This window comes from Cupriavidus sp. TMH.W2 (assembly GCF_050847365.1).
Classification (GTDB): domain Bacteria; phylum Pseudomonadota; class Gammaproteobacteria; order Burkholderiales; family Burkholderiaceae; genus Cupriavidus.
The window spans coordinates 109,670-216,710 of sequence record NZ_CP193795.1; the positions used below are offsets into that span (position 1 = coordinate 109,670).

A 107,041-nucleotide genomic window follows, 5' to 3' on the forward strand; every position below is an offset into this window, starting at 1 on the left:
GAGGGCATCGTCCGCCTGCGAGGCCTGTGCCAGGAGCGGGACTAGAGCCCATAGTGCCGCTAACAGATGGCCAAACAGCCTAGCGGAAATGAAGGAATTTCGCATGTTTTCTCTGACGGCGGGTTTCGCTCGCCTGCTGGTCTCGGTGTGTGTCGTCAGCGGCCGAAGTAACTTACTTCTTCCGGATGGCAAAGCATAACGGATACTGATAGTATTAGTATAGGTACGTGTGAAGTATATGAAGTATCTATTCGCGGCTTGACCAAATGCACAAAACGGGTGAAACGTATGGAACGTCCTGCGACCTCGCCTCATTCGACCCAAACGGTTGAGTCAGAGGTGCTCTTCCTGTGTGCAGAGGCCTTTGTCCAGATCCGGCGGCTTAGCAGAATTGCGGAACAAGCAAGGGAGCCACGCGGGCTTCTGGCCCGTTTTTCGAAGGCGGCCCGCAGGGCGTCGGCGACTCGGGCCAGAGCAACCAAGCTGATCTATGTACTCTCAGACGCGGCACATAACCTACCCGAGTTGGTGCGTTTGGGTTTGCAGCAGAAGCGTGCTGACTATTTCGCCGGCCAGGCAGATCGCCTGGCTCTGGCATTGATCGATGCACGAAAACTGAAGGGGTAAGTCGCACATGCAAATAGGATTTGGCACCATCGTCATCGTCTTCGTTGTGTTCACCGCAGTTGCCTACATCGCGCTCGGGAAACTGCAATCTGGGTCGAAGTATTCGCCAAAGCACTACCAGACCATTCCACTCCTGACTGAGCACGAGCAGACCTTGTACTGGCGCCTGAGCGACGCGGCCGGCCGAGATCTCGTGGTGGCGCCGCAAGTCGTTTTTGGGGCATTCCTGAAGGTGAAAGGCACCGCTCTTGTTGACAAAACCAAGGCACGCCACGCCGTCGCGCACAACCGCGGCGACTTCATCGTGTGCAACAAAGAATTCCAAGTCGTCGCGGTCGTTGAGCTCGACGATGCGACGCACAACAAGAAGGCACAGAAGGACCTGGACCGCCGTCGGGACGAGTTAATGAAGACCGTCGGGGTGAAGGCGATTCGCTATCGCAAGATCCCCGAGGTGTCGCAAATCCGCTCTGACCTGGGTCTGTAGTGCCAGATGAAATTCGACCCCTACCGAGACAAGAAGGTGGTGCATCTGGCGAAACACATCGCGCCCGACGGGCGAGTTTCCCCGCTATGCGCGCGTAGGCCTCGGGCGATCAATCCCAAGGTAGCTACGTGGACGACCGATAAGAACGCGGTGAGTTGCCGGAAATGTAAGACGATCATCAACAACAAAGGCGAGAGAGATTCCGCATGACCATCATTCATGACCCCTCCTACGATCGCAGTATCGCAAGCCAGCAGCTTCGCGCCCTGCTTGCGTCTGGAGGGTTTGCGCATAGCTTCCGATTTTCCTCCCCATCGCGTGAGCTCGGAGGCTGCGTCGAGCGCCTTGACAGTTTCTTGGAAGAGATCGACCACGGAGGCCCTCTCAATACGATCGACGCTGAAAAACTCGTGGCGTATTCCCGCGCGCTGGCCGAGCAGGTGCCCGGCTTCATTGATGCACACGCGCATCTCTGCATCGGCCTGAATGTCTTGGGTCAGTTCGAGCTTGCAGCCCTGTTGGGTTACCAGAAGCTGATGGAAATCGAGTCGTGCCTTCCGCATGGCGGCCAGGTGGCGATTGACTACCTCGTAATGGAGAATCGCCCCTACTTTCGCTTGCTGGAGGCGACCTTCGACTCTCTGTTGAAGGTTGACACTCCTGAAGGGTTGTTAGGTGCCACCTTCGTCGCTGGACTATGCCTGGCACGCAGTCCGTCAGATCACCTTGGTCTTCGGGAGCGCATCGGTCAAGAAGTTTGCCTGCGCCGAGCCGGGGATGGATCGCTACTTCACATTCCGGGAGAATGGTCATGGCCATTGACGCTCAATCTCAACGCAGCACCAAGATCCTGATCAATCTGTCCGCGGGTCTGGATGAGAATGGACGACCATATTCGGATGGAGCGGTTAAGCTGAACTCCAATCTCCGGCTCGCGGCGTCTGCCGGCGCTGCCGCATTGAGCCAGTTGCAGGGTGAGCCTCTACCTGGCGCTGTGGCCGTTGGGTCTTCCGGAATCGACGTGCCCGAACAAAGGAAGCTGGCGCCCGCGCCGGCTGCGGAGCAGGAACTACCTACGCCTGTACAGTGGCTCGACAGACTGAAGGCCGCAAAAGGCTTTCATGCCGACATCACCCTGGCAGAGTATCTTCACGCGTCCAAGCATCTCTTCTCGCAGTGGCGCACAGGGAAGACGGCGTTGACCGTCGACGAAGCATGGCGGGTAGGGCTCGAGCTCGGCGCAAATCCTTTGCTGGTAATCGCCAGCGTCGCCTATCACTCCGGCGTCCCGGAGAAGCGTCAGGTGTGGCTCGATCTGGCTGGCACCCTATCTTCGAAGTCAAGCGCAAGCGAGGAGGCATTCGAGGTTGCGGACCCTACTTCTTCCGCATCCAGCGATGCCCAAGCGGCTCCGCCGGCTGCGCACAAGGCCGCCGGCGAGAAGCCCCCCGGCCTGGAGTCGCAAGGTGCAAAGTGGCTGCCCGAAGAAGATGAAAAGCTGGTGGCGGAGTACAAGGCACTTATGTCGGTCTCCGATATCGCGCTTGTGCACAGACGCTCGATCGCAGCGATCCTGTACCGCCTGTACAAGAACCACGACCTGATCCCGAATGACGTGATGCAGGCTTTGTGCGAGCGTTACAACGTTAAGTTCAATCCGAAGGTCCAAACGGTGCATCCCGGCGGCAAGTCCTCTCAAAAGGACCGTGCTGCCGGAGGTGAGGTCTTTCTCTAATCCTGGAGTCGAAGGGCAATGAAAACAAAACTGACGAAACGTGACTACCTCACTGCATCGGCGTATGCCCTTTGGAGGTTCTTCCAAATGCTGGTAGTTATCCCGGCAAGCCTGGTCGGCGCTCTCTTGCTGGCCATGGCTCTCTCAGGTCAATCGCCCATCGAGTCGACCGTAATCGGCGTCTTTCACTGGGCCGAAACTTCCGTCCGGCCAGCGCCTGCAGGAACTGTGCTCGTGACCCAATGCAAGGATCAGAAGTCGGACGGGATCAAGCCCCCGATGCTCTGCGAATCATGGTCGAACAAGACAATCCCATTCGCTGATGCAGCAAGGGAAGTCAGGGGATCGTTGACGAATCTCTACCTGGTTACAGTACTTCTATCGGCCTTTGCAATGTTCTTCGTCCGCCCAGGTCGGAGATTCTTTGGGCTCAAGGAAGTTGCCAACGCCTGATTTCATGATCAGCAGGAGGCTTGCCTTCGGAAGGTACACGCGGTCTTGATCGAGATTATCAATCCGTGACCTGCATCTCCTGATCGCAAGATCAACCTAACAGGAGGTACTCATGGAAGAGATCAAAGGTGTCGAGCAGCGTTTGGGCGAGTCCGACTCCAAGTTGGCTGGCATCGCCGCGGCCGTGCCGGTAGCCATAGAAACCGAAGCTGGGTGGCTCGCATATTTGCCACTCATCAATGGCAAGATGTTGCCGGTGGGCGAGACCCCTCATACGACTAGCCAAGCAGCGTTCTTCGCTTGCGCGGAGATGTTGGCCAAGCGCTTCTCGGCGGTCTTGGGTGAGTGGTTGAGCACCACGGAGCTGGCTATCGTCGTTGCTCGAAATCGCGCCTGCAAAGATCCGCTGGTCTGCCACTCGCATGATTTCTGTGACGCCAACATGGCCATGCAACAAGCCATCGAGGAGATCAAGATTGGCGATTCTGAGTCGTTGGTCACTGACGAGCAGACCGATCTGATGAATGCCGCCTGGGACATCGCCAAGAGCAATCACTTCTACTTCGAAGTGTCGCCGCAACTCAAGGCTGGAGAACAGGAGGCGGCGACGTGTGGAGCGACTACTCTCATCAAGATCGTTTCGCCTCGCTACGATGACATTGGCAGTGCCCAAGATGCCCTGGCCGGCGTTAGCGCAATCCCTGGTTATGTCTTCGGCTACATCGATGAAAAGGAACGGCGAACCATCACCTTTCACGAAGATACGGCTCCGAACCAGGAGCTACCTTCCAGTCACGGGATGACACGGGTGCACGGCCGTCGCCCGATGAGTCGGTAACTTCTGAGCCCCCACCCAGCTCTTGCTAGGTGGGGGTTTCCTTTTCAGTGATTCGCCACCTCCGACTCTGTGAGCCTATAGGTCATTCAGCAGATCTCGCGCGTCAAATAAGTACAGCCCGCGCTTCCGAAGGATGGGCGGGCCTGGTTTGTTACAGTTTCATGCCGAGACGTTCTATCAGAACTTTGGCTTCTGCTTCTGCCTGAGTGAGGCTTGGCGATAGCAGGTAGTTGATGCTGCGTTCCCCTTCATCCCAGCCGAGCAGTACGAATGCTCGGGACATGTAGTCGTAAGCGATGCCTCGGAAGTCTGGGAGCAGGTTGCCACTTTCCCAGTCCCTCACCGTCATTTTGCCCTTCTCCATTGAGAAGGCCGGCGCATTGCCTCGCAAATTCAGACTGTGGCTTACGTTCATTCCAAGATGCTCGCGCATTGCTTCGCCCATTGGGCCGCTTGAGCGGCTGGTGCGAAAGACCATCAAATCCGCAGTGGTGTCCTGCGTTTGGGCGTTCAAGTACATTGCATTCTCCTGTTGAGTTGTGAAGGCCTTGCATTGGGGTGATGCTCAACAAGGGCGTCTATACATCCTTATGCTTGCGTGTGCCGCATCTGCTTGGCAAACGGACCCTTCAGGAGATGACATGGAATGTGACGTTCGAACAGTAGTGCAATTTCGGCGCGGATCAGAAGTGCATACTCGACTATGAACCATACAAGGGCCGCCGCGGGCGGCCCTTGTCATAACAGAAGCGCATGCGCGGACCCTCGCTTCAATCTGTCTTGCGGGCGCGTGGCATTCCTTGTCAAAACAGCCAGCTTCGAGTATTATAGCTACGTGTTATGTATGAAAAGTCTTTGTTCCGTCCAGTTTCCTGCTGTGGTGACGAAGACGAGGTGGTGGCTCGAACGCTCGACGAGTGCGTCATGCTCTGACTATGCGCGCTCGTTTTGGCGTGACTCAACCAAGGGCGTACCCATTTCTGCGTCACCTGTCTGCCTGGCTTGCCGCCAACTTGTGCGTCAGGCAACTCTTCCTGAGTAGATCAAAGCGATGATTCAAGCTTACCAACTGATTGCCCGGATCAATGCAGGTGAGGTCGTGGAGATTCCGGCGATTCGGCTGGATCAGTTCTTTGCACAGGCGGCTAGGTTGCCCGGGCCGATTGAGCTCGCTGTAGTCATAGATGGAGGCATGGCTTCCATCAGCAGATCTCAGCTGGTAGCAGCCCGATAGAGGGGGAAAATGGAAAACAGACACGAGAAGCTACGTCAGGGGCTCGTTGCGCAGGCTGACCCCAGAAACCCATCTCGCCCTGAAGGTGATGCCGGCGCGAATTGGGTACGTTGCCGCGAATGTCAGCGCGAAGCGCCGACGCTTGCGCTGCTTCGTCACCGCAAGTACTGCCGTGGACGTTAATCATGCCTACAAAGAACGATGGCAGGACGTGCTCCAAGTCGCGCACAAAGGTCGGCGTGTGGTGCCTCACAAGAATCGTCGCAGCAAAATCAGGTTTCAAGGCTGACCTACTGGCGGCTTCCAACGGACTGCGAAGCAAAGGGAGGCTCTGATGAGCGAAGAATCGTGCAGCAGCACCGGAGCCACCGGGGTGGAAGAGATCACGGATATGGACTTTGTCTACTGTGGCAAGCGCTTGCTGGCGAACGGGAAGGTGGCGGTCTCCATTCGGACGATCCGAGATGGAAAGCTAGACGATGAGAGGCTGTTCGGGCATTCAAAGAAGTTCGAACGTGCGATCGGCGTAGTCTATTCTGGTGCGTCATTCAGCGCCAATTCTGCGCGCGGCATCGCGGAGGCGAGGTACGCCCGTCAGTGGGCGGTCCAGGCAGACCTGATTGATTGGCGAGTTCGGGATGAACAGGTCGATTCCGAGGTGCGGGTCAAGAAGCTCGAGGCTGACGCGAAGCGGACAAACGAAATTGAACGTCTCTTGCTACCGCTGAGATCTCAGTACGAGCGGTATCGCAAGCAGCATGACCACGCAGGCATGGAGGCACTGACAGCGGCCGTCTTGCGTGCGCTGGTCTCAAGCCCCAGGACGACCGAGCAAGGATAGGTTTGCCGTCAGCTATGCCGCTAGAATTGCTGCATGTCATTAATTCACTACCGAGCAAAGGCTATATTCAGATGACACCATCAGAAGCAGCCGCACTACTCAGCGCCAGGCTTGCTGAGTACGCCAGCGATCGACGCAAGGATGTTGCCCGCGGCGCAGAGACGCCGGCGCTGGCCGGCGTGCTCGTGCAAAAGTTCGGCTATGGGCTGGCAGATGCTTTTAGGCTCGTGTTTCCGGACGATCGAGGTTCTTTCGGCTATCCGGAGGTCGACGCCGCGGTTGCCACTGTCGATCCGGAATGGAGGAGTCACCAGGACACCCGCTGGAGCGCCAGGCCGGCAGGCTTAAGTTTGCAAAGCGCCGGCGGCGCCACGGAATGAGCCTATGTAGGCGGTGGAAATCCAAGAAGGCTGGTGCTACACCCGGCACGACATGTTGGGTTATTTTCGATGCGTCAATTTGATTGTGAAGTCGCCTAGTCCGCCTGGCATTCAGTGCGGACCCGAGAGCATTGAACCGCGCTTTGCCCTTTGTGAGACCGGATGGGTGATGTACCCCGGGGTAATTGTTGTTGCCAATCTCTGTGAGATGCGGTTAAATATACTCATGTTGAGTAGTTAATGATCAACCACAGAATTCTGACGCTCCTGAGTTGGAAAATGGCCTGACGGCCAACCTTGCGACCACGAGGCCCGCCCGTAATACGGCGGGCCTTTTGGTTTTTGGCTTTCTCAGCCCCTTTCCTAAAATTGGGAAATCCCCCTGTTCTTTGCCGGCGAGGTGCGCCATGACCATGTCCTTGATTCAAGGTATGTTGGAAATCGACATATCGGACCTCGCATCCCACTCGGACTTTGAGTTGGAGTCGGCTCGACGGCTCATCGCGAGGGAGATTTCCCAACGGAAGGGGGCCGTCGGGAAAGGGTTGCACAGGTCTAGAGTCCTGTTCCACTACCGCATGGATTTCTCTGCGCTCAAGGTATATGCGGCCGCGGCGCTGAGGGGGGCGGATAAAGCAATTTCAATTGAGTTGAAGAAGAGAGCAGCTCGTGAGCAAAGGATCGAGCACGTGAAAGGCATCATTGAGCAATACGGCCTCAATGTGCGCGATCTCCAAGGTCCCCGGCATGAGCCGGAAGGGCAGGTCAGAGCTAAGTATCGCGACCCGATTGACCCTTCTCACACGTGGTCTGGTCGAGGTAGGGCGCCGCTGTGGTTTAGGGAGGCCAAAGCCCATGGCCTTACCGAATCGGATCTCCGGGGCCGTTAGGCAACCCGACGCAGCCTAGTCATAAGACATCCCTGGCATTCTTCCGTCGAGGAGTCAGACTCGCCCCTTGGGGCGCCCTGACGGCCGCTAGCGCGACCGTGAGGCCGACACTCAATCGGTTGGCTGCCTCGGCCGCCTTTACCTCAAACCCCAGGTGTTCTTTGTTTTGGATTGCGCAGTTATGGGCATGCAACGTATTATAGATACGTGTTATGAATCCAAAAAGCAAATGACCCGACGAAACGAATTCTCGCAACTTGACTTGTTCGGCCAAGTGGCCGCGGCTTATGCAGAGTCCACGGCAGGTGTTCTGGATAACAATGAGTTGTATGCCATCCTCGCCGAGCGGGGCGGGCTCGCCAAGGAGGATCTCGAAGTGCGTGTGCCCATCGGCGCCGCCGGCGCAATGCATAGCCCCGCGCGCAGGAGGGTGAGATGGCACCAGCAAAGCCTAAAACAGTTGGGCCTGATCGAACGTGTAGATGGCCAGCGCGGTGTCTGGCGGCTCACTGAAGAGGCAGGGAAGGGCCTTCACAAAGCTGCGAATGAGGTCAAGTTGCTCGCGTTCAGTACAGACCTGGGGGTTGCCATTTGGAGCCGATGTGAGGACGTGTTTCAGCGGTTCGACGAGCCTATCACCTTGATGGTTTCCTCACCGCCGTACCCCTTGCGTCAACCGAGGGCCTACGGCAATCCAAGCGAGGCCCAGTACGTCGACTTCCTCTGCGCAGCGCTCGAGCCAATCGTGCGCAATTTGGTGCCTGGCGGCAGCATCGTTCTGAATCTGGGGCAAGATGTTTTCGAACACAAGAGTCCAGCTCGCTCGCTTTACATCGAGAGGCTGACTCTCGCGCTGCATGATCGGCTTGGGCTCAGCTTGATGGACCGCATCCCGTGGGTAAACTATTCGAAGCCCCCTGGGCCGACGTGGTGGGCCTGCGTCAACCGGGTGCAGCTTACAGCCAGCTACGAGCCGGTGTTGTGGATGACAAACGACCCATCTCTTGTACGGTCGGACAACAGACGCGTCCTCGAGGCGCACACCGAACGTCAGCAAAAGCTGATGCGGGCCGGTGGTGCGAACAGGTCCGCAGTCTATGGTGACGGTGCATATCGGATTCGCCCCGACTCCTATGGGCGCATCACCGAGGGCAAGATCCCGCGCAACGTGATCGAGCGTGGCCACGCTTGCGCTGACACAAGAGCGTATCGTCGGCACGCACGCGACCTCGGCCTGCCCCTCCATGGGGCGATGCAGCCGACCGATATCCCCGATTTTTTCATCCGGCTCCTTACGACACCTGGTGAGCTCGTTGTCGACCCATTCGGTGGCACTGTCCGTACAGGCTTGGCAGCCGAACGTCTTGGGCGTCGCTGGTTGGTGACGGAATGGATTCTGCAATACATTCGTGGCGCCGCCGAATTGTTCCGCGGATCTGCTGGCTTCGGCCTTCATCCCGCGCTTCAAGCTGTCGGGGGCCGGTAGGTACGAATTGCCCCGGGGTAATAGTGCTTGCTCGGATCTGGAATCTGCGGTTAGATATACTCATGTTGAGTGTTTTATCGTACGTGATTCCCGAATTCTGACGCTCCTGAGTTGGAATGGCCTGTTGGCCAACCTTGCACCACGAGGCCCGCCCGTAAAACGGCGGGCCTTTTGGTTTTGTCATTGGACGAATTCACTAACGTTCCGGTCAAGCTACGCGACCTCCTCGCTTATCAGTGGAAGCTAGAATCGGTATTAGATCGCATTGCTTAAAGAATGCGGATTGAGGCTGTATCGCGGCTGGTGCTGTAATATGCCAAGTTGGTACAACCTAATAGGTGGAAAATGGCCAAGTCATACAAGGATCTACTTGCGGACAAAGAGAAGCTCGAGGCTCAACTCGAGGAAGCACGTCTGGCTGAATTAGGCGCCGCGATCCAGCAAATCCGCGATCTCATGGCTCAATATGACATCAGCATCGAAGAGATCGGCGGTCGCCGCAAGCGTGGGAAGACCGGGCCGGTTGCTCCGAAGTATCGTGATCCAAAGACGGGTGCTACCTGGTCTGGGCGAGGTCGAGCTCCGCTGTGGATCGGCAAAAACCGTGACCGGTTCCTGATTGCGGAGTAAGAGCCGGGCTTCGGCCCGAAGAGAGCGATCAACTCTTCTCTGTTCGGTGCACTGGGCTAGACAAGAGGCGCTTCGGCGCCTTTTTTCGTACGCAGAGTTCCCTCCTGGTAGCAAATTGGTTCCTAAGCGATGCTTCGGCCTTTGACAAACTGCTGGCCACCCTTCACTGGCTGTGCGATTTCGGGTCGTTTGGTGCCTTTTCGTTTGGTTCTTGTGTGAGAGGCGCTGCCTCGGCTGCGGCCACTGGGCTCGGTTACAGGACCACCTGGTAGGCTCTGGCTCGATAGGCGGCCTGCTTGTCGATTCACTCAAGTATTGTATTATTGGTACTTGTTATGCATTGTCACGACTAAGGCATCTCGAACTCCAGACTCTCACGAATCAAGGGCTTAAGATGCAAACGTTACTGGATCTCTGTCCGTATGCGAGCGTTGCGATGTTGGCAGTCGTCAGCGGGAAGGAAGGCATCCGTCACAAGAGCCTGCTTATGGCAGGCGGCGGCTTGGCTTTGTGCGGCGTTGTACTGTTTGTCCGCCTGACCTCGCCCCTGCGAGTGGTCAGTTAAGGCCTGGAAGGTTAGCTAGGGCGATCACCTATGTGCCAGCAGAGGGCTCGGTCTTTGATTGCCTCATTGCACGATGCCTCGTTGGTTCATATCGACCACGATGCGATTCGCGCACTGAAGGCGGATTTCGATTCCTTGGGTCTATATCAGTCCGGCCGTCCGTTCTATCTGCGACATGGCCAGCAGGCCAAAGCCATTCCCTATCTGCTTGCTATGACCTCACTCCAGTATCGATTCTGGGAAGGGGAAGGGAGCACGTTCCGGCGGTATAGTCACGAGGGACTGGTGGGCGCACCCGCAATGACGCTTGGGTTTGATCGAGCATGGGGTGCGAGGTCGTCGCCTGGCTCGGGTATCCTGGCATGCTGCACCTCGACCGTGGAGGTCGTTGCATATTTTGGAGCGATACCTGACCCTTCATCCCGCGCAGCAATGCTGTTCGATGTGCTCATGTCCCCGCGACTAGGTGAAGTTACCGGGCGCCTTGATGAGCTGCTTGTCAGTGGCGCCGTTGGCGTTGATGCGGCTGAATTGATCGCCGATGCTTTTCCGACCGCTTTTGGCGATACGTTCCTGAAGAAAGCGCAACTTGCTCTGATCCTCATGGTGGCTGAGTACCGTGCGAACGGTATATGGGTTGAAGAGGACCTGTTTGCCTTTGCTGACTACCAGGTGCCGAATGTGCTGCGCCACTTGGGGGTGCTTGTGTACGCCCCGGACCTCGCAGAACTCGTGGATGGGCGAAGGCTCATTACCCATGGCAGTCCTGCTGAGCTCTCGATCCGGGCGGCGGCAGTGTTGGCTTGTGATGAGATTGCCAAGTGCTTCGGCGTAGGTGCTTCCCTGGTCGACGGATGGCTGTGGCGGCAGCGGCACTTACCAGAGAGTCCATTTCACCTGACGGTCACGACGGCATATTGAGGGACGCCAGTCCTTACGTCTCCGCGTTGCACATAACTCTCCTGCAAGTACAACCTTTCAGGAGAAAGAATGCAAACCTACCTTCACTGGAGTGATCCCGCGGTTCAGGCAGCGATTATCAGCGCAGTCGGCAGTATTCTGACCAGCACCATCGCCGCAATCTGTGCCGCCATCCTCGGTAAGCAGATCGCCGGCCGCAAGCGTCTGCGCGAGAAGCTGCTGATCGCTCAAGACGACATCGAATTCCTGCTATTGGTCGAGCAGGCGCACTGCGAGATTCACCAGGAGCGCGGTGAGGCTTCTCGTAAGCTGAACGTCCGCAAGGGGGTGAAGGAGCAGGGCTTTTCATGGTCTGGCAAGTTCACGCCTGGTCGTGTTGCTTACAACGATGGTCCGGGGCGGCGCTTCAGCAAAGGTTGACCGTCGCATTCAATGACACTCGCACCCGCAGTTCGCGGTAAAATTTGTCAAGTCAGATCAGGAGTTGGTAATGAAGAGCAAGCAAACGCCGTGGACCCACACTGGCAAAACTTCCGAAGAGATCACGACGACGTTCGGTGCCTCCGGCAGCCATTTCAAGTACACGGTGACCGTGCCGGCAGGTACGGTATGCCGGAAGCTGGATGGCGGTTCTGATCCGTGGGTTGTTGGGGATCTGAGCTTCATCGAAGACAAGAACGGCATCCTCTACTCGGATGCGGACATCTACGGTATCCGCATCCCCGAAGAGAAGATCATCGAGATCAAGCCTGTGCAATAAGCGCTGGCCGGTCCGGCTAGTTCAACCCCCCATCACCACCCCCGTTTCTTCCATCGGAAGTTCGGGGGTTTTTCATTGCTCCAGTTGTGCACGCCCCCTGGCAGGGTACCGACGTCGGTCTGGTATCTTTTTGTCGTCTTCGGGCTGCCATGGGAGTCGTTGGCATTGACCGCGGCGGCTTGGCGCAAGTACGCATCACTGTTCTCCATACCCAGAGGCAAGTTCAACTCTGGAGGATCAAGGATGCAACAAAACGCCAAGCAGAAAAGGCCAGTCACCGTGGAAGAAGTCATAGCCAAGCAGGTCCGGCTTTACGACAACGGTGGTAAGACTCTTGACCGGTACACCGCGGTGTACATGTTCGATGAGGAGAGGAACGGCGCATTCGGTGCTCGCGGGATGAACGCCATGCCGTTTCACGGGATTGGTCTGTATTGTTCCGCGGCTCCCGGACGACATCTTGGCCGGCGGATCGCATTTGGCAAGATGCCAGAGGACTGCCAGCGCCTGGTACGCCAGGACGTAGGTGCCTATGTGCGCGCAACCGCTGCCGTTTGAATTGCGAGGGCGATAACAACTTCCATCAACCTATCTGAAGGATCGTAACGATGAAATTCGAACTCGTACTGCGCGGCTTTGATGGCTCCACTGACGAAACCGATGATCTCGTCATCTGGGTGGGAAGCAACCTATCCTCCCAAGACTTTGAGATCTGGCTGATTGCTCGCAATCTGCTTCTGGCAGATCGAAGCGGGGTGGTAATCGAATGGAGCGTAATTCCGGATTCGTTCGAGCAGGACTTCCAAGTTCCCGATGAAGGCGTGCAACTTGAGGCGCGCATTCGCGAACTTGTGGACATATCGACGATGACCGAACGAGAGTTTCGTGCACTCCAGGCGGAAACCGAACGGCGTGAGCTGGTAACCGCAAAGGGCGAGGACACTCCTGAGAATGACGCGCGCTTGGTAGTGTTGAGCGATCTGCTAGACAAAGCGCCATGGTGCATCAACATGGACGATGGAACGATAGTCCTGAAGACCGCCGTTACTTCGTAACCACACAGCCCTCCATCTCGCTGAGATTGAGGGCTTTTCTTTTGATCACCACCACCACCTCCTCCTCCTCGTCCTCCGTAGGCCGCCGGAGTAGTTGCTCTGGCACGACCAGCCGGATCAACGACTTAGCTTACTGCGCGCCACAGAAAAAGGGTTCGCCGCGCCTCATTGCGACTGAACTTTGTCTGCGCCAAGGTTGTTACGATCGCATGTGGTTCATCTCCTGCCACATACAACCGCGTCTTTCCCGCGACAACCTCTCAAGGAGAACGAAAAATGGCATCAACGCAATGGACGCCGGCATACGAAAAATGGCGCCACGGAGGCTGGTACGTCAGCAACGTTCGCTACCCATCTGGCTCGATTGGTTGCGTGAGCAAGAACTACGTCGACAAGAAGTGGCGTATCGTCTGCGACCCCCGACGCACCGATCTTGGTGCGCCTGGAGATTTCACCTTCCCGTCGCGTGACGCGGCAGCCAGGGCAGAGTTCGAGCTGGCACGGCTCGAACATGAAAAGCTGTCACCATGGCTGTCCACGCTCAAGGACCCCCAGCTGTAATACTCCGCTGTAGCGCTCATCGAGGAAATCGACAAGAACCCCAACAAGGATCTTGACGAGTTGGTGGAAGGAATTCTGCGCCATCGACCAGTTGACGCGGTTGCGCTGCGCAGCGTCGGCGCTCGCTACCGCGAATGCGCACTTGCTGCCGTTGCCCTAGGCTGATAGTAACCCCCCAACCCCTCCCGGCATGCCGCGGAGGGGTTTGTTCATTGGCCCGCGGCGATGGCGTCGTGATGACAGCCGCGCGTCGGCATGCGTGCAGCAATTCCCATTTCACGACCCATGTGAACCATTACCCGTAGCAGGGATTACTAATACGGAGGATGGAAATGGTACGAGAAATGATGGGTTTGCCCGTTGAACAAGGCAACGCGGTGCTGGACGACGGCCTTGTCATGCGGGTGGGCATACCGCATAAAGGTGGAAAACTGGCCTTCCATGCCTTCAACGAGGGCTTTCCGGTAATGGTAAGTGCCAACGCGTTCTGGCAGCCGGCTACTCAAAGCTTCCAGTTCCCGCAAGCCACTGATCTCTCTGAGCTCGACTTCGCGATGGATAGCGCTGGCTATACAGCAATGAAGATGTGGCAGGCGAAGGGCACACAGAGAGGCATGGCTGGTGTTTTCCCCTGGACTTACGAGCAGTACATCGAGTTCGCAACACTGTGTGGTGCGTCTTGGTGGTCGCAGCCGGACCTGTGCTGTGAACCTGAGATTGCTCACAACCAGGAGGAAATTGACTTTCGGATCAATGCAACGGCCACCCTGCTGGAGGGAGTTCTGCGAGTCCTCTACGAGTGGCAGAACCAGCTCGCGAAGACTTGTTCCGCCAGTGTCGTGGCTAGCATGCTGAGACCTCCAGTTCCCGTCGTGCAGGGTTGGTCGGTAAGTGACTACGAACGTAGCTTAGACCTGCTCAATGCTGTATGGGAGAGGTGGCAGCCCTGGTTGGCCGCGCCGGCGCTGATCGGCGTTGGCTCGGTGTGCCGTCGAAACCTGAAGCATCCGAAGCACGGGCTCTTCGCAGTTCTTGCCGCGTTGGAAGGAAAGCTGCCGAAAGGTTCTCGTTTACATTTGTTCGGGGTGAAAGGAGCTGCCCTTTCTGAAGTGAAGATGCTTGACTGGGTAGCGTCAGTTGATTCGATGGCCTACGACTTTGGTGCTCGCATCAAAGCCCGAGAGTCCGGGATCTCCAACTCGATCGCGCATCGCTCTTCAGAAATGAGCCGCTGGATGTCTGCGGCAGCGAATCGGATGAGGCCAATCCCTGGCGATCAGTTCCGGCTGAACTTATTCGGCTGAGCCAAAGGCTGTCGTCGACCTGCCTCAAACCCTATGACCCCACCAGAGTGTTAGCTCGGTGGGGTCTTTCTCTTTCTGGCTTGAGGACGGGAGTTCATTCTGTGCGCGGGGAGGGCGGTACAATACCGTGAACGTAGATTTCGGATATCAGGAGTGTTGGGTGGAAGAACTGGAGGATGTGTTGGATGTACTCAATGTCGAGGGCGCAGAACGCGAACTCGCGCTGAAACTATTGACAGCGACACCGGTGGCCCTCAGAAGCGAGCCGACAATGATTCCCAAGGCGGATGCTCTTGGGACCTCCTTCGGCGATATAGATGTTCTCGGAGAGATCCTTCGGAGCCTGTTGTCCAAGCAGCGCCAAATAAAGGCCGGGGATGTAACACTGTCATTCCCTATTCTGCAAGAGTTCTACTGGGACGAGCGGTACGAATCTTTGCATTTCGTGATCGATCGTACATTTGCGCAGTTTGTCGCGTACGTCCGCGGGAACGGATAATCCTTCTTGATCGGTGTGGAGCATCTCGGAGGTGCAAGTCAACCTCAAACAGGAGATACACGCATGGCAAAGAACGATCTTACCCCGTTCGCAAAGGAAGGTTTCGCAGCAGAACGTGGTAGCACCTGCCCTCATTACACGAGCAGTCCCGCTGGTATGGCCTGGTGCGTTGGCGCCTGGCTGCGCGACACGGGCCGATCTGAGCCTCGAGATGTGAGGATGTCCCGTGGCTACAGTGTTCGCGTCAACGAAATGTTGGTCAATGCCGAAGCCGCGCCGAAGATCGAACGCATTTCCTGAGTACCGTCTGCGCACGGCATAAGTCCATAATCGCATCGACCCCAGAGCCTATCATCAGGCCTGGGGTTTTCTCGTTGAGAGCGAATGCAGATACAGACTTGCCATTGAAGCGATGTCAGACTCGATCGGCGCAACTTAGACTAGCAAAAGGCCCAATCATCGGCTCCCGTTGGCGCACGACTGATTCGGGCAGCGAGCGCAGTACGCCCCGCGTTTGGGCGCCTGGCGGATCAACGTCAGCAAATACTCGTCAATGCTTTTGCCCGCGCGTCTTGCATACGGCTCGACGCCCTGATGGGCGATGATGACATGGTCTTCCCAGGGCGAGTTCCCGCAGAAGGCGTGGGCTGGGAAAGGACTGAGTGAGAAAATGCTTACCGAAGGGGCGCAAGACCCGTTGTACGTCGAGAACCATGGTGCTGGTAGGACACCTTCGGCGCCCTCAACTTCGACAGCTACGCCCTCGCAGTCGATTGTGCTCATGTTGCTCGCTCCTCCTATTCCTTTGGAACTGTCTCTGACTAGCCATTTCCTGCGTTGACTGCCGATCGATCGATGCCCTTGGCAATAACCAGCAGCTCACGACTTCCGATCGAAAGTGCCCCCGCCTGAATGGCGTGTTCCCTTTGATCGGTGGTGATATCGTAGTGTGGATGTCGCGCTCCGCGGTGATACCAGCAACGCTTAACGCCAATACTTTCGGCAAATTGATGCAACTCTGCCAAGGTATCGGCCGTCATATGGTAGCGCTTCTTCCCCCTCCACTCTATTGCAGCGTCGTCCACATATGTCGCCATCGATTCTCGCTTCTTGAGTAATCAGTTCTGGCGCGAAGTGCCGGCGCCAAGTTCCCAGCAGTAGACGGCGAACTTACTCTGATAGTCCGCATGACCCGATGCCATGCGCTCTACACGGAGGACTTCGCTCAGATCGATGCATTTCCCCGTATTGGCCCTGATAGACCCTGCAAGCTGCTGACACATCCTGATGACGTAGCGATACTCATGATGATCAGCGTCGTACTCGAAATCGTCCTTCCGACTTCCTCGATTCCTGAGAGCGCTGGCGATTAACTCGCCATACCCAGTGATGAAAGTATTCATGGAGTTCCTAGAGAATGTGTCACAACAGGTCCGGTCGTTACTCCGATGGAACCAGCAGGATCTTGTCGCCCGCTTTCGGTGTCATGTAAACTTTTGCGCTCAAGGTGATAGGGCGTGAGGCGCCGTCCGAGCAATTAGCTTGCGTAGCCGTAATACTCCACTGGTACACCGGCCTTCCAAGAGCACTCTTTCCAATTGTGTTCCGCTGCACGACGCCTGTGTACTTGCAGTCGTTTTGCGAACCGGCCACGACAATGCTTTGTTCGCCTTCGGTGCTGGCATCGATACCGATCAGCACGATGGCTTCCGTGCCAGCAGCGCCGTGGGCCAGTGGGGATGCCAGGAGGAGGGTGGCTAGAAACTTTTTCATTGTTTTCTCCAGTTCTCTGCTGATTGTGGGAGAAAGTGCGGTAGTCATGTGGGAGTTTGATCCCCGCTTTGACTTTCCGGACTAACGGTTCTGGTCATTTGGTCCGAAGACCTGAACGTGGGGGTTTCGATAGAGGATCAACAACGCGTCGAGATCCTCTTGGTCGAGCGAGCGTGCGTCTCGGAGGATTCTCCGCTCCACCTCGCTGTTGTGCTGGTAGAAGAACAGGCCCTTGTTCTTCATGGTGACTTGCTTCAGGGATGAGATCTGGGTTGCTTGCGCCGCCAGGTAATCTGGGCACCATTCGACTGTTGTCCGTCCGCCGTCGAGCTGATCCATCTCGGCCGCCTTTTGGCGAAGCTGATATGTGGTGAAGTCCAGGATGATCCGGTGCCTGCTTTCCGCTGGCCCGATTTCGAGCCATGCGTGGAAGGGAACGGCCTGTCCTTGAGGAATCATATTGGCTATCGGCGCGTGCAGAATCACATCGCCATGCCCGTCGCCGACACGCCAGGCAGCAAAACCAATCACCAGCCTGGTCTCCACCCCATGCATCGAGAGTATCTCGCGGCACAACGCCGCATGCAGATGGCAGTCTCGCCCCAGGTGTGCGCTGGCTGCTTCCGAGAGCTTCCTGATGGCGCCCGAGACCCGGGCGATCTCAACCCGTTCCTCTATCTGGTCAATCGTTGGAGCCGACGTTGCTGCGGCCTGAAGCAGTTTTTTGCGGCGGGCTTCACCCATGGCGCTATCCCGTGGTTATGTAACGCGTATGCATAATACTATGAGGTGTGTTTTTGCTCAAGCATCGTTGATCTGTCCTTGTGAATAGTTACTGGTAGCTGTGACTCATAGCCGTACGCAAGCTCAACCCATCCTCTCAAGGAGATAGTATGTGCGACTACGAAGTGCTGTTCCCTGTATCTGTGACGGCAGCAAACCCCGAAGAAGCGGCTCGCTTTGCTCTCGACGATATACGCGATCGAAAGCTCGAATCATGGAACGCAACTGTGACGCACGGAGACGTAACCGTCACTGTGAATGTGGACGGTGACGGCGCGGCTGCAAGGATCGTTGAGAAGCCGGCTGACCTGGCAGAGCAGTCTGCGAGGGCTTCCGGCGGCATGCTGGTGCAGGTACATCGCGATCAGGCCGTATGGGAGCGAGAAACTCTTCAGGTGTTTGTTCCCGCAGACGTGCCGAAGCACGAAGTGAACGACTTCGTGCGTCAACAAATCGATGCGAACCGGTACACCGAGATCAGCCCACCGTTCATCCTGGACGACTCGGTCGATGGAGTCGATACTCAGATCAAGATCCATCCTTCAACGTAGTGAGTAATTCCATGACCAAGTACCAGGAAGCCAAGGCACGCCGAGATGCGCGCCAGCAGGCCGAGCGCAATGCTGCGCTCATCACCATGATCATGAGCCGGTCCGGCTGTACCGAAGCCGTGGCACGCGATCTCTACGCAAAGGCTGTCGATTTCGATACGGCCGTAGCCAATGCGATGGTCATGGCTCGCCAGTCCAATGGGAGTGCCCACCAATGAAGATCGAGATCGTCGAGTGATGGCGTAACAGCCATCGCCATCTCAAATTAATGTCCCCGGCCGCCTTCCAACAGGCGGCCGTTTTTCTTTGTGCAGCTCATCCTTTTTCCTGCGCCACAGCGTAGAGCGCTTGAGACCGCGTTCACTTCGCGTGTTTTACATCTCGAGGTTGTAAGGCCACCGCAAGCGGCCATTCACCCAAGGAGATCAGCATGACCCTTTCGCAAGCCCAGCACACCTCCATCAATCGCATGGATCGCTCCGCCATTGTTGGCATCCTGGAGGATCACTGCTTCCAATGCTACGACAGCGAGACCACTGAAGAACTCCGCGATTCGTTGCGTAGCAACATCGAGGATCACACGATCGACGCCTGCGTTCTCGACTCGTAACACGGTCTGTAAGACCAAGCCCCCTGTTCACTTCACGTGGCTGGGGGTTATTTTTTTCGCCTTGAGTTACTTGGTGCTGTGTCATTTGGCCATGCTTGCGCGGCAAGCCCCGGCCTTCACGCCGCGGAAGGATTGCGCTGACGCCAAAGGCGCCTTGACAGCCATTACTGATTGCGCTACCTCGGGGTAAAAGCCACCAACAGGGGAACTTCGGCCGAGCGTTTCAGGTAGAGAAGGGTGTGAGGCATCTCCGTTTGCAAGATCAACCCAACCCTTACAGGAGAAGGACACATATGCCTCTCAACCTTAACCAACTGCCCAATGCTGCCCGTTGCGCTCTGGAAGTATTTGCCAATTCGGGTGAACGCACCAAGTCACGCCTGACCGCGTTGCTTGACCACTATCTCAACGTTACTGGCCTGGCAAGCGATCCCGACCGTCGCCTCTACGAGGAATCACTCGTTCAAATTGCGAAACAGCGCTATGCGCTTGGTGCATCCGAGGGTTTCTAACTCGCTGATCACCCTTTTACCAGCGTGGCCCTATCCTCTTCGGATAGGGCCTTTCTCTTTTGGTCGTGCACGCGGCTGTGCGCCATCCCCGAAAGCAAGACCAATCCCTTTTACCATTCAGGAGCTATGTATGAGGCATCAAGTTTTCACAGGGGAGTTCGCCAAATCCAACATGTCCACCCCGGCTCGAGTCCATTGCAGGGCCGATGGAGGGCCATGTTTCAGCCGTGAGGTGCGGGTCGTACTGGTTAGTGTCGATACCGAAGGCGGTCGGAAGTGGTACGGTTTGTTGGCAGATAGCGATCTACGATCTGGCGCCTCCGTTACGAATGCGGCAGCTGAGTTTATTCTGGCGTCATGTCGAATGCAGGCGTTGCCTTTGCTCCCTGGGGACGTAACCTGGTTTCAGCGAGATACGCTGAACCGGTTCGACAGAGTTCGCTACCATTCAGGCGGGGTCGATTTCTCACCCGTCTCAGCCGGCGGAGCCGTTCCTTGCAGCCGAGAGGCCTTTCTCCTTACGCTAAAGGAAGGTGGCGTTCCGGTCGAATGCGACGATGTCGCCAACGCTGTCGAGTGGGCTGTCGCCTGACACGATTGCACCTCGGAACACACGCCCGCCCCGTCTCTGACGATGGCGGGCTTTCTTTTTGGAATCCTACCTTGTGTGGCGCCATATGCGTGCCTGGCAGGACGCTCCCGATTACATTCGACTGTCATCCATACCCATGGGCAAGGCCGAAATCCTGATCTCGTCAGGCCTTCATTTTTCCAATCCAACTTCCCATGGAGCTTTAATATGAAATCGACTCAGTCTTTGCGTGTTCTGGTGGCAATCTCAGCTTCGCTGATTCTTGCCGCATGTGGTGGTGGCGGTGGCGATGAGGTGAAGCCGACCAGCAGTGCTGGCCCGATCATCACGACGCCGACGCCGACCACGCCGACCACGCCGACCGCGCCGACTCCTGTGACACCGGCCAATCCGACGACGCCTGCGACGCCGTCCACCCCGAATCCGGTGACACCGGGTTTGAAGGTGACTGGCAGCGCGTCTCTGGTTGGGTCGCAGAACTTGACGGTATTGTTCGCCGGCAATGCGTTGAAGTCGACGGGCCTGGCCGGCAACTTCCTGTCTGCGCTCACGGTGCCGTATTCGGCGCAGAGCGTTACGCCGGAGGGTGCCTTTACCGTTCTTGCGGCCAGCAGTGGGGCCATGACGGTGAAGCTGTCGGATGTCGCCGAAATCGATGATGTGACCGGCAATGGTCAGTATGCGATTGGTCGTTGGTCGGCAGGGCATTTTGACGTGACGACCTCCTCGACGAGCAACACGCAGAACATCAATACGAACCAAGGCGCACCATACATGGTCGGCATCCCGCTGGATCTGTATTCCGGTTCCGGTACGGGTACGCTGAGCTGCGTCTACGACAAGTCGACGAAGCCAACGAGCCTGGATGGTTCGGTTGCTCCCGGTTCGTTCAACGGGGCGACCAGCACGGCCAGCATCAACCTGAGCAACAAGTTGATTTCCTTCAGCCTGTCGCTCGACATTGGTGCCGATCACAACGTCGTGGTGTCGAAGAACTCGATTTTGGTTGACATGCCCATGTCCGCCGGCGGTTCCACCGTGATCGCTGAAACGGTCGGTTCGGATGTGAACAAACCCTACCTGGTGGTGGCCTACGGCACCACGACGCCGAGCAGCGGCGACGTGGGCGGGATCGTTGTCTTCCGGTGCCAGTAACGTAAGACCCTCTCGCCGCGGATACCCTCCGCGGCGATTTTCTTTTTGCACATTGTCTTGCTGCCAGTTTCTTGACCTCGTGAGCAGAGCTCGAAGACTGGGCTGGACCTAGGAAGTCCAGATAGAATGCGAATCAACTGATCGAGGGGCTTACGTCAGAGACGGTTCTCTCGCAAACGGCAGGAGTCGCCGCGCGATTCAATGCCACCGTTGACGCAGGCAAGGTACGAGTGAGTCGAGACAGGTCGATCAATATGGCAGAGATTCTCCGCTATGACGCTGGCCGTGAGTCAATCGGACTCGGGTCTTATGATGTTGAGACGCTTCAAATCTTGCAAAAGGCCGTGGACGGCTATTTCACTGCCATCCGGATCAGGGACGGAGGCTTCATTGTTCTGAACGAGGATGCGGACCTTCGCATGCTCCCGCTGAACCCTTTGGCTACCGCGTTGGCTGGCACCACAATTCGTGGCAATGTCGTCGTCCTGAGCCGGGAAGAGGGTGTAGAGCATTTGTGATTCGTGCGACGCATCGATATCCGCTGGATGGCGAGCGCGTCTGTCTGTGACCTCCCACGCATACTCTCGTCTGTCCCGCATTACCTCCTGTAAGGCCTATTCAACCCGGATTGTCACCTCGCAAGGGTGGCTCTTCGTTACCTCAGGAGATAACGATGGCTGATCGGCAAAAGAGCCGACTTTGTCACAAATTTCAACTTGTTTACGAGCGCGTGAAACCCGTCTTCGGGCTCGCGAAACAGGCGTTACTACGGCCTACCCTGAAACAAATGGAGGCCATGGGGCGGTTTCTTCACACGCTGTCATCGGCAAGTTTTATCGGCCTTGTTACATTGATAGTTGCAAGCCATTGGTCATCGTGGACGGCTCTTCAGGCCTTCCTGCTGCTGACTGCTGGTGTGCTACTATTCTGTATCGGTACGATCCTTAGCAAGGGGGAGTAAATGGCTCTGGCTCTAGCAATCGCCTTCCTGGGCGCTCTGTTTGTCGGAGGTGGGGTCTGGGTCATTTCCAACCACCTTGAAGACGAGAAAGCCAAACATTCTGGCGAGCACAAGCGGCACGCTTGATGCCGTAACCTCCAAGAGGCCCAAGGGACTATGTTCCTTGGGCTTTTTTCATTTGGGTATCCGCATTTCCAGTTGATACCCTCATCGCATGCTGGAATGCAAGAGTCGTGCAGTAGGGAGCGCGACTGTATGGCAGGATCGACCGTCCTAGTTCGACCCGAGCAGCTCGCATGCATCAGTGGTCCTTCCCGGCACGTTTGCGCCACCATCGAATACCCAACGCAATAAGTTGTTTTATATCGATCGAAATGCCCCAAAGGGCCGGCTTGATGGTGAGAACGTCTCCTGGCTTCACCGCGGTCGGTGGCGAGCCCTTGAGGGGCAATTGCGCATATAGCGGGCAATCTGTGTAGTGCATTTCCTGGACGGTCTGCCAGTTCCACGCCCAACTCTTGGGGGACGCCCCATTTCTAGCAAGCCACTGTTCTGCTAGTTCTCTGTCGATCTCGTCTGCATACCGAGCGAGGTATGAAGCGAAAAGGCCAAATCGGTCGAACGAGACTTCAGGGCAAAAATTTGCAAACAGTGACTTGTTGACGATGCTTGTCGTGTGTTCATCTACCAGTGGCCAGAGCGGCGTGGCCTCCCAATAGGCTAGTAGTTCTTTGTCCTGCTTATGATCCATCTGCGTGGACATGCCAATCTCGCCGAGGAGCGCGATACTCTGGTAGTACCGGGGGCAAGAATGAGCATTCGCGTGCGGGCAGCGAGCAGGTAGCTTGCGCTCAGCACTTCGAGCGGCATACCACTCAAGGTCAGGGTAGATGGGGATCATTTGGTGGGCACTTGCAGCTACAGAGTTATCCGAAGGCAGTTTTCACCATAACTCTAGTCCAGGCGACACCATACCCCCAGAAGCGCGCGTACGTCACGACCGGCCGGTGTTGGCCATTCTGCGACGCTCCTGCCAGCAACTCATGCGCACGCACGGACTCTTTCTCCTGCTGCGTCACCTGGCAAGAGCGAGGGGAGTTTGTTGTCATACTTCTCGCACACCGTCTGCCAGACCAATCGCTGCCACTGCCAACGCGATCAATCGGACTGGCCACCAAAGCATTTCTATCTCCTGTTCGGTACTCCGGTCCAACGTCACGCTACCCCGGGGTAATTGTTCTTGCGAACGTCCCGTGGTTCCGGTCTAATGGATTCAACCAAGCGGGGTGTACCCCCGCCTCAGATCTCCTCCTGAGTTGGGATGCGACCGAAAGGTCGACTTGCAGTCGAAGGCCCGCACGGACGAATCCGTGCGGGCCTTTGGCTTTTCTGATTCCGAATTGTGGAATGTTCCTTCATCCTGTCTCGGGTGGAAGCTGCCCCACCCATGCCCGAGAGTATCGGCGCTGCTTAGAGTAACTTTTACACACATGGCATATCGATACGTGTAATGTATCGATGTGCCATTTTTATTTCGAATTCAACATGGATCAGACAGAACAAGCCGTGCTGGGTGCGCTGGGCGCATTTCTTCTGGCGAGCCACTCAGATCTCTCCGTTGACGACATTCGGCCCACGAGTACCCGTGGTCTCTGGGTCGTCGTAAAGCCATGCGGGGGAATGCCCGGCGGCTGTAGGTCGAAGGCTCATGAGTATCTTGAGGAAGGCAAATCCTGCGTGCGTCAGATCACCTTCAGGGATGCCCCGCTTGAGGGAGTCCCGTACTTCAGCCAGCATGCGTCCTGGAGGGAGCATCGGCGCCTGTTGGGGATGAACCCCGCGCACGTGTTCAAGGCAAAGCTCAAGACCCGCAAGGAAATGGAGCGAGACATACCGCCCATCGCTCTCGGCTGGTGGCATGATGTCTGCCCGGGCGAGACTCTTCACCTTCGCGATGCCACCTCCGCGGACCTTGCTCGTTGCATGCTCCGAGATGGCACCTCGCGGGAGCCCGCCGACTACCTGTGCGAATTGCCCGAAGACGGATCACTCGTTAGCAAGCTGGCCATCAAGCACTTGGAGGAGGTTCCACTTGAGGATGTCCTCTGACGCCATACAGCGGTCCTGGATTGCGCGATCCTTGTGCCGGTTGGCGTACGCGCACGATCAAGGCCTTTACTCACTAGCTTGCGATGCGGAGGCCTGTGAGCACTATGGCATTGTGTCGTCGAGGGTCAGCGGCGCTCTAGGGAGGGTTTTGCTGTACCTCTCCGGCTGGCGAAGAGGTCTGCTGAAAGCGCAAATCCCCGATCATTTTCGCCGAGCTCGAGCACGGCGAAACGTTCGTGACGGTTCCGGTAATTTCACCTTACAAAGAGGAGATGTGCATGAAGAAGAAAGGCATTTTGATCGCCCTGGGAACTGCCGGCTGACTTGTGACGATCAGCGGAGCGGTCCAGGCGGCGGGCTGCGCTAAGGGAGCGATGGTTGGTGCAGTAGCAGGCCACGTGGCGGGTCGCCACACGGTTCTGGGCGCCATCGCAGGCTGTGCGGTGGGTCACCATATGGCCACAACCAAGGCAAAAGAGGCCGCGGCGAATACCAGCCACTCGAAATAGCCGATCGCAACGATCAGTTCAAAGCCCGGCAAGACACCGGGCTTTGTTACTTCATGATGTCGGTCTCCCGCTTATTGCAGGCGGTATGTACGGCTCTCGCTGACGCGGACGTAGAACGCGGACCACGCGGTATTGGCAAGGAGCGCGTGCAGCTCGGCCTCGGTACCGTCGAAATACACACTGACGATTCCCGACTTCACTCGATTAAGGTGCACACCTGGAAGTATCCGCAACTGATCGAGCAGGTCATCGGGAACAGAGGTCCGGAGACCCGAGCATAACAAGCAGAACTTTTTCATCGTCATCTCCAGTGGGCACCATGCCCACATTGAGAGATGGCAACGACATCGAAATACCGGCAACCCTGTTACACATTTTTTGCGCCGGCGTGCGTCAACTGAGCAGGCCATCAACCGCGTATTCCGGGAACCCGTTTTCCTTCTGTTCTTGTCGAAACATACGGAACAGAGTATTATTCATACCTGTTACGATTAATTTTCGTGCTGCGATCTCTCAATCATTGGCTTAAGGACTGCTATGCCTCGCACTGTCGAACACATTGTTGCTTGCCACAACATCGCCTCGGATCGACGCGCCGCGGGTAAGCCGATCTGGGACAAAAGCATCAACATCAAGGAGATTCTCCACCGAGATCAACGCAATGAGAGCAACCAGCATGTCGCCGCCGTTGCGGCCGAAATTGCGTCGCTGATTCGCTCCAGTGTGCCCTCGGAGTGGCTTGATATTGCGAAGGATGATTACGATCGAGAGTTGGTCGAAGTGGTCGAATTGCTCGAATCTGTCAGTGCAGAGGGGATGGAAGAGGGGACGTTGCTTGAGGACTTCAACGACTTCCTCGAGCAACTTTACGACTGGGCTGACTATCGGCGCGTGTGGCTTGGATAGAAGGGGTATCCGGGGTTGAATGTGTCATCGGCAACCCAACGCGAGCTTGTCAGCTTGTGGTTGTCTCGCTCAGTGATGGCAAGGCTTTCGTCGTGATCCCGTGCGCGGCAACATCAATCTGCTGATTGCTCCCTGAGAACCCCGGCTCTGTCGAATCTCACAACACGTTGTATTGTGCATACGTGTAAAGTATCAAAAATCTTGTTTGGTTAGGGCCTTCGCACTAATGTGCGGTGGAGTCGACTTTGCAGAGAGGAACAAATCATGGCTGAAAGTGCAATCTTCATGATCGAGGGTGGCCGTGCGCTTGATCTCGTCAAAGCGCACATCTCTGAGGTGTATCGTGTCGACGCAGTGGTTCGGGCTCTCGCGCAGAGCGTGGGAGGGGACAGGATCTACACCAGCAGGGAGGATGGTCGTCTTCTTAGCGTTGTATTTCGCGGAGAGCGCCATCCTGACTTTACACTCGGCAACAAGTACGGATCAAAGCCGAAAAAGGGGACCGAGTCTGCCGTGCGGTTCGCCGCGCAGGTTGGTTACCGCAGCCCCGAGGAAGCCATCCAGACTGAACTGGGCGTCCTATGGCGAATCAACTATGGCGCTGACGGCAGTCAGGGTTTCAGGATGCTTGGTGTTCCATTTTCGTCCTGCGGATTCCTTTGGCTGGGAGATGATGGGCCGTTCGCGATGTGGATTCCTGATGTTCAGTCTGAGGTCCGAAGTGCAGAGGCGGGCGGCTACGTTGTTGGCGGACCAGCCAAATCGTTCTGCATGGAGATTGACGGTTGCCGCAGGATCGACCGCGAGGAGTGGGAGTTGCTTGTGGCGCAGAAGAAGTTGGCTGACAAGCAGGCAGCCAGGGCAGCTTTCCAGGAGGTTTCCCATGCCTGAACTGGTAACAAATAACAGGCTTCAACACGTCCGCGTCGATCTGAAGCTCACGACCACAAGCGGCTATCAATCAGCCACTTCCTTTGCCGACGCGGGCAGCAAGGCTGCCAAGGCCGCCCTCGATGAGTTGGCGCGAATTCTTGCTCTCGACGGGGAGGGAGATGCAGCTTTGACCATCGTTGCCGAGGCTGTCCAACGAGTTGCCGACTACCACAAGTCTCAGGAACCGCATCCCATTCCACCTCCCGAGGCTCCCGATTCGAATGGTTTGTTGACCTGGTGCAGTGAAGTCGAACAATGCCTCGTCTCAGTGCACGGCCTCGGGCCTGAAGCTGCGAAGAACGTTGTCGATGGTGATGCCGGGCGGCTGTCTGAATGGCATTCGGAGGGCAAGTCGGCTCTGGACGCCGCGAATGAGGTTGCGACCCAAATGTTGGCGGGCGCCGAGAGATCCTAGGAGAGCGACATGAAAAGCAAGAAGCCATCGGCATCTCGGCTCGCCAAAGGTTTGTGGTGGCAAGCACATGAGGCCGAAGCGAAGGCTGCTAAGTTGCGCGAGCTGGGCTTCGCGCTGTTCACGCGGCACTAGGCACTTCGGTTTGTCATCGGTTGCCGGCGCATGGCGCGGATGCATCCGCCTGGAAATTTCGAGTTTCGTTCAAGGTCTACAATGAAAATCACCAGCACCCTCAAGGATCAACGCAGCTTTTCGGAGACCTACGTCGTCCTCGATACAACGACCCCTTTCGGCAAATTCCATGTCGGCATCGGTGTTGGAGCGTTGGAAAGCAAGAACCTGTTCCTCACGGAAGTCGGGAAGGCGGCTTTCGATCGCATGACTGAACTGGCCCGGTCCAAGGAGGGAAAGTTGCACCTCGTTCATGTGGCTTCAACCTTCAAGGCAAAGAAATTGGTGCCTGGTTCGCTGATGGCGGCAAAGCCAGGCGACTCAATCTTCTTCGTTTGCAAGGACAGTCCAGTCTACGATGTTGTGTCTGCGCAGCTCTCGTTCACCAACTCTCCGGCCCCCGTGGCGGTGTCCTAAAGCAAAGATCAAGGAGCAGTGATGGAGTACCCGGTCATCCAATTGTCAGCCGGCGACTGCTCGGCCAAATATGTGGAAGGTTGGCGCTACGCAGAATGGTGGCTGAGCCGCGGCGGCGATGTTGTGGCGGATTCGAGCGCCAATTGGGGCGAAGAAAAGGGGAAAGGATTCGGCGATCGCCTTGCGGAGGAGAGGGGAGCACGACAAGCTGGTGCCGCTGCCGGATTTGGCTTCTTCGTTGATGCAGACGGATTCGCCAGGCGTACGGACGACCGGATGGATGACGCCACAGTGTCGGTAGACTTGTCCTCGAACAGAGTCTCCCTCGTTGACCCCGGAGGGTTTGTTTCCTACGAAGCAGACTTCTATCTTTCCCTGGCAGATCTCGAGGCATCAGGGGTCCCTGTCCTCCCGGTATAGCGTCGTGCTTTTTTCCATGGACCACCAAATTCCTCGCTCGATTCGCGCGGGCCAAGATCCCATCTCGCTTGAACGGTTGTCTGTTCGAGTTGGACTGTTCATTGCCGAAAGCCGTTTTATGGAATCCTTTTCCGCCGAGCCCAGACCATGTTGAGAGTGAAACTGGACACCAGGACTGCGGCAGAGCTTGCTGATGTGGAGATTGAGGCGTATCTCCTTCAACTGGCAAGGAGTGGGAGCGTGAGTGATGGGGAGTCTTTCCTGTCCTCGGCACGTGCAATGTTTCCAGGCATTTGCGAGGATCGCTTGAAGTCGATCGTCGGGTGCTTGGCCGCGAAGCTACGGCGCCAGGCAGAGCCTTCCTGACGGCCGGGCGAGTGAGTCCCACCCATTTTGACAAAACCAACGGCTCGTATTATTATCAATACGTGTTAAGTATTGATGGAGATGCTGTGATCCCGTTGCCCCAACCGTTGCTGAGCGGCACTCACCGCTCGTTTGACATCGACTATCTACAGTCCGGAACGGCTGTTGATACGACGAGGCTGGATGAGCGCCGAATTCTGAACCTGGTCCTTCCCCCTTGGCAGCGCGATGAAGTATGGACCGATGAGCAAAAGCGTCGGTTCGTCGAGGGCGTGTTCCTCGGGCTCGGAACGGGTTTCTACGTGATCAACGGTTGCGACTGGGGGCGCGACGGTAAGTCTCTGCCTATGTCGGGTTGGTTGATCGATGGCCAGCAGCGGATGAGCGCCATTCGAGATTTTCTGAACGATTCGCTGTCGATCTTCAATGGTGTTCGTTTCTCGATGCTGGATCGTCCAACGGCGTTGCGCCGCTTCTTGCGCGTCCAGTTTCCCTGTATCGAACTCGCTTACACAGACGACGAAGAGAAGCTGAAAGAATTGTACGATCGCTTGAACTTCGGAGGCACGCCTCATACTGCCGAGGAGCGAGTCCTGTCTACATGTCATGCTCACTTGGGCTAACGTCTACATGTTATCCAACCACATCAAGCGATATATCCGGACGTGCCATACGTTTGACGCGAGTGACGCCGTCGATCGCAATGTGATAGTCGAAGACATCTTGCCGCGATTGCGGCAGTTGCGTTTGGAGATGGCCCAGGGACTTTGGGCGGCCCGACGCCGGCAAATTGGCTTTCTGGACGGTGACCTCAAGCGGGCGCTGGAGGAAGTCGTGACCCTGAAAGAGGCGATCCGCGCTGCCACCCGCAGCCTAGCTTCTGACTAACTCCTCAGCACCTTTGAAGGGAAGGACTGGCGAATGCATACACCAGCTTCGCTGTACGAATATGCGGCCTCGGCTGAAAGCACTTATCGGACCCTGCTGAGCGAATTCGGACCTGGCACCGTTCACGTTGGTCGTAACGAGGCGCGACGCCAGATGGAAGCGGCTCGGGCTTGCGCCGCCTGGATGGAGGCCAACGGATTCTCTGAGATTGCGAACGTCGGTCCCTATATGGGCACGACGATCTCTCGAGGTGACAAGGTCTATATTCGCAAAGGGGCGCGGATTGATGGCACGGGCTCGACAATCCCTCGAGAGGGCGCGGATTTGAAGCGCCGGCAGTTGGTGACCGTGGTCTCTGTCGATCGCGGTTATCTCGACTTTTCTGAGCCCAGCCGCAACCCAAAGATTGTTCAAGGTCGTGTTCATTGGGCTGGCGCCGGCGGCTACTGGCGCTGGACAGATATCAACAATGTCGAGCTTGCCAGTGGATCAGACTAGGGCGGTGCTGCGCTATGCCTGGTGAGGGTGGCAATTTGCCTCCCGTAGAATACTGCCCGTGCGATACCAGAGGCAAAGTTGGTCGGGGTGAGCGAGATGAAGACTAAGGTTCGTGATGCGAGTACTAGAGCTCCCGGAAGTGATCGCAATGCCGCTTACGACCCCAGTGTAGGCTAGTCTAGCGTGACTCAGAATTTGATGTCGGACCAGTGGGCATGACGAAGGGATTCCCCATCAGGGTCGTAGATATGTCTCTTGCAGAAATGGCTGACGCCCTGCCGGTGAGGGGCGTCAAACCCGCGTTTGGGGCACCATGCAACGGTTGCGGACTATGCTGCCTCGCCGAACCTTGTGGGTTGTCTGTAGAGGTGTTTGGGGCAAGGGACAGATGTCCCGCTCTCACTGAACAAGTAGATCGATACGTTTGCGGGCTGGTGGCTTCTCCGCAGCAGTTTGTTCCGCCGGGCGAGATGCGCGAACTGGCGGAAGCAAAAGAGTGGGGCTGGAAGGCTCTCAGCGAGATATTCAGCCGCTTACTTGGGGTTGGTAAGGGTTGTGATTCCAGCGAGGATGACTCGTGAAGTCTCGCGACAAGAACCTGTGAGAGTCGTCTTCGGAAAATGGTGGATGGCGTGATGGAACTTGAGTCAGCAGAAGAATTTTATGAGATCCAGGTATCTGCTCGGGGTGACACCGTATGGGTCAATGGCATCGACGGCTCATGCCTCGCGCGCTTTAGCAAGCGGTTCGGGATCGATGTGCACCGTACGGCGGCGGACCAGTTGAAGGGGGGCGAGCAGTGTCTCTTCTGCACGCACACCGGCGCAGGCCCAGGGGAATGGGAGCATTTCCGAATCGCAGTGAAAGAACATCACGGGATCGATGTGCCAGTGGGGACGATTGCTTTCACAGGAGATGACCTGTGACCGACAAATCGCTCAAGCCGGCGGTCGCCAAAGTCATCGGGATTCGCCTGGCCGGAGAGAGTCACCAGGTTGTAACTGTCCAGTCAGGCGGTCACCGATACCGCAAGCAGCCATGTCACGACTGCCCGTGGCGCAAGGATGCTGTTGGAGAGTTTCCCGCACAGGCTTTTCGGATCTCTGCAAATACCGCCTATGACATGTCCACGCACGTGTTCTCTTGTCACTCATCGGGTAGCAAGAAGCCGGCAACATGTGCGGGGTTCCTTCTGCGCGGTGCAGAGCACAACCTTTCAGTCCGGCTTGGAAAGATCAGGGGGGACTATAAGGATGACGTGAGTGACGGGGGGCTGGAGCTCTTCGCGGATTATCGACAAATGGCAGAGGCAAACGGAGTCGATGCCAACGACCCCATTTTGGCATCTTGCCGCGATAACCGGTAGTCTGCCTGGCTATCACCAGTCTTTTCGGAGTTTTCAGATGGCGTTCTTGGCTGCGGCCACATTTGTTCTTTACGCTCACATGATCTCGGCATTTCGCGCACTAATGCGGCATGGTCGGCTCAGTGTCATGTCCGGACTCCACGTAGCGACTGCTACTGTTGGCGCAGGAGCGATTCTCTCCGGGTTTGGTCTTTTTGACGACCCCAAGATTGGCGTTCGGCTGGACTCAGTCAATTGGTGCGTCCCGCTTTTCTTCCTTCTGGGCATAGCAACCCTCATTCTCTTTGGTGGCAAATTCGTCGGAACCGTGAAAGAAGGGCGAGCAATGGACACTTCCGCGGGTCTACGATTCGGGATGATCGTGTGGGCAATGATGGCGGGGACCTATTTGACGTTCGCAGTCGCCGATCATTGGTGGTTTTTTCGCGACCAGCAGAACTCGGGAGTTGCAGAGGCTCGGCTTCTTGGCGGCACTGATGTTCCCTGCGACGGATTAGCGCTTGTCCGCATTGACGCAGAAAGCGCAGCGTATCGCTGCCCGAGCTCGTTAGTATGGGGTGGCGCATTCCGGCAGTGGCCTTTTGCGCCTTGGCCAAGTTACCAGGAAGGGGAGAGCGTTCTGTTGAAGAAGGGCATTGAGGAGGCGCAACGCAGCGCCCTGCATTCACCGTCAGATCAGTCTGGGAATTCACAACGCCCCCAGGATCAGAGTCCGTCCGGCAAGTAGCTCAAAAGCGCTCCCGAATTTCCCATTAATTCTGCGCCGGTCGCCGCTCAAAACCGGAACCCACCGCCCACGCGGCTCGGCCCTAGGGGTGTGGTGGCGGCGCTACGGACGGCAAGCTTGGCTGGTCTCCGCTCTAGCCCTCTCGCTGCCTATGGCTCATATGCTGAGCCTAGTCGCAGGGGCGGGAACTAAGCCAGCACACTCCAACATGGGTCGCTCATGCCATCGAATAGGAAACTGACAATCGAGTTCATGCGGGAGCTTGCCCGTTCGCGCGGTGGTGAATGCCTGTCGGCCGAATATGGCAACTGGGACTCCACGCTGCGCTGGCGGTGTGCGCAGGGTCACGAGTGGGAGAACCGCGCCGGTAAGGTCAAACAGGGCCAGTGGTGTCCGACCTGTGCGGGAAAAGCGCCGAAGGGACTCGCTTTTCTGCACGAGCTGGCCGCGCAGAAAGGCGGGACATGCCTGTCAACAACCTATCCAGGGATGCAGGGGCTCGCCATGTGGCGATGCCCGTCCGGCCACGTTTGGCAAGCAAGGCCAAGTAATGTTCGCTACGGAACTTGGTGTCCGCATTGCCTTGGACGGCATCAGACTATCAAGGACATGCGAGCACTTGCGCAGGCGCGAGGTGGCACCTGCCTGTCCGAGGCCTATGTGAGTGCGGTGAGCAAACTCGTCTGGCAGTGCTCGGACAAGCACGTCTGGCAAGCCACTCCGAACTCGTTGCGCAACGGTAGCTGGTGCCCGCACTGCCGCATCAATTACGGCGAGGAAATCTGTCGTCTCTATTTTGAGGCGCTTTTTGGGCGGCCTTTCCCAAAGAGCCGGCCGCGCTTCCTGTGGACCGGGCCACGCGGCGTCATGGAACTGGACGGGTACTGCGAAGAGCTGAAGCTTGCGTTCGAGCATCACGGCGAACAGCACTACCGAATGGTCCCGATGTTCCACCGCAGCGAGGAGGACTTCGCCCAGCAGCTGCGGCGCGACGAAGAAAAACTGAAACGCTGTCGTTGCGCCGGCGTCACTGTAATCGAAATCCCTGCGGTTCCGGTGCTGACTTCGGTGGAAGGTTTGCCCAGACTGATCCGTGCAAAGCTAGCAGATGTGGGCATTACACCGATCTGCGATGCCGACCTCATGGCGCTCGATCTGACAAAGATTTACGACCGGGCGGGCCTGACCGAGTTACAGCAGATTGCGCGAAGCAAGGGCGGCCAGCTGCTGAGCGAAGCCTACCTCGGCGATCGCGGACGACTCCGTTGGCGTTGTGCGGAGGGCCACGAATGGCTTTCAACTCCGAACAACATCCGCGCCGGCAAGTGGTGTGCGTTCTGCTACGGCAATGTGCGCAGGACGCTGGATGAAATTCGCGCCGGAGCCAAGCAGCACGGCTTTACACTGCTATCCGATGAGTACCGTGGCACCCACGGCAAGCTGCGGTGGCGCTGCCCGCAGGGACACGAGTGGGAAGCGTCCTCCAGACGCGTTGCAAACGGCGAGACGGGATGCCCACATTGTGCCGGGCAACTGCTGACCATTGAGGACATGAAACGGCGAGCGCAGGAACGCGGCGGCCAGTGCTTGTCACCGAAATACCTGGGCTCCACAGTGGCGTTGCGATGGCAGTGCGCTAAGGGACACGAATTCGAGATGACGCCCAATAGGCAGTCCCAGCTCACCGGCGAGTGGTGTTCGACATGCCGCGACGAGGCGCGGCGCACCGTGCGCAGCGAGCACCGCATGGCCCGGTTGCTTGAGGTGATCGGACAACGGGGAGGTACGGTGACAGCCGGGGAATATCGGAGCCCGCATAGTCGGCTTTCGTTTCGGTGCGCCGCCGGCCACGAGTGGACCACCACCTACGACAGCGTATTCCGCGGCTCGTGGTGCGCCGTATGTCATCGCGCCTCGCGACTGACGCCGGCATCGATCGCGTCGGTCCCAACAGGGGAAGAGGATGCGCCACTTTGACAGCACGCTGTGCTAGTCCTCACCCGGAGAAACCCCATCAGCGCCTTGTATTGATCTGACCCGGGAAGACTAACGACGTGTCGAGCGGCGCCCTGGGAAGCTCCACTCATACAGGCAAGTTCGCGCTCTGAGCCGACTTGTAGCCACCTAGCGGGGCGCTATCTAGTTGTCCATCGCGGGCGCTCGACCCCGAAGGATTCCGGTCCAGCAAAAGCGCCTGTAGTCCAGCTAACTCGGCTATCCACACTACGATCTAGCATAGATCTCCTTATGCAAAACTATTGACGTACAGATACGTGTTATGTATTGTATGAGTATTGAGAGTAAATATCGGAGTTCAGCCATGTCCCCGCTCATCATTGCTCGTGTTGTCCTGGCGATCTTCGCCTTCGTATTTCTGATCGGCTTCCAGCGCCGCAAGCGACTTTTCACGGTGAAAAGTGCGGACCCGACCTCCCAGAAGCCCTTGATCGACGCCCTTTTGGTGGCTGAGCTGCGGGACAACCGCTTGCTGCTGGTGGTCTCCGGCTTCTTCGGCGCACTGGCGCTTGCCTACGTCATCTATACGCTTTACGTTCCGGCCGCGGTCGCCTAGCCACGACCACTTTCCAAAATCACCGCACCTTGCCCGCGAAAGCGGGCATTTTTTTCATCAGTAGTTCTGCGCGTGACAAATAAAACAATTTGTATTATAGTTACGTGTAGTGTATTGATAGTGATTGGATCGACGCGGTCAAACTCTCTTCGATCCTGCCACATGCGCTAGATGAACCCGCGGCACAACAAGTTCATTCAGCATTGCCTGGCGATCTCCACCCCCTGCTGATGTGGACAAAGTGGGGTTCCTCCAACTCATCTGCTCGCTCTTGATAGGTGCACTTTCTACTGTACCCTTGGCTGGCAGGCCGTGTGTGATTTGGATCATGGGCGCCGAACTGCTGAGGTCTACGCCGAGCCGATTGTCCGACCCATCAACCACGACTGCGCCCAACCAATCCGAAAACGGTGGCGCTGCCGGCCGCATCGGAAGTGCTGTCGAGATAGGACTAAGCATGCATACCGCAACCGCTAACGCTCCAGACATCATCACGAAGGAGTTGCAAATTGCCCGAGTCGCTGGACGCCGGAAGATCCGTCTTTCAAGCAACTGGCTGCCGCTGATAGGATTTGAAGCAGGTGTTCGCCACGATGTATCACCGATCGGTGTGCATGAAGGGTTGCGGCTGACGTTCTCGGCAGAAGGGCGACAGAAGGTCTACCAGCGGCGGTATGCCCGTAGGCGGAGCAATCCGTTTGAGACGGTCGTGGAGATCGGATCGCAGAGCGTTCTAGATCAGGGCATCCCCGGCTATGCCGAGCGTTTGCATTTCACGCTGAGGCACGGGGAAATCGTCATTAGACCGCTGCCGAATCACACCTTTGCGATTCGGCATCGACTGAGGGCTGAGAACAATCCATTTGCCGCGATGGTGGCCATGACCAGTGGCATCGACGTTCGTTGCCTGATGGATAGCGGATTTCACATCGATAGCGTACTGGAATACCGCCCACACGAAGCGCGAGATAAGTACGACCTGACCGAAACTGGCGCTTTAAACGTCCTCGCGAATGCTCGCCCTCGTGTGCTCATCAACGAGGACATCAGCCGTGTCGATTGGGATACCGTACGCACGCTGATGGACGGGGGGCCGCAGATTGCCGTCATGCATGTGAGCCTCCAGTGCGATGACTTTTCGACTGTGAAAGGGGCAAATATCCGACGCCAGGCTGTCGACGACCTGACTACCAGTCGTGACCTCGCCTACGATGCGCTTCGCATGGTGGAAACCATCAGGCCTGCGTGCATTGTGTTGGAAAACGTACCCGGATTCGCAACGTCGGCTGAAGGGCAGCTATTCAAGATCAAGCTGCGGCGGTGGGGCTATGAAGTATCCGATGCCGTATTGAACGCCGGCCAGTTGGGTGGGCTAACTCGGCGCGAGCGCTACTACCTCGTTGCTTCAGTGTTTCCTGGATTTGCGATGCCGGAACCTGGTTCGATTCGAGAGGAATCGATCTGGCATGAGCTCGAGCCATTCCTCGGCGGGTGCCGGGATGTGAGCCACACCAAGTCCCTGAGAGATGGACTGATGTCCGGCCGGGCTCGGCTCATCACTCGCGAATCGCGGATCTCACCGACTCTTCTGAAGAGCCAAGCCAGGCAGGCGAAGGACAGCATCTATATCGACGCGGGAGATGGTCGATATCTGTTGCCCAGCATCGATCTCCAGCGCCACCTCAACGGCATTCCGGTCGACCTTGATCTGAGTAGTACCAGCGCCGAACTGGCTAGCGAAATCATCGGGCAATCGATTGACTACCCGATGCACGAGAAAGTGGTTCGAGCACTCCACGCTCACATCGCGGCAAATGTTGGCAGCCATACGGCCGTCACCTTGACGCCGAAGCCGCTTACGCCGTCTGTGCTTGTGCCGCAGGCAAATTACGCCCAGTAGGGGAAAACTCATGAAGCTGTCAGTTGTAAGTTTCGACACCCGAGCGTTTAGTTGCTGCCCTTCCACCACCGTTCAGGAGTTGGCCGCATGCTGATCAAAGCTGTTCGGAAGCAGGGATGTTCCCGCCGCATCATCACGAGGCTTGGCACGGCAGAGATCGAGCAGGGCACGCTGGACGCGCTCAGCCTCATCAGATCTTCGTCGCCCTTGCCAAGGCCTCTCGAACATAAGGACATTCATCAGTTGCACGCCTGGCGCCTAATCGAAGATGACCCGCTTCGAACCGAGGGGATCATGTCGCACGTCTGGCATAGCAAGCCTTGGCTGACAGTCGGAGGCTTGTTGGTTGCCGAGGCACTCGACAAGCTTGCTTCTGCCTCCGACGAAGCGGTGGTTACGGTCTGGCCGGCGTCGACCTTCGACCTAGCACTTCTAGCCCGGATTGCGTTGGGACGCTTTCGCGTGCTGGGTGACCCTGGTGAGGAACTGCTAGCGCTCAAACTGGCAAGTGAGGCTGGATATGCCGCCCATCCTGGTGATCGGATCTCCGAGTTTGTAATGGGCGAACCGGCACTTGGCGCTGCGTGGCAACAAGGCTGGTCCAATCGGGCGTTTGAAACTCGTCCGCTGACCAAAGATGACCTTGCCGCGAAGCTCGAAGAGATCTCGAAAGAGGCCAATCAAAGCTGTGGTCTGTTCTATGAACTCTACGAGCAGAGATTTACCGCGGCTGTCGATGGCTGGCTGCCGGCTTTGCGGGCGAACGAGCGCGAAATGGCCATGGAGCTTCTCAAGGGGCATGCCTACGCACCAGACACGAAAGGCACGTGGGTGTATGACGATGAAGAGAACGATGTTTTCCTAGTTGGTGGCGACGAAGAAGAGGCGGTAGCCTCAGCCGAACTTGCGCCGTAGGAGGCTCAACTAATGACAGGCCTCAGACGCTTGTTCGCCGCACTGGCTAAGTTTGTCGGCGGGATTGGTGGCGATCTCCGCAGCAATCCCGAAAATCGCAGGCCTTCGTCGATAGACGGAGCGAGCCGCGAGATCGACGCTCTGTTCAGCGAGGAGCGTGCAATTCAAGTGCCGCCAAGGTTGCGAGTCAGCGGAGCCATCGAGGTGGTCTTTCATCAGTTTCCCGAATCTCAGCTTCGCGTGGCCGTCGAGGACCCATTTCTCCTTCGGTGTGTGCGCACAAGCCTGGAAGAAGGCGCCTTGGTCATTGAGATGGAGCCAGAGACCTTCACCGTAACTCGTCAAGGATCAAGTGGTACCCCCATCCGCGACATGGATCTGGTTACTGAGGGTCGCAAGGGACGGGTTATCGTTGGCATTGCCGCTCCGAATCTGCACGAGGTGCGCGTGTCAGGGGATGCGAAAGTGGATCTCGCAAACCTAAACGCGACAGTTCTTGACTTGAGCGTTGCTGGTACCGGACGGATTCATGGGCGTGGCACCTGCTCGAATCTCACGGCAGAAGCTGTGGGCTCAGGCTCCATTATCTGTAACGCACTATCCGCATCCAGCGTACGTTGCAGCGTCTCGGGAGCCGGAAGCATCCGGATAACCGCAACATCCATGATTCGCGCCCGAGCAACTGGATCGGGGATCATCTCCGTCTTTGGCGACCCGCTGGAGCGCGATGTCCGGACTTCAGGCGCTGGGTGCATCGGCTTCAAGCAGGGGGGCCTATGAAGAGGCGGTTGGAGTGTGGTCACCGCGGCAAGGGCTCATACTGCCATCGATGTGAGAACGAGCATCGAGAGAATGAACGTCAAGTCGCGCGAGAAGCGGCGACCGAGCTCCAGCAGCGCCTGGCTAAAAAGGAAAAGCAGGCGATCAAGCAAGCGATACGATCTGTTGCCGAGGTTGATCCCATTGATCTATCCGCGCTTGATCATGTTGTGTCGCTTCAGGCCAAGGCACGAGCGATCATCCAGGCCATCTTGAATGGCGTCTGCTATCGTCGCTTTCGGGGTAAGCGCCTGCTATGCGCAGCCCACGGCGACGTGATATCCGTCCCGGTTGGAGACCACTACCGCTTGCTCTTTGGAGCGAACCCCGTGCGTCCGCTGAAACTAATCCATCACGAGACCTACAACAACCTGCTGCACTCAGATCGGCTTAGATCCATGCATCGGCATGGCACGGTATCCGGTCGCTAACTGTGAGCCGGAAGGCTCAACCTATACAAGGAAAAGAGGATGAACAAATCTGAGCTTATTGCCAAGGTCGCCGAAGAGAGCGGGCTCTCGAAAGCTGACGCCGAGCGCGCGTTGAACGCGTACATCGACACCGTACAGAATCAGGTTGCATCCGGCGGCGAAGTGTCGATTACTGGCTTCGGAACTTTCAAAGGTACGTCGCGAGCCGCGAGGAATGGCCGTAACCCGAAAACGGGTGAAGTCATCAAGATCGCAGCTACGACCTCTCCGAGCTTCTCGGCCGGCAAGACGTTCAAGGAGGCAGTTGCTGTAGGCGCAAGCACGTTGAAGAAGTAGCAGCTTCTCTTGCTGAATTTCGCGGACGAATGCGGGCCGGCGATGGATCGATGAAGCGACCATTCGTTGGCTGGCTCCCTGGTATCACTCAAGGAGAACCTCGTGGGAGTTGTGCACTATGTTCTTGGTCTGGCATTCGACAGGCGTCGCAAGCTAGTTGTCCTAATCCGCAAGGCACGGCCGGAATGGCAGGCTGGCATGCTGAACGGCGTCGGAGGCAAGGTCAAAGTAGGTGAAAGTCCTGAGCAGGCAATGATTCGCGAATTCGATGAAGAGACTGGTGTCATTACCCTGCCTGGCGACTGGCAGCCTTTCGCAAGGCTGCACGGCGCATACTTCGATATGACTGTCTTCCGACTGGAGAGCGATGTGGTTGTTGGCCAGGTCAGAACCATGACAGATGAGGAAATTGTGGTGTCTGCCTTGGATCTGAACGTATTGCGCGAAGCAGGCGTCAGCAATCTCTCTTGGCTTGTCGGGTGCGCGCTGGATTCGGACCAGCCACGCTTGAGGTTGGACGTTTGCTACCAGCAACTGTAATCTCTGGACCGAGAGGTATTGATACGTGTCGTGTATCAAATATGAAGGAGCCCCGTTTGAAGAACATCTGGCCTCGTCCTCGCCTTGAGGGCGGCTTCTTTAGCGACATTGAGCCTATCCGCGATGGCGATCAGTTTGCACCACAGGGAGCCATACCGACCGCCGTGCTCCATCAAACTTCGCAGAACTACATGCCGCCCGACGTGTGCCTGGAGGCCCGTGGTGTCCGTGGCCAGGCCTACCTTCCCGGCGATGCCTTTCCCGCGGCGTATGTTGAGTTCGATGTGCTGGAGAAGAAGCCAGATAGTTCGATCGATGATCAACGATTCTTCGAGGCCTGTGATGCGGTGAATGGGACTCTTAGCTCGCTGGCAGATGCGATCCTTCAGGCCTCTGTTGAAGAGATTGGTTCCGTACTCGCCCTCGGGCCAATTCTCCACCTATCGCGACTTGAAGTGAGGTCCGACCACGCCGGGCAGGGCCTCGGAGTTGGATTGGGCACTGCCATGCTACGCCTTCTTAGCCAGCGCTACCGAGCTGCGATGCTTGTCCTCAAGCCGTTTCCTTTGCAGTTCGAGAGTTGTGCGCCGTCGCCAGAGGCTCCCGACCATGTAGATTTTACTGAGGCGTTTAACTTAGCCGAGAAGAGATTGGCGGAGTTCTATTGCGACAGTTTCGGTGTTCGCCGTGTGAGAGAAGGCGACACATTCATGCTTGCTCCGCTCGGGTCGTTGGAGTTGGTCGTTGATGAGATTGGATGGTCGCTGCACAAAATAGGATAGAGAGGAAAACGATGAAAGACGATTTCATGCTCGCCGGGCCGCGTCCTCGCTCGCGGGTCTACAAGGCTCTGCGTGTAGCGTTCAATGCGTTTGCAATCGCTGCGTTCTTGGCTTGTGTCGGTGTCGCAATGCGCGATCTGGCCAGTAGCCAGATCTGGTACAGCCGGTTCTGGTTTTCCGCCCAAATGATGATTGTGATTGGCATCTGCCGCATCGCGTACACGTTGGTTCGTGCGGTGGGCGCACTGGCGATAAGCAGGTTTCAAGAGTGGCGAGGGTGCTGGAAATGAGCCTGTTCCTGTACGGTGCAACCATGACGGTCATTGGTCCGGCCATGGTTGCTTATGGACGCCGCCGTGGCGAGACAGATGAAGAGAATAGCCGTGTTCTCTCGGTCGGATACTCTCTTGCCATTTTGGGTCCGTTTTTACTTCTCTGCTATCTGCTCACAATGCCAAAGGCCCTTATCGTAGCAGTCACGATAAGTGGAGCGCTCTGGTGCGTTGATCGATTTGCCCTTCGTTTCCGTGGGCGCCGAGTAACTTCTGGCGCCGCTCGGTACGGTAGCGATGCTTTCGTTGTTGCTGCATCCATCTGTGTGCTTCGCTTCTTTATCGTTGAACCGTTCATCGTGCCGTCGTCATCGATGCGCCCGACACTCTCGGTTGGGGACTTCATACTCGCTGACAAGTTTTCCTATGGACTCCGCTTGCCGGTGCTTAACAAAATCATCATCCCAATTGGGGAACCGAAGAAGGGCGACGTGCTGGTTTTCGAGTATCCGCAAAACCGCAGCAAGACATTTGTAAAGCGAGTCGTTGGTACACCAGGCGATGTCATTGAGTTAGTAGAGAAGACGCTCAAGGTCAATGGCACACCGGTCAAGTTGGATGGAGGCGTGCCGTTTGGATATACCAACGAGGAGGGCGACTCAGTGGAAATTCAACGGTTTGACGAGTCACTGGGTGACAAGAAGTACAGCGTGCTTCACAAGTTGGCGACCCCGTGGGCTGACGTTACCGCGGTAACGGCGATGCATCCAGCGGACGGGTGCGTGTTCTCGGCGGAATCGATGCGGTGTACCGTTCCCTCAGGTCGCTACTTTGTCATGGGGGACAACCGTGAGAACAGCCTTGACAGTCGCTACTGGGGTTATGTTCCGGACGACCACATTCTCGGCCGCGTGGATGCGATCGCTGTAAACCTCGGTGATCGTTCTCGAATCGCCATTTCTCTGAGATGAAGGTCAACGCTGTCGTAAGATCTGGATTTGGCCACGTGATTGAGCTCTCATTCTTTGCGCCGCGGGTTCGAGCTCCGCGCGGTAGCCGAAGGCTGAGGGAAGGGGAGGATGTCAGCTACGCCGTGGCCGTTTTGAGTTCGCCTCTCAAATCGTTGACGTACAGATACGTGTTATGTATTATATTGTAACGTATCAGTATCACTGGCCTTTGACTGGGCCTGCCTGGAAGCCGACTGTCAAGTAGGTCGGCGATGTGAATCCACCGATCCTGCTTTGGAGAAGCTATGAGCAACCTGCAAGTTCTGCGCACGAAAGGCGCCAACAAACCCGTGAACCACAAGGTCAAAATCCCCGCCGATCTGGCGAAGCGTCTGGAGGATCTGGACAAGCGCGTCCAGGAGCATGGGCTGGAAGTCGACTGGGACACGCCGCTGGTGGACACCCTGACCAACCTCGCCGATGCCGTCGAGCGCGATCTGGCGACCGCTGCTGCTGCAAACGCTGGCCAGGCTGGCGGTGCCGCGGGTGGGGAGCAGTCGCCGCCGGCGGCCAACGCTTCTGGTGCCGAAGCAGCCTGATACTCAGCGCGCAAAGATGAAGGGGGCTTCATAGCCCCCTTTTTTGCGCCCTCATTGTCTCGATTTCGGAGCCTGCGGCTGGCATCTCTTCACTCTTGCCAACAATGGTTTCGCACTGGAACGGCATTCGATCATCCTCAGGAGGGAGATCCGTGGATTTGCACGCGTTGTACGGTCTCTGGGACTGGCTGACAAGCGATAGCTTTCTAGATGAAGGCCGCCTCGGGCGGGACTTCCTTCACATCCCGGCCGGTGCGTCGGCTTCTTCAGTCTATGGCTGGTTCGAGTCGCAGAACCCCGAATTTATCGCCGAGAAAGTACTCCAGGGCATCCGTAAGCCGATTGCTGCTTTTGTCGTCATCTCGACGACAGAATCAAGCGACGGCCAGCGAGTGCTTGTGCACGGCGTCCGCTTCGACAGATCTGTCGCGATGAGTTTGGCCCAACAAGTGGCCACTGATCTGAAGGCTGCCGTCGAGGCGGAGTTGAGACGCGACACCCCAGGTGTCTTCAAGCCGCTGACAGTCGAGCGTGGAGAGAAGGGGTATGTTCTGATGGCCACCAGTAGCTACCCGTACGCATCGATTGAGGTGCGCACCGCGCCGGCTTCCGCCGTGGTCGGGAAGGCCTACCACTCGGAGCCGTTGTCCACCTTTGAAGAAGCCAGGCTGCAGCTTGTCGCTTAGCAGCCCCCCTCCGAAAGCATCAATCTAGCTCTTTATGCTCTGCAGTTCGCCATCTCCTGGAGCCAGGCTTTCGCAAGAGTCTGCGCATTCGACCAACTATTCAGGAGTTAATATGCCGAGCAAAGAAGAAGGTCATGCATGGGTGCAATCTGTCGTGAACCGGCACCTGCCGTTGGGAACGCGGCACTACAGCGCTTTTGTGTATGCGGGCGGCCTGGTGAGTAACAGCTTCGGTGGTGAAAGTGATCCTCAGCCTCAGGAAGGTAAAGTTGTTGAGCATTCTGATCACTGGGTGCTATTGAAAGTCGACCAAACGTCAGTATTTGTAGTCCCGAAGGAGTTGCTCGAGACCGTACCAGAGATAGGAGCGACCGTTCGTATTACGCCGTATGCTCGGCGTCGATTCGATGGGACTCGCCTCGACGCACTCGCCGCAAAGGATGCCCCAGGTAACGCAACGAGGGCGATCGTCATCGGCGAAGCTCGGTCGGAGTTGCCTGTCGACAAGAACTCGATCTCGTCACCCTTACTCAAGGAGATGATCGAGCAGGTGGAGGCGCGGCTCGCGCCTGACGGCATGCGCACGCTTGCACAAGTGCTGATTGATGCCGGAGCGGCCAACCGCCCCGTAGGCTTGCGCGATCCGTCTGAAGTAGACGAAATTGCAGCACCGCCGACGTTGCAGTTCCACATCGACAACACGCGCTTCAAGGGCATGTTGAACATCGTTTTTCACCGCGTGGACGACTGTTTCCGCGTTCAGCTCGCAGAATACGGTTCCTGGGCTGTGGTCAAGGAGACAAATCACGTGCCCTTCTCGGCACTTGCTGAGGTGCTCACGGATCTGGTCGACGACGGCAAATGGCGTATCGCCAAGGTTGAGGTCTTGAAGCCGGCTCCACGGCGCACCAAGGCAGCAGGGTAACCTCACCGCCCCCCGAGCAAGGTTCGGGGGGCTTTTTCATTGATCGACCTATTGTGATTCACAACGAGTAGAAATAATACTAGAATCATTGGACGGATCACATGGAGTATTCAATGGAACACCTCCGCTCAAACTGGCGCACCTATCTGCTCGCCCTTGCATGTATTAGCGCACTTTCAGTCTTGTTCTTCGTTGTCCTGTTGCCGATGTTCGGGGTTGCCCTTCACCTGTTCTCGCTTGTGAAGGTAGCGGCCATCCTCCTCATCGCCGGCGCCGTGCTTCGGTTCCTGCTGCATGCCGTCGACGGTGTCGATCGCAAACACGGTGGGCACACCACCTCAGGTCGCTAGGGCTGCCCTCGATGTTTGGCCTGGACGAACTCATCGATTCCAGAACCCCGAGCCCCGCCACCTTGAATGGTGATCTCGGGATGATGTCAGTTGATCTCCCAGCGTCCGGGATCGATTGGGTTCGCGCAATGGAGACGCTGCGGATTGAAAATGGCTGGAGCGATGCTGACCTTGGGAGATCGATTCGGCTCAGCTCCTCCATGATTACCCAGTGTCGCACTGGCCGGCGCCCGTTGCCTCCGGCGGCGCGCATCAGAGTCCTTTCCGGGTTGGGGTTTGAGATCACTCGAGATCGCTTACTCGGCGTCGTCCCCGATGAGATCCGAGAGGCTGTGATGGAGGCAGACGTCAACTCATCATTCACGCGTTCAACGCTCGTTGATCGTTATCTAGACGAGCTTGACGATGTCATGGAAGTCGATGCTGGAGCTGGGCCATTTCTCCGAGGTCTGGCCAATCTTTGCGGCAAGGATTTCTATGATCTTGGAAGGGCTCTTGCTCTGAGTCCGGATGAGATTGACAGTGTCTGCTCTGGGAAAACCCGTCTCCCCTTTCGCGCGAAGCGGGCGATCACCGAGCGCTTTGGCGCCAACGAGCTTGGTTCTCTGATCCTCCGGCTGGCCGGATCTTGATTGAAGTCTGTAGGGACCAACAGACCCGCCGAGATGCGTGTCGCTTTACTGGTGCATGCGACTCATCTCGTGAGTGTAAGGCTCTCTGAACCCGTTTCAGGCTAATTCATTCATTGGGGCACACCATGGAAAACATCGTTTCGCAGGCAATGCTGTACACGGACGGCCGAATCGCCATTCAACTCATCGACATTGAAGATATGGACCCATATGCACGTCTGAGCGTCAACATCACCGGTTCGCAACTTGCTGAGGATGAGATCACAGTCGACAACTGGACTCTCGATGCCGAGTTGCTGAAGGGTCTGTTGGCGAGTGGCAAGTACCTTGATACCGGTCGCACCGTATCATCCGCTCACGTGAACGCTCCTGTATGGAAAGTCGTCTGCGAGGAGTTGCTCGCAGATGCTCGAAAGCTCCGCCAGGGCATGAAGATTCGAAAAGCTCCGCCATCCCGTGCGAGCCGGACGTACCATTGACGCCGTTAAACTGTTCTACCAAAGCCCGCCGGAAATCACCGGCGGGTTTATTTTTGTCTGACTGTCATCTCCTCCTGCCGGGCCGATACGAAAGGCCCTCTATTACCTTTCAGGAGAGGACTCATGCAACAAGGCAGCAAACTACGCACCGTCATCTTGACCGCTGTCACAGCTACTTCGCTGGATGTGCCGAATCAACACTTAGGCCTGTTCGCACAAGCTACGTTGCCGGTCTTTTCAACTCCCGAAGCATTGGGCATTGAGGAGGGCGTCGCGATCGTCTATCGGAACACAGACGGCTTGCCTATTCATGGGGGGTTCTTCAGCGTTACCCCGGAAAATGAGGTCGTCAAACTTGTTTTGGTGGACCCAGAGAACAACGTCAACACCGACGACAATCCCGCGTGGACAGCGTTCGGAATGATGCTCTCCGTAGGAAAGCTGCTTGTCAGGGATGGAGGGTTCAGTCGCGAACTTCCGTGGTCAATTGTCGACTTGTACGCGGCAAAGCCAAACGAGGAACTGCATGCGCCAAGCGAGGTAAGGCTGCGTGTAAGGGACGCATACCTAGGTCAGATCGCTCCGATGATCGCGTCGGTTCACTGAGGGGCGAAGACGCGATGCCAGGCCATTCAATGATCTCAGCTCGCGTAGAAGGGGGTGTTGTCCGTATCGTGAACGGACTTAGCCGCTTGAAGGCGTACATCGAGATTAGCGGCTGCGCTGAAGTTGTTGATGTTGCGACAGGCAAGATACTGAAAGTCCATGAGGTGGGGGACAGGCTACTTGTTCTGACGCAAGAACAGGACGCAGCCTTGATCGAAAAGACCAAAGCGCTCTTGCTCCCCTTTACCAAGTAACGTCCACAGCCCCGCGCATCCTTGATGCCGGGGCTTCTTTATTCCTGTGTGTCATCTCCATGAGCAAGAAAACCCTACATCAAGGAGATTGATCATGGCAGCAGTTCATTTCGACAACGAAATCTCGCGCTACCTCAAGACGCCGGCGCTCGAACACGGGCACTGGTACACCGATGATGGATTGCTCTTCATCATGCCGAATCCTCTGTATGGCCTATGCGATTCCGTGGGGCCGGACGATGCCAACGAAGAGACACTCAATAGCCTGTACGGCGAAAACGGCTTTGACAGAATCGACCCCAACGAAGTAGCCAGAAATCTCGGATTGAACATCATCCACGACTGGCAGAAGCGCTTCGATCCGGGCGTCGGCTATTTCCACGTCTAAGTCCCAAACCCATCAGCCCTGACCGCAACGCGGCCGGGGCTTTCCTATTTTGGCTTGACAAAATAAAACTTAAACACTAAACATACGCGTTAGGTATTGAAATATAACTATTAGTATTCAATGGCGAGAGTGACAGGTGTTTCCTGGACGCGTTCGACGTTCAATCCTTGGATCGGCTGTACGAAGGCAGGCCCAGGGTGCGATCGTTGCTACGCGGAGGCGCAGGATGCGCGCTTCTACCACGGGGCTCACTGGGGGCCTGGGGCGCCGCGCATGCTCACCTCTGATCGGTACTGGATGCACCCGCTGCGGTGGAATCGGGAGGCCCTCAAGTCGGATGAGTTCTGGCCCGTGTTCTGCGCTTCACAGGCCGATGTGTTCGATAACGAGGTGCCGGAGGAATGGCGCAATCGGCTATGGGAGTTGATCAAGGCTACACCAGCGCTCACATGGCAACTTGTGACTAAGCGCATTGGTAATGTGCCGACGATGCTCCCCGCGGATTGGGGCAGGGGATATGGAAACGTCTGGTTGATCGCCACCGTTGTGAATCAGAAAGAGGCCTTGCGGGACATTCCGAAGCTGAAGTCCCTTTCGGCCGTGGTTCGCGGGTTGTCCGTAGAGCCCATGCTGGATCGTATGGATCTCTTGGTGCCCGATCTCCGGCACGAGAATCGACTGATCGACGGCATTGATTGGGTCATCGTCGGTGGAGAGTCCCGTCAGGGCGCGGCCTCCGCGCGCTCATTTGAGTTGTCCTGGGGACAGTCTCTTCTCGATTAATGTGACCAAGCCGGAGTTGCATCGTTCTTCAAGCAGATGGGCCATACGCCAGTCCTCGACGGTGAAAACGTCGTCTTCACGGGGAAGGGGGCTGATGTTCTCGAATGGCCTGAATTCTTCCGTAGGCAGAACTTCCCGATGGGCTGCGCATTGGCCGTCGGAGCCTAAGGCAAGCTCATGAAGCGAGACAACTTCGACTTCAAGGCCTTCGCTGATGGATTCAAGCCCCACCCTGGACCTGGGACCAGTTCCAACCATTGGTCTAGCGATGCGCGGAAGCGGCACCTTCGCGATTCTTGACTAATGATACATAACGCATCACAATAATACACGTGGAATTCAAATCGAGGTGTTAGATGACTGATGTGAGGGCCAAGAGCCTCGGGCAGTATCCGACACCTGCGTGGGTGGCGGAGGCGTTGTATGAGCGCCACTTCGCAACCCTAGGTTCCGGTGACTGTCTCATCGAGCCATCCTGCGGCCCAGGCGCATTTCTGTCGGTGGTTCCCGAGACCGTGGACGCGATCGGCGTGGAGATTGACCCTGACATGGCTGCGATTGCACGCCGCCAGACTGGTCGGGAGATCATCACTGGAGATTTCTGCACGGTTGCGCTGCCGGCAGAGCCTACCGTCATTCTGGGCAATCCCCCTTTCAAGCTCGGCCTCATCGACCGCTTTCTCGATCGGGCGCACGAACTGCTCCCAGAAGGCGGGCGGGTGGGATTCCTGCTGCCGGCATACGCCTTCCAGACAGCCTCAAGGGTGGCCGCCTACGCAAGGCGCTGGTCGCTTGCGCAGGAGATGATCCCGCGGAACATATACCAGGGGTTGAAGCTCCCGCTGGTGTTCGCATTGTTCAGGAAGGACCGGAGTCGCAGACTAGTTGGCTTCGCGCTTTACCAGGAGGCCGCCGACGTTCAAAGTTTCTCATCTGATTGCCGATCGCTGCTCAATAACGGTAGTGGTCCTGTCTGGCTTCAGGTGATCGAGTGCGTTCTCGCTCGTCTCGGTGGGGAAGCTAACCTTGCGCAGATCTACGCTGAAGTGGAGGGTAACCGTCCCACCAAAACTAAGTGGTGGAAAGAGAAGATTCGGCAGACCCTTCGGCGCTACGCGGCGCGATTTGTTGCGACAGGCAAAGGGCGATATGCACTGTGCTCGCAGCGGTCTCGCCAATCCCGCGTTCCAACAGCCCACCTCGCTCTGTCATTCCTAGGTTGATCCACCCTTTGCCCGCACCTATCTAAGCGAGAAAAAAGCCCTGCTGGAGGTGCTCGGCGATGGCGATTCTGGGCTCTTCAAGATGGCTACCGAAATCATCAACAACGGCCTGGCCGAACTGGCGGCCGCCAGCAACTAACCATGGAGTTCACAGTGAAAAAAATCCTTCTCTCGCTTGCGGTTTCCTTCCTGATCGGTGCCGCTCCGTCTGCCCAAGCAATCGAAATGGCATTGAGTTCGACTGATCCTGTTGTCGACAAGGCCAAGTTCAGCGAGGTGGTGGACAAGTTCTTGCCCGAGAAAGTAAAGGTTCTCGGCCCGGATTTCAAGTTGATCGGCATGCTGGAAACCTCTACCTATCGCGATGGCGACAGTTTCTTCTACTACAGCTTGATGCTGCACAGGAAGGTCATCGATCGCGATTCTGGGAAGGTGTACTGGGCGGCTACAGGTGGCATTCGTGCTCACGGCATCACTGTCGGCGGGGACGAGATCGTTAAGCACGTGCGGGAACACATGGTGATCGGGGCGAACTCCTTCAAGACAGAGCAGTAACCATGATTCACGATGCTTATGTCTAAAGTATCAATACGTGTTATGATTTGAAACGTATTCAAGCGACATGGATGGTTGTAATGCTCAGCGAGAACCCGCGATTCCTGGTGGTTGACGACTTTCCGACGATGCGTCGAATCGTACGGAATCTGCTCAAGGACATTGGCTACACGAATGTCGACGAAGCTGACGACGGCGTGGAGGCGCTCGCGAAGCTTAATGATGGTGGGTATGCCTTTGTCGTCACTGACTGGAATATGCCTCGCATGGATGGGCTTGCGCTACTTCAGACGATCCGTCAATCGCGGGACCTAAAGCACCTACCTGTGCTCATTGTCACTGCAGAGGCGAAAAAGGAAAACATCATCGCCGCAGCTCATGCAGGCGCTGACGGATATATCGTCAAACCATTTACCGCGGCGACCTTGGCTGAAAAGTTGGCCAAGATTGTCAGTCGCACTTCCGGTCCGGCGTAGCCGCAATCGATCAAAGAGGAGGCGCAATGCCCCGAGGCAAAATTCGTGAGCGCACTGCTGGCAAGTTGGTTGACACTTGGCACTACGAGTACGAAGGAATTCGTTCCGATGATTCCGTTTGTGAGGACGAGCAGGGGAGTGCGACCGATTCAGCTAAGCGGGTGGAGGGTATCAAAGTTCCCGTTGAGCTGCGCTTACATAAAAAGTTCGTCGAAAGCGTAGCGCCGCCGCTCGCTACAAAAGAGGTCTGGTTCACAGTTCAATGCAAGGAGCCTGCATTCTGTTTGACCGGTAGCGATATCGAGGCTCTTCGGGCAGCGATGTGGGAGAAGCTAAACGCGCGTTTTGCGGTTAGGTGGGAGCAGTTCTACCTTGTCGAGATCCGGCGCGACAGCCACTGGGAAGGTCGTGGCTCTGGCCTGAAGTTTGTCTACAACCGCGTGGAGAGAGGAACTGCATGGGATGGCACGCTCTTGATGCGGAAGTTCGAACACCGCGGCTGGAAGATTACCCCGTGGCCAGGCGAGTTCAAGGACGAGGGGGGGAAGGTGATGGCATGCATCCCAGCTACCAAGGAGAACGAAACCGCTCTGGATGAGTTCGGTAAGCGAATCGACTCGCTGCGTGAGCGGCTTGCGGACTTTCTGCGTCCGCACGCGATCATGGAGACGCTTTCCAACCTTAGCCAGATTCCGTTGCTCTCCGCAGCCTAATCGCCTCCGGCTTGACGAAATTTACAACAAATAGTATTATCAATACGCGTTATGTATTGTATGTTCAAATTCGCTTGAATGCTTTGGCGAAACATCAAGGAGCTTTTGCCGTGCGACGCCTCTTCGTCTTGTTCGCTTTTCTCTTGGTTACGGCCGCGTCGTATGCGGTGCCCAGTTCGGCAGACGTTGCGAATGCCGTGAGCCAGAATGACTGGCCCCGCGCAGAAGCGCTGCTGAAGGAGGTATTGCAGGAGCGGGATTCGGCAAAGGCGCACTATCAACTGGGGCAAGTGTATGCCCACCAGTTTCGCCATGCCGATGCACTAACAGAGTTTCTGGCCGCCCAAAAGATCGACCCGACTCTGAAGTTCGCGTCGTCGGAGAAGCTGTTCAAGAGTTTGCTGGAGAAGGAGAGAGCAATCGTTGATGGCGACATCACCGATCCGGCAAAGCCATCCAACTTGCCGGCGGCGGAGCCGAAGCTGAGTGACGAGATCAAATTGCCGCAGCCTTCGGTCCCGGCAGCCACAATCTTGACGACTGTTGCAAAGTTGCCCGTTTCGGAAGGTTCTGCAACGTGGTGGCTTATCACGGGCTTTGCCGTCTTCCTCGGTCCTCTTGCGCTGTTCTTTGCGATGAAGAAGCGGGATGACAAGCGTGTCGCCCAAGAGCAGAAAAAGGTCGTCGCTAAGGCCAAGGAGCAACTCAACGAAATCCTTCCGCTCTCGAGTCAACTACGCGATGCAGAGCTCGAATGCAAGACGGCTTCGTATGATTCAGTAAAGAAGGATGCCGTACTTGAGAAGCTCGGAGTCGTGCGTGCGGATCTTCTCTCGGCCATTACTACCACGAAGGGTGGGGTGCCGATTGATGCGTCGAAATTGCAGTCACTCAAGTCGCAATCGGCGGACGCATTGAAGGCTGTAAGCACTGGGGAGTGGCCTGTGACCCAGGCTCCGAAAGCTGGTGAGACCACCCCGTACTCGCCATTCGGTGAAAGTCGGACCATTGAATCGTCACGGGGTGCTGAAAGTGGAAGTGGCTACTCCCACTACGAGCGGCCGGCAGCGACGCCCCTGCCACAGACCGTGGTCGTGCGGGAGGGTTCCAATGACGGGTTGTTGACCGGTTTGCTGCTGGGATCGATGTTGAGCAACAACTCACACGCCAGCGAATCACGCCATCGCGACGATAGTTCCAACCGTCGTCATGACGATAGCTATTCAAGCCGTCGGGACGATGACGACAGCCGACCCAGCACACCGTCCTTTGACTTCGGTAGCTCGTCACTCTCTGACAGCTCCAGCAGTTCCAGCAGCTCCAGTTTTGATTCCGGCTCTGGCAACGACTGGCAATAACCTCCACCTCTTCACCATACAAGGAAGACAGATGTCCATTCTGGATCGAATTGGCCGCTTCTTGGCCGGCACCACCAATGACGCGCTTGACAAGCTGGCGGACCCGGGGCGAGATGCTCGTCAGATCGTCCGCGAGTTGGAAGATCAGATCGGAAAGGCGAACAGCTCACTTCTCGATGCGGAGGCCGAATTCGAGGTCATTCGCAGCAAGAAGGAAGCAGCCGATGCTGATGCAGCCAAGTGGCAAGCCTCAGCCGAACGGGCCGTGAAGGCCGGAGACGATGGCCTCGCACGCGAGTGCCTGGCAAAGGTCGAGGAAGCTGAGAAGCTGGCATCTGGCTACGCCTCCAGCGTGGCGAGTTTCGAGTCGACCCTTAAGGATCTTCGCTCTCGAATCCAGGATCTGAAGCGCCAGAGGGATGGCTATGCCCAGCGTACCGATTTGATCGAGGCTCGCTCACATGTCGCCATTGCACAGCAAACAGCGGCTGCGGCGATCACCGACATTGGGGCGGCAAGCAATCTGGCGGGCGACTTCAGCAAGCTGGAAGAGGGCGTTCTCAAGCAAGAGGCCCGCGCTGCTGCTGCCACCCGGATGGCGGATCAGGATAGCGGAAAGTCGCTCCAGAATCGCGTTGACGCGCTGAACAAGACCAGCTCGATCGATGATCGCCTCGCAGCATTGAAGCAGCAAGTAGGGGCGTGACTGAGGCTCTTCCCCGTCCCCAAAACATGTGGGCCAGTCCGAGGGCTGGCCCAACCGTGAGAATCACGATGAATCTGGCACAAGTAACTTCCAGTCCGCCAACTCGAACCACCCCGCAACTCGATCGACGGCCGATGCCTGGTACGGGTGCACGCCGGCGCTCAGACTCGACGATGCAGGGTATTTCGCGGGACGATCGCCCGAGTCGCCCGGCAGACGCGGGCTGGCGTGTTCGCCTCTACAAAGGGGGGGAGTACGTTGCCAATCGCCATTTTCGCGACGCGGCCTACGGTAGCCGAGAGCACGCATTGCTGGCGGCTCAGCGATTCCGTGACGACATGGCGTATGAGCATGGAGTTCGGCGTCGCCAAGGACAAAGCAGCTTCCTGTCCAAAATTCGGGTTGCCGCTGGGCTGTCTCAGGCTACCCTGGCAACCTGGCTGCACGTTTCCACACCACTGATCGCTCGTTGGGAACATCAGGGGGCACCAGTTGCGGCGATCCGCCTAGTGACAGCCATGATCGCTGGCCTAGTCAAACCCAGCCCGGAAGTGCCGGTGCCAGATCTAATGTTCGTGCGCAGTTCGCTCGGTCTGCGGCAAGACGAGATGGCCGACAAGTTTGGCCGCGGCTACAACGCATATGGTGAGTGGGAACGCGGGAAGCGCCGAGTTCCTGGATGGGCCAAGGTCTATATTGACGCAATCGCGAAGGGCTGGGATGAAAAAGGTGCTAATCTGTCTGTAGAAGAACAGAACATGCCTGACATCGACGATTCGTGACAGACCAGCGATCCTTCTCACCTACCGAATGGGAGGAGACCCCAGCTTTGGCTGCGGCCCTCCCAATTTGCTTTTCTGACGGCACCCAGGCTCCACCAATTAGGATCTGCTGCGCCGGATGCGGGACGAACGTTGGCGCTCACGAACAACGAGGGCGCATTTCCAGCCTTTCCCGCGATGTCTACCAGGTTGTCGGCCTGGCCGCTTGCACCAACTGCCGCGGCTTGACCCGATTCAACTTCCGTATCCGATTGGCTGACGGCCAAATGAGCATCGAATGGCGGCGCGGGAACGCGTGGCAAAGAGAGGCGTACCGTCCCAGGCTATGGCTGGCGGTGTGGCGTCGCTGGTTTGGCGTCAGAAGCGTCAAACCCCCCTCACCTGATCGGTGAACACAAAAGAAAAGACCCGCGCAGGTTGGCGGGTCTTCGAGATGGTTTAAACGGCGATTGCTTCTTGCGTTGATGCGTTGCTCGTTTCAGTTTCCGCCTCGGAAGAGGTGGTACTTCCACTTGCGCTGGTCGTTGCGTTCAGGTTCTCCTCATCGGCTTCGGCCTGCTTCAGCGCCACGAAAATGGCGTCGATCTTCGACTGCGTTTCTTGAGAGAGGTGGCGAAAGGCCGGATCTGCCTTGATGTCATTGATGACGACGCGCATCTGTGGCGCAGCTTTGGATACGGCTTTCTTCAGCTTGGCACCAGGAACATGCTTGGCGCTGGCCTTCGTGCTGCCGCTTGCCTTCGCGCGGTCGATCGCCTGCTGGATCATGTCTGCTGCTTTTTCGCCATGTTCCTTGAGCATATCGATGGCGAAAGTCGCCGTGATCCTCCCGGTCCGCACATGCTCTCGAATGGCGAAAGGTCCCTCGATCAGCAGTAGCAGATCTTCGGCGTACGACTTTTCGATCGCGAGCTTTTTGCCGATCGCAGCGGTGTCCGGAAGGTACAGGGAGAGCAGCTTGCAGACCTTGGATAACTCGTATGTGCTGAGTTTGTCCCCATTGTTGCTGTGGTGCAAATCGGCAATCCTGTCCTCTTCGGCCAAGTTGGTCTGAGTAGCAACCGCGTACACTACCTTGAAGCTTGCTCCCTTCTCGATAGCGCGCTTTGCGGCCTCGAGGCGCCGATGACCCCGTTTCAGTACAATGACATCGGCCCCGTTCTGCTTCACAACGATTACTGAGAGTGGGCTATCCCGCATGAAGCCGACATTGGGGTCGAGCATCGACTCCATCAGGTTGATCACCTTTGCTTCGTAGGCGTCATCCCGTTCACGAACGTTGTACTTTTCATCCACAATGATCTTGAACGGATCGATTGCCCAAAGGTCACCCGAGCTTGCGCCGGACTCCTTCATGCCATTCTTGAGGTTGCCCTTTACGACCGGGGTAATGAGCTCCAGCTCGAGGTTCTTCGCTTGAGCCGATTCATTCTGATTCATTTCCATCTGTGATCTCCAGGTTGAGAGGTTGACTTGCAACCCGAGATGTCGGACACGGTTCAATAAAAATGGCCCACCGCATTTCGGTGGGCCTGGGGACGGCGGCGCCGGGCTGGACGTTGAGGAGGCTAGATCACTAACTCGTGATGTCGCTCTTCATTGATGGACTGTCCGATGTAGGTCAGTTTCTCCTCGTTCAAACTCTTGACCCTTCGGCGCAACCAGAGGCCGTAAGTCGCAGAGGCGCCCCCATAACCGCTGCCCAGGCCTGACGTACGTCAGCCAAACGCACCGGAGTTGTTGCGTTGCTGGCGATATAGGCGGTCATCTCCCTGAGCATGTGTCGCGCGCCCAAGCAGTGATGCCGACCGAGGAAGACGTCATCGACTTGTGGGGATAACGGACGACGCCCCTTCGTGTTCCTGCTCATGGTCAAAGTGCGCTCGCGATGGAACGTCTCGAAACTCACACGACCGAGTCTGTCTACGCGAGCCAGAAGCCACCGGCCATCGGAGCGCTCCAGTTTGATTTCCGCCTTCGGGCGCTCTCCTGTCAGGTCAAGGTCGATGTGTGCAATCTCCCAGCCGGCCAGCGCCATGCACTTCTGGAGAGCCACTGCCTTTTGGCACTTGGGTGGGATGATGCTTTCGGTGTAGCTGTAAAGTACCTTGGCCAGTGTTACGTACATGATTTCTCCTTAAGTTGAAAGTCCTTGCACGGGGAGATGGCGAACACGTGAGCAGAATTCCGGCCGTTAGAGCGTCGTGATGATAGTATTGGTATGTGTTATGTATCTATAGTGGGTTGACCATGAGTGATATCTGGGAGGTTGTTCGGCGCTTTGGGCGCAACCTGAGGGGGCGCGATTTCGTCATCGGAGATGTCCATGGCGCCTACGACCTGGTCCTGATGGCGATGCAGCGCGCAGGATTCGATAAAACTCGCGACCGGCTCTTCAGCGTCGGCGACTTGGTCGATCGCGGCCCCGGGTCATATCGCTGCCGTCGCTTCCTTCAGCAGCCGTACGTCCATGCTTGTCGCGGAAATCATGAAGATATGCTCCTTCAACTCTATGCGAACGGCGAACCGTCCAAGGAGGTGCTGGACTGGATGGTGCGCAAGAACGGGCTTGGGTGGTGGCTGGAAGTCGACAATCAAGAGCGGGCTGCGATTCTGAATGAGATACGCAAGTTGCCCTTGGCCATGGAGTTGGAGACGGAGCGAGGGAAGGTCGGGTTCATCCATGCTGACGTGCCGGACGGGATGAGTTGGCAGGACCTACTGCTGGCCCTTGAGCGTGGTGACGAGAAGGTGACCCAGACCGTTCTGTGGGGGCGCGAGAGGATCAGGCACAACAATGAGAATGGAGTGGCCGGTGTGGGGAGGCTCTTCGTCGGTCACACGCCTCAGTGGAAGGGCGCCCGCCGGTTCGGAAACGTCTATGCAGTTGACACGGGCGCAGTTTTCGCAGAACTCGGTGCCGAAGAGTATGCGCGACTCTCTATGTTCAACGTGCTCACGATGACAATGGCGATCACCCAAGCGAGGGAATGTCGCCTGATCGACGTGCTTGACGAGGGCGGCGAGGGTCTTCCACCGTTTGGCAACTACGTGCGCTCTCGTTTTCCTGGATGATCTGACGCTCGCATTTGAGAGCGATCCCGGTGATCAGTACGCCGGCAAGGATCTGAGAATGGGAGAGGGCTCCTGGTACTGCCTCCCTCCCCCTGAGGCGAACCCCTTAGGGAAGTACCCAGTCGGTCCTTTCCTCTTGCAGTCGAGTGGTATCCCAATGTACGCCGCGGCCGTTTGGCCATGACTCAATCTCAATACTCTCTTGCACGAGCGGCAGAATGGCTGTCTCGCAGTCGATGCCGGCGCGTGGATCGACAGCCACTGTGAGCGTCCCGGTAATCCTTGCAAATCGCCCAGGGCGATCGGCGCACTCAGCGCGGACATTCTCAAGCGCCAGGTCTTGGATCGCACCGTTCCCGATGGCCAACCCCTTTCGGAGGACATCGTGTTCTAGGCCTTTCGCTCGGACGAAGAAATAGCCGGAGAGGTCCAAGGCCTCTTTGGCTTCGCCTGCAATCGGAACAGTTTTCGTGAAAGTCACCATGCGCCTGGGCCAACTGGCAAGCGGCGGTGCATCTCCTGTCTTGGATGACCAGATCAATCTGCAACTGATGAGCTGGCTGCGGGGCAAGCCTCGATCGGTTTCGGGGTGCTGCCAGTGTCGGTCGATGGCTGCCGATCGAACTTTCACCACTTCGCGATCACATCGACACGCGATCAACTCGAGCGATGAGTTCTGGTCAATGCCGTAGGCTCGGCAGAGTCGTTCGCCTTCCTCACGTGCGTCTTGCAGAACCGAGTCGTTTGGCCAGCAGAAGGTTGAGCCATCCATCAGGCGGCGCCCTCCGTGCCAGTAAGAGAATTTGACCTCAACCTCAGGAAACCAGCCTATCTCGCGTGTCCTTCGCTCCAGGAACTCAACAGTTTCGGTGCGCGCCGGGGTTTCGGCCATTAGAAGACTCCTTACATTAGGTCGCAAGAATTCTAGCAGCATCTTTCGGATACTAAAACAGGTACGTATAATACAGCACGCGAGGATGTGCTCACATCGAGTATTGAATATCACCCAATGAGCCACACCCCTGGGCCGCAAACGACACACGAACTCGATCGGATCTTGCGCCGACTCCGATCGCTCATTGACGCTTCCGCCAAGGGCGAGAAGGAAACACATTGCGTACGCATCAGCCTCGATGATGTGCGCTGGCTGCTTGCGGAGATCGACGGGGGACGAGAGGCATTCGCGGCAATCGTTGAGCAGAAAGTAGCGGCGCTGAGCCGGATCTCTGCTCTGGAGCGAACTGTCGATAGTCTCTTGTCGATGAGAAATGAGCTTCATGGCGAGCTGCGGAAACCCCGTGCTGGCCAAACCGAGAGGGCTTCGAAATGAACACAGAAGAGGGGTTTGCGGGCATTCTGGCCGCGGTCGACGAAGTAACCAAGAATCTCGGCGGTTCGCACTTTATGCGCCTGATTGTGGCTAAAACTGCACAAGATTTTGTTCGTGCTTACACAGAGCCACTCTTCCCGAACTACCAAGACCGCCAGGGCATGACCTTGAGTCACTACCTCTTCGCGACTCCGGAGGTTTTTGACCAGGCCGCCGGGCAACTCAAGCGAGTTTTATCCTTGGACGGTCTTCCTGCCGCAGGTTGGCAATCCGATGAATATCAAGGGGGCCGTCTCGTGCTTCGCGACAATACTCTTCGCTTCGAAACGGGCAACGCCTGCTTTTCGGTGGCGAAGGGGGCGCCAGAACGCAGCGGCGACAAGTGGCGGGTATTCCTTACCGACAGCGGCGAGGCCATGGCCGAGAAGTTTGGCAAGAAGCCGTCGGTGACCACCACATACGCCAAATCCGCGGATGGAGTTATGAAGTCCATGAGGCGTCTTGCCGAGGATGCCTTTCGGTCCTCGTTGACGGCGGTTGCTGTCTGCCCAAAGGGTGGCGAGTAATGTCAATGGAACAACCTAGGAGGGTCGTCCCTATCATGTCGATTGACGCGCAAGCCCGCGCCAGTTTTGAGTCGGCCAAGAAGAACTTTTCGGTGATTCTGGAGCGAGCCCCCTGGCTGAACACGCTGGACAAGGAAGCTCTCGGGTTGGCAAAGGAGAATGCAAGTCCGAAGTCAAAGTACGGCAAGCTCGTGAAGCTTGCAGATCGGATTGCCGGCTCCATGGCTCCTTCTTCTGCGTGCAAGAAAGGTTGTGCTCACTGCTGTCATCGATCGGTAGCCATCTCCTTACACGAGGCTGAGCGTATCAGCGAGCGCTACGGGCGGCCGATCATGAGGGTAGACCGTCCAACGGCGCCGACGACGGTGGCAGAAGATGTCCCCACATCGCCCTGTCCGTTTCTCCAGGATAGTCAGTGTTCAATCTACGAGCATCGCCCGATTGCGTGTCGTATCAACTTCAATATCAGCGACGACCCGCTATTCTGCGATCCCGGATTGGCACCAGAGGGATCGCAGCCACCCACTATCCGTATGGACTCCTTCCTAATGGCCTATGCGATGGTTTTTGTGAACCAGCCACTTGCAGACATCCGGAGCTACTTCGGCCCGGTCACGGGGAAGGTCTGAAATGGCCGGGGAACTGCACGATCATCTGACGGCGATTGGAGCTCGATGGTTGAAGAAGCAGGGATTCGGAGTGGTCGCCACCGAGATCACAGTGGGAGGGTGTCGTGAACAGCCGGATGTGATTGGCTTCCGGCATAACTGTTCGGCCGTCGTGGAGGCAAAAGCTAGCCGCGGCGATTTCCTTGCCGACTTTCGCAAACCTGAGCGCACACAGGAAGGCGCGGGCCTCGGTGTGTACAGGTTCTACATCTGCCCTGAAGGGCTTATCAAGCCGGAGGAACTGCCGGCCAAGTGGGGGCTCCTCTACGTGGCCGGGAACCGGGTTATCGAGGTGGTCCGGCCTAGCGGCAATGTGTGGCCTGCGATTGGGAGAACGGTCCCGCATTTTTCCGCCTGGCTGGACTTTCAACACATACCGAACCTGGAAGCTGAGCGCTCCGTTCTTTACTCCATCGCCCGCCGCCAATCCAAAGGTATGGCAGTCGACCGTCGTCGTGCAATCACGAGCTCGCCAAAGCCCACAAACCCATAAGAAAATGGCCGGGTGCATGAAGCAACCCGGCCTTGGGTACCACTCTACGTACCACGCACCAGCGCTACGCGCTCGGACAAATCCAGCACCATTCTGGGAATGACCCGAACCGGCACACTGTTCTCCTCGCTGTGGCACAGACCGAGCAGAAGAGCGGATAGGTGTTCAATAAACGCCGGATTCAGCGCCGCCTTGCCCGGCTCGTGGGCCAATGGAATCCCTGGCTGGACCAGGACCAGGCGATCGAAGATATCGGCGGTCGCCTGGAAGCATCGGGCGGCATACTTCGCCACAACGGCTGGTTCGGCCTCGGTACCCCCCTGAATATCAGCGAGGGTGTACATCAACATGTCCAGCGGGGTTCGGTCGGTGATCCACTGTTCTGCGCCGGCGTCCCGCCAAACCTCGACGGCAGCATCCAGTACTTTGTCCTGAATGAAGAGCCGCGTGCCGAAGTCCATCGGCGCCGCGGGATCTAGGCCGTGCCTGGCGAAGACTGTCGACGTGGATGTCACGAGGAAAGGGATATTTGCGTCGGCTGCGAACGCCTTGGCCAACGTGGTCTTCCCGGTGCGGTGGGGGCCGCAGAGGCCGATTGCTGCTGCTTTCATGAATTCCTCCATCGGTTGAACTTGCCAATGGGTATGCGTATCAGATGGGCGCAAAAAAGGCCGGCGCAAGCCGGCCTGTTAGATATGTAGGGTGTGGGTGTTATACCACCAAAGTAACCAGAGCGATGGCGGCCATGCCCGCGCAGAGCAGGTATTGGCGCCCACGTGGCGTGATTTTGATCCCCCGCTTTACGAGGACGTGTTCGATCATTGTCCACCCATCAAGGGGTGGTAGGGGGATCAGGTTTGTGAGGAGCAGAATAAACGAGCCCTTGGCGCAGAGCCCGACCAGCCAGATCGGGTGAATGTAATCGACAAGGAAAAAGCCGAGACCCGTTGCTAGGGACATCGCCGGGCCGGCCGCCGCGACGAAGGCGCGCTTGTCCGAAGGCGAGCTCTCATAGTGCTTACTGGCGACGTAGGCCCAGAGCGGCACCAGGCCAATCTCAAAGAGAAGGCCGCCTATCTTGAGCGTGAAGATCTTCACACCCCCTATGACAACCTTGTCTGGGCGAATGCCGACTCTCTTCATTGCGAGTAGGTGGCCATACTCGTGAATCCCCAGGAGAAAAACGAGCAAATTCCAGAGGATGTAGGCGGCCAGGAAGAGTAGGAAGAAGGTCATTGCGGTTGTCGTTCCCGATTGGTCGTGTTTTCGACCATTCTCCGAGATACTTGAATCACATTCAACTGAATTATGCGTACGTGATGTGGATTGAGGTTGGTTGTTCTGGATTGCGCAATCCATCTGTTCGTCTAAACACGTGTGCCGCATATCCGTCTACCAGGCCTTCGCAAGGCCGTTTTTTCAACCGGGAGATCGATATGGAACTGAAAGCATTGTTTGCACACTTTTCACGGCACTTTCCCCGCAAGCAGTGGATGGGCGAGATGTTGCTGGAGGGCGGCGCATCCACCTATCACGAGTGGCTGGCGGGAAAGGTCGCCCAGAACGCGCCTGGCGAGGGCGAATACATGCCGATCTACCACGCCAGCGCCGACGAGACCGGCTTCATCATTCGCTTCGCGGACGGGGAGTACAAGGCGGAAGAATGGCGAAAGGGGGACATCGTCGACAACTTCTATTCCGACGACTTCCGCTCGGCCCTGATGTGGATCGATGCTGAGCTAAACGAGCACCTCCAATGGAGGGAGGATGCCATGCTCGAGCGTCTCATCGAGTCGGCTGAGCAGCACGGGATGGATTCGGAGCCGCAGCATCAGGTCGGCGATCTCGAAGACTACCTTAGGGCTATGTGGCGTCTGCTAACGCAGGAACAACGCCGCCACTTCTTTGGAAGCGCGGATGTTGCCAGTACGTTTGAGGGGGCTCTCGGAGAGGCTGACCCGCTGCCTGACGAGGCGGATCTGTCGGCGTACGGCCTTCGGGCCGGTGCCTGGTATGAGAACGATGAAGGCTTCCGTGTTCGTCCTATGGCGTGCCACGTCGGCGTACTGAAGGGGGTCGGGATTTTTGAAGACAGCGAAAGCTACTTCGATCTTGGTGCCTTCAAGGACCAGTTTCGCTCGACCGAGGAGGTGTGACCATGATTATTTCCGCGTACAGCGTAGATACGGCGCCGACTGGGTTTGCCCCTTGTTGGTGGCCGGCGTACTCGATCAAGAGTGCTCTGAAGATCGCAAAGGTCCTCTCTGAGCGACTCTCGGACGATAAGCGCTACCCGAGCGCATTCTGGGTAATCGGCGAGAAGGACAAGCCGATCTGCAAGTTCCATCGCGGCAAACGCTACGAGCCGAACGAAACGATCTAACCCATACGCCGGCACACGATGCCGGCGTTTTCATTTGGGCTTACTTCTCCCTGTGGGGCATCACGAATCATCAGCTCAATACGAGGAGACAACCATGGTTCGTGCAGCAACTCAGGAGTGGCTGGCGAGAGCGCTTGGCACTACCTCGAGGGCTTCCAGCCGGTTGAGGAAAAACTGGTTCCTCTTCCGCCCCGTGAGGCCCGAGAATTGTTCATGCGACGATTCCTTGAGCTTACCTCACAGTAACCCTTTGAAGCCCGCGATCACTCCGCGGGCTTTATCTTTTGATATCCTCAAATTGAGTATATAATTCGTGCATCCACTGCGCGAGAGAGCCTTTTTGATCATGGCACACCCCGATCTCCTGACGAGCCGGCATCTGGCTCTATCCTCGGACACCACGCTACCGCTTGGGGAGCGATATCGCCAACTTGCCGCCTACCATGTGGGTAGCCTGGACTTCCGTAGTGCGATCCAGGCCATGTGGGCATCGACTGTGGAGCTCCAGCAGTTCGTTCCTCTGGAAGATCTTGCGGCAACGCTCCGAAACGAAGTGGCCCCGTTGTGGCTGACCAGCTCCGGTGAGGCCGCGAACTACCCGAGCAATGAAGTGGACGACTGGCAGGATGTTGACGGACTTGCGGAGCAGCACGCCGACATCAGCAGCATGGCCATCTCGCAGAGGGTGAAGTCGGTCCATGGTGCAATCGCGTACATCCTTTCTGGACGGTATGGTTTCGCCGTGCAGTGCCTCAAGTCCTCGGAACAAGCAGGGGAAGAGATCTCGCTGGAGGCACTCGCCTCGGGCTCATTGTCGGTGGATGCTGCGCCAGAGTGGATCGAGTGCTGGAAACTTCCGAAATGACTCCTGCGGGACAGATTGCTATCAGGCGGGCCGGTCAGGGCTATTTGACATGAGAAAACCCCGCGGCGCATGGCGCTCGCGGGGCATAGAGGGTTACTTTGAGCGGGTGGCCAACTTGGCTTTCCGCTTTTCAGCCCATTGGGCTTCTTTCACAGCAGATTCGAGTACCGTAGCACTGTAGCCATCGTAGACGCCGCGTTTCGCGGCCATACCGATATAGGCAAGCACGTGAGTGAACTCGATTCGCTCGACGCCTCTTGGTAGGAACACCCGAGACTTGTCGATTACCTCCCAACGGTCCGGCACAAGGTATGAAACTTTGCCGCCTGGGATGAGCCCGAAACGATAAGGCTTATGACAACGCAGTTCGGGGTTAGTGGTGCAGTAGCACACCAGGACTCGGCGCCCTAAGTCTTGCAGGACGAACATCCATCGAGAACTTTCCTCCACCTGGCCATGACACTTGGCTTGCTCATGCGGGAAATACCCAAAAATGAGATCGCCGAAGCGGTAGTCCGGGTAGTGATGCAGCGGGTTGCGTTCACGAAACATGGCTTATCTCCTGACCCTCTCTAAGGCCAAAAGACAATATTGAGGAACGTCGTCACAGAGAGATCCCAGGTGATCAGCCCGGGCAGTAACGACGGCTCGGCCATTGGCTTTGCAAGGGGGTATGAGGAACAGTGGCATGTAAGCCCGTCGGTCTTGCCAATCACCTCAAGTCACGACAAAAGCCCACCTTCGATGCTGACGGTGGGCTTGTTCCTTTCGAAGGCGTAGGCCGCCAGAGCAGCTGCTATGGCGCGGCTGACGGATCAACAACTTAGCTGGTCTCGTGCCACAGTGAGTGCGACTGGATTACGGTTGCGCCAATGTGGTTGCTCATGCATGTGGTTCATCTCCTTCCACATACAACCGCGGCCTGACCGCACAACTCGGGGGAACCGGAAATGTCGTTCGACGAACTTGATGAGGCGTACCTTAGAGGTGCCCCCTTCCCATCTTCGATGACGGATTTTGCTGGCCTGGCAGTCCTTGCCATTCTTGCCATCGGGGGACTCATTCTCTGGCTGTCATAGCCCATTGCAAACCCACCACCAAGCCTGCGTGCTCAACTTCTGTCGGCCGCGGGCTTTCTTCATCAGCGCGCGACCATCATAGGAATAGGGGCCAATCTACTGCTCCGGCGACGTTGTTCCACTTCCGTGTGAGCCATTTCCACTGGTAAATCAACCGCGGCGCTGCCGCTCACACCACGAGGAAGAACGGAAAATGACATTCAACATATGCTCGCGTCCCCTCGCGGCGCCTGGCCTGACAAGCTACCGATGCAGAAGTCCTTATGGGTGGATCATGATTGGGGCCGGCAACGATCACGATGCATTGGTTCAAGCCAGGCGAAGCAAGCCTGGAGCGAGGAGCGATGAATTGCAGATCTGGAATGGGCGCGAGTACGTCCCTTCCCAGTCGGCTCTAAGTGCCGCGGCCTTGTCGACAGAAATCCATCAAGGAAGAACGGAATGACCACGACACACCGACCACTTTCGCCTTTAGACCAGATTGAGTTCCTGGGCAACCCGACGGAACTACCGCTGCCCCCGTTTCCGGTTGGCACCGACGTGGAACTCAACCCCAATCGCATGCACCCGAGCGACCTGGCCTACTACCAGCGCTGTGCTATCAGATTCCTCGTGCGGACCACACGTCGGATCATCCGCGGCTTGCGGCGCCAGGGTTACCTCAAGGAGCCATTGAACTCGCCGCTGAGCAAGACCAGCCGGGAGCAAATCTTGGAGATCATTGCGATGATCCAGGCATCACACACCATGCAGATCGCTGGGTGGAAACCTCGTGGAATGCATGTCGTTGGTACCCTGGGTAACCAGTGCTACCTTCGCAACGGGCAGTGCCACAGCGGCGTTTCCTACGATGCTTTCATCCTGTTCCGCGCCCGCGTGCACGAACAAGACGTCGTCTACATCCACCCCGAGGCCATTATCAGCGGCAATGCCTTGCGCGCATCACAACGCCACATCAGTGGAGAATCCCAGCCCGATTGACCAACCCACCGCCCTGCGCATGACCTATGTCAGCGCGGGGCTTTTTCGTTGCTGCTGGCCGCGGCGGCGGTCGGCCCGGGTCGCAGCAATTCGAGTCCCACGTTGAGTCCCCTTGTTACGCATCTCCAAGGGCCGAGCGAACGCAAGCGCTTGGCTATATCAATTTCTGGAGATCGTTAATGAAACAGCTTTTCAATGTGATCCTTGCCTGGGGGCAAGACGACGAGGGCAACTATACGGCCACGGTAGCGGCCCCCACCGAGGGTGCTGCTGCACTCTTGGTCGCCGAAGAAATGGCCGAAAGCACGGATGCTCCCAAGTTCGACGACGATGCTGATCGCCAACAATGGATTGCGCGTCGCGCTGCCGATGTTGTGGACATTTATCCTACGGATGTCCAGCTCAGGCAGGATCTTGGTGCACAGTTCGCCGATGAACTGTACCCAGATGGTGTAGTTCGAGAAATCAATCTCGAAGAACTCGGCCGCATTCTCTCTGAGAATCGGGATCGCCTCTTGCTCAGCCACTGAAGCTCAGCCAGCCACCTCAGAAATTCCGAGGTGACTGTTCCTTGACTCCAATCTGACTGCTAGAATTCAATACTAGTATTGATACGCGATATGTATTCTTGACGAAAAAGGAGGAACATCCATGAAGAAACTCATTCTTGTTGCAATGATGTCGGGGTTTGCACTGTCGGCACACGCTGAGTGCAAGATCACTTCTGTCCGTAGTGACGAAATAGGTGCCATTTTCAAGAAATATGGCGGTTGGACCTTCTCGGAGGAGAAATTCAATCAGTTGTGCGCCAAACTGAAAAGCGCGAGGGCTCGCATTCAGATCGCCGGAATGGCATCGGTTTTGAACAACAATTCGATCGGTTGGGCCTCCCTCTCGGTTCTTGATTTCGATACCGGAGTCGCTAGCACCGACTTCAATTCCATGAGCACTCAGGTCAATGGCTTTGCAAGTCAAGACAAGGCTAACGAACTGATGGTGGCGGCCATCAATTCTGCTGCTGAGGATTGGAACGGAATTGACAAGGCACTTGCATCTCTGCAAGAGCAGCGCAAGAAGGCACGAGCCAATCTGAAGTAGTCATCGCACAGGGCTGGTATTGCCAGCCCACCCTGGACATGCACGACTATCTAGGGGTGCTCATAAAACCAAAACCCGGCTCTGAGAGCCGGGTTTTTCTATTGAAGCTAGTCGAATCAGAAGCCCATCGTGAACGACACGGCTGCAATATCGCGGGCGACACTGGTGCCGCTAGCGAATCGGTGTCCGTAGCCGATATTCACGCGGGTAGCCTTCACTGGGCCGGCGAACTGGATGCCGATCGCGGCTTCATTCCAGCGCTCGGTGGTGTCCTGGGCGATGGAGAACGAACCCAGGCCGATCACGTCACCGGCTACCGGATCGTTGTGCTTGGTCAGGCGCTGCACGTGCTTCAGGCCTGCCGTCACGATAGCTTTACCGCCCAGATTGATGCTTCCGTTCACGCCCACCGTGCCATAGATGTTGTTCTCGGCACGGCTGTTGAAGCGCACCGGAAACTGGCCGGTAGTCTCGGTGTAGCCACCAATTTTGGTCTTGAGATAGTCGACGCCGACATACGGCATGAAGGCTATGTTGCCACCGGCGACGAACACATAGCCCGCTTGGGCCGATGCGGCACGCTGGCCGATGCCGGTGTCGCCCTTGGATGACTCGAGCCCGGAACCGGTCAGGTAGGTACGGTTGATCGTGGCGTCGCCTTGCTGATAGGCGATTGCGGCGCGGGCGAAGACACCCTGGCGCAGGCGGTTGCCAAACTCGACGAAGGCGCCGACAGTATTGGCGTTGCTCTTCACGCTGTCGCTGTTGATATTCAGCTTGTAGTAGGGACCTTGGTAGCCGATGCCCGCGATCCAGTTCGAACTGAATCGATATGCGATGCTCAGATCTCCCAGCACGTTGTTGCCGTTGACCTTGCCAGCATTGCTGCTGTAGACCGCGCCGGTCGACACACAGATTCCATGCATGTCGAATGTTTCGCAACGCAGGCCGCCTTGTACGAAACCTTGCACCAATGCCTGCATCGCCTGGCCATACAAACTGGCGTTGTGAAGCGAGTCGCCCAAGTCCATTAGGCCGATGACGCCGACGCTGCCTTGACCACCGGCTCCTGCGCCCGCAATCGTTCCGATCGGGCCACCCGACGTACTGCCGGAGGTGCCACCAGGGGTGCCGCCGGAAGTGCCGGCGGCGCTGGGAGGCGTGACCGGAACGCTCGGAATGACCGGTTGTGCAATCGGGCCGTAGGTACGAGCGACGAACGGCTGGTTACGGCCGCTGAGCGTGCCGATGCCGTAGACGGTGTTGCCATCAGCGGATACCGCGTAGGCGTGGTTCAGGGAATTGCCAGGCAGCAGCGCATAGGTTGCATCGTTGGTGTGCAGCCAATCGATGAGCGATTGCAAGCCGGTTTCATGCGTCCAGCGGAAGCCGGTCAGTGCACCGCCAGTCATATCTGCATTGCCGACGACGACAGCGCCGTTGGCGGAAATACCCATGGCCTTCGAGAAGGCGCCGCCAGCCAGATAGCCCAGGCCCTTGATTCCCGTGACTTGTCGCCACAGGAATGCTTGTTGTGCGCCATTGCTGTCCCCGTACCCGGCAACGGCAGCACCGTCCGAGCTCACTGCCGTCGCGATAGAGTTGACTCCATCAGTGAAGTGGCCAAGGCTTTCGGGTGCGGCCGCTCCCACCCAGCGGACTGCCGCGGTGCTGCCGGTCAGGCCGTCTACGGCGCTGCCCACAGCAACAGTGCCATCGGCGGATATCGCATTCGCAGTACTGGTGGTGCCACCGTTGAGGTTGCCCAGGGCACGGACAGTGCTGTTGTTCACGTCCCATTCGACGGCGCTCAGATTGCCGCTCACCCCGTCCTTGGCTTCGCCTACGATCAGCAGGCCGTTGCCCGACACGCCTTTTGCCGCTGAATAGTTGCCGCCGTTGAGGTCAGCGAGGCGCACCATTCCGTTGGTGCTGTCCCAGCGATAGGCGGAGAAATTGATGCCAGCGCCGTCATTGGCCGACCCTACGATGACACTGGCGTCCGAACGCGCAGCACTCGCCAGCGATGAGGCGCCACCATTGAGCGAACCCAGATATCGCTTGCCTCCGAGCAATGTCCAGCGGTAGGCAGCCAGGATGCCCGTGCTTGTGTTTTTCTGGGTTCCGACCAGGGTCTGACCGTCCGACGAGCCGCCCATGGCCGGTGTGTAGTCCATGGTTGCGCCGCCGAGAGAGGGGGCATACACGTCCACGCCGGCGGCATTGGCACTCATGGCGTTCAGGGCGAAGTAGATCGCGGCGCCTAGCACCGTCAGCCGTGGCGCAACGTTGTTTTGGTGTCGACTGTGCATCAGTATTCCTCAAAGTTGGTTGCTGTTTGGGTCATTGGATACATAACACGTAGGCATAATACGTAGTATTTGTTTTGACATCAACTAGTATTGTGATGTGGCCTTCCAGTGTTGATGGCACGTGTTGCGCATCTCTTGAGGCTGGGTCTTTGCAAGTGGCCTTTTCTCAACTTCTCAGGAGATTCCGATGCTTCAAATTCCGAAAACCCTCGTCAACTTGCCTTCCAAGGCGTCGCTTCATGTCTCACAGAAGCGAAAGGATGCCGTCATCGGCGCCGCGGGTCGTGCCGTAGCCAATCAACCTCAAATCCCCGTCATCTAAGGAAGCGCCATGCAGAATCAGACCGTTCAGCAGGCACGTGAAGTACTGGCGCAAGCCGTTTCCCGATACCACATGGCCGACCGTCGATTGCGCCTCCACCACCAGGCATGGCGGGCGATGTCTGGATCGCTGACGGAAACGATCGAGCGATTTTGGGCGGCGGAACGCCAGATTCCCAATCCGGAGTGGATTCCTCAAGACTTGCGCAAGGAAGGGGAGTTCGCACTCAACCTGTGTGCACAAGCCAATGACAGGAAGGATAGGCTCATGCAGTATCGGCACCAGCAGCTCCGAGAGGCGTTCTTGGCGCTCGGCGCGTATTACGGCGCCCTGATGGCTGCTGACGTAGTGGGCAGCCTTCTCGCACGATTCAGTCGTCACCTGGAAGCGGCCCTTCAAGAGCGTGAACGGAACATCGACCGAGTTCGAGTCAAGTTGACATCCTTGATGGATCTCGAGTCTTTCGATCTGATGGTTTCCTGGGCGAAGGCCATGGGGTATAAGACTCCCAAGGCGTTCCTTTCGGATCTGTTGCTGGAGCTCGAAATGCGGCAGGGTAAGCGCGCCGCCGACATGAATGAGGCAATCCGCCTCGGCATCGTTTCCTCGTAACATCATCGCCCCACCACAGCAGCCGCCCCATCTCCCAGGGGCGGTTTTTTTTTATTGGTCGGAGTCGGACATCTCCACGCGTCAAGCTAACTTTTGGAGGTGTTCATGGGAGGTCTCGTATCCAACCACGCTTTGCGGGCCGTGAAGGCAATTGCCGGTGAACTAGATGACGGCTATCGTCATCGACCTGGCGAGATGCTTCGCTATATGCTCAGCCAGATCATGGTGACCTGGGGATTTGAGCCTTGGATGTCTGTGCCTGAAGCTGTGGGCGACAAAATCAAGGGGGCAATCTCCGCATACGATAAGGCGATTGCGGCAGAGGAGCCATTCTTTGACATCCTCGGCCCGCTATATCAGGAACTAGCCAGTCGTGGTGGAAAGCAAATCCTTTGTCAGTTCTTTACCCCTTGGTCGGTGGCCTCGATGATGGCACGCATGGTAGAGCCGCCTCAGAATCGGCAAGGGTCACCACGGTTACTTTCTACCTGTGACCCGACTTGTGGGAGTGGAGTGATGATGCTGGCTACGGCAAGCGCGATACTCAACACTCACGGTCCGGATGGACTTCGGGGATGGAGTTTCTACGGGTGCGACCTTGACCCGATCTGCTCAAGGATGATGGCTGTCCAGTTCTTGGCAAATTGCGCATCGCACCGGCTTGAGGTCGGAGAGGTCATAGTCTTCTGTGGGGATAGTCTGCGGGTAGACCATGAGAAGGTTTTGGTAGCGCATGCAACAGCTCCCGGTGTCCTCGTCGCCCCCTCAAATGCCACATTCCGGCAGGAGCTAATTGCCGACGCGGCGCGATCCTCTGGGGTTCTACCGGAGCGAGTCTTGTAACCACCCGTACCGGCCGCCCTCGATGAGGGCGGCTTCGTTTTCACTGTTCTGCATCTCCCTTCGTTGTAAAGACAATCCACACAGGAGAACCTCATGCAAAACCGTATCTACTATCATTCGACCACGTCGGCGAACCGCGCGAGCATTTCAGCGGATGGCCTCTTGGACCGCCGGGATCGGACTGGCTATGGCGCAGTGTTTCTTACGGATACACCGCCAAAGCCGCGGGCAGGGTTTGACGTGTGGCTGGTTGACGCGGCCGGCCTCAATCTCGAGCCTGATTGCACCGGTGATCCGGATGAAGGTAACTGGTTCATGTTCTACGGCTCCATCGGAGCGGACCGCCTTATTCTCGAGAAGATCCGCCTCAACGTTATGGCGACATCCAACACCTATCATGGAGCACAACTGTACCGAGTCGTGCATCAGGTTTCGGGAGAGGAAAGCGCTCTCTACACCCTTGAGGAAGCCATCGGCATCGTCCGTCTGGCGCAATTGGGCGAGCTTCGAGGGTCCTTCTTGGCAGGGGTGACAGTTTGATCGCCAACAGGCTTGAAGTACGCAGCACCACCGCGTTGTGGGCCGAGCAAACCTGAAGAGAGCAGCCGTCATTCTGGAGACGTTAGGCGCTCGCGAGACTGGGATTGTAGAATCGCTTCAGACCAAACCAGACCGACCACCCCGCTATGGGGTGGTCATTTTTTTGGCATTGCAGTAGTGTTGACTTGACTAATTCTACATGTTGGCTTGACGCCGCCTGTTTGACATCCCCACAAGTCAAGTCAACTCCAGGAGAAAGTTGTGAAGAAACTCGTTCAACTATTGTCTGTCGTTGCCGGTCTTGTCGTAGCTGGATCGGCTCACGCCGTTGATCTGACCGACACGGTGGGCATGGTGGCCCAGAACCGCCAAACGACGCTCGCCACGATCAACGGCCGCGATGCCCAGGTAGTCTATGTCGGGCAGTTTGGGGGCTGCGAGTCTGTCGCCGTCCTCTCATCCCGTGACCACTTCCAGCATTTTCGTGTCTGCGGTGGCCGGGTCGAGCCGCGCAATACGGTGGCGCCAAGGTGGCCGGATGACCAGAGCGGAAAACGCGTGCTCTCCGCGGTCGTTCAGAACGCCATCCTCTACGGACAAGCATCCCAAGGCGACGAGAACGGTTACTTGATCGCCGCGCGTACACTGGGTACCGTCGAAGCGTCCTGCAAGAATGTCGAGGTTGTTATCAGCTACGACGGTGACCTGGTCGATCGCGGCCTGAAGAAGATCTGCGGCAACCGCTGACCCTCAGCATAACAACCACACGCCCCGCCTAGGACATGTCCAGGCGGGGTTTTCTTATGGTCTGGCAGCACATCGTCTCGATTTCAGCATCGACGCCAAGGTTGTTGCAGTTCGGTGTAAGTCATCTCCAGGAGCCCATAAACAGCGGCATTTGCTGCGTATCTCACAAACAGGAACGGAAGATGACAACGACCTTGGTCTTCAACGGAAAGAAGTATGCCCATTTGCCCGGGAAGTACCTCGGTGACTGCAACGGGTTCTTCGAGAAGTCGAGCAACGGCGGCGTAAAGCTCTACAAGCCGAGCGGAGAACTCGATGCTTTCATCGTGAACAACGCGCAACAGGGCCAGTTCGTGGTAACCGCTGGTACGGCAAAAAGCGGGGTGCCGTTCTACATGTTCTCGACATCCTCGTTGACTGAAGAGTGGCTTAGCCTCGCCGACATGGGGTTGGCCGCGCAAACGGACGCAATCAAGGCTATGCGGTTTGTCGACGACAACGCCAAACTCAGCTGACGTGACCAATGCGCAAAGCATGCAGTGTAGGAAGCTGATCTAGGAAGTAATCTCTCGAGCCCCACTCATCTGTTCAAGATGGTGGGGTTTTTCCTTGCGCGCAGCCGTATCTGTTAGTGCAGAGCATTCAAGCGGGCTATGGCAAGCCAAGAACGCAGGTCGTCAGAGTTGATGCGCCCGGTGTTGGCGGCAAATCAAGGGGTTGCACAGCTCCGCGCCAGAGTTCAATATCGGCCGGTGCCACAGTTGGTGCGGCTGGTCTGCGTTCGCGCCAAAGTAGTAGCATCCGGCGAATTTCCGAACCCGTGAGATCCGCACCAGATAAGGCCTGTAGGCCAGGTGCGCGAACTCTGTCACCCAGTCGTCAGTATCGGCACTCTGGCGCCCCACCGGCGGCATTGGTTGTACTTGCGACACCTGGTTTACATCTCGACGTTCCGCATATCCGACTGCTATTCAACGCAACAAGGAGATTTGCCATGAATGAACGCGAAGATCGGAAAATGCCACAGGCCCATAGCGCATCTTTCGCAGGATCGACGCTGCAAGGTCCGCGCCGTAATCCGATGCAGGTCAGCTACTTCAATCCGTATAGGATCGGCGACGTTGTGCAGCTCGATGGGGAGGACTGGCAAGTCAAGCACGATACGCCAGGCTGGTACCTGACAAATACCGGTACCTGGAAGGGCGAGCATCCAACAATTCACCGCATCAACTCGATGAATGAGCTGATCCACCGCATCGAGCAAGCGCTTCTGGCCGTCCAGATCGACCGGAAACTGCCGGAAGCAACAGCCCGACAGGAACACCGCGAATCCGTCGGCTCCGACGCTTGACATGTAGCCGTCAACTCGCATCACCCGCCCGCCGTCTCTATCCCCTTGTGGAGATCGGCGGGCGTTTCTTTTGGGGTCGCTGAACGCCCGATTTTCCGAGGTTTCCCAACTACTCTAGCACCCTACGGGGGCGGGGCGGGGCGGGGGCCGGCGGGGAGGGTCGTGATCGATTTTAGGATCTTCCGTATGCCTGTTCGACATCTCTTGAGCGCAAGTCCAACCCAACCCTCAGGAGATCCAAATGCAAGATTCCCAATTCATCCTCTATTCCCCATCCGAAGCGGCAAACAGCGGCGCCGGCTTCTGGTCGGCAGAGGATGGCTGGACTCAGTTCGACAAAGCTACCCCCTATGGCGTGCACCTCCGTCAAGTGCTTCCATTCCCGAGGAGTGCCCATGGCGATGCAGGTTGGGTGCTTGTTGACAGCATCCTGTACTTATCCCTGGCAAGGGAGTTCTCGGTGGACGATGACTTGAGCCAGAAGCTCGACAAGCTCGACGACCGATACGGTGATCGAGTCATCGCGGCTCGTGCTGAGCTGTTCGATGGACTAGAGATCCAAGGCGTTCGCGAAGAGCATCAACCGGGTGATTCTGCCGGTAGCTGCGTGGAAGTCCGTAACGAAGCTCCGCAGAGCTACTCCGTTTACGTCCACTACAAGCCGGAAGGTGATCGTGGCGGCGTTGAATGCATCGGTGATTTCGGAGGCCATCCGAGAGCTGTTGCATACGCCCAAGAGCTATCCAAGCAATACGGATGGCCGGTCGCGGATTTCGTGCCCGAGGAAGCCCGGCTGCCTAGCAGGGCCTCTGGTTTTTCAGTGGGCCATCTCGCGGTGCGACCGATGTCCGGTCAGCGCCAAGTGTCAGCACAATTCTGATCGCAACGGGAGAGCTCGCATGAAAGCCAACGATCGAGTGGTATTCAACGCAGCCGTGATCCGCCGTTGTCGGCATGATCCCGACGTTGTCAACTTTGCCGGAGAAATTGATCGCCTCGAGGCGGCCGGCAAACTCGCTGTGATCAATGTCGATGGCGGGGGAAGCCGAACGGTTCCCGTAGCCAACCTGGCCAAGGTAACGCGACAGCACGGAATTGTCGATCCTACCAACTAGCAGCACACACGACGGCCGTCCACTTCCAAGTGGCGGCCGTTTTTCTTGGTCCCTGTGGGACATCTCCCTTCCGTATCGACATTCACTCAACCTGCGGGCGCATACGACTCCCGCAAGGGTCGTGGCGCTTGCTCATCAGGAGCAAAGAAATGGGAATTGCTGGCCAAACCATTGAGTTGTTTCGGCTCGAGGACCTGCTGATCTCGGTGGAAGAACGCATCGACATGGCCCTGGCCGCCGTTGTTGCGATGTTTGCAGGACATCACCCGGCTGTCATCGCCTTTAGTGGTGGCAAAGACAGCACTGTTGTCGCTGCACTTGTGCTGCATGGAGCGATCAAGGCAAAGTCTGCGGGATTTGATCCGCTCATCGTTGTCACCACTGGAGACACGATGGTCGAAAGCCCGGAGGTAACGTCGCACTACCGGGCAGAGATGGCCAAGATGCGTCGATTCGCCAAGGAGCATGGGATTCGCCTGTCCACGAAAGTCGTTCAACCTAACCTGTTGTCAACCTGGCAGTTGAAGGTGCTGACCGGCCGTGGGCTCCCGAGTTTTGCCGGGGCTCAAGGGGATTGCAGTCAGGATCTGAAGATCACCCCGCAACGGGTGTTTCGGCGCAGCCTGTTCCGGAAGTTGAAGGAGCAGAATCTACCTGCCCCAGTCACGTGTTTGGGGACTCGCTTTGAAGAAAGTGAACGACGTGCCTTGCACATGAAGGCAAGAGGGGAGAGAGCCGATGTACCAGTGAAGAACCGGGACGGCGATCTGGTGTTGAGCCCGATTGCGAACTGGTCGACCGATGACGTTTGGGAAGCCATCGCGCTTTATGGCGCTGGTCACTACCCATCGTTCTCGGACTTCGAGGAGACCAAGAGGATCTATGCACATTCGGCCGGTACTTCCTGCGCAGTTGTGGCTGATGCTATCTACGAGGGGGGCGAGAAGCGCCGGCAAGGGAAATGCGGAACGCGGACGGGGTGTTTCGTGTGCCAGATGAGCGAAGACAAGTCGCTGGAGAACATGGTCGCGTTCGATCCACGGTATGCGTATGCCAAGGGTTTGAACCGATTCAACCGGTTCATTCGAAACACGCGGTACGATTGGCGTTTGCGGCACTGGGTTGGCAGGACGATCAAGGCTGGCTACCTGAGTGTCCAGCCCGACACCTACCATCCCAAAATGCTCAGGGCGTTGACGAGGTTCATGCTCCAACTTGACTTTGACGAGGAGGTCCGAGCCACAGCGGCTGGTGAGGTGCCGAAGTTTAGGCTCCTGCCGCTGGATATGATGATCGCAGTGGACGCGATGCAGTCACTGAATGGCGTTGCAAAGCCCTTTGCCGTTTGGGCCGACTACCGCGACATCAGACAACTTGGCCGACGCTTTGACATCCCAGTGGTTCCGGAAGTCAAGAAGACGCCGATTCCCGACGCTCGGTTTCTGTACGTGGGCAAGGAATGGGACTCCACCGCGGAGAATTCAACCTGGACGGGCCTTCGCGACCCGCTCATTGAGTCGTTGACGGAAGGGGGTGGTTGCTCGCCCGAGCTTGTCGAGTTGAAGAACGGTCGGGTGGCTTGGGGCGTGGAAACTGAACGCACCTTCTCCATTGACCTTGAGAGCGCCATGATGATCGAGGAGTTCGAGATGGATCGTCTTCTTCAGATGCACGATACTGGTGTCATCGCCGGCGGGATCACGGCAGCTTATAAATGGTATTTTCACTACGGATGTCTGACCCTGTCCCACTCCCAGGGGGCCGAGCACGATGACGTTTGCCGGCGGACGGCCCATAAAGATCGATTGGGCTTGACGCTGGACTACGACATCGATCACCTGATCAGTCTTTCGGTCGGATTCGCTGACCTTCCCCCTGAGGCGCGAGCTGCTTGGGGAGCTAAAGCGACAACTGATTCGGCTCAGACAGACCTTCTCCTTGCTTAACCATACCCGGGACGCTGCTTTCGCAGTCTCCCGGGTTTTCCTTTTCCGCTTCCTCGTAGCCGTCCTCCTTCGTCAAGTCCTTGGCCGATCGGCCGCGAATCACCAGCCTGGCACTCTTCACGAGTCCGGGCTATGCTCGCCCCATCGCTGGACGCTCAGCTCACGGCGGCTGCAGATCTCCGTCGGCGGTTACTTACGGCTGTGCCTCATCACGATTTGCCAGTTCAACCCAAACAGTGAGGATGTACATCAAAATGACGGAAGCTCAGAAGCTCGAAAATCGCACGTACCAAACCGCTGAGGGACACCGGGTAGAAGTCTCGAATGTGGGGGAAGAGGTCGAATTCTTCCCGCAGGGAGGCGGACTCCACCAAAGAATGAAACGGACGGAATTTGATATGAAATTCGCACCGGCTCTGGAGCCGCAGCAGTTCGCACTGGTCAGTGTCACGGGCGACTGGTTCGACGATGGAGTATCACTGCCGGCATACAGCAATGGTCTTCGCTGGAATAGGTGGGTGATGCCGCACTTTACGCGTGAAGCTGCGATGCGTCTGACTACGTTGATGGACTCCGTGCGTTATGACGAAGCGCGGGACGCCTTTGTGGCGCGTGTGGATGGCGAAGATGACTACGTGTTCACGTCTGTCGTGATCCGAGTGAACGACAACGAAGAAGTCACCTACCCGATCGGGGCCGGTTGTTGGTGCTGGGAGAACGCTGAACCAGCCGCCGACTAGCGAGACTCAGTCGTAACGATTCATCCAGGAGCCCCGAAATTTCGGGGCTCTTTTCTATTGAACGGAGCAGGGCTACTGCTCAGGCCAAGGGCGAGACCGGGCCTGTGTCGTACTCATCTTACTCTTCTTGTGGCGAGTTCGACTCGGGAGCGACCACCTTCATGAAGATTCTCGTCGCCGTGTTCGCCAGAACAGCGCGAACGACAGCGGGATCGACAAAGCGCAGACCTGCAGTATCGGTTGCGGCCGTCAGGAACGCGACTTTTCGGACGATCGACTGACCGGTCTCAAGTTGGACCGCCTCGACTGCCGTGTCCCGATCGAGAAGCTGTCGCGCAACGAAATCGTATTGACGAAAGATCCGCAGGCTCCCCGCCCGAGCGACCAGAGCCGGGACAATAGCCTCTCTGGCATCCTGGGCGATTAGCATTGTCGTCGCGCATTCGTGAGGCATCAGTTCCGTGAGCATTTCCAGGAACCACGGATCTCGGGCGTACGCGTGAATCTCGTCGGCGACAAGGAGGATTTCGCGGAGGTCCGGTTTCTGGAATCCGAGTTGTTTGAGGGTGGCCGAGAAGCGTGGCTTGTTCGACGCAAGCCCATCCCAGGTCAACAAGAAGAGTTTCGAATAGCCTTTGCGGAGCCGGATCTGTCCATCTGGGAGCACGACGCATTCAGTTCCGCCTAGTGTCCTGACGAGAGCCTCATACTCGGCAAGCGGGGAGATGATCAGCACTGGCCGCTGCGCGGCAAGGGCCTCTACGATGCGTTGCTTCGCATAGATGCCCTTTCCCGAGCCCGTGCATCCTGCAATCAGCTCTGACTGGCGGACAACTGGCTCTAGGTTGGCCCGTGCTGCAAGTAGATTCCAGTTCGCCCGCGGGATACCTTCTTCGTAAGCGCGAAATTGACCCCACCTAGTATTTGCGGCTGAGAGTGGGCAGGCTTGCGTCCGCAACCACTATTTGCGGACGCAATCATGATGGAAGCCGAGTTTGACGTTCCGCCGCTGAGGGTGATCCGTATTCGCTCCAACGGAAAGCGGGACTTTGACCGAAGGGACAAGCGCCGACTGGTCGAGGCATGTCTGCGGCCTGGGGTATCGGTAGCCGGGATGGCTCTCAAGCTCGGCATCAATACGAACCAGTTGCGCAAGTGGATTCGGCTGCACCAGGTCGCAAATGAAGCCGCCGCGGCCACAGGGTCTACGTTGCCGGCGTTCGTGCCGGTCGTCGAGGTGAGCGACGTGATGCGTGTCACGGAACCGCCGGTGGTGCGTGGAAGTCCGCCGGCCGAGGCGCCTGCTCGCACGCAACCATCGCAACGCCCATCTCTGACACCAGCGCTACTGAGGGCGCGGCTACCCAACGGCGTGACGCTCGAACTTGAATGCGGCGGGCAGGACGTTACGCTTGTGAAGGCGATGATCGAAGCGTTGGGAGTGCGTTGATGTTCCGATTCGGCGCCGACGTGCAGGTCTACCTTCACCGCAATGCCGTGGATTTCCGCCTCGGGATCAATGGATTGGTTGCGCTGGTCGAGCAGTCGATGCAGCTTGATCCCTTTGCCCGCGCCGTCTATGCCTTCCATAACCGCCGGCGCAACCGCGTCAAGCTGTTGCTGTGGGACCGCAACGGGTTCTGGTTGCTGCTCAAGCGCCTGGAGGAAGACCGCTTCGCGTGGCCACGGCGTCAGCAAACAGTGATCGAGCTGACAACCGAGCAGTTGCACTGGCTGCTGGACGGTATCGATGTGGACGCCGTGCAGCGCCACCCGTCACGCCAATATCAGCACACGGCTTGATTGCTGTTCGGGGTGACGTATACCTATCTGCGTGGTAGCTGCGCTATCGTGTCCAGCATGAACGAACACGACTTCTCGGGATTGCCGCCGGCGGCCCAAGCCTATATCCGCGAGCTCGAAGCGCGGGCTGCCACTAACGCCCAGCACATCGCCGAGCTGACCGAGCGCATCAAGCTCCTCGAAGAGCAGTTCCGCCTCGCACAGTCCAAACGCTTCGCACCGAGCAGCGAGAAGCTCAAGGACCGCGTGTTCGATGAAGCCGAGCAGATGGCTGCCACGGCTCTGCCTGATGACGAGGATGACGCATTCGCGCTTCCGGACACGGGATTGCCGGAACCTGACAGGTCTGCAGGCCGAAAACGCGGCCGCAAGCCGCTACCGGCAGAGCTGCCGCGCCAGCGCATCGAGTACGACCTGACCGAAGACCAGAAGATCTGCCCATGCTGTCAGGGATCGATGCACCGCATGGGCGAGGAAGTCAGCGAGCAGTTGCACATCGAAGCAAAGGTCTCGGTACTGCAGCACGTACGCTTCAAATACGCGTGTCGGCACTGCGATCGCAATGCCGAGCGCACGCCGGTGTTGACCGCGCCGATGCCAGCCCAACCCCTGCCGGGCAGCAACGCAAGCCCGGCGATGCTGGCGACGGTGACCATCGGCAAATACGTTGACGGCACACCGCTGTACCGCATGGAAGATGCGCTGGGGCGCGCTGGGATTGCGGTTGGCCGTGGCACGCTGGCGAACTGGATCATTCGCCCTGCGCAATTGCACTACAGCCGTCTGTACGAGGCGCTACGCCGCACGCTGCTGTCGCAGCCACTGATCCATGCCGATGAGACGACGGTGCAGGTGCTCAAGGAGGAAGGCAAGGCCGCGCAGAGCAAATCGTATATGTGGGTGTATCGCAGCGCGGAGGATTGCGAGCATCCGGTGGTGCTATTCGACTACCGGCCGGGGCGCGGACAAGAGTATCCGCGGGCGTTCCTCGCCGGCTACGAGGGCATGCTGATGACCGATGGCTACAGTGCCTGGCGTACCCTCGAAGACGTCACGCACTTCGGCTGCCTGGCGCACTCAAGGAGGATGTTCGTTGATGCGCAAAAGGGTCAGAAGAAGCCCAGCGCTCGAGTGGGAAAGGCCCTCGAGTACTTCAAGGCCCTGTATCAGGTCGAAGCGCTCGCCAAGGAGGATCTGCCCAACGGCGAAACACGCGCCAACTACACGTACCGGCTGCGTCAGCAACACAGCGTACCGTTACTGAAAGCCTTCAAGGCGTGGCTGGATGAGCAGGCGCCGCAGGTACTGCCGGAAAGCCTGCTGGGCAAGGCCATCGCCTACGCGCGCAATCAGTGGGAATACCTGAGTCGATACGCTATCGATGGACGGGCGCCGGTGGACAACAACGCGGTGGAACGTGACATTCGGCCATTCTGCACAGGCCGAAAGGCGTGGCTCTTCGCAGACACCGTGGCCGGCGCCAAGGCAAGCGCCATGATCTATAGCCTGATGCTGACGTGCCGGGCCTGTGACGTCGAGCCATATGCCTATATGCTCCACGTGCTCACAGAGTTGCCACAGCGAACGCCAGACGCCGACATCAGCGACCTGTTGCCGTTCAACTTCGCCCCGCCGAAAGCCGCCCCGCCGCATCCTGCCTGAATACGCTCGTCGCACTCAAGGTGTGCCGAAACTGGCGCTTACCCTTCTTCGGCAGCGATGGCCACGAGACCTTCGCTTGTTGAGAGTTTGACGCCGAAAGTCTCGGTGAGATGCTTGACCAGGCGCGACGCACGCACCTTGTAGGCTTCAATGCCCATAAGTTACCTCTTGAACGGTTGGCCTTCGAGATCTCGCAATTGTCGACGCCAGTTCAAGGGAAGTAGGCATCAGAAGGGTGCTGCGCTGTTTTCACCATCCCTGATCACAGGGGCGAGCGGCGGGAGACAGTAAACCTTGTCGTTTGATGATAACAATACACGCGCAGTATGTCTACGTGATATTGGGTGTCCTTGTTCCTTCTGATACAGCGTGGTGTGAAACATCTCCTCTTCGCATGTTCAACTGACAGGAGATCTAACGTGAGGATTAGCCAGTATGGAAGTGTCGGCGAGATCGCCGAAGTTCGCGCGACTCGCACGCATGCCAATGGAAGGCAAGAGCGGTTTCTACTCTACATGGCGATCGCTCCCGACATGGTGATGTCCGGAGGCAGGCTTTATCCTGGTGCCGCCATGACTGCTCGGGGGGATCGCTTGAAACTGACCGATTTCGAGCGAGAATATCTCGAATACTGCTTGAACGAAGGCGGTGTGCTTTCGGCGACGACCGAGAAGGGGGCCGCGTCTGACCGTGAGCCGATCTTCGGCTTCGAGGTCGTAAGGGTGGGCTGTCGGGCGATTTCACATCACTCGAGTCCGGTTCGTCCTCAGCGAGGACCCCATTTTCCACGAGCTCGCCGCAAGCACTAGACTCCCAATGTCCTCAACCCTACTTCTCAGTAACTAAAACGGAGGGAACCATGTTCGAAAGCGCCGCGCAACCAGCAGATCAAATCCAACCTGGCCAACCGACTCCGGCCGACGGTGAGGATGACTTCCTTGCAGGCATCCAGCCACAAGAGAACGCCTGCCCGATCGACGGTAGCTGCGAGTCCTGCCAATAGGCTCGTATATCTACAAACCCAGACACCCCGCCAACTTCCGGCGGGGTTTTTCTTTGCCCCATCGCTTCATCTCTTCTGTGGCGCATACCCAGAGGCAAGGCGAATGCAAGTTGTCTCGCCATGGTCAACCTCAGGAGAGCGAACATGAACACCGATGTTATGGAAGCGTCAAAGTTTGTCGCGGCTAAGCTGCCTGTCGATCGCAGTCTCATCAATTCCTATCGATTGCTCAGCATGATCGAACTCGTAGAAGTGCTGCGCGCACCGGACGGTCAACGCACACTGTGGCAATTGCTTGTCGACGCCGGAGCGGACATTGATCACATCGTTTATCGCGATGTCGCCGACGATCGCCCCGGCGGGCGTGAACCGGCGCTCCAATTCCGAGTGGACACTTCGAAGCTGAAGGGCTTCCTGGTGATCGAGGACGCTCCGGTTGAGCGTGGATTCCGATTGCTGATCCAGGACGAGAAGGCCGCGGTGCTGAAGACGGCCGTAGCGTGCGTCTTCCTCAGGCACTTGCCGGAGAAGATCTCTTCGCTCATCGACGACGGAACACGACGTTGGAATGAGGCTGTTGGCCGCCTCATCATTAAGGAGTAACACACCCCCCATCAAGCTCATGAGGCTGATGGGGGTTTTTACTTTGTCGCGTGCTTTATCTCCCGACGTACAAACAACGTTAGGAGTCGACATGAATCCGGTCTTATCGCTTCATCGCCCCATCAACGGCCGTCTTGCTATCCGTCGTACCGGAGGAGACATGTTCGTGCTGGTGGGATTGTTGTATCTCCCTTCGGCCTTTCCAGTAGTGGAGGGAGCCGGCTATCTTGCCATGATCCACGGCACCGAACTGGAGATCGCGGATCAGCCGATCGACAGGGGCTTACCCGAGGACATCGAAGGATTCGGAATTGAAGCGGCGCTGCGGTCGAGTCTGTGGCCCGCCACGCAGGTTCCTGGAACCCTTATCGTTCGCTTCATCAAGGCTTTCGACGCTGCTAACGGCTGGGTGGTGTTCGGCCCGAGTCAAGTACCGCTGTTGCCGCCGTCGGCGTTCCACCGCGACCATGCGTGGCTCGATGTTCGCTCTGGCTCGCTCGCAGCGATTTCTGCTCCGGCCGAGGTCAACGGTTCCACGTGCTCACAGATCTTGTCCAACTTTGTGGTTTGGCCGGACTCGGATGGTGTGCTGTACAGCCTACCGACTACGGAATCCGCGTGGCGATCAGTCTATGTGCGGCATACAACACTCGTGGCTAGCCTTGGTGCCGGCGAGTTGTCGGAGCAACAATTCATCGATATGGTTCGAGGGGACGCTGAACTGTTCCACATCCGGTCCCTATCCATCGACCGTGATTACGCTCGCTACCTTGCGCGACTGCGAGATCTTGGGGGGATTCTGGAGATCGGGACCGGCAACGGCTGAAGAACACGAACGCCGTGAAAAGCTGGCGAGCCAGGCCATCACGGAAGCCCTCCTGGCCGCCTAGTGGACTAACCTACCACCCCCGCACGATCGCTGCGGGGGTTTTTCTTTGTTCCTGTGAGCCATCCCCCCTATGTAAGGCTTTCTGACTCAAGGAGATCAACATGAATCACCAGCTCGCGAAGTACGAGAACTGCCTGGATTGCCCAAATCATGAGGTCATCAATGACCCCGATCCGCACGACTCGTTCTGTGATGATGACAAAGCCATCGTCTGCAAGCTATTGCCGAACAATCGCCTCGACCTGAATTCGGGGTATTTGGCCGACAGGAATCCTCACAAGATCGTGGCGCCGAGCATTCGCCCGTACAACCTGCGGAAAGAGGGGGGTAGCCCGGTATGGTGCCCCTTGAAGCAAGGTCCCTCGTCGGAGAAAGCCTGACCCTGAACGTCCCCGTTCAGAAGGAGGGGAAGAACGCCGCCAGGCTAGAATTGGTACACAAGGAGCAATTCATGACGCAGTTCACAACGGCAGTTCAGATCGGCGATTTCCTGAAGTCCCAAGGACTCGATCAGGCATCTACGGGCGGGGGGTGCTCCGGATGGTTCCTGGAAATCCAAGGGCGGGACGGAGTTTGGCAGATCCTGATCACTGATTGGGATAGCGATACCGATCAGATTCAACTCGGGCGAAAGATTGGTATAGGGCTGTATCCACCAGGCGGTTTTGGCGGCCTCGAGGATAGGTTCGAGATCATCGAGAGCGCCGAGTTGCTTCCGGACGCTCTGGAGCGCTTCAGGAAAGCCGGCGAGGAGAAGTTTGGCGCCGGCCCGATCCGCAAACGCTGAAGGCTACTCTCACTTAACCTTCCACCCCCCCGGCATCCTGCCGGGGGTTTTTACCTTTTCCTGTGTGACATCTCCCGGGGCTACGTTCAACCCTCTCAGGAGATTCAAATGCATCAAAAAGTCATCGATTTTCAACTGGGCAAGTCCGGCCAAAACCTGCTGTGCAAGAAACTGATCGAGATCTCTGGTGTTCGCCTTCTGGTTGACATCAAAGTAGATTCTTCGGTTGAGGCTCAAAGCTGGGCGAAGATCAGTCGCTGGGATGGCCAGCAATGGCAACTCGTGTACTCGCTCAATTACACGGACATGCCGGTTGACTTCAAAGTCGCGTATCGAGCTGGTCCGCCGCAGGAGCTCGCGGTAGCCCCTTTGGTCGACCGTCTCGTTAAGGTGGCAAGGCAGATCGCCGTTCCCGGCGCCGGCCTGGCCGACTATCTGAACCAGGTTCTTGTCGTGCACGGCCTCACCGACGAAGAGAAGCGACATCTTGACAGTCCGGACCCAACGCCTTCACGCGCACGCCTGACCTTGAACAACGGCCAGAGCTTGCTCGTTGAGGGGCCATTCGAAATGGTAGGCGACCGCCTGAAGGTTTGGACGCCCATGGACAAGGAGACCTTTGCGCTGCTTCAACCCGGTTTGATCGCCAAGATCAGCTTCTCGGAATAGACTCGGCAACCTCCTTTTTACCCTGCGCCCCCGCCCCGGCACCATGCCGGGGTTTTCCATTTCTGTGTGTGCCATCTCCCGTAGCAAAGTCTATCAACCCAGGAGATCCACATGTCCTCACGTAAGTCTGCCGGCGAACTCTATGTCTATGAATTCAATGGATGCCGCCTCACTGATCGCTTGATTGATGGCCGGTGGGTCACTGTCAAGGTTGAACCGCTACCACACTAACCGATTCCCGAAGTGCCATGCACTCTGGTATCCAAGCCCCTCTTCGACGCTATGCGCGAAGAGGGTTTTTCGTTCTCAGAGACGCCAGAGCGGCCGTCTTAAGTATGCCTGTTTGGCATCACCTCCTGCCAGGCCTTCGCAAGGGCCTTTTCGTCAACTCAGGAGATCCCCATGCCCCATTTCGCCAAAACTGTCGATCGTCGTTCACGCCAAGCCCTGACCGCCTTCCTGGAAGGCCACTATCGCTACCACACAATGGGCAGCCATAACCGCAGCACTTCGTATGCTCACTGCATCAAGCTGAACCGTCTTGGGCTCTCCGGCGCCCAGTTGGATGCTGCTTATAACGTCCTGGGTGTCGATTTCTGGGAAGAAATCAACTCGCCGATCGATGACTTTACCTCAGACATGCAAGGCCGGTACACCATCGGGACGAACGGTCGCTCAGGCGGCTACTTGGTACTGTACGAGAGCCATTATGAATCGACGGAGCACAAGTCCTGGTGCCGTTCCTGCGGGCAACGCAACTTCAAGCGGGTTGCCAAGCCGATGGATGGTGCCGAGGCGGTGATCGGAGCTGAGATTCTTCGCAGCGGCGGTGCCTGGACCGATCAGGTGTATCTGAACCAGCCTAGCGTCCAGGCGGTCGTTCTGCCGGATGAAGAAAAGCTCGCGATGGTGCGGAAGCTGAGGCGAGAACTCAGCGAAGCCACACTTGGAAATCGTTGCGGCAAGTGCGGCGCGGAAGGTGAAGCCGGCCGTCTGAACTACGAGAGGTCACCTCGTAGTCTTGCGGTCTACTCCGGCCGCTCGATAGACCAGGATGTCGATTTTGCCGCCTGGTCGATGGAAGAACTACGCCGGCGTGTGGAGTTGGTATCGGCTTTCGATGCCACTTGCGACGCAATCCGTGACAACTTCATCGACCTGATTGGGGACTACGTTCCGGTTGAAAAGACAATCATGGTTCCCAAGACCATAACGGTGCTCGCACCACACGCCGCGGCATAACCCCTCCAGCCCACCTGACCGGAAACGTCAGGTGGGCTTTTTTCTGCACTTTTCGAAGCGCCCATCACGTGCCAAACACATAGGCGTAATTGCACGTTGACTTGTTGACGATACCTTTAGTATTATTGGCACGTGTTATGTATCAATCGACCGCAGCGGCGTATGGGTGAGGCCTTTCATTCGTCAGTACGGGTTTGCGGGCGTTTCAGGCCCGGCCTACGGCTAAACGACACGCGCCACAGATAGCAAAGACTCACCCGACCGATGAAAACAACTTTGATTGCAGCGTTGCTGTGCGCCTCTTTGGCCGCATGCTCGACGAACAGACTGATTGAGCCCCCCGCTCAGGGAGAACTGACCAAGATCAAGGTTCCGCAACCGGATCAAACGGTCGGATCGAGTGCGATTGACGAATTGCTGATCTCGGGGGCAGAGATTGTGCCGCCCAAAGCCTTGGTCGGAGAGAGCGCTGCGCTGCCTGACCTACCTGTTCCCCCTTTGTCGTTCTCAAACGCTCAGACCGTCGATGTGCTGAGCGCTGTCAGCGCCGCAACGAACATCCCGATGACGTTCGTCCAGGAGGACTCCAAGCTCAAGTCAAAGATGGTTTCCGTGAGGAATCTCAGTCGCCGCTTGCCTCAGCTTATGAAGGAGTTGAGCGAGACGATGGGGTTCTACTATTCCTTTGAGGATGGCGTCATCAAGGTCTCGTCGGACCAGCAATTCATCGTGCCGATCCCGCCAGTGAACGATCTGATGGAATCTCTTCCCATCATGGTTGGGCGCCTGGGGGCTACACAAGTGTTCTTGGACAAATCCTCCAGAACCATGACGTACATGGCCTCAAAGTCGGCCAACAAACGAATCGCTGCGTACCTGAAATACGTCCGCGACACCAAATCGCTGATCGTCTATGACATGTTTGTCTGGGAAGTGACACTGACCGACACTCACGCGATGGGGATCAAGTGGGATCAGTTCAAGATCGGCTTTGGACCGGTGAATGCAACTGCAGGCGGCAAGATCGGCTCCACCAATATTACCGGCGGATCGACGGGGCAAACCACCGGTGGCCTCGGTGCCAACATCGTCTACAACGGTGCCAACTTCTCGATGAACCTGCTGCTGAGTTTTTTGAACACACAGGGCACCGTATCCAGCATTTCCCAGCCGCGCCTGGCTTTGGTATCCGGGAGCACGGCGCAGTTCCAAGATGGGCAAAGCATCGAGTACGTGAAGCGGTTGGGTGCAGCGATCGGCAACGGCACAACGCTTTCCTCGTCCGAAACCGGCGTGATCTTCACGGGCCTAGATGTTGGTCTTGCCGGTGACGAGTCCGACGGCACGATTTTTACCGACGTTCAGGCCTCCATGGGCGAGCTCATTCGCTTTAACGACTTTCCGTCAGTGGACGGTACGGTCCAGAAGCTCCCTCAGCGCTCGATGCGGGAGATCCGAACGAAGGTCCGGGCTCGAAGCGGCGACACCATTCTGTTGGCAGGGATCAATTCCAACCGTTACAGCGGTGACCTGACCGGAGTCCCTGGATTGTCTAACACCAGTCTGTTGAACAGCATGGAGAAGGATTCGACTCGCCGAGAGCTGGTCATGGTTCTTCGCCCACGCGTTGTGCGGTTCAAGCATGCCGGGAACGGTGAATCCAACCCATCTTCCAACTGATCGCTGAGGCGACGATGAACAAACATTCCCTTTGCCTGGTGATTCTGGGGAGCTTCTGCGCATTGGCTCGCGCGGAACCCGCGCTAAACAGTGCTTTGCCTCCCGCCATTCCGTTTGAAGGCCAACAAGCCGCTGCTGCCGGTCCCGCTGTCTCTCCATTTCCTGTGCCTTCTGCCACCGGTCGTCAGGATGATCTGCTTGCTCCCAATGCGGGCGCCACAGGCGCCCCAAATGCGCCCGACCTTCGCGTGGTGCTGGCGATGGGAACTGTGGCGGTTGTGAAAGAAGCGGACCAGAGCGGCAAGATTCTGCGGACTACGACTCTGCATGACGGAGCCCGTTTTCTTTACCAGGGGCATGAGGCAAAAGTTGTGATCAAGGACGGCAGTTTGCGCCTCCTTGATGGTCGTCGGGTTCTGGCGTACGCGCAGGTGAACTCCATTGCCGAAATCCCGGAGAACCCAAACCTCAACAACCGCACGACCGCAGAGACGGCGCTGTCGGCAGGTCAGGGGGTCAAGGAACTCAAGGGCAACCAGTTTGGCTTTGCGTCGCTTCAGAACAGTGCCACCGGGAGTCAATCCGGCGGCGCCGCCGCCACTCCTCGTTGAGAAGCAAAAGGTAGATTTCGCTATGACCACAGGACTGGATGATGTCTGCGAAGCGCTTGTCGTAGCTGGCGACATTACGCCATCTCAGCGTGAAATGTGTCTAGAGGCCCACAGCAGGCTCTCGGACAGCGGGGTGAAGATTTCGCCTGAGGAAATCGTCGCGAGTTATGGGTTCGCCTCGCGCGCCGTAGTGGACGCTGCCGTCAACACCAAACTCGGCTCAGGTGACAAGAACTTCCTGGCCATCACGATACCAGGGTCAATGATGCGCCGACTCGGCGTCGTTCCCATCGGGCTGAAGGGAAAAGTCCTGCACCTCTCAGCACTGGGCAGCCTTGATAAGGAGGCGGAGGCAGAGATCATCCAAGAGGTGAGGTTGTCGGGACTTCAGGTGGACGAGATCATCAACGTTCCCCGGGACCGGTCCGTCATTCTGCGCTCCATCAATTCCGTGCAGGCTGTGGACAAAGCCCTGATTGTCCAAGACTTGAACACTTATGCGCGCGATATTCAGAACGGAAATCTGCTGGCGAAGATCGTCGAGAACCTGCTGATCAACGCCTTGCAGATGCGGGCTTCGGATATTCACATCACCGCGTCGAAGGAGCGTCTCGAGAACTGGATCAAGTACCGGATTGATTCGTCGGTGACACCGATGTTCCTCGTTGAACCGGAGGCTATGCGTGTGCTCGTTAGCCGCCTGAAGCAAGACGCGGGGATGGACTTCTCGAACACCCGTTCACCGCAAGATGGACGTTTCAGCTTCAGCACGATGAATAGCGTCGTCGACGTGCGGGTGGCCTCGCTCCCCGCGGATACTGACGAAGCACTGACCGTCCGCTTGCTCGACCCGAACCGAATCTTGCCGTTGCCGCAGCTCTTTGCTGGCCATGCGGAAATCGTGAGCCGTCTCGATGCGCTCGCGAACTCCATTACAAAGAATGGCGGAATTGTGCTCGTGACTGGGCCTACCGGCTCTGGGAAGTCCTCGACGCTCAACAGCTTTATCAGGTCTATCGATCGCGATCGCTATCGGGTGATAACGGCAGAAGATCCCATCGAGATTCGCGTTCCGCTGACGATTCACACCCAGATCAACGAAGAGGCCGGCTTCACTTTCGCAAAGGCGTTGCGTTCAATCGTCCGCCAAGATCCGGACGTGATCATGGTCGGCGAGATACGTGATACAGAGACCGCTGAGATCGGCATTCGAAGCGCGGAAACCGGCCATTTGCTGCTGGCTACGTTGCACACCGACAATGTCTCCGACTCGATCGCACGCCTGATCGGCATGCTGTCCGATTCGTATCGCCGAATCGGAGCCATGGCGGTTGCCAGCTTGCTTCGCGGCGTCCTGAATCAGCGACTGCTCCCACGTCTCTGCGTGTGTGCTCGGCCAGTCCCCTTTGAGGAGACAGCTCTCAGTCAGTTTGCGATGGCCAAGGAGAGGATCTCCGGCACCGTAATGCAACGATGCGGTTGCTCGCGCTGTGGGCATACCGGACTGTATGGACGTGTTCCCCTGATCGAGGCGGCATTTTGGCCGGCTTCCGACGAAATCCGTCGCGAGATGGTCCGAATATTCCTCTCCGACGAGCCGGTGAGTTCGATCCTTCAGTTGGAGGGGGTGTTCTATCAGGGCAGGGAAGATTCCCTCTGGATGCTGGTGCAAGAGGGGTTGATTGATCCCCAGATGGCATTCGATGTCCTGGGAGGCAGCCCCCATGAGTGAGATTTTTGCGGTTCGCGGAATTCTCCCCAGTGGCGACTTGACCACGCGCGAATACTTTGCCGGCTCGCATCGCGAGGCACGTCGCGAAGCCCTTCTTGGCGGGATGAGTGCGGTCTATGACATTCGGCACATCAAAGAAGGGATTTGGAGCTACGAATACCTTGGTCGTGACTATCGCCTGAAGCTTCTCAATGCTCTTAGATTTCAGGTGGATGCAGGCGTGCCAATTGCGCAGGCCATCCAGGCTATCGTCGAAGGCGAAACCAAGCCCCTGCGACGGGCGAGGCTGGCGAGAACACTGATTGTCATTCGAAGAGGAGGCACGCTCGCGGACGCGCTTGACGCCGTAGGGCTGTTCGACGAGCACGTGATTGCCCTGATTCGTGCTGGTGAAAAAACTGGCTTGCGCCATGGTGTACGCGCAGCGATCCAGCACGAAGAAGCCAAGCGCAGCGCTTGGAGGCAGGTCCTCTCGGCCTTGGGCGTACTCAGCCTGGAGCTCAGTACAGCTCTCTCTGTGCCTTGGACCCTGCATTTCTTTGCGATTGGGTTCATCCGCAATAGCCTCAACACCACGGCCGACAAACTGCGGCTGAAATCCTTCCTGTCGGAGCTCGACACGATTGCCACCGTCAACCTGGTCTGGATGGTCATGACGTATGGGCTTGCAGCACTGTTGAGCGCCTGGGCCTTGGCATTCATGGTGTCGCCTGCCGTTCGGGAGCGATCGTGGCCGTATCTACGCCGATTCCCCTTGCTCGGTGCGTACCTGCGTCAGGCTTCAATGGCTAACTCGACGCGCATTGTTTCAGCAATGCTCATGACGGGAGTACGACTTGGCGAATCGGTTGACGCTATGGGCAGAACAGTGACCCACGGGGAAGTGAAACGATTCTGGAGTTCAGTGGCGACCAATCTGCGCAACGGTCATGACTCCGTCCGAGCTTTCCGGCATGAAATGCTAACCGCGTCAGAGTCGCTCGCTATTGCGGCCCATCAGAACTCAAACCAGCTTGGAGAGATCCTGGGAGCCATCGCCGATGAGCGTGAGTACAGGCGCAAGGAGTTGGCCAAGGGACTGATGGTGATGTCGGTTGGCGTGATGATCACCTATATGGCCATTTCGATGGCACTGGCACTGTGGGCTTACAAGCTCTATGACGCTGGGGCCACGTTCAATCTTGAGTCATTGCAGAACCTGATGTGAGTGCATCCATGAAGCAAGCCAGCACCGTTTTCACCCCGGCAAGTATCGTTTTGGGGCGAGTACCGATCAAGGGGGACGCGGACGTTCGTCTGATCGCATTCCACTCGGCGGCCTCAGCACTGGACGATGAGCGGATTCAACTCATCGCAGTGAGGCACGGCGATAGCGTGTACTACTTGGCGGCACCGTCGTCAGACTTCGCGTGTGTTTCGTTCCCTGCTGCTACACCCCTGGCTCAAGCACTTCCCGGGTGGCCTGGGCATAGGGGGACCGGTTACTACTGGGCAAACCTGCGCAATGGGCTAGTTGCTGTCGTCTCGGTCAACGATGATGGTGATGTTGAAGTCTTCACGGGACTGCGTGATGACGCTATGAGGTTTGCCAGCGACGGCCGTCCGCAATTCTGGCCGGACGAGGTCGCGGAATGGTCAGGCGTTACCCGCGAGGCTCAGCGACACATGAGATCCATCGGACGATGGATCACGGCCGCCTCCTTCTCAGTCAGTGCCTGTCTGCTGCTTGGCTCATCGATCGCCATGGCGATCTCCACCCATCAGAACAAAGCCAGTGAGACAGCGAGGGAGCTCTATTTATCTTCAGCCGAGCACGCAGCACAGACCGTACAGATCAACCAGGCTGACAACCGTGTTTGGCAGCAATTTGTCAACTTCGCGCGGTCCGTAGTTGAACGGCAAGGTCGAGCGATGAAGTATTCGGACGATGGTGACAATGTGTCGTATGAGGTGATGCTGCCCGTTTGGACAACCGACTTCAAGCCATTTGTCGGAGCAACGAAGAAGGAAATGGACAAGCTGTACCTGACCCTCTCGAAAGGCGACCTGAAATGAAACTTCGACTCAATCGCTTTAGGAATGTCGCTGCACCGATGTACCTCGTAGTGCCGGCGGTGTCTCTTCTCCTGATGGCCATTTCTGCGTCCGTCTTTGCCTTCTCGATGCTTCATCTACGGAATGCGAACTACGGTGCGGATTTCTGGCGAGCTCAGGTTCCAACGGTCACGGTGACGAAGAGCCCTTTGAACGAAGCTGCGTATAGGGGATTTGTGCAGGAAACCGTGAAGCGATCAAACGTCTCTATGGAAGCGCGTATCGACCGGATTGTCATCCGCGGCACGGCGCTCTCCGATCTGCAGTCATGGAAGGATGCTGTTATGGATTTGATGATTCTTCACCCTGAGTTGTCTGTCAGGAATGTGTGCGCCGGCGCTTCGGTGTGTCAGGGCGCAGCTCTCGTTGCAGAGTTGTCGGGAGTTCGAACAGTTGTTGTTGTGGCTCGGTAACGAGCATAGAGGTTTCCCAACGCAGGTGCCGCTTCATGAAGGAGATTTCGGCAAGGGAGTGATTTTTCACTTAGGCACCCCGCCTTGCATTGCAAGGCTGCCGATATTACACACGATGAAATTCAGAAAGCCAGTGTTTTACAAGGGGAAGAGCAAGCAGAAGGGCATTGCAGTTCTGCCGCTGCTCTTGATGGCTGTGATCATCGGTGGCGCATTGGTCGCGTGGGCGGCAACCAGCCGTTCGAATACCAGTGCTGCAACTGACGGCAACAACAAGGTCATGGCTTCGTCGATCATCGACCAAGCGAAGTCCCAGGAGCAGACTTTCACCAACCTGGTGACAAACGGTATTACTCCCGCGACCGTCACGTATGACACGACAACCGGGAAGGGCATCTTCGATCCGAATGTCGGCATTATCAAACCGATCCCGGGCGGCAACTCGATGCAGACCCCGCTCGGTGCGACTGAAGGGTTCTGGACCTACAACACGGCCTTCAAGGGCAATGGGATCGGCACCCAGGCTGGCGTCGACTACATCGTGACCCTGGCTGGTCTGAAAAACGGTGTCTGCTCGAAGGTGAACGATGTGCTCTACGCATTGGGCAACGTCGCCCCGCCGACCGTAGCACTGGCCGAGTCGGCTTTCGTTGGCGGTGCGACCAATGCTGTGCCGGTATCGACTTCCTCGGGTGCCGACCTTTCGGGCACCGCAGCGGTGCTCAACTGGCCTGCTGGCTGCGTGCAGACATCGGACGGCAAGTACGTCTACTTCCACGTTGTCAACGCCTCCTAAGCCTAGAGGCTGCTTCGGACAATCGCCCAGGCGGTTGTCTCAAGCCTTCCTCTGCCAGGACAGCTTGAGACAGCCGCCTTCATTATGGAGACCATGATGCATAGAACACCCACTCGGCGCCATCAGCGCGGCTTCGCCGTACTTGCCGCAGTCATCATGTCAGTCGTGCTTGTCGCCGCGTTGACCCAGTTTGTGGCCATGTCCGACACGATGGGGTTACGCAACCAGTCCTATGCGGATGCCGGTTCTCAGGTGGCAATTCAAGCAAACTTGATTCGAGCACGCATCCTCTTATGTGGCTCTGACTATCCCGATGGCAATAATGGTACCCCTTACCGTCCGGCGCTTCCTGGTGGCTCTGTCGCTCTTTTCGTATCCACGCTGGTGTGCCCCGGTACGGCGCAGAACCTCTGGACTGGAACGGATGGGGTCACTTACCCGCCAACGCCGAAGTTCATGACGAGGAACTGGCAGTATGTCAATGACGCAACCAGTGCCCGTCTGATGATCGTCGGCGACGGTAATGCCTTGGCGCAAGCTGCCACGCGTTTGGGCACTGATGCTACCGTCAGTGGCAGCATTCTGACCTTCAAGGTGAGCAATTGATGCGAAGCTCCCAGCGCGGGTCAGTGCTGCCGTACTTCCTCTTTCTCACGGCCGCAGCCTCGGTGGCCGGCGCTGTGGCGCTCACGAGCATATCGTCTATCTCGCGCTCCAGCGGAAATTCTCGCGTAGCTACATCCACCATGCGTGCCATCAACTTGATGGCCGATACTGCTATCAGTCTGGGCTATAGCGAAGGTTTTGACGGTAGACCGACGCTCCCCGGTTCATTGGTCTACACGGTTGGAACGGGTGCGCCTGCGGGCGGGACGCTAGTGCCGGCGGGCCTCGTGACAAATGGAAAGGATGGTTGGGGCAGTAGCCTTGGGTTCTGCAACTACTCGAGCTCGAACTGGAACGGATGGAGTACTCCGCTGTTTGCCATTTTGTCCCCCGGGACGGACCAGGCATACCAAACGAGTTGTAACGACGCTTTTTCAGGATTGCGCAATGGGGATGACCTTGTTCGCATAGTCACCGCCGCAGATTGGCGAGCGTCGGCTGCGAAAGGCAAGACCGATGGCTACAAGCCTCCGCTCAATCTGCTTTCTGACCTTAACACCGTGACCCCAAGTTCAAAGGGGGAGGTCCGGCTGGTGCTTGAGACGAAGGAGGTCTATATCAATCCGCTGGGTCTCCCCGGCAGCGGTAATTGGCAGTTGATTTCGGGTGCCATCTCTGGTGGCTCCAGCGGGAAGTTTGTCAAGCGCGATGGACGTGGCATGCGCAAATGGTCCGATGGCGGTATCGCGGCATCGTGCCAGGGCTATCTCCAGGGTGGGAGTGGTTATGCCTACACCGGAGACATAGGCGACGGCCTGTACTGGATCAACCCCGCCGGCACGCCATATGGCGTGTACTGCGACATGACCACTGAGATGGGCGGGCACACGTTCTACACAGACCTGGTTGCGTACTGGCCGATGGACGAGGCTTTCGGAAACTACGCCTACGACTTGTTGGGTACACATGATTTTTCACTGAATTCAACACCAACCACCGGCATCATTTCACCCATTGGCAAACAGATCACGGGCCGCAACCCCGTATCCATTCCTGAGATCGTCGCCGCTAACCCGAACCAGGTGACGATTTCTGCTTGGCTCGATAACGGTACCTTCACAGCCGCGCAAATGCCGTTTGGGTTTTACCAATGGGACGTTGAAACCGCATCTAATGGCGTTGGATTTAATACCGGGAACTCGGAGATTTATGGTGCCACCAGATCGACCGGTCGTCATCACTATGTTTTTGTGTTCGATCGCCGTCCCTCGACTGTTTCAAATTTTGCGATGGACGAGCGGATCTACATTGACGGCGTTCGCCAACCACTTGCCCTTCTCTACGGGACGCAACCCTACGCACCCTCCCGCGTTTGGAGCAGTGTCCTGAATTTCGGCGGGTGGGGTGGAAATGACGATACTCAATACTGGGTTTCCAACAGCATCTATGATGATGTTGCCATCTGGAAACGAGCACTAACTGACTCAGAAGTATCGGTTCTCTATAACTCGCGCATGTCATTCGGCGGGATGCTGACAAAGCAGGCGGGGTTCGTCAAAACAAGCGGAGTATGGGCTGGGTACGATGGTGGCGCTCTTGCGAGTTGCCAGGCTTACCAATTAGCCGGTGCGCGGGAGAATGGCCTGTACCTCATCAACCCTAGTGCTCCGTACACCGTGTTCTGTGACCAAACCACAGATGGCGGCGGATGGACGCTTGTGATGAAGCAGGCCGCCGGCGACGGCGCAACGCTTCAGGGGGATACCGTCTATTGGTCGATGGGTACGACGCTTAACGACACCGCGGCCTACCAGAACCTCAATGATGGAAACTTCGTGTCGCGAGCCTTTGCCACGATGACGGCTAGCGCGTATCGCCTGCAAGCCAGCAACGAGGCAACGCGGCAGTTCTACAATCGCTCGTCGTCCACGCCCCAGGTTGCCTTTAGCGATAGTGCGCGCACCAGTTACGCCGACCCCTATGGCTTTCCAGGTACGGTCGTCAACTGGTTCATCCGCACGACCACCTATCCGAACGGGCAAGCCATCACCGCGGCTCGGTTTGGCTTCAATTTCACGGAGAATTTGATGTGTGGTGCGCGTTGGGGGTGGGCTGCCAATCAGGACCTCCAAGGGTCCGGCAATGATGCTACTCACGATTCCTGCGGAGGATTGGGTGCTTACGGATCGCAGTACGGCATGGGCGGGATGAACTACAACAAGGGCGCTTGGCAGCCCGCCACTTTGTACCTGTGGGCCAGATGAAAGTGAACATCAAGAAATCTCAAGGTGGCTATGCGGTGGTGCCGTTGGTGCTCGCGACGGTTGCAGCCATCGCAGCTACCGTGGCGATGTCCACGTCTGTCGTCAAGACACTGGTGATGAGCCAGAGCACGGCAAAGGCGCGAACGCTGACGGAAACCGCACTGGCGGCTGCTGCCACACAGTTGGGCGCCATGGCGGCATTTTCCGATAACAATGTGGCGCTGCTGCCGACGGTGCAAAACGCCGCGTTTGCGCCGTCTGGTGGCGGCCAGTTGCCGGCGGGGTTGAACGTGCCCACCCTCGATGGCTGGGGTAACCCGATAGGTTACTGCCTTGTGTCGGGCGTCAGTCCCTCGGATGCCACGGCAGCCCTGGTTTCTGCAAGCAAGGACATGGTATTCCAGACCCCGTGCAACCTCGCTGTGGCAGGGCAAGCACTAGGGGATGACACCGTGCGCGTCATTAACAGCGCGAGCCTGCTCAAGGGCCGTACGGGCTCGATGCACCACGGCCGCCCCCTCCCAAACTTGTCGGCATTGAATGCCCTACAGTACATCACAGTTGGCGAGATTCGCCCTGTGATGGACGATGGCTCCGGTAAGGCGGCTCTGTTCTTCAATCCCACCGGACAAGCCGGGAAGTGGGTTGCATTGCAATCTCAGGGCTCGCAGATGTCCCCACTGCTCAAGGGCCTTGTTGGCTATTGGCCTATGGACGAAGTCTCCGGCGTTACGGCCTTTGACGCTGTGGGTAGTCATGACCTCACCTTCTCAAGTGGCGTAGCGGCGCCCGGAGTGTTTTCCAATGGTCGTTTGATTAGTGGCTCAGCCTCCGTACCCTTGGCCGACATTCAAGCCTCTGGCTCGCCGCAGGCCACGATCGCTATGTGGCTGGACAGTGCGACGTATGGCTCCTATCCGATGCTTTGGTCGTTTGACACGTATGATATTTACTACAACAAGGACTACGGTTACATCGGTTTCAATACCGTGAATGGGGAGGTGCGCGGTGTTCCCGTGCCGACTACCGGTAAGCATCTGTTTGTGTTCGTCATGGACACGCGGACGAATGGCGGTGACAACTTTGCTCCCGACGAGCGCATTTACATTGATGGCGTCAAGCAGACGTTGAGCTTGGCTGGTCTTCAACCGGTTCCGAGCAACCGTACCTTTGGCAACACGCTATGGATGGGCGGGAACAGCGCGTCCCCTTCGGCTCAGCAACTCTCCAACACGTTCTATGACGACTTTGCTGCCTGGAAGCGTGCGCTTACCGATGACGAAGTTGCCCAGTTGATGCAGTCTGGCCGGAGCTTAGGCGAGTTGATGACCATTCAGGCGGGCTTCGTACAACGAGGCGGTGCCTGGCAGCCGATGGCAGAGAAGCCCTATCCGATGTGCCTCGATTATCGGAACAAGGGGGCAATGGCCGATGGTGTCTACCTAATTTCGCCTCCTGGCTCCGCAGCACCTTTCCAGGTTCGTTGTGATATGAGCCGCGACGGTGGCGGCTGGACCGTTTTCCAGCGTCGCTATTCGGGCGGCATCGATTTCTATCGCCCATGGTCTGACTACGTGGCTGGGTTCGGTGCCCTCACCGGAGAATTCTGGCTGGGTCTAGACAAGCTGAACCTTCTGACCAGCTCGCCCCGTTCGTTGCGAGTCGACCTGGGGCGCTATAACTCACAGGTCGCCTATGCCAAATATACAACGTTCTCCGTAGGATCTGCTGCGACCAATTACTTGCTGAGCGTATCGGGGTTCAGCGGCGGTCTCGCGGGGGACTCGATGACCGTCAATGGAATGCCGTTCTCTACATATGACGCCGATCACGACTCCTGGTCGGGAAACTGCGCCGCAACGTTTCACGGTGCCTGGTGGTACGGCGCATGCCATGGTTCCAACTTGAATGGTGGTTGGCTGAACGGTCCTCATTCCAGCTATGCCGATGGGGTCGAGTGGAGTTTGTGGACAGGGCAATACGAGTCGCTCACCTACACCGAAATGAAAGTAAGGTGAGCCATGAAACGACATAATCAACGCGGCGTTGCGCTGATCCATGCACTGCTAATTCTTGGCGCGGCCAGCGCACTCACCTTTGCGATTGCCGGCAGCGTCCTTCAACAAAGTCGAAGTGAACGCATTGCGGTCAGTCGCGCGACCCTGGACAAGTCGGCGGTCAAATTGGCCGGACTTGTCGATAGCACAGGGACCAATCCTCTTGCACCGCCGGCAGTGGCGGGTAGTGTCGTCCCATCCGGTGGAGGCCTAATGCCTACTGCTGTAACCCCTCAGGTCGATGCATTTGGGACTCCACTTGGCTATTGCGTGGGAACGCCTGTCGTTGCCACTGACGCAGTCTTCGCCGTCATCAGCGCTGGAGGGAGCAAGACGTTCGACACGAGTTGCGCGCAAGCACTGGCAGGAACACGAATTGGCGATGACTTGATATTCCGCGTCAACGTTTCCCAACTTTACGGCGGCTTCTCAGGCGTGAGTTACCACGGTGCCACGGTGGCCAAAGAGGGCCATCTCGGGAGTATCCTGAACCCTCGCTCGGGTGAAATTCGGGCAGTTGTCGAGACCGGCGCTATCTACACGAATGCGAGCGGCAGGGTGGGGGACTGGACAGCGCTCACCGGCGGAGCGGCGGTGGTTGGCCTCGTGCAAAGCTCCGATGGCGTTCGGCGCTGGGCGGATGGCAGCTACGCGGCCACATGCCAGGCTTACCGCTATCCGAGCGGACTGAAGGTGTACCGCAATGCGGTTGGGGATGGAGTATATCGATTGCAGCCGGGCGGAGTCGGCACCTCCACCGCGGATGTCTATTGCGACCAGTCGACAGACGGCGGCGGTTGGACATTGGTTTTCGCGGGAGACAACAACTCGGGGGGCCATGACCTAACCATTGCGTCCGTGACCGCGGGTATGGCGCTTCCGACATACTCTAGCAGTCCTTCCACTCGGCCGGTATTGCCAACGGGGTTGACTAACAACTTCGGTCAGGCGCTGTTCAAGGGAGGTAACTCAACGTGGCAGTCTCTATACGGGGCCTGGGTTCGCTTTTCGATGCTCACGGCTAGTGCTGGCATGGTGTCGACAACGTTTTCGGGAGTCGCTAGTGCCGCGGGACGTACATCCTTGTGGAGCAGGAACATTGGGTGGGGGCTGGCGTCCGCTGATCCTTCTGATCCTACAAGTACGCTGACACTTTGGGATGCGGGTGGCGTTAGTCCGAACTGCGGAGGGAACGGCGTTCCTGGCCCCAAGAACTGTCCGTCTTTTACCTCGGGATTTTCTTCGTACGCCTATCATTACGACGCGACGACATATCGGGAGCTGTATGTCCGGTAGCCAGCCGAGCTCCAGCGTGTCGCCGTGCTTGGCTTGTGGCTTGACGAAGTCCCCAGCCTGCTGGGGACCCATGAAGATCGCGGATTTGTCCGTGCGCTGAATCAGCCGGATCGATTTCTTGTGGAAGTGTCGGTGAGGTCGCCGGCGCATCTCGCGCAGTTAACAGTCAAAGACTGCGAGTCCTCTCAGGGCGAGGACTCTGGCCCTTTTCAGTGTTTCTTGTTTCTCAGCTTTCTTTAGTTCCTCATGAACAAATGCGGTCGGGAGCTGCTATCCTGACCCTGTATGCAGTTAACAGTCAGGTGGGACTGAAACTGACCACCCGCGCTCTGATCACGACGGTGGGACTCATGACCAATAAAGATCTCTTCAAAGCCGGGCCAGCAGGTTGGGAGGCCGATCCGCAGACATCCTTCGATACCTGGCTCAGCCAGCAGAAGGGCCGTGGTGGCGCTCCTGCAATGCGCATTTCCTCGGCGGAGGTGTATCGCGCTCAGTGGGGCAAGTTTCTAGACTACCTCCAGACTCGTGGTGTCGAGCTCACCCGAGTTACGGACGTGCATATCAGCGAGTTCCTCAGCAGCCTCCATTCAGAGAATAGAAGTCAGCGAGACCGATATAGAAAACTGATTGAGCGCGTTTTCGCCGATCTGTATCGCTCCAAGGCCCCACGGGGGTACGTGAACCCCGCGGGGGTCGCACAGAAGGAGCAGGGGGCCGCCTGGAAGGCTGTAGCAGGAAACCTGCCGACGAGCTTCCTGACCCTGGCCGAGAGGAGAACGCTGGTTGAGCACCTCCTGTCGCCTGTGGTATGGCAAAAGTCCGAGGAACACTGGCGCCAACTGCGCGATCGCGCCATGGTCGCAACCTTCCTTGGGGCCGGGCTCAAGGTCTCGGAGGCCCTGCGCCTGACTGTTAACTGCGTGGCCCTGCACGGCGAGCCATGGATCAAGCTCCGGCGGCCGGATTCCCAATTCTCACACCGGACACAACCGACCCCCTTCGCCCGTGACCTGCTAGCCCGCTGGCTGGCCGAACGGGCGACCTCCGGCTGTCGTGGTGACCTGGTGTTTCCGGCCGGTGTCCATGGGGGGGCAATGCACTCGGTCACTGCCTTGCGCGCGGCCGACGCCATCGTCGACGCGTCCGGGGTGTCTGAAAATCGATTGGAGCGGGCAAGCCCTCAAACCATGCGCAACAGTTTCGCCGCGGGGATGTTCGAGGCAGGCGAGAGCCCGAAATCCGTCGGCGAGTCCTTGGGGTTTGCGGTCGTGCTCACTGCAGAGCGCCTGAAGGCATCATGGCAAAGCTGGCAGACGTTTCAAAACTGATCGGCCCATTTACCTGGCCGTCGATCGGCCTCCTGAGACCCCCTGAAAACCAAAAGGCCCGCCGTTTTACGGGCGGGCCTCGTGGTCGCAAGTTCAACCTTTCGGTTGTTTCCCAACTTCAGGAGATCCATCGGGATTCGGTGGCAGCGATCTCGCGCTGCCATGTCGCAATTTAACCAAAGCCTGGCCTCGCAGGCAAGCACAAATACCCCGGGGTAGAGTAGAGGGGAGCGATACAGACAGTATCCACATAAATCTATAAGCGTAACGCCGGATGTCGAGCAGCTTTCGACATATCCCTTATGCCAAGACTACCCGCACTGCGGTCCCTCCCTCATCGGAGTGAACCGGACATCCACGTCCGATCTCGTAAGCTGGTGACTTCGCCAGATCGACAAACTTCACGAGAGCGCCCTCTGGTCGCTCTCGTTTTTTCAACCTCTGATTACGCGTACTCTTTATGTATCTTATCGATACTGCTAAAATCGAGGACGATGAAGCCTCAGAAAAGCACCCCTCTTCAGCGAAGATACTACTGGGCAGTCGTACGGCACATAGCCTGTACCTGCATGCCTTTGATCACTTCGTCGGTCGCAGAGAAGACGCTCCACAACGAATTCAAGGAGCGCATCCTGGGGCTCGAGGAGGTGCGCCTTTCCTCCGGCGAGCTCAGACTTGAGCCGATCAGCACGACCTCCCTCGACCGTGACGAGTTCTCTCAGTACATCGAGGCCGTCATCGCCATCGCCGTGAAGGCCGGTGTCCACTTTCCGGACAACATTGAAGACTTCCTCGAGGTTTCCCCCAAGGTCATCACCGAATTCCTCCCTCTGCCGTCTACGGAGCCTGTCTCATGCGCCTGATCCTCATGCTGCTCGTCGCCGCGGGCGGATACCACTATGTCTCCAAGTCCGTCGACGAACGCCCTGCAGCCCAACCACCGCAGGCCCCCGCTGCACCTTCCGACAACTCGCTCATGTCCTGGTTCGACGCCGCAATCTCTCTTCTGAACGGTGCCAAGGCACAGGCTAGCGCGACTGTCGACGACGCGACTATGGCGCTGCCACGGGACGCGCACGCTAAGCTCTCGACCGTGACGCGTAGCGTTTCCGACAACCTGCCGTTCGGCGGCCCGGGATGCGGCGAACCCGATCGGTTCGGGAACCTGAAATACTGCTTCCACGACGACAAGCGCTAGCGAGTGAGTTCCTGGCGGCAAGGTATCGGTAGGTGATGCAGGTCAAAAGCGCACCGTTCAAGAGGGCTAGGCTCGAACGATGGGGATGGACTCCCAACGGGTTGTATACGGTTGCGTCAAGCGCTCCTGTTTCATCGACCACGCCTGCTTTGTGCCGGCGCCGGCCAGCTTTACGGCGCCCCGGCCGAATCTCAGGTTGAGATCGTCCATCGCCTTCATCAGACGCTCGCCTTTATCCTCGTTGCCTCCAAGGGCAGAGGAGGGGCCAAACAACTCCAGTTGCTCGACGTGCTCTGGCCTCAGATCCAAGAGCATCACGCCGGCCTTGGCGTAGCGATAATCGGGACGGAAGATACCCCGCAATCCTCTAAGCGCCGCGGCGGCGAGGGTTTTGGTGTCGGCGCTGGGGGTGACCAGTTGGACGACCGTTGCGGCAGAGTATGGCCGGTCCTTCGCCCTAAACGGACTGGTGCGAATGAACACCTGGATTGCGCCAGCTCGTGACGCTTGGGCTCTCAACTTGGCTGCTGAGCGAGTCGTGAATTCGACGATCGACTCACGCATCTCTTCCAGCGAGGTGACCGGCTGACCGAACGATCTGGATGTCACGATCTGTTTTCGCCGGCGCGTATCAGCTTCCAGCTCGATGCATGGAATCCCGCGCAACTCTTGAATCGTGCGGGAAAGAACGACGGAAAATTGCCGGCCGAGGACAACTGGATCGGCGCGTGCCAGATCCAATGCCGTTTCGATCCCGATTGCTTTCAGTTGTGGCGCCAGGCGTCGACCAACTCCCCAGACATCGCCAACCTCGATTTCTCGCATGAGCGTCGCGAGTGCCCCACGCGGCATCACTGTCAAGTCGCAGACTCCGTTCCAATGCGGCCGAGCCTTGGCGACCGCGTTGGCGAGCTTGGCCCGCGTCAGCGTATCGGCAATTCCAACGCAGGTTGGGAGTCCCACGTGCTGTAGCACGCGCGACCGGATCTCCTGACCGTATGCCGTCAAGTCGCGCTTGAAGCCGCTCAGACCCAGGAAACACTCATCGATCGAGTAGATGTACTGTTCTGGGCTGAATTGGGCGATCACACTCATCATCCTGGCGGACATGTCGCCGTACAACTCAAAGTTCGCGCTCAGTGCGACGAGTCCCGCCGATTCTTCCAGGTGACGGATCTGGAACCACGGCTGCCCCATCTTGATGCCCAGCGCCTTCGCTTCTGCCGTACGTGAAATTACGCAGCCATCGTTGTTACTGAGGCTAACGAGAGGCCGCCCCTCCAGCGAGGGGCGGAATACCCGCTCACACGAGCAATACATGCAGTTCGCGTCGATCAACGCGATCGGCCCGGATACGATCACAGTAGGCTCTTGATGCAGTGCGTCACGACCCCCCAGATCACAAGCTCACTCGCCTCGCGCATGCGAATATCAGGGTAAGTGGGATTAGCGGCTTGCAGCTTGACGATCCCATTCTTCCGATACAGACGCTTCACGGTCAACTCTCCGTCCAGGATCGCGACGACAACTTGCCCGTGCTCTGGTGTGAGGGCGCGGTCGACCACAAGCCTGTCGCCATCGCAAATGCCCGCCAAACTCATGCTGTCCCCGCGCACCCAAACGAAGAACGTGGCGTCGGGGTGCCTGATCAGGACCTCATTCAGGTCAATGCGCTTGACGCCCAGGTCTTCGGCCGGCGAGGGGAACCCGGCCGGCACGCGAAACGATATCTCAGTGACGCTTGCCGAGCCTGCCGCGGCGACCTGGCGGACTTCAAGGGAGGGGGTGACTTCTAACATACCTGCATAGCTCTTTTTGCACTGTATATACGTACAGTATTCTAGCGTCAAATCAGCCCTTGTCCGTTTCGAAAACAAAGAAGTGTCGCATTAGGCACCTACCGATTCCGCGGCAAAGGAAAAAGCCACCAGGGATGCCCCGGTGGCTTTTGACTTACTGAATAGGCCTCACCGCTTCTTCGTGCAGGTAGAGGCTCATGACGAGCAGCAGCAAGGCTGCTTGCCGATTGAGGCGCGAGAGGATGGCCTTGAGTCCGGCCGCATCCGAGATTTCTGCGCGCACCCGAGGATGCAGGCAGAGGAGGGCAAGGACGAGAAGCGATCCGGGCATGGCCAGGAACGCAGCAAGCGCAAGTTTCTTCATGGTGGTGACTGATCTCCGTTATCTATTGAACGGATATGCGTCACGCGCCCAGATAACCGGCTTCCTATTGGCTGATTGACATCTCATTGGACAAGGCCATCGCAAGGACCTTGCAATCATCTCAGGGAGATCTCATGGAAGCGAACGAAACGAAGAAACTCACAAAGAACCAACTCCGGCGTGCGATCGGCGAACAACTGGGCAATTGGCTTTGGGGCCGCCGTTCCAAGAAGCCCAAGGTTGAGCGCGTCCAGGCGATCCTTGAGTACCGCCGGCTGCGCGCCTCGCTCGAGGCAGGGCAATATGTCGACGAGCTCAACGCGCGAGGCAACATCGTTCATCGCGACATCGACGCCGACCTCCTGCTCGGCTTCAAAGGCGGTAGCCGTTACCCCTACGACCAAAAGCTCTGCGCATCGGGCTGGAAACAGTACGACACCGACCAGGATGCGCCGTACTTCGGCTGCTGGGTTCACATCGACATGCGCATGACCATGTGCTATTGCGAAGGCGATCGCATACTGGTCATTTGTCCCACGACGGAAACCCTGAAGGAGGAACTCGACAACATGGCGCAGTTTTACGGGCCGCCGCCGGCTGCCTTCATCCATGTGGACAACGACCGTCGCGTCACCCACTTCATCGAGGCTCGCCCCGCAGTCGCCGCATAGGCCAGTCCACCGTAACCCATGATGACCCCCAGTTTTGCGGCTGGGGGTTCTTCTATTAGCGCGTGTGCTTCATATCCGGTTGCAAGCCAACCAATTTGGAGATCTCATGAGCCTGTGGCCTGAACTCAAACTCCCACCCATCAATCTTTGGAGCGCACCCAAGTTGCTCGGGCGAAGCTACTCGCTCGCCGACCTCACTCCGGCAGAACAGCACCCGCCTGCGACGCGCCGCCCGAAGGTAGCCCCCATCAGCACTGAAATTCAGCGGCTGATGAAGACGCGATGAAGAAACAATCCACCCCACGCCCCGAGCAGCTCGTCTGCCGGGGCGTCTTTACTTCCGACTGATTGTCATCCCCTCTTGCAGGGCAATCCCATCGATATCAACAGGAGCGAATGCATGAGAATTGATGACCAACGCAAAGTGTGCTGGGCAAAGGCAGGAGATGTGATCCAGCTCGTCAAGGAAGGAGAACCGCAGCCCGGATATTGGCTCGTGAGCAAAATCCCTAATGCACAGCGCCAGGCACAGATCGTCTCCCGAGCTATCGAATCCAATGGCCTCTATTCCGCGAAGGAGGATTTCTTCATGACCAACCTCGAATCTGGCGAGATCCACCCTCTGCCGCACCTCTCGTCTAAGTGCTTCATTCGACGGGACGCGACACTGGTTCTCGCCTCTGACGACCAGTAACGGACAGGAGGAAATTATGTCGACCATCCCAATGCTTGCCGGTGCCGGCAAGAGCGTGACTGTCGCCGCGGCGGAAAACCTGCGCCGCCTCAGCCAAAGCACCGCCATGGACATTCGCCTCCAAACGCTCATCGATGCGGGTTTGGCAGATGATCGATCCACGCTTCTGCGCTTGATCGATCAGCTTAAGGTGATTCAGCGCTCGACGTTAGGGCGAGTCAAGGCCGCGGCGCAGGATGCGATTCGCAAGGCCGAGCCCTCGCTGCTGGATTCGAACGTGGCGATCCAAGCCCTGGGCGTCGCAAACGTGACCTCCATAGGCAACGAGAACGTGTACTTGGAAAAGGACGGCACCGCGTTCTACTTCAAGCCCGCAAACAACGATCGATTCACGGTCGGGCTGCACGACTTTTCCAACGTGGTTGTATTCGAATGACCACTGCGCAATGCGCACTGTGCACTGCGCATTCCGAACCATCCCGCCCCCGGCCGCATTCTGCCGGGGCTTTTTTACGTTCGGGTGATTCACATCTCCCCGTTGTCTGGCCTTCGCAATGGCCCTTTTTTACTCACCAGGAGATAGCAATGCCCATGTTCGAAGTCACCATTCTCAAGGCAGCAGAAGTCGAGGTAGAAGCCGACAATGCCGCGGCGGCTGTGCAGATTGTGCGCAACCAAGACGCCGATGGCGTTCTCGGGTACGACACGCAGGCGTCGGCCACGCCGGTTGTCTTTGGAGCGCACCCGTTGAGTCACTGGCTACGACGACTGGATGAGGAGCGCAATGTTTCGGTGTATGAGGCCGACAATATGCCGGGTCACTTCGGTTACACCGGCTGCGAGGCGGACAACTTCCAGACCATGGAGGAAGCCACTCTTGCCGCTGTGCTGGCCAATGACTTAATCGTCAACGGGGTTCAGCAGCCAGAACCCGTGCCGGTTGCCGGCACTGCGACGGCCAACTTGGACATCTACCGCATGCTGGCTGACGATGGGGTGACTTCCTATTGCGAACAGATCTGTGGTGGCGGTCAATGCGGCACTGGCCAACTCTGCCACAAGGGTGTCGACCTCATGACCGAGATGCCTGCGCCCCTGTGCGACAAGTACGCTGATTCGGTCATTGGCGATCAACCGCACCTGTTCGACGCCATCGAGATTCACGGCGCCCGCGACATGCACCCGGAGAACGATCCACGTGGCACTTGCTTCGAGGTCGACAACGAGAACCCGCAAATCATCGCCGTCTACCTGCGGCTGAAGGAGGGCGGTCTAATGTGTGCGGGTGACTTCGGCGCCTACGATCTGGCAAATGGCTACGCGTCCGAACTGGGCTCGAACTACTCCTGGCCGGTACACAGCTTTGTTAGTGCTGACCTCCAGGCTTCAGCCATGCACTGATACCGCACGTCAACCCATTTCCACCCACCGCCCCGGCTTGCTCACGCAGCCGGGGTTTTTATTTGCGCCTGGCAGTCATCTCCCTTCACGAGGCCATCGCAAGTGGCCAACTTTCACCTTCAGGAGATGATCATGAGCAGAAGTTTGCAGGCAGTTGAAATCCGCACGATCGGCGAGAAGCGTGGCAACCCGCGTCTCTGGATCGATGGCGCCCAAGCAGTCAAGGGCGGGTTCACACCTGGGGTACAGTACACCCCCAAGGTGGATGAAGCGCGATGCTTGCTCACCCTCGAAATCGTCGAGAACGGTGAGCGCGTCGTGTCGAAGAAAGTCGTCCGCGATCGGGAGATCCCGGTAATCGACATCAACAATGGCGATCTGTTGGGGATGTTTGTGAAGTTGGGGTTGACCGCAGTACGGATTGTCGTTCAGTCCCGCCGGATTTTCGTCCTCCCCGTGGCATCCGAGTTGCGAGCGAAGGAACGCCTGGATCGACTGAAGTCAAAGTTGGTCGCTCAGGAACCTTTGGACATCGGGTCTTACTCGGCCGGCGTTGGCATTCTCGATCGAGCTGCCCACGAAGGACTGAAATCAGCAGGCATCGCCTCTCGCTTGGCGTACGCCAATGAGATCCGCGCCGACTGCATGGAGCACGCTTTTGAGCGCAACCCCGTGTATGACGCAAAGACAATCCTGTTGACCGCACCGATGCAAGAGGTCGTGTTTGACGATTGGCTGATGGGGCAACTGCCAAAGCTCGACGGCCTGATTATCGGCATCCCGTGCAGCGGTGCCTCGAACGCTGGGCGCACCAAGCTCAAGCTCGAGCATCCGGAGAATCACCCGGATGTTGGTCACCTCGTTGTGCCGCTTCTGGCGGCCGTCGCCAAGTCCTCGCCGGCATTTCTGGGGATCGAGTGTGTTCCCGGTTGGCTCAACACAGCGTCAGCGGCAATCGCGCGATCGATGCTCCGCGACCTGGGGTATGTGGTCCACGAAACCGTGCTTAACGCGGCCGACTGGAACATGCTCGAACACCGAGAGAGGATGTGCATGGTGGCAGTGACCCAGGGTTTGGACTTTTCCTTTGATCTGGTTCAACGACCGGAACCGCAGGAGCGACAACTTGCGGAGATCATGGATCAGGTGCCGCTGGACAATAAGTGTTGGAGCGAGCTCACATACCTGAAGGAGAAGCAGACCAGGGACGAAGCTGCCGGCAAGGGCTTCAAGATGACCATCGTCGACGAGACGGCAACCAAGGTTCCAACGCTGAACAAGACCTTGGCAAAGCGGCAGAGCACGGGCACCTTCATTCGACACCCGGAGAACCCGGATCTGCTGAGAATC

Annotated in this window: 136 protein-coding genes (1 of these 136 only partly in view); 117 read left to right on the top strand and 19 right to left on the bottom strand. The window is 57.4% G+C overall.

Annotated features, from left to right (window positions below; all coding sequences use genetic code 11):
• Positions 1-634: 634 nt before the first annotated feature.
• The 5 genes from ACREYQ_RS32280 (at position 635) to ACREYQ_RS32300 (ending at position 4,140) form a co-directional block, all read left to right on the top strand.
• Positions 635-1,114: a DUF2726 domain-containing protein gene (locus ACREYQ_RS32280; RefSeq protein ID WP_432263355.1), complete on the top strand. Its 480-nt coding sequence runs from the start codon at positions 635-637 to the stop codon at positions 1,112-1,114.
• Between the two features lie 206 nt (positions 1,115-1,320).
• Positions 1,321-1,968: a hypothetical protein gene (locus ACREYQ_RS32285; RefSeq protein WP_432263356.1), complete on the top strand. Its 648-nt coding sequence runs from the start codon at positions 1,321-1,323 to the stop codon at positions 1,966-1,968.
• On the top strand, positions 1,926-2,849 hold the full coding sequence (locus tag ACREYQ_RS32290; protein WP_432263357.1) for a helix-turn-helix domain-containing protein: 924 nt from the start codon (positions 1,926-1,928) through the stop codon (positions 2,847-2,849). The genes ACREYQ_RS32285 and ACREYQ_RS32290 overlap by 43 nt, the downstream gene beginning before the upstream one ends.
• An 18-nt stretch (positions 2,850-2,867) precedes the next feature.
• Positions 2,868-3,302, top strand: coding sequence for a hypothetical protein (locus ACREYQ_RS32295; RefSeq protein WP_432263358.1), 435 nt, complete (start codon positions 2,868-2,870; stop codon positions 3,300-3,302).
• 112 nt (positions 3,303-3,414) lie between these two features.
• A complete protein-coding gene (locus ACREYQ_RS32300) occupies positions 3,415-4,140 on the top strand; it encodes a hypothetical protein (RefSeq protein ID WP_432263359.1) in 726 nt (241 codons plus the stop codon).
• A 151-nt stretch (positions 4,141-4,291) separates the two neighbouring features.
• Here the strand turns inward: ACREYQ_RS32300 and ACREYQ_RS32305 are convergent, their stop codons facing one another.
• A complete protein-coding gene (locus tag ACREYQ_RS32305; protein ID WP_432263360.1) occupies positions 4,292-4,660 on the bottom strand; it encodes a hypothetical protein in 369 nt (122 codons plus the stop codon).
• Between the two features lie 1,048 nt (positions 4,661-5,708).
• Between ACREYQ_RS32305 and ACREYQ_RS32310 the strand changes: the two genes are divergently transcribed.
• The 14 genes from ACREYQ_RS32310 to ACREYQ_RS32375 all read left to right on the top strand — a co-directional run bounded on the left by ACREYQ_RS32310 (position 5,709) and on the right by ACREYQ_RS32375 (position 15,566).
• On the top strand, positions 5,709-6,215 hold the full coding sequence (locus tag ACREYQ_RS32310) for a hypothetical protein (RefSeq protein WP_432263361.1): 507 nt from the start codon (positions 5,709-5,711) through the stop codon (positions 6,213-6,215).
• A gap of 14 nt (positions 6,216-6,229) precedes the next feature.
• Positions 6,230-6,595, top strand: coding sequence for a hypothetical protein (locus tag ACREYQ_RS32315; protein WP_432263362.1), 366 nt, complete (start codon positions 6,230-6,232; stop codon positions 6,593-6,595).
• Between the two features lie 407 nt (positions 6,596-7,002).
• Positions 7,003-7,485 carry an H-NS family nucleoid-associated regulatory protein gene (locus ACREYQ_RS32320; protein WP_432263363.1) on the top strand — a complete coding sequence of 161 codons (483 nt, stop codon included), beginning with the start codon at positions 7,003-7,005 and terminating at the stop codon, positions 7,483-7,485.
• A gap of 229 nt (positions 7,486-7,714) precedes the next feature.
• Entirely contained in the window at positions 7,715-8,971 is a 1,257-nt protein-coding gene (locus ACREYQ_RS32325; protein WP_432263415.1) for a DNA methyltransferase, read from the top strand.
• A 345-nt stretch (positions 8,972-9,316) separates the two neighbouring features.
• Entirely contained in the window at positions 9,317-9,601 is a 285-nt protein-coding gene (locus ACREYQ_RS32330) for an H-NS family nucleoid-associated regulatory protein (RefSeq protein ID WP_432263364.1), read from the top strand.
• Positions 9,602-10,247: 646 nt separating this feature from the next.
• On the top strand, positions 10,248-11,087 hold the full coding sequence (locus tag ACREYQ_RS32335; RefSeq protein ID WP_432263365.1) for a queuosine salvage family protein: 840 nt from the start codon (positions 10,248-10,250) through the stop codon (positions 11,085-11,087).
• A gap of 69 nt (positions 11,088-11,156) precedes the next feature.
• A complete protein-coding gene (locus ACREYQ_RS32340; protein ID WP_432263366.1) occupies positions 11,157-11,507 on the top strand; it encodes a hypothetical protein in 351 nt (116 codons plus the stop codon).
• Positions 11,508-11,577: 70 nt separating this feature from the next.
• The gene (locus tag ACREYQ_RS32345) at positions 11,578-11,847 is read left to right on the top strand and encodes a hypothetical protein (RefSeq protein WP_432263367.1); all 270 of its coding nucleotides are present in this window, start codon (positions 11,578-11,580) and stop codon (positions 11,845-11,847) included.
• A gap of 243 nt (positions 11,848-12,090) precedes the next feature.
• The gene (locus ACREYQ_RS32350) at positions 12,091-12,405 is read left to right on the top strand and encodes a hypothetical protein (RefSeq protein ID WP_432263368.1); all 315 of its coding nucleotides are present in this window, start codon (positions 12,091-12,093) and stop codon (positions 12,403-12,405) included.
• 50 nt (positions 12,406-12,455) lie between these two features.
• Complete coding sequence (locus ACREYQ_RS32355; RefSeq protein ID WP_432263369.1) at positions 12,456-12,902, top strand: hypothetical protein; 447 nt, start codon at positions 12,456-12,458, stop codon at positions 12,900-12,902.
• Positions 12,903-13,274: 372 nt separating this feature from the next.
• Positions 13,275-13,463, top strand: a complete 189-nt coding sequence (locus ACREYQ_RS32360; RefSeq protein WP_432263370.1) for a hypothetical protein — start codon at positions 13,275-13,277, stop codon at positions 13,461-13,463.
• 326 nt (positions 13,464-13,789) lie between these two features.
• Complete coding sequence (locus tag ACREYQ_RS32365; protein WP_432263371.1) at positions 13,790-14,767, top strand: DUF7221 family queuine tRNA-ribosyltransferase-like protein; 978 nt, start codon at positions 13,790-13,792, stop codon at positions 14,765-14,767.
• A gap of 160 nt (positions 14,768-14,927) precedes the next feature.
• The gene (locus ACREYQ_RS32370) at positions 14,928-15,266 is read left to right on the top strand and encodes a hypothetical protein (RefSeq protein WP_432263372.1); all 339 of its coding nucleotides are present in this window, start codon (positions 14,928-14,930) and stop codon (positions 15,264-15,266) included.
• Between the two features lie 63 nt (positions 15,267-15,329).
• A complete protein-coding gene (locus tag ACREYQ_RS32375) occupies positions 15,330-15,566 on the top strand; it encodes a hypothetical protein (protein ID WP_432263373.1) in 237 nt (78 codons plus the stop codon).
• A gap of 521 nt (positions 15,567-16,087) precedes the next feature.
• Here ACREYQ_RS32375 and ACREYQ_RS32380 read toward each other — a convergent pair.
• The 4 genes from ACREYQ_RS32380 to ACREYQ_RS32395 form a co-directional block, all read right to left on the bottom strand.
• Positions 16,088-16,306 (bottom strand): DUF4031 domain-containing protein, encoded by a 219-nt coding sequence (locus tag ACREYQ_RS32380; RefSeq protein ID WP_432263374.1) that lies wholly within the window; start codon positions 16,304-16,306, stop codon positions 16,088-16,090.
• 78 nt (positions 16,307-16,384) lie between these two features.
• Positions 16,385-16,669 carry a hypothetical protein gene (locus ACREYQ_RS32385; protein ID WP_432263375.1) on the bottom strand — a complete coding sequence of 95 codons (285 nt, stop codon included), beginning with the start codon at positions 16,667-16,669 and terminating at the stop codon, positions 16,385-16,387.
• A 37-nt stretch (positions 16,670-16,706) separates the two neighbouring features.
• A complete protein-coding gene (locus tag ACREYQ_RS32390; RefSeq protein WP_432263376.1) occupies positions 16,707-17,087 on the bottom strand; it encodes a hypothetical protein in 381 nt (126 codons plus the stop codon).
• A 33-nt stretch (positions 17,088-17,120) separates the two neighbouring features.
• A complete protein-coding gene (locus ACREYQ_RS32395) occupies positions 17,121-17,783 on the bottom strand; it encodes a hypothetical protein (RefSeq protein ID WP_432263377.1) in 663 nt (220 codons plus the stop codon).
• Positions 17,784-17,932: 149 nt separating this feature from the next.
• Here ACREYQ_RS32395 and ACREYQ_RS32400 point away from each other — a divergent pair, with 149 nt between their 5' ends.
• The 7 genes from ACREYQ_RS32400 (at position 17,933) to ACREYQ_RS32430 (ending at position 22,203) form a co-directional block, all read left to right on the top strand.
• Complete coding sequence (locus ACREYQ_RS32400) at positions 17,933-18,373, top strand: hypothetical protein (protein ID WP_432263378.1); 441 nt, start codon at positions 17,933-17,935, stop codon at positions 18,371-18,373.
• An 11-nt stretch (positions 18,374-18,384) separates the two neighbouring features.
• Positions 18,385-18,591 (top strand): hypothetical protein, encoded by a 207-nt coding sequence (locus ACREYQ_RS32405; RefSeq protein WP_432263379.1) that lies wholly within the window; start codon positions 18,385-18,387, stop codon positions 18,589-18,591.
• 212 nt (positions 18,592-18,803) lie between these two features.
• Positions 18,804-18,983: a hypothetical protein gene (locus tag ACREYQ_RS32410; protein WP_432263380.1), complete on the top strand. Its 180-nt coding sequence runs from the start codon at positions 18,804-18,806 to the stop codon at positions 18,981-18,983.
• A 293-nt stretch (positions 18,984-19,276) separates the two neighbouring features.
• The gene (locus ACREYQ_RS32415) at positions 19,277-19,495 is read left to right on the top strand and encodes a hypothetical protein (protein WP_432263381.1); all 219 of its coding nucleotides are present in this window, start codon (positions 19,277-19,279) and stop codon (positions 19,493-19,495) included.
• Positions 19,496-20,294: 799 nt separating this feature from the next.
• Positions 20,295-21,242 (top strand): hypothetical protein, encoded by a 948-nt coding sequence (locus ACREYQ_RS32420; protein ID WP_432263382.1) that lies wholly within the window; start codon positions 20,295-20,297, stop codon positions 21,240-21,242.
• A gap of 254 nt (positions 21,243-21,496) precedes the next feature.
• Positions 21,497-21,760: a DUF3846 domain-containing protein gene (locus ACREYQ_RS32425; RefSeq protein ID WP_432263383.1), complete on the top strand. Its 264-nt coding sequence runs from the start codon at positions 21,497-21,499 to the stop codon at positions 21,758-21,760.
• 155 nt (positions 21,761-21,915) lie between these two features.
• On the top strand, positions 21,916-22,203 hold the full coding sequence (locus ACREYQ_RS32430; protein ID WP_432263384.1) for a hypothetical protein: 288 nt from the start codon (positions 21,916-21,918) through the stop codon (positions 22,201-22,203).
• A gap of 301 nt (positions 22,204-22,504) precedes the next feature.
• Here the strand turns inward: ACREYQ_RS32430 and ACREYQ_RS32435 are convergent, their stop codons facing one another.
• Complete coding sequence (locus tag ACREYQ_RS32435) at positions 22,505-22,966, bottom strand: hypothetical protein (RefSeq protein ID WP_432263385.1); 462 nt, start codon at positions 22,964-22,966, stop codon at positions 22,505-22,507.
• A gap of 782 nt (positions 22,967-23,748) precedes the next feature.
• Between ACREYQ_RS32435 and ACREYQ_RS32440 the strand changes: the two genes are divergently transcribed.
• Positions 23,749-24,312 carry a hypothetical protein gene (locus tag ACREYQ_RS32440; protein WP_432263386.1) on the top strand — a complete coding sequence of 188 codons (564 nt, stop codon included), beginning with the start codon at positions 23,749-23,751 and terminating at the stop codon, positions 24,310-24,312.
• A 580-nt stretch (positions 24,313-24,892) separates the two neighbouring features.
• Here ACREYQ_RS32440 and ACREYQ_RS32445 read toward each other — a convergent pair.
• Positions 24,893-25,120: a hypothetical protein gene (locus tag ACREYQ_RS32445; protein WP_432263387.1), complete on the bottom strand. Its 228-nt coding sequence runs from the start codon at positions 25,118-25,120 to the stop codon at positions 24,893-24,895.
• A gap of 238 nt (positions 25,121-25,358) precedes the next feature.
• Here ACREYQ_RS32445 and ACREYQ_RS32450 point away from each other — a divergent pair, with 238 nt between their 5' ends.
• The 26 genes from ACREYQ_RS32450 to ACREYQ_RS32575 all read left to right on the top strand — a co-directional run bounded on the left by ACREYQ_RS32450 (position 25,359) and on the right by ACREYQ_RS32575 (position 43,655).
• Positions 25,359-25,727, top strand: coding sequence for a hypothetical protein (locus ACREYQ_RS32450; protein ID WP_432263388.1), 369 nt, complete (start codon positions 25,359-25,361; stop codon positions 25,725-25,727).
• Positions 25,728-25,991: 264 nt separating this feature from the next.
• Positions 25,992-26,618 (top strand): hypothetical protein, encoded by a 627-nt coding sequence (locus ACREYQ_RS32455; protein WP_432263389.1) that lies wholly within the window; start codon positions 25,992-25,994, stop codon positions 26,616-26,618.
• Positions 26,611-27,075, top strand: coding sequence for a hypothetical protein (locus ACREYQ_RS32460; RefSeq protein WP_432263390.1), 465 nt, complete (start codon positions 26,611-26,613; stop codon positions 27,073-27,075). The genes ACREYQ_RS32455 and ACREYQ_RS32460 overlap by 8 nt, the downstream gene beginning before the upstream one ends.
• A 9-nt stretch (positions 27,076-27,084) precedes the next feature.
• Positions 27,085-27,207: a hypothetical protein gene (locus ACREYQ_RS32465; RefSeq protein WP_432263391.1), complete on the top strand. Its 123-nt coding sequence runs from the start codon at positions 27,085-27,087 to the stop codon at positions 27,205-27,207.
• 81 nt (positions 27,208-27,288) lie between these two features.
• The gene (locus ACREYQ_RS32470; protein ID WP_432263392.1) at positions 27,289-27,663 is read left to right on the top strand and encodes a hypothetical protein; all 375 of its coding nucleotides are present in this window, start codon (positions 27,289-27,291) and stop codon (positions 27,661-27,663) included.
• 21 nt (positions 27,664-27,684) lie between these two features.
• Positions 27,685-28,083, top strand: coding sequence for a hypothetical protein (locus ACREYQ_RS32475; protein WP_432263393.1), 399 nt, complete (start codon positions 27,685-27,687; stop codon positions 28,081-28,083).
• A gap of 377 nt (positions 28,084-28,460) precedes the next feature.
• Complete coding sequence (locus tag ACREYQ_RS32480) at positions 28,461-29,072, top strand: DUF262 domain-containing protein (RefSeq protein ID WP_432263394.1); 612 nt, start codon at positions 28,461-28,463, stop codon at positions 29,070-29,072.
• A gap of 7 nt (positions 29,073-29,079) precedes the next feature.
• Complete coding sequence (locus ACREYQ_RS32485; RefSeq protein ID WP_432263395.1) at positions 29,080-29,337, top strand: hypothetical protein; 258 nt, start codon at positions 29,080-29,082, stop codon at positions 29,335-29,337.
• A 33-nt stretch (positions 29,338-29,370) separates the two neighbouring features.
• Entirely contained in the window at positions 29,371-29,835 is a 465-nt protein-coding gene (locus ACREYQ_RS32490) for a hypothetical protein (protein ID WP_432263396.1), read from the top strand.
• A gap of 635 nt (positions 29,836-30,470) precedes the next feature.
• Entirely contained in the window at positions 30,471-30,761 is a 291-nt protein-coding gene (locus ACREYQ_RS32495) for a hypothetical protein (protein WP_432263397.1), read from the top strand.
• Complete coding sequence (locus ACREYQ_RS32500) at positions 30,758-31,201, top strand: DUF6283 family protein (RefSeq protein ID WP_432263398.1); 444 nt, start codon at positions 30,758-30,760, stop codon at positions 31,199-31,201. The genes ACREYQ_RS32495 and ACREYQ_RS32500 overlap by 4 nt, the downstream gene beginning before the upstream one ends.
• A gap of 37 nt (positions 31,202-31,238) precedes the next feature.
• On the top strand, positions 31,239-31,928 hold the full coding sequence (locus ACREYQ_RS32505; RefSeq protein ID WP_432263399.1) for a hypothetical protein: 690 nt from the start codon (positions 31,239-31,241) through the stop codon (positions 31,926-31,928).
• A gap of 252 nt (positions 31,929-32,180) precedes the next feature.
• Entirely contained in the window at positions 32,181-33,905 is a 1,725-nt protein-coding gene (locus tag ACREYQ_RS32510) for a zinc-ribbon domain-containing protein (protein ID WP_432263400.1), read from the top strand.
• A gap of 343 nt (positions 33,906-34,248) precedes the next feature.
• Positions 34,249-34,500 carry a hypothetical protein gene (locus ACREYQ_RS32515; protein ID WP_432263401.1) on the top strand — a complete coding sequence of 84 codons (252 nt, stop codon included), beginning with the start codon at positions 34,249-34,251 and terminating at the stop codon, positions 34,498-34,500.
• A 457-nt stretch (positions 34,501-34,957) separates the two neighbouring features.
• A complete protein-coding gene (locus tag ACREYQ_RS32520) occupies positions 34,958-36,400 on the top strand; it encodes a DNA cytosine methyltransferase (protein ID WP_432263402.1) in 1,443 nt (480 codons plus the stop codon).
• An 87-nt stretch (positions 36,401-36,487) separates the two neighbouring features.
• Positions 36,488-37,315, top strand: a complete 828-nt coding sequence (locus tag ACREYQ_RS32525; protein WP_432263403.1) for a hypothetical protein — start codon at positions 36,488-36,490, stop codon at positions 37,313-37,315.
• Between the two features lie 30 nt (positions 37,316-37,345).
• The gene (locus ACREYQ_RS32530) at positions 37,346-38,095 is read left to right on the top strand and encodes a GIN domain-containing protein (protein WP_432263404.1); all 750 of its coding nucleotides are present in this window, start codon (positions 37,346-37,348) and stop codon (positions 38,093-38,095) included.
• Positions 38,092-38,565, top strand: coding sequence for a DUF7682 family zinc-binding protein (locus ACREYQ_RS32535; protein ID WP_432263405.1), 474 nt, complete (start codon positions 38,092-38,094; stop codon positions 38,563-38,565). The genes ACREYQ_RS32530 and ACREYQ_RS32535 overlap by 4 nt, the downstream gene beginning before the upstream one ends.
• 39 nt (positions 38,566-38,604) lie before the next feature.
• Complete coding sequence (locus tag ACREYQ_RS32540) at positions 38,605-38,901, top strand: HU family DNA-binding protein (RefSeq protein ID WP_432263406.1); 297 nt, start codon at positions 38,605-38,607, stop codon at positions 38,899-38,901.
• A 102-nt stretch (positions 38,902-39,003) separates the two neighbouring features.
• On the top strand, positions 39,004-39,441 hold the full coding sequence (locus ACREYQ_RS32545; RefSeq protein WP_432263407.1) for an NUDIX domain-containing protein: 438 nt from the start codon (positions 39,004-39,006) through the stop codon (positions 39,439-39,441).
• A 56-nt stretch (positions 39,442-39,497) separates the two neighbouring features.
• A complete protein-coding gene (locus ACREYQ_RS32550; protein WP_432263408.1) occupies positions 39,498-40,223 on the top strand; it encodes a hypothetical protein in 726 nt (241 codons plus the stop codon).
• Between the two features lie 11 nt (positions 40,224-40,234).
• A complete protein-coding gene (locus ACREYQ_RS32555; RefSeq protein ID WP_432263409.1) occupies positions 40,235-40,513 on the top strand; it encodes a hypothetical protein in 279 nt (92 codons plus the stop codon).
• Positions 40,510-41,466, top strand: a complete 957-nt coding sequence (lepB, locus tag ACREYQ_RS32560; protein WP_432263410.1) for a signal peptidase I — start codon at positions 40,510-40,512, stop codon at positions 41,464-41,466. The genes ACREYQ_RS32555 and lepB overlap by 4 nt, the downstream gene beginning before the upstream one ends.
• Before the next feature lie 284 nt (positions 41,467-41,750).
• Positions 41,751-42,044 (top strand): hypothetical protein, encoded by a 294-nt coding sequence (locus tag ACREYQ_RS32565; protein WP_432263411.1) that lies wholly within the window; start codon positions 41,751-41,753, stop codon positions 42,042-42,044.
• Between the two features lie 152 nt (positions 42,045-42,196).
• Positions 42,197-42,730, top strand: coding sequence for a hypothetical protein (locus ACREYQ_RS32570; RefSeq protein WP_432263412.1), 534 nt, complete (start codon positions 42,197-42,199; stop codon positions 42,728-42,730).
• A 112-nt stretch (positions 42,731-42,842) separates the two neighbouring features.
• Positions 42,843-43,655 carry a hypothetical protein gene (locus ACREYQ_RS32575; RefSeq protein ID WP_432263413.1) on the top strand — a complete coding sequence of 271 codons (813 nt, stop codon included), beginning with the start codon at positions 42,843-42,845 and terminating at the stop codon, positions 43,653-43,655.
• A gap of 176 nt (positions 43,656-43,831) precedes the next feature.
• Here the strand turns inward: ACREYQ_RS32575 and ACREYQ_RS32580 are convergent, their stop codons facing one another.
• Positions 43,832-43,978: a hypothetical protein gene (locus tag ACREYQ_RS32580; protein WP_432263091.1), complete on the bottom strand. Its 147-nt coding sequence runs from the start codon at positions 43,976-43,978 to the stop codon at positions 43,832-43,834.
• Between the two features lie 38 nt (positions 43,979-44,016).
• Between ACREYQ_RS32580 and ACREYQ_RS32585 the strand changes: the two genes are divergently transcribed.
• The 13 genes from ACREYQ_RS32585 (at position 44,017) to ACREYQ_RS32645 (ending at position 52,960) form a co-directional block, all read left to right on the top strand.
• On the top strand, positions 44,017-44,637 hold the full coding sequence (locus ACREYQ_RS32585) for a helix-turn-helix domain-containing protein (protein ID WP_432263092.1): 621 nt from the start codon (positions 44,017-44,019) through the stop codon (positions 44,635-44,637).
• A gap of 125 nt (positions 44,638-44,762) precedes the next feature.
• Positions 44,763-45,116 carry a hypothetical protein gene (locus tag ACREYQ_RS32590; protein ID WP_432263093.1) on the top strand — a complete coding sequence of 118 codons (354 nt, stop codon included), beginning with the start codon at positions 44,763-44,765 and terminating at the stop codon, positions 45,114-45,116.
• 123 nt (positions 45,117-45,239) lie between these two features.
• Positions 45,240-45,722: a hypothetical protein gene (locus ACREYQ_RS32595; protein WP_432263094.1), complete on the top strand. Its 483-nt coding sequence runs from the start codon at positions 45,240-45,242 to the stop codon at positions 45,720-45,722.
• 86 nt (positions 45,723-45,808) lie between these two features.
• Positions 45,809-45,976: a hypothetical protein gene (locus ACREYQ_RS32600; RefSeq protein ID WP_432263095.1), complete on the top strand. Its 168-nt coding sequence runs from the start codon at positions 45,809-45,811 to the stop codon at positions 45,974-45,976.
• 94 nt (positions 45,977-46,070) lie between these two features.
• A complete protein-coding gene (locus tag ACREYQ_RS32605) occupies positions 46,071-46,364 on the top strand; it encodes a hypothetical protein (RefSeq protein WP_432263096.1) in 294 nt (97 codons plus the stop codon).
• A 120-nt stretch (positions 46,365-46,484) separates the two neighbouring features.
• Positions 46,485-47,147, top strand: a complete 663-nt coding sequence (locus tag ACREYQ_RS32610) for a DUF5131 family protein (protein WP_432263097.1) — start codon at positions 46,485-46,487, stop codon at positions 47,145-47,147.
• Positions 47,148-47,503: 356 nt separating this feature from the next.
• Entirely contained in the window at positions 47,504-48,370 is an 867-nt protein-coding gene (locus ACREYQ_RS32615; RefSeq protein ID WP_432263098.1) for a class I SAM-dependent methyltransferase, read from the top strand.
• Positions 48,371-48,523: 153 nt separating this feature from the next.
• Positions 48,524-48,925, top strand: coding sequence for a hypothetical protein (locus ACREYQ_RS32620; protein ID WP_432263099.1), 402 nt, complete (start codon positions 48,524-48,526; stop codon positions 48,923-48,925).
• Positions 48,926-49,005: 80 nt separating this feature from the next.
• Positions 49,006-49,401 (top strand): chemotaxis response regulator CheY, encoded by a 396-nt coding sequence (gene cheY, locus ACREYQ_RS32625; protein WP_432263100.1) that lies wholly within the window; start codon positions 49,006-49,008, stop codon positions 49,399-49,401.
• Between the two features lie 26 nt (positions 49,402-49,427).
• Positions 49,428-50,114: a hypothetical protein gene (locus tag ACREYQ_RS32630; RefSeq protein WP_432263101.1), complete on the top strand. Its 687-nt coding sequence runs from the start codon at positions 49,428-49,430 to the stop codon at positions 50,112-50,114.
• An 11-nt stretch (positions 50,115-50,125) separates the two neighbouring features.
• The gene (locus ACREYQ_RS32635; RefSeq protein ID WP_432263102.1) at positions 50,126-51,472 is read left to right on the top strand and encodes a tetratricopeptide repeat protein; all 1,347 of its coding nucleotides are present in this window, start codon (positions 50,126-50,128) and stop codon (positions 51,470-51,472) included.
• A 31-nt stretch (positions 51,473-51,503) separates the two neighbouring features.
• Entirely contained in the window at positions 51,504-52,178 is a 675-nt protein-coding gene (locus tag ACREYQ_RS32640) for a PspA/IM30 family protein (RefSeq protein ID WP_432263103.1), read from the top strand.
• 173 nt (positions 52,179-52,351) lie between these two features.
• Positions 52,352-52,960, top strand: coding sequence for a transcriptional regulator (locus tag ACREYQ_RS32645; protein ID WP_432263104.1), 609 nt, complete (start codon positions 52,352-52,354; stop codon positions 52,958-52,960).
• Positions 52,961-53,398: 438 nt separating this feature from the next.
• Here the strand turns inward: ACREYQ_RS32645 and ACREYQ_RS32650 are convergent, their stop codons facing one another.
• Both ACREYQ_RS32650 and ACREYQ_RS32655 read right to left on the bottom strand, forming a co-directional pair.
• The gene (locus ACREYQ_RS32650) at positions 53,399-54,406 is read right to left on the bottom strand and encodes a hypothetical protein (protein ID WP_432263105.1); all 1,008 of its coding nucleotides are present in this window, start codon (positions 54,404-54,406) and stop codon (positions 53,399-53,401) included.
• A gap of 190 nt (positions 54,407-54,596) precedes the next feature.
• On the bottom strand, positions 54,597-55,088 hold the full coding sequence (locus ACREYQ_RS32655) for a hypothetical protein (RefSeq protein ID WP_432263106.1): 492 nt from the start codon (positions 55,086-55,088) through the stop codon (positions 54,597-54,599).
• Positions 55,089-55,210: 122 nt separating this feature from the next.
• Between ACREYQ_RS32655 and ACREYQ_RS32660 the strand changes: the two genes are divergently transcribed.
• Positions 55,211-56,035, top strand: a complete 825-nt coding sequence (locus ACREYQ_RS32660; RefSeq protein ID WP_432263107.1) for a metallophosphoesterase — start codon at positions 55,211-55,213, stop codon at positions 56,033-56,035.
• A 106-nt stretch (positions 56,036-56,141) separates the two neighbouring features.
• Here ACREYQ_RS32660 and ACREYQ_RS32665 read toward each other — a convergent pair whose 3' ends face one another.
• Positions 56,142-56,927: a hypothetical protein gene (locus tag ACREYQ_RS32665; RefSeq protein ID WP_432263108.1), complete on the bottom strand. Its 786-nt coding sequence runs from the start codon at positions 56,925-56,927 to the stop codon at positions 56,142-56,144.
• A gap of 117 nt (positions 56,928-57,044) precedes the next feature.
• Between ACREYQ_RS32665 and ACREYQ_RS32670 the strand changes: the two genes are divergently transcribed.
• The 4 genes from ACREYQ_RS32670 to ACREYQ_RS32685 are packed head-to-tail and all read left to right on the top strand — an operon-like array spanning position 57,045 to position 59,092.
• Positions 57,045-57,365 (top strand): hypothetical protein, encoded by a 321-nt coding sequence (locus tag ACREYQ_RS32670; protein ID WP_432263109.1) that lies wholly within the window; start codon positions 57,045-57,047, stop codon positions 57,363-57,365.
• Positions 57,362-57,931, top strand: coding sequence for a hypothetical protein (locus ACREYQ_RS32675; RefSeq protein WP_432263110.1), 570 nt, complete (start codon positions 57,362-57,364; stop codon positions 57,929-57,931). Before ACREYQ_RS32670 ends, ACREYQ_RS32675 begins: the two co-directional genes overlap by 4 nt.
• 35 nt (positions 57,932-57,966) lie before the next feature.
• Complete coding sequence (locus tag ACREYQ_RS32680; RefSeq protein ID WP_432263111.1) at positions 57,967-58,560, top strand: YkgJ family cysteine cluster protein; 594 nt, start codon at positions 57,967-57,969, stop codon at positions 58,558-58,560.
• Between the two features lies 1 nt (position 58,561).
• On the top strand, positions 58,562-59,092 hold the full coding sequence (locus ACREYQ_RS32685) for a hypothetical protein (protein ID WP_432263112.1): 531 nt from the start codon (positions 58,562-58,564) through the stop codon (positions 59,090-59,092).
• Positions 59,093-59,136: 44 nt separating this feature from the next.
• On the opposite strand, the gene ACREYQ_RS32690 is transcribed toward ACREYQ_RS32685, so the two are convergent.
• Both ACREYQ_RS32690 and ACREYQ_RS32695 read right to left on the bottom strand, forming a co-directional pair.
• Positions 59,137-59,703 (bottom strand): AAA family ATPase, encoded by a 567-nt coding sequence (locus ACREYQ_RS32690; protein WP_432263113.1) that lies wholly within the window; start codon positions 59,701-59,703, stop codon positions 59,137-59,139.
• Between the two features lie 100 nt (positions 59,704-59,803).
• Complete coding sequence (locus ACREYQ_RS32695; protein WP_432263114.1) at positions 59,804-60,328, bottom strand: site-2 protease family protein; 525 nt, start codon at positions 60,326-60,328, stop codon at positions 59,804-59,806.
• A 200-nt stretch (positions 60,329-60,528) separates the two neighbouring features.
• On the opposite strand from ACREYQ_RS32695, the gene ACREYQ_RS32700 reads away from it, so the two are divergent.
• The 3 genes from ACREYQ_RS32700 (at position 60,529) to ACREYQ_RS32710 (ending at position 62,340) form a co-directional block, all read left to right on the top strand.
• Positions 60,529-61,248, top strand: a complete 720-nt coding sequence (locus tag ACREYQ_RS32700) for a hypothetical protein (RefSeq protein WP_432263115.1) — start codon at positions 60,529-60,531, stop codon at positions 61,246-61,248.
• Between the two features lie 2 nt (positions 61,249-61,250).
• Positions 61,251-61,475 (top strand): hypothetical protein, encoded by a 225-nt coding sequence (locus ACREYQ_RS32705; RefSeq protein WP_432263116.1) that lies wholly within the window; start codon positions 61,251-61,253, stop codon positions 61,473-61,475.
• A 346-nt stretch (positions 61,476-61,821) separates the two neighbouring features.
• The gene (locus tag ACREYQ_RS32710) at positions 61,822-62,340 is read left to right on the top strand and encodes a hypothetical protein (protein ID WP_432263117.1); all 519 of its coding nucleotides are present in this window, start codon (positions 61,822-61,824) and stop codon (positions 62,338-62,340) included.
• Between the two features lie 93 nt (positions 62,341-62,433).
• On the opposite strand, the gene ACREYQ_RS32715 is transcribed toward ACREYQ_RS32710, so the two are convergent.
• Positions 62,434-62,892, bottom strand: coding sequence for a hypothetical protein (locus ACREYQ_RS32715; protein WP_432263118.1), 459 nt, complete (start codon positions 62,890-62,892; stop codon positions 62,434-62,436).
• A 968-nt stretch (positions 62,893-63,860) separates the two neighbouring features.
• On the opposite strand from ACREYQ_RS32715, the gene ACREYQ_RS32720 reads away from it, so the two are divergent.
• The 3 genes from ACREYQ_RS32720 (at position 63,861) to ACREYQ_RS32730 (ending at position 65,498) form a co-directional block, all read left to right on the top strand.
• A complete protein-coding gene (locus tag ACREYQ_RS32720) occupies positions 63,861-64,400 on the top strand; it encodes a hypothetical protein (protein WP_432263119.1) in 540 nt (179 codons plus the stop codon).
• A 179-nt stretch (positions 64,401-64,579) separates the two neighbouring features.
• Positions 64,580-64,930, top strand: coding sequence for a hypothetical protein (locus ACREYQ_RS32725; protein WP_432263120.1), 351 nt, complete (start codon positions 64,580-64,582; stop codon positions 64,928-64,930).
• A 121-nt stretch (positions 64,931-65,051) separates the two neighbouring features.
• Positions 65,052-65,498, top strand: a complete 447-nt coding sequence (locus tag ACREYQ_RS32730) for a hypothetical protein (RefSeq protein ID WP_432263121.1) — start codon at positions 65,052-65,054, stop codon at positions 65,496-65,498.
• A gap of 116 nt (positions 65,499-65,614) precedes the next feature.
• Here ACREYQ_RS32730 and ACREYQ_RS32735 read toward each other — a convergent pair whose 3' ends face one another.
• Positions 65,615-67,810 carry an autotransporter domain-containing protein gene (locus tag ACREYQ_RS32735; protein ID WP_432263122.1) on the bottom strand — a complete coding sequence of 732 codons (2,196 nt, stop codon included), beginning with the start codon at positions 67,808-67,810 and terminating at the stop codon, positions 65,615-65,617.
• A gap of 187 nt (positions 67,811-67,997) precedes the next feature.
• Here ACREYQ_RS32735 and ACREYQ_RS32740 point away from each other — a divergent pair, with 187 nt between their 5' ends.
• The 11 genes from ACREYQ_RS32740 to ACREYQ_RS32790 all read left to right on the top strand — a co-directional run bounded on the left by ACREYQ_RS32740 (position 67,998) and on the right by ACREYQ_RS32790 (position 76,026).
• Positions 67,998-68,132, top strand: coding sequence for a hypothetical protein (locus ACREYQ_RS32740; RefSeq protein ID WP_432263123.1), 135 nt, complete (start codon positions 67,998-68,000; stop codon positions 68,130-68,132).
• 9 nt (positions 68,133-68,141) lie between these two features.
• Complete coding sequence (locus ACREYQ_RS32745) at positions 68,142-68,744, top strand: hypothetical protein (RefSeq protein ID WP_432263124.1); 603 nt, start codon at positions 68,142-68,144, stop codon at positions 68,742-68,744.
• Positions 68,745-68,993: 249 nt separating this feature from the next.
• Positions 68,994-69,587, top strand: coding sequence for an N-6 DNA methylase (locus ACREYQ_RS32750; protein ID WP_432263416.1), 594 nt, complete (start codon positions 68,994-68,996; stop codon positions 69,585-69,587).
• Positions 69,588-69,680: 93 nt separating this feature from the next.
• Positions 69,681-70,127, top strand: coding sequence for a hypothetical protein (locus ACREYQ_RS32755; RefSeq protein WP_432263125.1), 447 nt, complete (start codon positions 69,681-69,683; stop codon positions 70,125-70,127).
• A gap of 261 nt (positions 70,128-70,388) precedes the next feature.
• On the top strand, positions 70,389-70,874 hold the full coding sequence (locus ACREYQ_RS32760) for a hypothetical protein (protein WP_432263126.1): 486 nt from the start codon (positions 70,389-70,391) through the stop codon (positions 70,872-70,874).
• Between the two features lie 182 nt (positions 70,875-71,056).
• Positions 71,057-71,389 carry a hypothetical protein gene (locus ACREYQ_RS32765; RefSeq protein ID WP_432263127.1) on the top strand — a complete coding sequence of 111 codons (333 nt, stop codon included), beginning with the start codon at positions 71,057-71,059 and terminating at the stop codon, positions 71,387-71,389.
• Positions 71,390-71,868: 479 nt separating this feature from the next.
• Positions 71,869-72,225: a hypothetical protein gene (locus tag ACREYQ_RS32770; RefSeq protein ID WP_432263128.1), complete on the top strand. Its 357-nt coding sequence runs from the start codon at positions 71,869-71,871 to the stop codon at positions 72,223-72,225.
• Positions 72,226-72,466: 241 nt separating this feature from the next.
• On the top strand, positions 72,467-73,105 hold the full coding sequence (locus ACREYQ_RS32775; protein ID WP_432263129.1) for a hypothetical protein: 639 nt from the start codon (positions 72,467-72,469) through the stop codon (positions 73,103-73,105).
• Between the two features lie 19 nt (positions 73,106-73,124).
• The gene (locus tag ACREYQ_RS32780) at positions 73,125-73,340 is read left to right on the top strand and encodes a hypothetical protein (protein ID WP_432263130.1); all 216 of its coding nucleotides are present in this window, start codon (positions 73,125-73,127) and stop codon (positions 73,338-73,340) included.
• 149 nt (positions 73,341-73,489) lie between these two features.
• Positions 73,490-75,286 carry a phosphoadenosine phosphosulfate reductase family protein gene (locus ACREYQ_RS32785; protein ID WP_432263131.1) on the top strand — a complete coding sequence of 599 codons (1,797 nt, stop codon included), beginning with the start codon at positions 73,490-73,492 and terminating at the stop codon, positions 75,284-75,286.
• 254 nt (positions 75,287-75,540) lie between these two features.
• A complete protein-coding gene (locus ACREYQ_RS32790; RefSeq protein ID WP_432263132.1) occupies positions 75,541-76,026 on the top strand; it encodes a hypothetical protein in 486 nt (161 codons plus the stop codon).
• A gap of 118 nt (positions 76,027-76,144) precedes the next feature.
• On the opposite strand, the gene ACREYQ_RS32795 is transcribed toward ACREYQ_RS32790, so the two are convergent.
• Entirely contained in the window at positions 76,145-76,762 is a 618-nt protein-coding gene (locus ACREYQ_RS32795) for a hypothetical protein (RefSeq protein WP_432263133.1), read from the bottom strand.
• Between the two features lie 243 nt (positions 76,763-77,005).
• On the opposite strand from ACREYQ_RS32795, the gene tnpA reads away from it, so the two are divergent.
• The 23 genes from tnpA to ACREYQ_RS32910 all read left to right on the top strand — a co-directional run bounded on the left by tnpA (position 77,006) and on the right by ACREYQ_RS32910 (position 100,762).
• On the top strand, positions 77,006-77,476 hold the full coding sequence (gene tnpA / locus ACREYQ_RS32800) for an IS66-like element accessory protein TnpA (RefSeq protein ID WP_432258356.1): 471 nt from the start codon (positions 77,006-77,008) through the stop codon (positions 77,474-77,476).
• Positions 77,476-77,829, top strand: coding sequence for an IS66 family insertion sequence element accessory protein TnpB (tnpB, locus tag ACREYQ_RS32805; RefSeq protein WP_006163467.1), 354 nt, complete (start codon positions 77,476-77,478; stop codon positions 77,827-77,829). The genes tnpA and tnpB overlap by 1 nt, the downstream gene beginning before the upstream one ends.
• A 57-nt stretch (positions 77,830-77,886) precedes the next feature.
• The gene (gene tnpC / locus ACREYQ_RS32810) at positions 77,887-79,491 is read left to right on the top strand and encodes an IS66 family transposase (protein WP_432258355.1); all 1,605 of its coding nucleotides are present in this window, start codon (positions 77,887-77,889) and stop codon (positions 79,489-79,491) included.
• A 1,147-nt stretch (positions 79,492-80,638) separates the two neighbouring features.
• Entirely contained in the window at positions 80,639-81,097 is a 459-nt protein-coding gene (locus ACREYQ_RS32815; protein ID WP_432263134.1) for a hypothetical protein, read from the top strand.
• A gap of 91 nt (positions 81,098-81,188) precedes the next feature.
• Positions 81,189-81,923 carry a hypothetical protein gene (locus tag ACREYQ_RS32820; RefSeq protein WP_432263135.1) on the top strand — a complete coding sequence of 245 codons (735 nt, stop codon included), beginning with the start codon at positions 81,189-81,191 and terminating at the stop codon, positions 81,921-81,923.
• Positions 81,924-82,087: 164 nt separating this feature from the next.
• Positions 82,088-82,366, top strand: coding sequence for a hypothetical protein (locus tag ACREYQ_RS32825; protein ID WP_432263136.1), 279 nt, complete (start codon positions 82,088-82,090; stop codon positions 82,364-82,366).
• A 71-nt stretch (positions 82,367-82,437) separates the two neighbouring features.
• Positions 82,438-82,773 (top strand): hypothetical protein, encoded by a 336-nt coding sequence (locus ACREYQ_RS32830; protein ID WP_432263137.1) that lies wholly within the window; start codon positions 82,438-82,440, stop codon positions 82,771-82,773.
• Between the two features lie 108 nt (positions 82,774-82,881).
• Positions 82,882-83,442 carry a hypothetical protein gene (locus ACREYQ_RS32835; RefSeq protein ID WP_432263138.1) on the top strand — a complete coding sequence of 187 codons (561 nt, stop codon included), beginning with the start codon at positions 82,882-82,884 and terminating at the stop codon, positions 83,440-83,442.
• Between the two features lie 402 nt (positions 83,443-83,844).
• Entirely contained in the window at positions 83,845-84,684 is an 840-nt protein-coding gene (locus ACREYQ_RS32840; RefSeq protein ID WP_432263139.1) for a cysteine protease, read from the top strand.
• Between the two features lie 264 nt (positions 84,685-84,948).
• Entirely contained in the window at positions 84,949-86,364 is a 1,416-nt protein-coding gene (locus ACREYQ_RS32845) for a type II secretion system protein GspD (protein ID WP_432263140.1), read from the top strand.
• 14 nt (positions 86,365-86,378) lie between these two features.
• Entirely contained in the window at positions 86,379-86,975 is a 597-nt protein-coding gene (locus tag ACREYQ_RS32850) for a hypothetical protein (RefSeq protein ID WP_432263141.1), read from the top strand.
• A 22-nt stretch (positions 86,976-86,997) separates the two neighbouring features.
• A complete protein-coding gene (locus tag ACREYQ_RS32855; protein WP_432263142.1) occupies positions 86,998-88,707 on the top strand; it encodes a GspE/PulE family protein in 1,710 nt (569 codons plus the stop codon).
• Positions 88,700-89,914: a type II secretion system F family protein gene (locus ACREYQ_RS32860; protein ID WP_432263143.1), complete on the top strand. Its 1,215-nt coding sequence runs from the start codon at positions 88,700-88,702 to the stop codon at positions 89,912-89,914. Before ACREYQ_RS32855 ends, ACREYQ_RS32860 begins: the two co-directional genes overlap by 8 nt.
• Positions 89,915-89,922: 8 nt before the next feature.
• Positions 89,923-90,762, top strand: coding sequence for a hypothetical protein (locus ACREYQ_RS32865; protein WP_432263144.1), 840 nt, complete (start codon positions 89,923-89,925; stop codon positions 90,760-90,762).
• Complete coding sequence (locus ACREYQ_RS32870) at positions 90,759-91,214, top strand: hypothetical protein (protein ID WP_432263145.1); 456 nt, start codon at positions 90,759-90,761, stop codon at positions 91,212-91,214. The genes ACREYQ_RS32865 and ACREYQ_RS32870 overlap by 4 nt, the downstream gene beginning before the upstream one ends.
• Positions 91,215-91,329: 115 nt before the next feature.
• A complete protein-coding gene (locus ACREYQ_RS32875; RefSeq protein WP_432263146.1) occupies positions 91,330-92,010 on the top strand; it encodes a hypothetical protein in 681 nt (226 codons plus the stop codon).
• A 156-nt stretch (positions 92,011-92,166) separates the two neighbouring features.
• Positions 92,167-92,616, top strand: a complete 450-nt coding sequence (locus ACREYQ_RS32880) for a hypothetical protein (protein WP_432263147.1) — start codon at positions 92,167-92,169, stop codon at positions 92,614-92,616.
• Positions 92,617-92,756: 140 nt separating this feature from the next.
• Positions 92,757-94,880, top strand: a complete 2,124-nt coding sequence (locus ACREYQ_RS32885; protein WP_432263148.1) for a fibrinogen-like YCDxxxxGGGW domain-containing protein — start codon at positions 92,757-92,759, stop codon at positions 94,878-94,880.
• Positions 94,877-96,898 carry a fibrinogen-related protein gene (locus ACREYQ_RS32890; protein WP_432263149.1) on the top strand — a complete coding sequence of 674 codons (2,022 nt, stop codon included), beginning with the start codon at positions 94,877-94,879 and terminating at the stop codon, positions 96,896-96,898. The genes ACREYQ_RS32885 and ACREYQ_RS32890 overlap by 4 nt, the downstream gene beginning before the upstream one ends.
• Before the next feature lie 3 nt (positions 96,899-96,901).
• Positions 96,902-98,233, top strand: coding sequence for a fibrinogen-like YCDxxxxGGGW domain-containing protein (locus ACREYQ_RS32895; RefSeq protein ID WP_432263150.1), 1,332 nt, complete (start codon positions 96,902-96,904; stop codon positions 98,231-98,233).
• Between the two features lie 350 nt (positions 98,234-98,583).
• Positions 98,584-99,564 (top strand): tyrosine-type recombinase/integrase, encoded by a 981-nt coding sequence (locus ACREYQ_RS32900; RefSeq protein WP_432263151.1) that lies wholly within the window; start codon positions 98,584-98,586, stop codon positions 99,562-99,564.
• A gap of 569 nt (positions 99,565-100,133) precedes the next feature.
• Positions 100,134-100,427 (top strand): hypothetical protein, encoded by a 294-nt coding sequence (locus tag ACREYQ_RS32905; RefSeq protein WP_432263152.1) that lies wholly within the window; start codon positions 100,134-100,136, stop codon positions 100,425-100,427.
• Positions 100,418-100,762: a hypothetical protein gene (locus ACREYQ_RS32910; protein WP_432263153.1), complete on the top strand. Its 345-nt coding sequence runs from the start codon at positions 100,418-100,420 to the stop codon at positions 100,760-100,762. The genes ACREYQ_RS32905 and ACREYQ_RS32910 overlap by 10 nt, the downstream gene beginning before the upstream one ends.
• 66 nt (positions 100,763-100,828) lie before the next feature.
• Here ACREYQ_RS32910 and ACREYQ_RS32915 read toward each other — a convergent pair whose 3' ends face one another.
• The 3 genes from ACREYQ_RS32915 to ACREYQ_RS32925 form a co-directional block, all read right to left on the bottom strand.
• On the bottom strand, positions 100,829-102,124 hold the full coding sequence (locus ACREYQ_RS32915; protein WP_432263154.1) for a Y-family DNA polymerase: 1,296 nt from the start codon (positions 102,122-102,124) through the stop codon (positions 100,829-100,831).
• Positions 102,121-102,561: a LexA family protein gene (locus ACREYQ_RS32920; protein ID WP_432263155.1), complete on the bottom strand. Its 441-nt coding sequence runs from the start codon at positions 102,559-102,561 to the stop codon at positions 102,121-102,123. Before ACREYQ_RS32920 ends, ACREYQ_RS32915 begins: the two co-directional genes overlap by 4 nt.
• 154 nt (positions 102,562-102,715) lie before the next feature.
• Positions 102,716-102,925: a hypothetical protein gene (locus ACREYQ_RS32925; protein WP_432263156.1), complete on the bottom strand. Its 210-nt coding sequence runs from the start codon at positions 102,923-102,925 to the stop codon at positions 102,716-102,718.
• Between the two features lie 134 nt (positions 102,926-103,059).
• Between ACREYQ_RS32925 and ACREYQ_RS32930 the strand changes: the two genes are divergently transcribed.
• The 6 genes from ACREYQ_RS32930 to ACREYQ_RS32955 form a co-directional block, all read left to right on the top strand.
• The gene (locus ACREYQ_RS32930) at positions 103,060-103,596 is read left to right on the top strand and encodes a hypothetical protein (protein WP_432263157.1); all 537 of its coding nucleotides are present in this window, start codon (positions 103,060-103,062) and stop codon (positions 103,594-103,596) included.
• A 106-nt stretch (positions 103,597-103,702) separates the two neighbouring features.
• On the top strand, positions 103,703-103,882 hold the full coding sequence (locus ACREYQ_RS32935; RefSeq protein WP_432263158.1) for a hypothetical protein: 180 nt from the start codon (positions 103,703-103,705) through the stop codon (positions 103,880-103,882).
• Between the two features lie 114 nt (positions 103,883-103,996).
• Positions 103,997-104,290 (top strand): hypothetical protein, encoded by a 294-nt coding sequence (locus ACREYQ_RS32940; protein ID WP_432263159.1) that lies wholly within the window; start codon positions 103,997-103,999, stop codon positions 104,288-104,290.
• A gap of 16 nt (positions 104,291-104,306) precedes the next feature.
• Positions 104,307-104,726: a hypothetical protein gene (locus ACREYQ_RS32945; protein WP_432263160.1), complete on the top strand. Its 420-nt coding sequence runs from the start codon at positions 104,307-104,309 to the stop codon at positions 104,724-104,726.
• A gap of 149 nt (positions 104,727-104,875) precedes the next feature.
• Positions 104,876-105,691: a hypothetical protein gene (locus tag ACREYQ_RS32950; protein ID WP_432263161.1), complete on the top strand. Its 816-nt coding sequence runs from the start codon at positions 104,876-104,878 to the stop codon at positions 105,689-105,691.
• 132 nt (positions 105,692-105,823) lie between these two features.
• Positions 105,824-107,041, top strand: partial view of a DNA cytosine methyltransferase gene (locus tag ACREYQ_RS32955; protein ID WP_432263162.1) — the 5' portion only. Its footprint extends 216 nt past the window's final position; only the first 1,218 of its 1,434 coding nucleotides appear in the window; the start codon lies at positions 105,824-105,826; its stop codon lies beyond the right edge, outside the window.

Bases quoted from the DNA above. Each gene is read 5' to 3' on its own strand.
- ACREYQ_RS32280 (WP_432263355.1), top strand. From the start codon at position 635: ATGCAAATAGGATTTGGCACCATCGTCATCGTCTTCGTTGTGTTCACC.
- ACREYQ_RS32285 (WP_432263356.1), top strand. From the start codon at position 1,321: ATGACCATCATTCATGACCCCTCCTACGATCGCAGTATCGCAAGCCAG.
- ACREYQ_RS32290 (WP_432263357.1), top strand. From the start codon at position 1,926: ATGGCCATTGACGCTCAATCTCAACGCAGCACCAAGATCCTGATCAAT.
- ACREYQ_RS32295 (WP_432263358.1), top strand. From the start codon at position 2,868: ATGAAAACAAAACTGACGAAACGTGACTACCTCACTGCATCGGCGTAT.
- ACREYQ_RS32300 (WP_432263359.1), top strand. From the start codon at position 3,415: ATGGAAGAGATCAAAGGTGTCGAGCAGCGTTTGGGCGAGTCCGACTCC.
- ACREYQ_RS32305 (WP_432263360.1), bottom strand. From the start codon at position 4,660: ATGTACTTGAACGCCCAAACGCAGGACACCACTGCGGATTTGATGGTC.
- ACREYQ_RS32310 (WP_432263361.1), top strand. From the start codon at position 5,709: ATGAGCGAAGAATCGTGCAGCAGCACCGGAGCCACCGGGGTGGAAGAG.
- ACREYQ_RS32315 (WP_432263362.1), top strand. From the start codon at position 6,230: ATGCCGCTAGAATTGCTGCATGTCATTAATTCACTACCGAGCAAAGGC.
- ACREYQ_RS32320 (WP_432263363.1), top strand. From the start codon at position 7,003: ATGACCATGTCCTTGATTCAAGGTATGTTGGAAATCGACATATCGGAC.
- ACREYQ_RS32325 (WP_432263415.1), top strand. From the start codon at position 7,715: ATGACCCGACGAAACGAATTCTCGCAACTTGACTTGTTCGGCCAAGTG.
- ACREYQ_RS32330 (WP_432263364.1), top strand. From the start codon at position 9,317: ATGGCCAAGTCATACAAGGATCTACTTGCGGACAAAGAGAAGCTCGAG.
- ACREYQ_RS32340 (WP_432263366.1), top strand. From the start codon at position 11,157: ATGCAAACCTACCTTCACTGGAGTGATCCCGCGGTTCAGGCAGCGATT.
- ACREYQ_RS32345 (WP_432263367.1), top strand. From the start codon at position 11,578: ATGAAGAGCAAGCAAACGCCGTGGACCCACACTGGCAAAACTTCCGAA.
- ACREYQ_RS32350 (WP_432263368.1), top strand. From the start codon at position 12,091: ATGCAACAAAACGCCAAGCAGAAAAGGCCAGTCACCGTGGAAGAAGTC.
- ACREYQ_RS32355 (WP_432263369.1), top strand. From the start codon at position 12,456: ATGAAATTCGAACTCGTACTGCGCGGCTTTGATGGCTCCACTGACGAA.
- ACREYQ_RS32365 (WP_432263371.1), top strand. From the start codon at position 13,790: ATGGAAATGGTACGAGAAATGATGGGTTTGCCCGTTGAACAAGGCAAC.
- ACREYQ_RS32375 (WP_432263373.1), top strand. From the start codon at position 15,330: ATGGCAAAGAACGATCTTACCCCGTTCGCAAAGGAAGGTTTCGCAGCA.
- ACREYQ_RS32380 (WP_432263374.1), bottom strand. From the start codon at position 16,306: ATGACGGCCGATACCTTGGCAGAGTTGCATCAATTTGCCGAAAGTATT.
- ACREYQ_RS32385 (WP_432263375.1), bottom strand. From the start codon at position 16,669: ATGAATACTTTCATCACTGGGTATGGCGAGTTAATCGCCAGCGCTCTC.
- ACREYQ_RS32390 (WP_432263376.1), bottom strand. From the start codon at position 17,087: ATGACTACCGCACTTTCTCCCACAATCAGCAGAGAACTGGAGAAAACA.
- ACREYQ_RS32395 (WP_432263377.1), bottom strand. From the start codon at position 17,783: ATGGGTGAAGCCCGCCGCAAAAAACTGCTTCAGGCCGCAGCAACGTCG.
- ACREYQ_RS32400 (WP_432263378.1), top strand. From the start codon at position 17,933: ATGTGCGACTACGAAGTGCTGTTCCCTGTATCTGTGACGGCAGCAAAC.
- ACREYQ_RS32405 (WP_432263379.1), top strand. From the start codon at position 18,385: ATGACCAAGTACCAGGAAGCCAAGGCACGCCGAGATGCGCGCCAGCAG.
- ACREYQ_RS32410 (WP_432263380.1), top strand. From the start codon at position 18,804: ATGACCCTTTCGCAAGCCCAGCACACCTCCATCAATCGCATGGATCGC.
- ACREYQ_RS32415 (WP_432263381.1), top strand. From the start codon at position 19,277: ATGCCTCTCAACCTTAACCAACTGCCCAATGCTGCCCGTTGCGCTCTG.
- ACREYQ_RS32420 (WP_432263382.1), top strand. From the start codon at position 20,295: ATGAAATCGACTCAGTCTTTGCGTGTTCTGGTGGCAATCTCAGCTTCG.
- ACREYQ_RS32425 (WP_432263383.1), top strand. From the start codon at position 21,497: ATGGCAGAGATTCTCCGCTATGACGCTGGCCGTGAGTCAATCGGACTC.
- ACREYQ_RS32430 (WP_432263384.1), top strand. From the start codon at position 21,916: ATGGCTGATCGGCAAAAGAGCCGACTTTGTCACAAATTTCAACTTGTT.
- ACREYQ_RS32435 (WP_432263385.1), bottom strand. From the start codon at position 22,966: ATGTCCACGCAGATGGATCATAAGCAGGACAAAGAACTACTAGCCTAT.
- ACREYQ_RS32440 (WP_432263386.1), top strand. From the start codon at position 23,749: ATGGATCAGACAGAACAAGCCGTGCTGGGTGCGCTGGGCGCATTTCTT.
- ACREYQ_RS32445 (WP_432263387.1), bottom strand. From the start codon at position 25,120: ATGAAAAAGTTCTGCTTGTTATGCTCGGGTCTCCGGACCTCTGTTCCC.
- ACREYQ_RS32450 (WP_432263388.1), top strand. From the start codon at position 25,359: ATGCCTCGCACTGTCGAACACATTGTTGCTTGCCACAACATCGCCTCG.
- ACREYQ_RS32455 (WP_432263389.1), top strand. From the start codon at position 25,992: ATGGCTGAAAGTGCAATCTTCATGATCGAGGGTGGCCGTGCGCTTGAT.
- ACREYQ_RS32460 (WP_432263390.1), top strand. From the start codon at position 26,611: ATGCCTGAACTGGTAACAAATAACAGGCTTCAACACGTCCGCGTCGAT.
- ACREYQ_RS32465 (WP_432263391.1), top strand. From the start codon at position 27,085: ATGAAAAGCAAGAAGCCATCGGCATCTCGGCTCGCCAAAGGTTTGTGG.
- ACREYQ_RS32470 (WP_432263392.1), top strand. From the start codon at position 27,289: ATGAAAATCACCAGCACCCTCAAGGATCAACGCAGCTTTTCGGAGACC.
- ACREYQ_RS32475 (WP_432263393.1), top strand. From the start codon at position 27,685: ATGGAGTACCCGGTCATCCAATTGTCAGCCGGCGACTGCTCGGCCAAA.
- ACREYQ_RS32485 (WP_432263395.1), top strand. From the start codon at position 29,080: ATGTTATCCAACCACATCAAGCGATATATCCGGACGTGCCATACGTTT.
- ACREYQ_RS32490 (WP_432263396.1), top strand. From the start codon at position 29,371: ATGCATACACCAGCTTCGCTGTACGAATATGCGGCCTCGGCTGAAAGC.
- ACREYQ_RS32495 (WP_432263397.1), top strand. From the start codon at position 30,471: ATGGAACTTGAGTCAGCAGAAGAATTTTATGAGATCCAGGTATCTGCT.
- ACREYQ_RS32505 (WP_432263399.1), top strand. From the start codon at position 31,239: ATGGCGTTCTTGGCTGCGGCCACATTTGTTCTTTACGCTCACATGATC.
- ACREYQ_RS32510 (WP_432263400.1), top strand. From the start codon at position 32,181: ATGCGGGAGCTTGCCCGTTCGCGCGGTGGTGAATGCCTGTCGGCCGAA.
- ACREYQ_RS32515 (WP_432263401.1), top strand. From the start codon at position 34,249: ATGTCCCCGCTCATCATTGCTCGTGTTGTCCTGGCGATCTTCGCCTTC.
- ACREYQ_RS32520 (WP_432263402.1), top strand. From the start codon at position 34,958: ATGCATACCGCAACCGCTAACGCTCCAGACATCATCACGAAGGAGTTG.
- ACREYQ_RS32525 (WP_432263403.1), top strand. From the start codon at position 36,488: ATGCTGATCAAAGCTGTTCGGAAGCAGGGATGTTCCCGCCGCATCATC.
- ACREYQ_RS32535 (WP_432263405.1), top strand. From the start codon at position 38,092: ATGAAGAGGCGGTTGGAGTGTGGTCACCGCGGCAAGGGCTCATACTGC.
- ACREYQ_RS32540 (WP_432263406.1), top strand. From the start codon at position 38,605: ATGAACAAATCTGAGCTTATTGCCAAGGTCGCCGAAGAGAGCGGGCTC.
- ACREYQ_RS32555 (WP_432263409.1), top strand. From the start codon at position 40,235: ATGAAAGACGATTTCATGCTCGCCGGGCCGCGTCCTCGCTCGCGGGTC.
- lepB (WP_432263410.1), top strand. From the start codon at position 40,510: ATGAGCCTGTTCCTGTACGGTGCAACCATGACGGTCATTGGTCCGGCC.
- ACREYQ_RS32565 (WP_432263411.1), top strand. From the start codon at position 41,751: ATGAGCAACCTGCAAGTTCTGCGCACGAAAGGCGCCAACAAACCCGTG.
- ACREYQ_RS32575 (WP_432263413.1), top strand. From the start codon at position 42,843: ATGCCGAGCAAAGAAGAAGGTCATGCATGGGTGCAATCTGTCGTGAAC.
- ACREYQ_RS32585 (WP_432263092.1), top strand. From the start codon at position 44,017: ATGTTTGGCCTGGACGAACTCATCGATTCCAGAACCCCGAGCCCCGCC.
- ACREYQ_RS32590 (WP_432263093.1), top strand. From the start codon at position 44,763: ATGGAAAACATCGTTTCGCAGGCAATGCTGTACACGGACGGCCGAATC.
- ACREYQ_RS32595 (WP_432263094.1), top strand. From the start codon at position 45,240: ATGCAACAAGGCAGCAAACTACGCACCGTCATCTTGACCGCTGTCACA.
- ACREYQ_RS32605 (WP_432263096.1), top strand. From the start codon at position 46,071: ATGGCAGCAGTTCATTTCGACAACGAAATCTCGCGCTACCTCAAGACG.
- ACREYQ_RS32610 (WP_432263097.1), top strand. From the start codon at position 46,485: ATGGCGAGAGTGACAGGTGTTTCCTGGACGCGTTCGACGTTCAATCCT.
- ACREYQ_RS32615 (WP_432263098.1), top strand. From the start codon at position 47,504: ATGACTGATGTGAGGGCCAAGAGCCTCGGGCAGTATCCGACACCTGCG.
- cheY (WP_432263100.1), top strand. From the start codon at position 49,006: ATGCTCAGCGAGAACCCGCGATTCCTGGTGGTTGACGACTTTCCGACG.
- ACREYQ_RS32630 (WP_432263101.1), top strand. From the start codon at position 49,428: ATGCCCCGAGGCAAAATTCGTGAGCGCACTGCTGGCAAGTTGGTTGAC.
- ACREYQ_RS32640 (WP_432263103.1), top strand. From the start codon at position 51,504: ATGTCCATTCTGGATCGAATTGGCCGCTTCTTGGCCGGCACCACCAAT.
- ACREYQ_RS32645 (WP_432263104.1), top strand. From the start codon at position 52,352: ATGCAGGGTATTTCGCGGGACGATCGCCCGAGTCGCCCGGCAGACGCG.
- ACREYQ_RS32650 (WP_432263105.1), bottom strand. From the start codon at position 54,406: ATGGAAATGAATCAGAATGAATCGGCTCAAGCGAAGAACCTCGAGCTG.
- ACREYQ_RS32655 (WP_432263106.1), bottom strand. From the start codon at position 55,088: ATGTACGTAACACTGGCCAAGGTACTTTACAGCTACACCGAAAGCATC.
- ACREYQ_RS32660 (WP_432263107.1), top strand. From the start codon at position 55,211: ATGAGTGATATCTGGGAGGTTGTTCGGCGCTTTGGGCGCAACCTGAGG.
- ACREYQ_RS32665 (WP_432263108.1), bottom strand. From the start codon at position 56,927: ATGGCCGAAACCCCGGCGCGCACCGAAACTGTTGAGTTCCTGGAGCGA.
- ACREYQ_RS32670 (WP_432263109.1), top strand. From the start codon at position 57,045: ATGAGCCACACCCCTGGGCCGCAAACGACACACGAACTCGATCGGATC.
- ACREYQ_RS32675 (WP_432263110.1), top strand. From the start codon at position 57,362: ATGAACACAGAAGAGGGGTTTGCGGGCATTCTGGCCGCGGTCGACGAA.
- ACREYQ_RS32680 (WP_432263111.1), top strand. From the start codon at position 57,967: ATGTCGATTGACGCGCAAGCCCGCGCCAGTTTTGAGTCGGCCAAGAAG.
- ACREYQ_RS32685 (WP_432263112.1), top strand. From the start codon at position 58,562: ATGGCCGGGGAACTGCACGATCATCTGACGGCGATTGGAGCTCGATGG.
- ACREYQ_RS32690 (WP_432263113.1), bottom strand. From the start codon at position 59,703: ATGAAAGCAGCAGCAATCGGCCTCTGCGGCCCCCACCGCACCGGGAAG.
- ACREYQ_RS32695 (WP_432263114.1), bottom strand. From the start codon at position 60,328: ATGACCTTCTTCCTACTCTTCCTGGCCGCCTACATCCTCTGGAATTTG.
- ACREYQ_RS32700 (WP_432263115.1), top strand. From the start codon at position 60,529: ATGGAACTGAAAGCATTGTTTGCACACTTTTCACGGCACTTTCCCCGC.
- ACREYQ_RS32705 (WP_432263116.1), top strand. From the start codon at position 61,251: ATGATTATTTCCGCGTACAGCGTAGATACGGCGCCGACTGGGTTTGCC.
- ACREYQ_RS32710 (WP_432263117.1), top strand. From the start codon at position 61,822: ATGGCACACCCCGATCTCCTGACGAGCCGGCATCTGGCTCTATCCTCG.
- ACREYQ_RS32715 (WP_432263118.1), bottom strand. From the start codon at position 62,892: ATGTTTCGTGAACGCAACCCGCTGCATCACTACCCGGACTACCGCTTC.
- ACREYQ_RS32720 (WP_432263119.1), top strand. From the start codon at position 63,861: ATGACCACGACACACCGACCACTTTCGCCTTTAGACCAGATTGAGTTC.
- ACREYQ_RS32725 (WP_432263120.1), top strand. From the start codon at position 64,580: ATGAAACAGCTTTTCAATGTGATCCTTGCCTGGGGGCAAGACGACGAG.
- ACREYQ_RS32730 (WP_432263121.1), top strand. From the start codon at position 65,052: ATGAAGAAACTCATTCTTGTTGCAATGATGTCGGGGTTTGCACTGTCG.
- ACREYQ_RS32735 (WP_432263122.1), bottom strand. From the start codon at position 67,810: ATGCACAGTCGACACCAAAACAACGTTGCGCCACGGCTGACGGTGCTA.
- ACREYQ_RS32740 (WP_432263123.1), top strand. From the start codon at position 67,998: ATGCTTCAAATTCCGAAAACCCTCGTCAACTTGCCTTCCAAGGCGTCG.
- ACREYQ_RS32745 (WP_432263124.1), top strand. From the start codon at position 68,142: ATGCAGAATCAGACCGTTCAGCAGGCACGTGAAGTACTGGCGCAAGCC.
- ACREYQ_RS32750 (WP_432263416.1), top strand. From the start codon at position 68,994: ATGTCTGTGCCTGAAGCTGTGGGCGACAAAATCAAGGGGGCAATCTCC.
- ACREYQ_RS32755 (WP_432263125.1), top strand. From the start codon at position 69,681: ATGCAAAACCGTATCTACTATCATTCGACCACGTCGGCGAACCGCGCG.
- ACREYQ_RS32765 (WP_432263127.1), top strand. From the start codon at position 71,057: ATGACAACGACCTTGGTCTTCAACGGAAAGAAGTATGCCCATTTGCCC.
- ACREYQ_RS32770 (WP_432263128.1), top strand. From the start codon at position 71,869: ATGAATGAACGCGAAGATCGGAAAATGCCACAGGCCCATAGCGCATCT.
- ACREYQ_RS32775 (WP_432263129.1), top strand. From the start codon at position 72,467: ATGCAAGATTCCCAATTCATCCTCTATTCCCCATCCGAAGCGGCAAAC.
- ACREYQ_RS32780 (WP_432263130.1), top strand. From the start codon at position 73,125: ATGAAAGCCAACGATCGAGTGGTATTCAACGCAGCCGTGATCCGCCGT.
- ACREYQ_RS32785 (WP_432263131.1), top strand. From the start codon at position 73,490: ATGGGAATTGCTGGCCAAACCATTGAGTTGTTTCGGCTCGAGGACCTG.
- ACREYQ_RS32790 (WP_432263132.1), top strand. From the start codon at position 75,541: ATGACGGAAGCTCAGAAGCTCGAAAATCGCACGTACCAAACCGCTGAG.
- tnpA (WP_432258356.1), top strand. From the start codon at position 77,006: ATGATGGAAGCCGAGTTTGACGTTCCGCCGCTGAGGGTGATCCGTATT.
- tnpB (WP_006163467.1), top strand. From the start codon at position 77,476: ATGTTCCGATTCGGCGCCGACGTGCAGGTCTACCTTCACCGCAATGCC.
- tnpC (WP_432258355.1), top strand. From the start codon at position 77,887: ATGAACGAACACGACTTCTCGGGATTGCCGCCGGCGGCCCAAGCCTAT.
- ACREYQ_RS32815 (WP_432263134.1), top strand. From the start codon at position 80,639: ATGAACACCGATGTTATGGAAGCGTCAAAGTTTGTCGCGGCTAAGCTG.
- ACREYQ_RS32820 (WP_432263135.1), top strand. From the start codon at position 81,189: ATGAATCCGGTCTTATCGCTTCATCGCCCCATCAACGGCCGTCTTGCT.
- ACREYQ_RS32825 (WP_432263136.1), top strand. From the start codon at position 82,088: ATGAATCACCAGCTCGCGAAGTACGAGAACTGCCTGGATTGCCCAAAT.
- ACREYQ_RS32830 (WP_432263137.1), top strand. From the start codon at position 82,438: ATGACGCAGTTCACAACGGCAGTTCAGATCGGCGATTTCCTGAAGTCC.
- ACREYQ_RS32835 (WP_432263138.1), top strand. From the start codon at position 82,882: ATGCATCAAAAAGTCATCGATTTTCAACTGGGCAAGTCCGGCCAAAAC.
- ACREYQ_RS32840 (WP_432263139.1), top strand. From the start codon at position 83,845: ATGCCCCATTTCGCCAAAACTGTCGATCGTCGTTCACGCCAAGCCCTG.
- ACREYQ_RS32845 (WP_432263140.1), top strand. From the start codon at position 84,949: ATGAAAACAACTTTGATTGCAGCGTTGCTGTGCGCCTCTTTGGCCGCA.
- ACREYQ_RS32850 (WP_432263141.1), top strand. From the start codon at position 86,379: ATGAACAAACATTCCCTTTGCCTGGTGATTCTGGGGAGCTTCTGCGCA.
- ACREYQ_RS32855 (WP_432263142.1), top strand. From the start codon at position 86,998: ATGACCACAGGACTGGATGATGTCTGCGAAGCGCTTGTCGTAGCTGGC.
- ACREYQ_RS32860 (WP_432263143.1), top strand. From the start codon at position 88,700: ATGAGTGAGATTTTTGCGGTTCGCGGAATTCTCCCCAGTGGCGACTTG.
- ACREYQ_RS32865 (WP_432263144.1), top strand. From the start codon at position 89,923: ATGAAGCAAGCCAGCACCGTTTTCACCCCGGCAAGTATCGTTTTGGGG.
- ACREYQ_RS32870 (WP_432263145.1), top strand. From the start codon at position 90,759: ATGAAACTTCGACTCAATCGCTTTAGGAATGTCGCTGCACCGATGTAC.
- ACREYQ_RS32875 (WP_432263146.1), top strand. From the start codon at position 91,330: ATGAAATTCAGAAAGCCAGTGTTTTACAAGGGGAAGAGCAAGCAGAAG.
- ACREYQ_RS32880 (WP_432263147.1), top strand. From the start codon at position 92,167: ATGTCAGTCGTGCTTGTCGCCGCGTTGACCCAGTTTGTGGCCATGTCC.
- ACREYQ_RS32885 (WP_432263148.1), top strand. From the start codon at position 92,757: ATGCGTGCCATCAACTTGATGGCCGATACTGCTATCAGTCTGGGCTAT.
- ACREYQ_RS32890 (WP_432263149.1), top strand. From the start codon at position 94,877: ATGAAAGTGAACATCAAGAAATCTCAAGGTGGCTATGCGGTGGTGCCG.
- ACREYQ_RS32895 (WP_432263150.1), top strand. From the start codon at position 96,902: ATGAAACGACATAATCAACGCGGCGTTGCGCTGATCCATGCACTGCTA.
- ACREYQ_RS32900 (WP_432263151.1), top strand. From the start codon at position 98,584: ATGACCAATAAAGATCTCTTCAAAGCCGGGCCAGCAGGTTGGGAGGCC.
- ACREYQ_RS32905 (WP_432263152.1), top strand. From the start codon at position 100,134: ATGCCTTTGATCACTTCGTCGGTCGCAGAGAAGACGCTCCACAACGAA.
- ACREYQ_RS32910 (WP_432263153.1), top strand. From the start codon at position 100,418: ATGCGCCTGATCCTCATGCTGCTCGTCGCCGCGGGCGGATACCACTAT.
- ACREYQ_RS32920 (WP_432263155.1), bottom strand. From the start codon at position 102,561: ATGTTAGAAGTCACCCCCTCCCTTGAAGTCCGCCAGGTCGCCGCGGCA.
- ACREYQ_RS32925 (WP_432263156.1), bottom strand. From the start codon at position 102,925: ATGAAGAAACTTGCGCTTGCTGCGTTCCTGGCCATGCCCGGATCGCTT.
- ACREYQ_RS32930 (WP_432263157.1), top strand. From the start codon at position 103,060: ATGGAAGCGAACGAAACGAAGAAACTCACAAAGAACCAACTCCGGCGT.
- ACREYQ_RS32935 (WP_432263158.1), top strand. From the start codon at position 103,703: ATGAGCCTGTGGCCTGAACTCAAACTCCCACCCATCAATCTTTGGAGC.
- ACREYQ_RS32940 (WP_432263159.1), top strand. From the start codon at position 103,997: ATGAGAATTGATGACCAACGCAAAGTGTGCTGGGCAAAGGCAGGAGAT.
- ACREYQ_RS32945 (WP_432263160.1), top strand. From the start codon at position 104,307: ATGTCGACCATCCCAATGCTTGCCGGTGCCGGCAAGAGCGTGACTGTC.
- ACREYQ_RS32950 (WP_432263161.1), top strand. From the start codon at position 104,876: ATGCCCATGTTCGAAGTCACCATTCTCAAGGCAGCAGAAGTCGAGGTA.